85 protein-coding genes and 3 tRNA genes are annotated in these 100,398 nt (G+C 60.3%); 56 read left to right on the top strand and 32 right to left on the bottom strand.

The features are described 5' to 3' along the window. Window positions 1–15: 15 nt before the first annotated feature. Window positions 16–7,545: a DUF5801 repeats-in-toxin domain-containing protein gene (locus tag Q1B40_RS24230; protein WP_299820984.1), complete on the top strand. Its 7,530-nt coding sequence runs from the start codon at window positions 16–18 to the stop codon at window positions 7,543–7,545. A gap of 446 nt (window positions 7,546–7,991) precedes the next feature. Here the strand turns inward: Q1B40_RS24230 and Q1B40_RS24225 are convergent, their stop codons facing one another. From Q1B40_RS24225 to Q1B40_RS24205, 5 genes are all read right to left on the bottom strand, one after another. Then, the gene (locus Q1B40_RS24225; RefSeq protein ID WP_299820981.1) at window positions 7,992–8,696 is read right to left on the bottom strand and encodes a hypothetical protein; all 705 of its coding nucleotides are present in this window, start codon (window positions 8,694–8,696) and stop codon (window positions 7,992–7,994) included. 144 nt (window positions 8,697–8,840) lie between these two features. After that, window positions 8,841–9,821, bottom strand: coding sequence for a transglutaminase-like cysteine peptidase (locus Q1B40_RS24220; protein ID WP_299820978.1), 981 nt, complete (start codon window positions 9,819–9,821; stop codon window positions 8,841–8,843). 30 nt (window positions 9,822–9,851) lie between these two features. Beyond that, window positions 9,852–11,165: an HlyD family type I secretion periplasmic adaptor subunit gene (locus Q1B40_RS24215; RefSeq protein ID WP_299820975.1), complete on the bottom strand. Its 1,314-nt coding sequence runs from the start codon at window positions 11,163–11,165 to the stop codon at window positions 9,852–9,854. Next, window positions 11,162–13,378 (bottom strand): type I secretion system permease/ATPase, encoded by a 2,217-nt coding sequence (locus Q1B40_RS24210; protein ID WP_299820972.1) that lies wholly within the window; start codon window positions 13,376–13,378, stop codon window positions 11,162–11,164. Before Q1B40_RS24210 ends, Q1B40_RS24215 begins: the two co-directional genes overlap by 4 nt. Before the next feature lie 189 nt (window positions 13,379–13,567). Then, window positions 13,568–14,911 (bottom strand): TolC family outer membrane protein, encoded by a 1,344-nt coding sequence (locus Q1B40_RS24205; protein WP_299820969.1) that lies wholly within the window; start codon window positions 14,909–14,911, stop codon window positions 13,568–13,570. Between the two features lie 560 nt (window positions 14,912–15,471). Between Q1B40_RS24205 and Q1B40_RS24200 the strand changes: the two genes are divergently transcribed. Next, window positions 15,472–16,647, top strand: coding sequence for an alpha-D-ribose 1-methylphosphonate 5-triphosphate diphosphatase (locus Q1B40_RS24200; RefSeq protein WP_299820966.1), 1,176 nt, complete (start codon window positions 15,472–15,474; stop codon window positions 16,645–16,647). Window positions 16,648–16,761: 114 nt separating this feature from the next. On the opposite strand, the gene Q1B40_RS24195 is transcribed toward Q1B40_RS24200, so the two are convergent. From Q1B40_RS24195 to Q1B40_RS24185, 3 genes are read right to left on the bottom strand one after another with little or no spacing between them, the layout of a single operon-like run. After that, entirely contained in the window at window positions 16,762–17,934 is a 1,173-nt protein-coding gene (locus Q1B40_RS24195) for an osmoprotectant NAGGN system M42 family peptidase (protein ID WP_299820963.1), read from the bottom strand. Beyond that, window positions 17,931–19,712, bottom strand: a complete 1,782-nt coding sequence (gene ngg, locus Q1B40_RS24190) for an N-acetylglutaminylglutamine synthetase (RefSeq protein ID WP_299820960.1) — start codon at window positions 19,710–19,712, stop codon at window positions 17,931–17,933. Before ngg ends, Q1B40_RS24195 begins: the two co-directional genes overlap by 4 nt. 3 nt (window positions 19,713–19,715) lie before the next feature. Then, window positions 19,716–21,491: an N-acetylglutaminylglutamine amidotransferase gene (locus Q1B40_RS24185; protein WP_299820957.1), complete on the bottom strand. Its 1,776-nt coding sequence runs from the start codon at window positions 21,489–21,491 to the stop codon at window positions 19,716–19,718. Window positions 21,492–21,575: 84 nt separating this feature from the next. On the opposite strand from Q1B40_RS24185, the gene Q1B40_RS24180 reads away from it, so the two are divergent. Both Q1B40_RS24180 and Q1B40_RS24175 read left to right on the top strand, forming a co-directional pair. Continuing rightward, entirely contained in the window at window positions 21,576–22,052 is a 477-nt protein-coding gene (locus tag Q1B40_RS24180; protein WP_299820954.1) for a MarR family transcriptional regulator, read from the top strand. Between the two features lie 194 nt (window positions 22,053–22,246). After that, window positions 22,247–22,810: a YopT-type cysteine protease domain-containing protein gene (locus Q1B40_RS24175; RefSeq protein ID WP_299820951.1), complete on the top strand. Its 564-nt coding sequence runs from the start codon at window positions 22,247–22,249 to the stop codon at window positions 22,808–22,810. A gap of 140 nt (window positions 22,811–22,950) precedes the next feature. On the opposite strand, the gene Q1B40_RS24170 is transcribed toward Q1B40_RS24175, so the two are convergent. After that, window positions 22,951–25,077, bottom strand: a complete 2,127-nt coding sequence (locus Q1B40_RS24170) for an EAL domain-containing protein (RefSeq protein ID WP_299820948.1) — start codon at window positions 25,075–25,077, stop codon at window positions 22,951–22,953. A 529-nt stretch (window positions 25,078–25,606) separates the two neighbouring features. Here Q1B40_RS24170 and Q1B40_RS24165 point away from each other — a divergent pair. Continuing rightward, window positions 25,607–27,031, top strand: a complete 1,425-nt coding sequence (locus tag Q1B40_RS24165; RefSeq protein WP_299821000.1) for a TrkH family potassium uptake protein — start codon at window positions 25,607–25,609, stop codon at window positions 27,029–27,031. A gap of 42 nt (window positions 27,032–27,073) precedes the next feature. After that, window positions 27,074–27,778, top strand: coding sequence for a DNA/RNA nuclease SfsA (gene sfsA, locus Q1B40_RS24160; RefSeq protein ID WP_299820944.1), 705 nt, complete (start codon window positions 27,074–27,076; stop codon window positions 27,776–27,778). Between the two features lie 22 nt (window positions 27,779–27,800). Here the strand turns inward: sfsA and Q1B40_RS24155 are convergent, their stop codons facing one another. The 6 genes from Q1B40_RS24155 to Q1B40_RS24130 form a co-directional block, all read right to left on the bottom strand. Next, window positions 27,801–28,466, bottom strand: coding sequence for a L,D-transpeptidase (locus Q1B40_RS24155; RefSeq protein WP_299820942.1), 666 nt, complete (start codon window positions 28,464–28,466; stop codon window positions 27,801–27,803). Window positions 28,467–28,746: 280 nt separating this feature from the next. Next, window positions 28,747–29,256, bottom strand: a complete 510-nt coding sequence (gpt, locus tag Q1B40_RS24150) for a xanthine phosphoribosyltransferase (RefSeq protein ID WP_299820938.1) — start codon at window positions 29,254–29,256, stop codon at window positions 28,747–28,749. 15 nt (window positions 29,257–29,271) lie between these two features. Beyond that, window positions 29,272–30,015, bottom strand: a complete 744-nt coding sequence (locus Q1B40_RS24145; RefSeq protein WP_299820935.1) for a competence/damage-inducible protein A — start codon at window positions 30,013–30,015, stop codon at window positions 29,272–29,274. Between the two features lie 90 nt (window positions 30,016–30,105). Further along, window positions 30,106–31,308 carry an FAD-dependent monooxygenase gene (locus tag Q1B40_RS24140; RefSeq protein ID WP_299820932.1) on the bottom strand — a complete coding sequence of 401 codons (1,203 nt, stop codon included), beginning with the start codon at window positions 31,306–31,308 and terminating at the stop codon, window positions 30,106–30,108. A gap of 15 nt (window positions 31,309–31,323) precedes the next feature. Next, window positions 31,324–31,569, bottom strand: a complete 246-nt coding sequence (locus tag Q1B40_RS24135; RefSeq protein WP_103222557.1) for a zinc-finger domain-containing protein — start codon at window positions 31,567–31,569, stop codon at window positions 31,324–31,326. A 270-nt stretch (window positions 31,570–31,839) separates the two neighbouring features. Beyond that, window positions 31,840–32,736, bottom strand: coding sequence for a LysR family transcriptional regulator (locus Q1B40_RS24130; protein ID WP_299820923.1), 897 nt, complete (start codon window positions 32,734–32,736; stop codon window positions 31,840–31,842). A 113-nt stretch (window positions 32,737–32,849) separates the two neighbouring features. Here Q1B40_RS24130 and Q1B40_RS24125 point away from each other — a divergent pair, with 113 nt between their 5' ends. Together Q1B40_RS24125 and Q1B40_RS24120 are read left to right on the top strand one after the other, a co-directional pair. Beyond that, on the top strand, window positions 32,850–33,479 hold the full coding sequence (locus Q1B40_RS24125; protein WP_299820920.1) for a DsbA family protein: 630 nt from the start codon (window positions 32,850–32,852) through the stop codon (window positions 33,477–33,479). A 29-nt stretch (window positions 33,480–33,508) separates the two neighbouring features. Then, window positions 33,509–34,411 carry an MBL fold metallo-hydrolase gene (locus tag Q1B40_RS24120; protein ID WP_299820917.1) on the top strand — a complete coding sequence of 301 codons (903 nt, stop codon included), beginning with the start codon at window positions 33,509–33,511 and terminating at the stop codon, window positions 34,409–34,411. Between the two features lie 252 nt (window positions 34,412–34,663). On the opposite strand, the gene Q1B40_RS24115 is transcribed toward Q1B40_RS24120, so the two are convergent. Further along, entirely contained in the window at window positions 34,664–35,056 is a 393-nt protein-coding gene (locus tag Q1B40_RS24115) for a DoxX family protein (protein WP_299820914.1), read from the bottom strand. Between the two features lie 150 nt (window positions 35,057–35,206). Between Q1B40_RS24115 and Q1B40_RS24110 the strand changes: the two genes are divergently transcribed. From Q1B40_RS24110 to Q1B40_RS24100, 3 genes are all read left to right on the top strand, one after another. Next, a complete protein-coding gene (locus tag Q1B40_RS24110; protein ID WP_299820911.1) occupies window positions 35,207–36,079 on the top strand; it encodes a LysR family transcriptional regulator in 873 nt (290 codons plus the stop codon). 224 nt (window positions 36,080–36,303) lie between these two features. Then, on the top strand, window positions 36,304–37,059 hold the full coding sequence (locus Q1B40_RS24105; protein ID WP_299820908.1) for an alpha/beta hydrolase: 756 nt from the start codon (window positions 36,304–36,306) through the stop codon (window positions 37,057–37,059). A gap of 35 nt (window positions 37,060–37,094) precedes the next feature. Then, on the top strand, window positions 37,095–37,979 hold the full coding sequence (locus Q1B40_RS24100) for an alpha/beta hydrolase (RefSeq protein WP_299820905.1): 885 nt from the start codon (window positions 37,095–37,097) through the stop codon (window positions 37,977–37,979). A gap of 69 nt (window positions 37,980–38,048) precedes the next feature. On the opposite strand, the gene Q1B40_RS24095 is transcribed toward Q1B40_RS24100, so the two are convergent. After that, entirely contained in the window at window positions 38,049–38,864 is an 816-nt protein-coding gene (locus tag Q1B40_RS24095) for an enoyl-CoA hydratase (RefSeq protein WP_299820902.1), read from the bottom strand. A gap of 165 nt (window positions 38,865–39,029) precedes the next feature. Between Q1B40_RS24095 and cysE the strand changes: the two genes are divergently transcribed. Next, complete coding sequence (gene cysE, locus Q1B40_RS24090) at window positions 39,030–39,866, top strand: serine O-acetyltransferase (protein ID WP_299820899.1); 837 nt, start codon at window positions 39,030–39,032, stop codon at window positions 39,864–39,866. A 107-nt stretch (window positions 39,867–39,973) separates the two neighbouring features. Then, complete coding sequence (locus tag Q1B40_RS24085; RefSeq protein WP_116700590.1) at window positions 39,974–40,186, top strand: DUF3126 family protein; 213 nt, start codon at window positions 39,974–39,976, stop codon at window positions 40,184–40,186. A 115-nt stretch (window positions 40,187–40,301) separates the two neighbouring features. Here Q1B40_RS24085 and Q1B40_RS24080 read toward each other — a convergent pair whose 3' ends face one another. Continuing rightward, complete coding sequence (locus tag Q1B40_RS24080) at window positions 40,302–41,030, bottom strand: hypothetical protein (RefSeq protein WP_299820891.1); 729 nt, start codon at window positions 41,028–41,030, stop codon at window positions 40,302–40,304. 213 nt (window positions 41,031–41,243) lie between these two features. On the opposite strand from Q1B40_RS24080, the gene Q1B40_RS24075 reads away from it, so the two are divergent. Together Q1B40_RS24075 and Q1B40_RS24070 are read left to right on the top strand one after the other, a co-directional pair. Beyond that, window positions 41,244–41,570, top strand: coding sequence for a hypothetical protein (locus Q1B40_RS24075; protein WP_299820888.1), 327 nt, complete (start codon window positions 41,244–41,246; stop codon window positions 41,568–41,570). A gap of 6 nt (window positions 41,571–41,576) precedes the next feature. Then, window positions 41,577–42,104 (top strand): gamma carbonic anhydrase family protein, encoded by a 528-nt coding sequence (locus Q1B40_RS24070; protein WP_299820885.1) that lies wholly within the window; start codon window positions 41,577–41,579, stop codon window positions 42,102–42,104. Between the two features lie 161 nt (window positions 42,105–42,265). Here Q1B40_RS24070 and Q1B40_RS24065 read toward each other — a convergent pair whose 3' ends face one another. The 3 genes from Q1B40_RS24065 to Q1B40_RS24055 form a co-directional block, all read right to left on the bottom strand. Further along, window positions 42,266–42,886 carry a transglutaminase-like cysteine peptidase gene (locus Q1B40_RS24065; RefSeq protein ID WP_299820882.1) on the bottom strand — a complete coding sequence of 207 codons (621 nt, stop codon included), beginning with the start codon at window positions 42,884–42,886 and terminating at the stop codon, window positions 42,266–42,268. Between the two features lie 515 nt (window positions 42,887–43,401). Next, complete coding sequence (locus Q1B40_RS24060) at window positions 43,402–44,037, bottom strand: PilZ domain-containing protein (RefSeq protein WP_299820879.1); 636 nt, start codon at window positions 44,035–44,037, stop codon at window positions 43,402–43,404. A 319-nt stretch (window positions 44,038–44,356) separates the two neighbouring features. Continuing rightward, entirely contained in the window at window positions 44,357–45,001 is a 645-nt protein-coding gene (locus Q1B40_RS24055; protein WP_299820876.1) for a PAS domain-containing protein, read from the bottom strand. 626 nt (window positions 45,002–45,627) lie between these two features. Here Q1B40_RS24055 and Q1B40_RS24050 point away from each other — a divergent pair. Together Q1B40_RS24050 and Q1B40_RS24045 are read left to right on the top strand one after the other, a co-directional pair. Beyond that, window positions 45,628–46,413 (top strand): rhomboid family intramembrane serine protease, encoded by a 786-nt coding sequence (locus tag Q1B40_RS24050; RefSeq protein WP_299820873.1) that lies wholly within the window; start codon window positions 45,628–45,630, stop codon window positions 46,411–46,413. 100 nt (window positions 46,414–46,513) lie between these two features. Then, complete coding sequence (locus Q1B40_RS24045) at window positions 46,514–46,945, top strand: CBS domain-containing protein (RefSeq protein ID WP_299820870.1); 432 nt, start codon at window positions 46,514–46,516, stop codon at window positions 46,943–46,945. A gap of 105 nt (window positions 46,946–47,050) precedes the next feature. Here the strand turns inward: Q1B40_RS24045 and hisI are convergent, their stop codons facing one another. Then, window positions 47,051–47,506, bottom strand: coding sequence for a phosphoribosyl-AMP cyclohydrolase (gene hisI / locus Q1B40_RS24040; RefSeq protein ID WP_299820867.1), 456 nt, complete (start codon window positions 47,504–47,506; stop codon window positions 47,051–47,053). 47 nt (window positions 47,507–47,553) lie between these two features. Beyond that, window positions 47,554–48,189 (bottom strand): GTP cyclohydrolase I FolE, encoded by a 636-nt coding sequence (folE, locus tag Q1B40_RS24035; RefSeq protein ID WP_299820864.1) that lies wholly within the window; start codon window positions 48,187–48,189, stop codon window positions 47,554–47,556. A 299-nt stretch (window positions 48,190–48,488) separates the two neighbouring features. Between folE and Q1B40_RS24030 the strand changes: the two genes are divergently transcribed. From Q1B40_RS24030 to Q1B40_RS24000, 7 genes are all read left to right on the top strand, one after another. Further along, window positions 48,489–48,941, top strand: coding sequence for an iron-sulfur cluster assembly scaffold protein (locus tag Q1B40_RS24030; RefSeq protein WP_299820862.1), 453 nt, complete (start codon window positions 48,489–48,491; stop codon window positions 48,939–48,941). Window positions 48,942–48,968: 27 nt separating this feature from the next. Beyond that, window positions 48,969–49,325, top strand: coding sequence for a membrane protein insertion efficiency factor YidD (gene yidD / locus Q1B40_RS24025; RefSeq protein WP_299820860.1), 357 nt, complete (start codon window positions 48,969–48,971; stop codon window positions 49,323–49,325). Window positions 49,326–49,432: 107 nt separating this feature from the next. Beyond that, window positions 49,433–51,217, top strand: coding sequence for a radical SAM protein (locus Q1B40_RS24020; protein WP_299820997.1), 1,785 nt, complete (start codon window positions 49,433–49,435; stop codon window positions 51,215–51,217). 237 nt (window positions 51,218–51,454) lie between these two features. Then, window positions 51,455–52,585 carry a GNAT family N-acetyltransferase/peptidase C39 family protein gene (locus Q1B40_RS24015; protein ID WP_299820859.1) on the top strand — a complete coding sequence of 377 codons (1,131 nt, stop codon included), beginning with the start codon at window positions 51,455–51,457 and terminating at the stop codon, window positions 52,583–52,585. 4 nt (window positions 52,586–52,589) lie between these two features. Next, window positions 52,590–54,056 carry a RimK family protein gene (locus Q1B40_RS24010; protein WP_299820858.1) on the top strand — a complete coding sequence of 489 codons (1,467 nt, stop codon included), beginning with the start codon at window positions 52,590–52,592 and terminating at the stop codon, window positions 54,054–54,056. Window positions 54,057–54,192: 136 nt separating this feature from the next. Then, window positions 54,193–56,163: a threonine--tRNA ligase gene (thrS, locus tag Q1B40_RS24005; RefSeq protein ID WP_299820856.1), complete on the top strand. Its 1,971-nt coding sequence runs from the start codon at window positions 54,193–54,195 to the stop codon at window positions 56,161–56,163. Between the two features lie 180 nt (window positions 56,164–56,343). Then, window positions 56,344–57,192, top strand: a complete 849-nt coding sequence (locus Q1B40_RS24000; RefSeq protein WP_299820853.1) for a lysophospholipid acyltransferase family protein — start codon at window positions 56,344–56,346, stop codon at window positions 57,190–57,192. A 74-nt stretch (window positions 57,193–57,266) separates the two neighbouring features. Here the strand turns inward: Q1B40_RS24000 and Q1B40_RS23995 are convergent, their stop codons facing one another. Next, complete coding sequence (locus Q1B40_RS23995) at window positions 57,267–58,244, bottom strand: hypothetical protein (protein WP_299820850.1); 978 nt, start codon at window positions 58,242–58,244, stop codon at window positions 57,267–57,269. Between the two features lie 452 nt (window positions 58,245–58,696). Here Q1B40_RS23995 and Q1B40_RS23990 point away from each other — a divergent pair, with 452 nt between their 5' ends. The 4 genes from Q1B40_RS23990 to Q1B40_RS23975 all read left to right on the top strand — a co-directional run bounded on the left by Q1B40_RS23990 (window position 58,697) and on the right by Q1B40_RS23975 (window position 62,841). Next, window positions 58,697–59,293: a nitroreductase gene (locus Q1B40_RS23990; protein WP_299820847.1), complete on the top strand. Its 597-nt coding sequence runs from the start codon at window positions 58,697–58,699 to the stop codon at window positions 59,291–59,293. A gap of 3 nt (window positions 59,294–59,296) precedes the next feature. Next, entirely contained in the window at window positions 59,297–59,899 is a 603-nt protein-coding gene (locus tag Q1B40_RS23985; protein ID WP_299820845.1) for a flavin reductase family protein, read from the top strand. 375 nt (window positions 59,900–60,274) lie between these two features. Further along, entirely contained in the window at window positions 60,275–61,585 is a 1,311-nt protein-coding gene (locus tag Q1B40_RS23980; RefSeq protein ID WP_299820842.1) for a transglycosylase SLT domain-containing protein, read from the top strand. 101 nt (window positions 61,586–61,686) lie between these two features. Next, window positions 61,687–62,841 (top strand): DUF2336 domain-containing protein, encoded by a 1,155-nt coding sequence (locus Q1B40_RS23975; protein ID WP_299820838.1) that lies wholly within the window; start codon window positions 61,687–61,689, stop codon window positions 62,839–62,841. Between the two features lie 50 nt (window positions 62,842–62,891). On the opposite strand, the gene Q1B40_RS23970 is transcribed toward Q1B40_RS23975, so the two are convergent. The 3 genes from Q1B40_RS23970 to Q1B40_RS23960 form a co-directional block, all read right to left on the bottom strand. After that, on the bottom strand, window positions 62,892–63,410 hold the full coding sequence (locus Q1B40_RS23970) for an Hpt domain-containing protein (protein WP_299820835.1): 519 nt from the start codon (window positions 63,408–63,410) through the stop codon (window positions 62,892–62,894). Between the two features lie 143 nt (window positions 63,411–63,553). Beyond that, window positions 63,554–64,366 carry an NAD kinase gene (locus Q1B40_RS23965; RefSeq protein WP_299820832.1) on the bottom strand — a complete coding sequence of 271 codons (813 nt, stop codon included), beginning with the start codon at window positions 64,364–64,366 and terminating at the stop codon, window positions 63,554–63,556. A gap of 148 nt (window positions 64,367–64,514) precedes the next feature. Then, a complete protein-coding gene (locus Q1B40_RS23960) occupies window positions 64,515–65,318 on the bottom strand; it encodes a trypsin-like serine protease (RefSeq protein ID WP_299820829.1) in 804 nt (267 codons plus the stop codon). 246 nt (window positions 65,319–65,564) lie between these two features. On the opposite strand from Q1B40_RS23960, the gene Q1B40_RS23955 reads away from it, so the two are divergent. The 13 genes from Q1B40_RS23955 to Q1B40_RS23895 all read left to right on the top strand — a co-directional run bounded on the left by Q1B40_RS23955 (window position 65,565) and on the right by Q1B40_RS23895 (window position 82,663). Continuing rightward, window positions 65,565–66,152 (top strand): ANTAR domain-containing response regulator, encoded by a 588-nt coding sequence (locus tag Q1B40_RS23955; protein WP_299820826.1) that lies wholly within the window; start codon window positions 65,565–65,567, stop codon window positions 66,150–66,152. Between the two features lie 59 nt (window positions 66,153–66,211). Beyond that, window positions 66,212–67,321, top strand: coding sequence for a CmpA/NrtA family ABC transporter substrate-binding protein (locus Q1B40_RS23950; RefSeq protein WP_299820824.1), 1,110 nt, complete (start codon window positions 66,212–66,214; stop codon window positions 67,319–67,321). A 368-nt stretch (window positions 67,322–67,689) separates the two neighbouring features. Beyond that, complete coding sequence (locus Q1B40_RS23945) at window positions 67,690–69,090, top strand: CmpA/NrtA family ABC transporter substrate-binding protein (protein ID WP_299820821.1); 1,401 nt, start codon at window positions 67,690–67,692, stop codon at window positions 69,088–69,090. An 86-nt stretch (window positions 69,091–69,176) separates the two neighbouring features. Continuing rightward, window positions 69,177–70,259: an ABC transporter permease gene (locus Q1B40_RS23940; protein WP_299820818.1), complete on the top strand. Its 1,083-nt coding sequence runs from the start codon at window positions 69,177–69,179 to the stop codon at window positions 70,257–70,259. 10 nt (window positions 70,260–70,269) lie between these two features. Continuing rightward, entirely contained in the window at window positions 70,270–72,030 is a 1,761-nt protein-coding gene (locus Q1B40_RS23935) for a nitrate ABC transporter ATP-binding protein (RefSeq protein WP_299820815.1), read from the top strand. A 17-nt stretch (window positions 72,031–72,047) separates the two neighbouring features. Then, entirely contained in the window at window positions 72,048–74,501 is a 2,454-nt protein-coding gene (gene nirB / locus Q1B40_RS23930; RefSeq protein ID WP_299820812.1) for a nitrite reductase large subunit NirB, read from the top strand. Further along, complete coding sequence (nirD, locus tag Q1B40_RS23925) at window positions 74,498–74,839, top strand: nitrite reductase small subunit NirD (RefSeq protein WP_299820809.1); 342 nt, start codon at window positions 74,498–74,500, stop codon at window positions 74,837–74,839. Before nirB ends, nirD begins: the two co-directional genes overlap by 4 nt. Before the next feature lie 29 nt (window positions 74,840–74,868). Then, window positions 74,869–75,714 carry a formate/nitrite transporter family protein gene (locus Q1B40_RS23920; protein WP_299820806.1) on the top strand — a complete coding sequence of 282 codons (846 nt, stop codon included), beginning with the start codon at window positions 74,869–74,871 and terminating at the stop codon, window positions 75,712–75,714. 68 nt (window positions 75,715–75,782) lie between these two features. Then, on the top strand, window positions 75,783–77,519 hold the full coding sequence (locus tag Q1B40_RS23915; RefSeq protein WP_299820994.1) for a bifunctional protein-serine/threonine kinase/phosphatase: 1,737 nt from the start codon (window positions 75,783–75,785) through the stop codon (window positions 77,517–77,519). A 9-nt stretch (window positions 77,520–77,528) separates the two neighbouring features. Next, window positions 77,529–77,711 carry a hypothetical protein gene (locus Q1B40_RS23910; protein ID WP_299820803.1) on the top strand — a complete coding sequence of 61 codons (183 nt, stop codon included), beginning with the start codon at window positions 77,529–77,531 and terminating at the stop codon, window positions 77,709–77,711. A 22-nt stretch (window positions 77,712–77,733) separates the two neighbouring features. After that, complete coding sequence (locus tag Q1B40_RS23905) at window positions 77,734–80,415, top strand: nitrate reductase (protein ID WP_299820800.1); 2,682 nt, start codon at window positions 77,734–77,736, stop codon at window positions 80,413–80,415. After that, complete coding sequence (gene cysG, locus Q1B40_RS23900; protein ID WP_299820797.1) at window positions 80,387–81,892, top strand: siroheme synthase CysG; 1,506 nt, start codon at window positions 80,387–80,389, stop codon at window positions 81,890–81,892. The genes Q1B40_RS23905 and cysG overlap by 29 nt, the downstream gene beginning before the upstream one ends. Before the next feature lie 81 nt (window positions 81,893–81,973). Next, on the top strand, window positions 81,974–82,663 hold the full coding sequence (locus Q1B40_RS23895; RefSeq protein WP_299820794.1) for a GntR family transcriptional regulator: 690 nt from the start codon (window positions 81,974–81,976) through the stop codon (window positions 82,661–82,663). A 9-nt stretch (window positions 82,664–82,672) separates the two neighbouring features. Here Q1B40_RS23895 and Q1B40_RS23890 read toward each other — a convergent pair whose 3' ends face one another. After that, complete coding sequence (locus Q1B40_RS23890) at window positions 82,673–83,095, bottom strand: nuclear transport factor 2 family protein (RefSeq protein WP_299820791.1); 423 nt, start codon at window positions 83,093–83,095, stop codon at window positions 82,673–82,675. A gap of 283 nt (window positions 83,096–83,378) precedes the next feature. Here Q1B40_RS23890 and Q1B40_RS23885 point away from each other — a divergent pair, with 283 nt between their 5' ends. The 10 genes from Q1B40_RS23885 to Q1B40_RS23840 all read left to right on the top strand — a co-directional run bounded on the left by Q1B40_RS23885 (window position 83,379) and on the right by Q1B40_RS23840 (window position 95,171). Continuing rightward, window positions 83,379–84,521: an ABC transporter substrate-binding protein gene (locus tag Q1B40_RS23885; RefSeq protein ID WP_299820991.1), complete on the top strand. Its 1,143-nt coding sequence runs from the start codon at window positions 83,379–83,381 to the stop codon at window positions 84,519–84,521. 88 nt (window positions 84,522–84,609) lie between these two features. Then, on the top strand, window positions 84,610–85,485 hold the full coding sequence (locus Q1B40_RS23880) for a branched-chain amino acid ABC transporter permease (RefSeq protein ID WP_299820788.1): 876 nt from the start codon (window positions 84,610–84,612) through the stop codon (window positions 85,483–85,485). Window positions 85,486–85,494: 9 nt separating this feature from the next. Next, entirely contained in the window at window positions 85,495–88,011 is a 2,517-nt protein-coding gene (locus Q1B40_RS23875; protein ID WP_299820987.1) for a branched-chain amino acid ABC transporter ATP-binding protein/permease, read from the top strand. Continuing rightward, entirely contained in the window at window positions 88,008–89,246 is a 1,239-nt protein-coding gene (locus Q1B40_RS23870) for an amidohydrolase family protein (RefSeq protein WP_299820785.1), read from the top strand. Before Q1B40_RS23875 ends, Q1B40_RS23870 begins: the two co-directional genes overlap by 4 nt. A 347-nt stretch (window positions 89,247–89,593) precedes the next feature. Next, window positions 89,594–90,523, top strand: a complete 930-nt coding sequence (gene cyoA, locus Q1B40_RS23865) for a ubiquinol oxidase subunit II (protein WP_299820782.1) — start codon at window positions 89,594–89,596, stop codon at window positions 90,521–90,523. Beyond that, window positions 90,523–92,562, top strand: coding sequence for a cytochrome o ubiquinol oxidase subunit I (gene cyoB, locus Q1B40_RS23860; protein WP_299820778.1), 2,040 nt, complete (start codon window positions 90,523–90,525; stop codon window positions 92,560–92,562). The genes cyoA and cyoB overlap by 1 nt, the downstream gene beginning before the upstream one ends. Then, on the top strand, window positions 92,562–93,167 hold the full coding sequence (gene cyoC, locus Q1B40_RS23855; RefSeq protein WP_299820775.1) for a cytochrome o ubiquinol oxidase subunit III: 606 nt from the start codon (window positions 92,562–92,564) through the stop codon (window positions 93,165–93,167). The genes cyoB and cyoC overlap by 1 nt, the downstream gene beginning before the upstream one ends. An 11-nt stretch (window positions 93,168–93,178) precedes the next feature. Then, window positions 93,179–93,484 (top strand): cytochrome o ubiquinol oxidase subunit IV, encoded by a 306-nt coding sequence (gene cyoD / locus Q1B40_RS23850; protein WP_299820772.1) that lies wholly within the window; start codon window positions 93,179–93,181, stop codon window positions 93,482–93,484. A 51-nt stretch (window positions 93,485–93,535) separates the two neighbouring features. Beyond that, window positions 93,536–93,799, top strand: a complete 264-nt coding sequence (locus Q1B40_RS23845; RefSeq protein WP_299820769.1) for a hypothetical protein — start codon at window positions 93,536–93,538, stop codon at window positions 93,797–93,799. Between the two features lie 625 nt (window positions 93,800–94,424). Beyond that, the gene (locus tag Q1B40_RS23840) at window positions 94,425–95,171 is read left to right on the top strand and encodes a 1-acyl-sn-glycerol-3-phosphate acyltransferase (RefSeq protein WP_299820766.1); all 747 of its coding nucleotides are present in this window, start codon (window positions 94,425–94,427) and stop codon (window positions 95,169–95,171) included. 121 nt (window positions 95,172–95,292) lie between these two features. Here Q1B40_RS23840 and Q1B40_RS23835 read toward each other — a convergent pair whose 3' ends face one another. Together Q1B40_RS23835 and Q1B40_RS23830 are read right to left on the bottom strand one after the other, a co-directional pair. Beyond that, window positions 95,293–95,508: a hypothetical protein gene (locus Q1B40_RS23835; protein ID WP_299820763.1), complete on the bottom strand. Its 216-nt coding sequence runs from the start codon at window positions 95,506–95,508 to the stop codon at window positions 95,293–95,295. Between the two features lie 55 nt (window positions 95,509–95,563). Next, on the bottom strand, window positions 95,564–95,749 hold the full coding sequence (locus tag Q1B40_RS23830) for a YdcH family protein (protein WP_299820760.1): 186 nt from the start codon (window positions 95,747–95,749) through the stop codon (window positions 95,564–95,566). 123 nt (window positions 95,750–95,872) lie between these two features. On the opposite strand from Q1B40_RS23830, the gene Q1B40_RS23825 reads away from it, so the two are divergent. Then, window positions 95,873–96,808: a LysR substrate-binding domain-containing protein gene (locus Q1B40_RS23825; RefSeq protein WP_299820757.1), complete on the top strand. Its 936-nt coding sequence runs from the start codon at window positions 95,873–95,875 to the stop codon at window positions 96,806–96,808. A 282-nt stretch (window positions 96,809–97,090) separates the two neighbouring features. Here the strand turns inward: Q1B40_RS23825 and Q1B40_RS23820 are convergent. Continuing rightward, window positions 97,091–97,166: transfer RNA gene (locus Q1B40_RS23820), tRNA-Thr, on the bottom strand. Window positions 97,167–97,376: 210 nt separating this feature from the next. On the opposite strand from Q1B40_RS23820, the gene Q1B40_RS23815 reads away from it, so the two are divergent. After that, complete coding sequence (locus tag Q1B40_RS23815) at window positions 97,377–98,489, top strand: YHYH protein (protein WP_299820754.1); 1,113 nt, start codon at window positions 97,377–97,379, stop codon at window positions 98,487–98,489. Between the two features lie 46 nt (window positions 98,490–98,535). On the opposite strand, the gene Q1B40_RS23810 is transcribed toward Q1B40_RS23815, so the two are convergent. Then, on the bottom strand, window positions 98,536–99,372 hold the full coding sequence (locus Q1B40_RS23810) for an RNA methyltransferase (protein ID WP_299820751.1): 837 nt from the start codon (window positions 99,370–99,372) through the stop codon (window positions 98,536–98,538). 400 nt (window positions 99,373–99,772) lie between these two features. Between Q1B40_RS23810 and Q1B40_RS23805 the strand changes: the two genes are divergently transcribed. The 3 genes from Q1B40_RS23805 to Q1B40_RS23795 all read left to right on the top strand — a co-directional run. Next, window positions 99,773–99,857: transfer RNA gene (locus Q1B40_RS23805), tRNA-Tyr, on the top strand. A 20-nt stretch (window positions 99,858–99,877) separates the two neighbouring features. Next, a tRNA-Gly gene (locus Q1B40_RS23800) sits at window positions 99,878–99,951 on the top strand. Window positions 99,952–100,216: 265 nt separating this feature from the next. Then, window positions 100,217–100,398 (top strand): GTP-binding protein (locus Q1B40_RS23795; RefSeq protein ID WP_299820748.1); only part of this gene is annotated, 182 nt, incomplete at its 3' end.

Here is a 100,398-nt window from a genome sequence, read left to right as displayed (position 1 = left end):
ATCAACCTGACGGTGGTGGCCACCGACGGAGATGACGATACCCTCGATGTGACCCTGTCGATCCGCATCGTGGACGACACGCCGATCATCGAGCCCCATAGCCGGGCTGATTACCGCATCATCAGCGACGACGACGACGTTTCAGGCCTCAACGGCAATCCGGGCTTCGGCGACAATCCGGTGGACGGCACCCCGAGCGACAGCCAGGAGTACCACCAGTCCGGCAAGTCTCTGCCGATCTCCTTCGGCGCCGACGGCGGCGAGGTCGTCTGGAACGACGTCACCAGCGCCGGTATCCTGGGCATCAAGGGTGGTCCTGCCAGCATCTCCTTCGAGGTTGTCGACAGCGTCACCACCAGCGTACTTGTGATCAGGCAGGACCAGGGCGACCCGGCCAATCCGGTCACCGTCGCCGAGGTCACCCTTAACAAGGCCACCGGCGCCTACAGCTACGTTCAGGTCGCCAACCTTCTACACGTCGACAACGGCAACAACGTCGAGGACGACGCCACCTTCGTGCTCGGCTACACCGTCACCGACGGCGACGGCGACACCGTCGACGGCTCCATCGACCTCATCATCGATGACGATACGGCGGTTATCACCGAAGATCGCTTGATCGTCAGCGATGACGATGAGCTTTCCGGGAACCCGGGCCAAGCTGGCGCCGAGTTCTGGGACGGCCAGACCACGCCTTACGGATCGGTGACAGAAATCGGCGATGGCGAGGGCATTGGCGCCGGTACACCGGGCGGCGACGACGTTGAGACTGAAAAGACCGGCACGCTTGAATTCTCTGCGGGGGCTGATGGCGGCACGGTTGCCTGGAACACAGACGACAGCGGTACGGTGAAAGGTGCTTCGGATGTCGAGTTCAGGTTGAATGGGGATGGTGCCCTTGAGCTTTGGCAGAGCCAGAACGGGGTGGATGTTCTCATTGTCGAGGTCACACTCGATAAAAATACCGGGGACTATGCTGTTATCCACCATGCTGCTCTCGCGCATGAGGACAATGATCTCAACGACGAGAACAACGCCGACTTCAAGCTGGCCTTCACGGTCACCGATGGTGACGGCGATGAAGCAGATGGCGCGGTAACGCTCCGCCTTGATGACGACACGCCGAGCATCCGTCCGTTCAACGTCAATCCTGATCGCATCATCAGCAAAGAAGGCACATTCGAAGACGGCATCAGCAATGATACCGGCAACCAGTGGAACAAGTCCGGGAAGATTGACTTTTCTGTCGGAGCGGATGGCGCAGCCGACAGTGGGGCGGTTGCCTGGGATGCTGACGGAAGTCAGGCGTCTGACGGCAGTGCTGTCGGCTTCAGCTTTGCGACCGACAGCAACGGTACGCTGATCATCTCTCAGGAGCAGAATGGCAGCGATGTCGTTGTGGCTGAAGTCACGATGAACAGCGCTACCGGGGCATACACGGTCACCCAGAAAGCCAATGTGCTTCACACAGAGACTGACAGCAGCGCCAAACTCACCCTTCAGTTCACGGTGACTGATGGTGACGGCGATACGGTTGTCGGCGAGCGCCTGCTCTGGCTCAGAGACGATACGCCGACAGCGACGCCGAGCACCACAGTCTGGCTCGACGACGAGGACGTTCCGGGCGCCGACGGCAATCCGGGCGGTACTGGCGACAAGACCGATGCCCCGCTCAACTTGACGGGCTTCCTGAACCATTCGTTCGGGGCGGATTCCGACGGCGCGTCGATCTCCTGGCTCGATACGAGTTCCGCGACAGTGGCCGGCCTCGGCTTCACCTTCGAGGTGACCAACGGCGGCGCTACACTGCTGGTCAAGCAGAACGGCGAGTTGGTCATCACCGCGAATGTCAACCAGTCGACGGGTTTCTTCGACATCGTCCACGAAGCACCGATCTCTCATCCCACGGGCAATGACGAGAACGAAGTCACCTTCCAGTTCCGCTACGAGGTGAAGGACGGCGACGGCGACACCGCGCAGAGTTATCTCTGGGTCAATGTCGACGACGACAGCCCGACCGCCACACCGAGCACCACAGTCTGGCTCGACGACGAGGACGTTCCGGGTGCCGACGGCAATCCGGGCGGCACTGGCGACAAGACTGATGCCCCGCTCAACCTGACGGGCTTCCTGAACCATTCGTTCGGGGCGGATTCCGACGGCGCCGCGATCTCCTGGCTCGATACGAGTTCCGCGACGGTGGCCGGCCTCGGCTTCACCTTCGAGGTGACCAACGGCGGCGCCACACTGCTGGTCAAGCAGAGCGGCGAGCTGGTCATCACTGCGAATGTCAACCAGTCGACGGGTTTCTTCGACATCGTCCACGAAGCACCGATCTCTCATCCCACGGGCAATGACGAGAACGAAGTCACCTTCCAGTTCCGCTACGAGGTGAAGGACGGCGACGGCGACACCGCACAGAGTTATCTCTGGGTCAATGTCGACGACGACAGCCCGACCGCCACACCGAGCACCACAGTCTGGCTCGACGACGAGGGCGTTCCGGGCGCCGACGGCAATCCGGGCGGCACTGGCGACAAGACCGATGCCCCGCTCAACCTGACGGGCTTCCTGAACCATTCGTTCGGGGCGGATTCCGACGGCGCCGCGATCTCCTGGCTCGATACGAGTTCCGCGACGGTGGCCGGCCTCGGCTTCACCTTCGAGGTGACCAACGGCGGCGCCACACTGCTGGTCAAGCAGAGCGGCGAGCTGGTCATCACTGCGAATGTCAACCAGTCGACGGGTTTCTTCGACATCGTCCACGAAGCACCGATCTCTCATCCCACGGGCAATGACGAGAACGAAGTCACCTTCCAGTTCCGCTACGAAGTGAAGGACGGCGACGGCGACACCGCACAGAGCTATCTCTGGGTCAATGTCGACGACGACACGCCGATCATCGGCACGGCCAACACCATGGTCCAGCTGGACGACGAGAATGTCGGTACGGATGGCAATGCCGGTGTCGGCACCGATCTGGAAGGCACGTCCCCGGACGAGACCCAGGATACCGATCTGACCGGGACGCTGGCGCATGCGTACGGCGCTGACGGCGCCGGCTCGGTGCTGCTGACGGGCGTTGATACCCTGACCTCGACGCCCACCGCGGCGGAAGAGAGTTTTTACTATGGGGTCAACGCGGCCGGAACGCTGCTGACCATCTACCAGATCCAGAGTTCTGTAGCGGTTGCGGTGCTGTCGGTGACCCTCGATGGTGAGACGTCGGGCTATTACACGGTGGAGCAGCTCGCGCCGATCGATCATCCCGACGGCTCGTCGGAGAACAATGTGTCCTTCGACGTCACTTACCGCGTCACCGACCTTGACGGTGACACCGTCGACGGCACGCTGCCCATCAATGTGGACGACGACAGCCCGGTTGCGAACGATGACACGACTGCGACCGCTGAAGACACCGCGGTGCTGATCGATGTCTTCGCCAATGATTTGGCTGGTGCGGATGGCGTGGATCTGAGCACCGATGTTGCGGTCGCATCGGGCGCATCGAACGGGTCCGTCAGTTACAACAATAACGGCACCTTCACCTACACGCCGAATGGTGGCTATGCCGGTGCGGACAGCTTCACCTACACCATCACGGATGCTGATGGGGATCAGTCGATTGCGACCGTCAACATCACGGTCTCCGCGGTTGACGACGGCGAAGCGACGGTGACGATCACCGGCACGGCCGCAGAAGGCTCCACGCTCACTGCGAACTTTGGCGATGACGATCCCGACGGCGCGGCCTCGGGTGTCACCTACCAGTGGCAGCGCGACGGCGCCGACATCGTCGGGGCAACGGGGACGACCTACGATCTGGTGGCCGATGATGTCGGCGCCAAGATCACCGTCGAGGTGGCCTACACGGACGGCCAGGGCTTCTCCGAGAACATCGAGAGCCCCCAGACCGACACGGTCACGGCGTTGAACGCGGCTCCGGTTCTGGCGTTGAACGATATCGCCGCGGGTGCGACAGCATTCGATGACTTCTCTTCCGGCAACTATTCCGGTGGAAGCGGCTGGAATGGCAACTGGAACGAATACGATCCCGGCCCCCAAAATGACATCCGTATATCGAGCGGACGACTTCGGTTTGATGACAGCACCGATGGTGGAGAAAGCATCTCGCGTGCGATCGACCTGAGCGGAATGTCGACGGCCACTCTTTCCTTCGATTATCGCGGTGACGATCTGGATTCTGGCGAAAACGTTCAAATCCAGGCATGGAATGGCAGTAGTTGGGATACTCTGGGCACGCTTGGCGGAGATTCCGGCGGAAACTTCTCCATCGGGTTATCCTCGGCCCAGATAGGCGCTCACACGCAAATCAGGTTCCTGGCACAGGGAAATTGGGAGAACTCGGAAAACTTCTATATCGACAATGTAAGTGTGACAAATTTGGCGAAAGTGTCCTCGACCGATTTTGTGACCAGCTACACCGAAGGCGATGCGGCCGTTTCGGTTGCCGCTGCCGGTCCGACGATCACGGACGACAATACCATGCTGCAGTCGGCAACCATCCATCTGACCAACGCGCAGGCTGGCGATATCCTGAACACCAGCGGTGTTACGGGCGTCACGGTTGACGGATCGTCGACGGCCACGAGTGTCGTCCTCACGGGGAACGCTTCGCTTGAGGTTTACCAGGCTGCAATCCAGGCGATCACCTACGCAAACACCAATGACGATGCGGATACCACAACGCCCCGAGCTGTCGACGTGAGCGTGACGGACATTGGCGGTCTGACAAGCAACACGGCTACGGCCGAGATCACATTCCTGCCTGTCAACGACGGCAATGCTTCTATCGGCATTACCGGCACGGCCAAAGAAGGCTCTACGCTCACCGCGAACTTTGGTGATGACGATCCCGATGGTGCGGCCTCGGGCGTCACCTACCAGTGGCAGCGCGGCGGTGCGGACATCGACGGGGCGACTGGGTCGACCTACGATCTGGTGTCCGCCGATGTCGGTGCCAGGATCACCGTCGAGGTGGCCTACACCGACGGTCAGGGCTTCTCCGAGAACATCGAGAGCGCCCAGACCGACACGGTCACGCCGTTGAATGCGGCTCCGACACCTGTAGACGACATCGTTCTGAAGAACTTTGGCAACTCGGCGTTCAACATCCCGGAATGGGCGTTCCTGCTCAATGATACCGATCCGGAAGGCGACCCGCTCGACGTTTCCGGTGTCAGCAATGTCAGCAGCCTCGACAGCGTGAACCACACGGCTGGCTCCGGCCCGAACGGGTACGTCAGGATCGACGGCGACAGTGGCTTCGGGCTGGACGGTACGTTCCAGTATGCGGCCTCCGACGGAACGACATCGACAAACGCAACCGTGAGGGTCGTTCAAGACAATAACTCGATTACCGGTACGTCGGACGACGAAATCTTCGCCGGCGATAATGATGGTGACACGTTTGCCGGCGGTGGCGGCAAGGATGCATTCTTTGCCGGCGGCGGCAACGACACGATCCGGGGCGATCAGGACGACCACGTTTTCGATGGTGGCAGCGGTAACGACACGCTCGAAGTCGGCGCCAATTTCACCAGCACCAGCGATGCCCAGATCGTCCGGGTCGAGACAGTCGAGCTCAAGTCGGCGGCTACGCTGGACCTGTCGAATCAGAGCGAGGGGTTCAAGATCCTTGGATCATCCGGCAACGACACCATTGTCGGCGGCGCCGGCAACGACATCATCAACGGTCAGGAAGGCACCGACAGTTTCACCGGCAATGGCGGTGCGGATCAGTTCCGCCTGGTGTCCGATACCGGCACAAAAACGATCGTCGACTATACCGACGGAACCGACAAGATCGGCTTCTTCGACGCCGGTTATACGGCCTTTGGAAGTGTGAATTTCAGCAACACGAGTGGTAATTCAACCGGCCGGACGCTGAACGGGTCCGATTTCTCTATTCGGAGCAGCTTCGCCGATATCAGATATAGCGATGATTATAAGGTTGTGCGGATCGATCAGTCCGGCCTGACGACAGCAGACATCCAGGGCGGGTCTGCTTACAACAACGCGTTGAATACCTATGTGATCGTCTTTAACGACGAGCTCGGGGTCGGTCAGATCTGGTTCGACACGAACTGGATCGGCACCTTGAATCGTTCGTTGGTTGCGACATTGAGCAACATAACGTCGCTCGCACAGCTGCAGAATATCACCGCGTCCGACATCGTCGTCTACAACAGCGAAAATGACCCCATTGCCCTTGACCTCAACGGCGACGGTGTCGACCTCTCCGCAACCGCAGCATTCGACATCGATGCCGATGGCGATCTCAACCAGATCGGCTGGGCCGGTCCGGAGGACGGCCTGCTGGTCATGGACCTGGACGGCTCGGGCAAGATCGAGGATGGAACGGAAGTGTTCTCCGAGGTCTTCGGTGGCGAGTCGTTTGCCAATTCGCTGGAAGCTCTGGCGTCGCTCGACGACAACGGCGACGGCGTGATCGACGCGAACGACGCGGCCTTCGGCAACATCAAGGTGTGGCAGGATGCGAACTCCGACGGCGTCACCCAGGAAGGCGAGCTGCTGAGCCTGGTCGAACGGGGCATCGAGGCAATCAACCTGGAGGCCGATGCGGTCGATCGTGCAGAGAATGGCAACGTCGTCTTCGCGGAAGGCACCTACACCAGGACCGACGGCGGAACCGGCACCTATGTCGGGGTATCGCTGGGGGCTGCGAATGATGACGATGCGGACGCCGAGGATACCGTCCGCCAGTCATCGGGTCTTGCCGCAGGCGCTGCGCTGATGGTCTATGCCGCCTCGACGGCAGAGGTTGCCGCCGGCCTGACCGAGGTCCGTGTGGACGGTGCACCGCTCCATGGCGACATCACCATCGCCGATGACTTCACGGTCACCTACACCTCGATGGCCGGGTTCGAAGGTAGCGATGCGGTCGGACTGGAGCTGGTCTTCGCAGACGGCTCCATCGTCAACCGGACAGTGGAACTGGAGGTTCTCGCGGAAGAGGCCCCGGCCGGCGGGTCTGTACCCGTGAACGCAACGGAGGCTCCGGATACCGGTGACGACAGCACCGGCGAGACAACCGACAGCCCTGCCGGCGATACACCGGTGGCGACGGCGGAGGTTACCATGTCGCTGATCACCGGCGACGACGGCGACAACGTCCTGGTAGGTACCGATGGTGACGACATCCTCGCCGGCGGGCTTGGAGCCGACCTTCTGACCGGCGGTGCCGGTGCCGACACCTTCGTGCTGTCCTCGCTGGCCGAAGCCGACATCATCACGGATTACAGCTTCGACGAAGGTGACAAGCTCGACATCGGTTCCCTGCTTGACGGCGCATTCAATGGAGCCGACGAGAGTACGCTGGTGCGGGCGACAGAGCGCGCAGACGGCAGCGTGACCATCGAGGTCGATATCGACGGGGCCGATGCCGGCCATGACTGGCAGGCTGCAGCCACTCTTCTGGACCATACCTCCATGGGCGACACCGTGCGCATCGTGATGGACCAGGATGGCACGGAAGTCGACATCGCCGTCAACGTCGCCTGAGAAACGTGACGACTGTAGAAAATCAGAGGCGGGCCTTCGGGCCCGCCTCTATTTGTTGATGAACTCCCGTTCGTTATCCCGGACGCTGCGTCGCGAAGATCCGGGATCGGTGAGCTGAGCTCAGACGATAAGAAATCTCATCAACGCATCGATTTATGGCTTTCCGGTTCCGGCACGCGCTTCGCGTGGCCGGGATGACGACCACAACAGTTTTCTCCGTCATGCCATGGCTTGACCATGGCACCCATGCCGTGAATTTGAAACATGCCAATCTGGTGCTCGTGGCAACGAAACGGCATGGATTGCAGGGGCAAGCCCTGCAATGATGGAGCGGATTTGAATGCCTTGAGATGGCATCGCATCGAACGGAGTTGAAGACGACGCCAAGAACGGGTGGAATTATGCCAACCCTGCCTGAAGGGGGCCTGTCAGTTGGGGCTGGTTCTTTAGCGTGTCGCCTGCCGGTTGCGGAGAAGGGCCGCGCCGGTAAGTCCGCAAAGGGCTGTGGCGATGCCGGCGAGGGCGGCGAGAAGGCGGGTCAGGTCAGCAACGCCGCCAAATGCATTTGCCTCAGGTCCGGCCCCGGCCGTGTTGCCGGCTGTGCTTGCGGTGAGGTTGGTCCCGTTGGGCCCGTCGGGCGGCAGGATGGTGAGGCTGCCATCGGGGAGGGCGCCTGTCAGCCGTCCCGCAGGCGATTGCGGATCGTTGAAGTCGTAAACGACGGCTTCGACCTCGACGGTTTTTGCACCCGCGGGAGCGGCCGCGGTATTTTGCGCGGCAAGCAGTTCACTGCCGTCGGCAGATAGCAACGCAATGCGCTGCAGACCGGTTTCCCGTCCCGCCGCATCCAGAACCGTGCGCAAGTAGTCTTCCAACTCTCTGGCGTCGGCGCTGTCCGGCCGGGTTTCGGCAATCGACAGATATTCGGGAATGAGAGGCAGTGCGGCGAGTTCTTCCAGGCGCAGACGCGGACCGGTGAGCCAAGCGTCTTTCAGGGCGCTGACAAGCAGATCGCGATCCTGCGAAACCGCTATTTCCCGAGCCTCCAGCAGCGCCTGCTGTCGTTCTGCGAGCGCGAAACCGCCCAGTGCGAGGCCGGCGCCAACAAGGATACCGCCCAGGCCGAGGCCGAAGGCGGCGGAAATCTGCAATGGTTTTCGAATCGTGGCGCTCTGGTCTCGATCAGACATGACTTGCGTATAGCACGCAGCGCCTGCGTTTGGGGAGACGGAAATGAAGCACCGCTTCGTCTCTTGAGGCGAAAGAGCTTGAGATTACAGGTCGGCGACGTCTGTTTATCTTGTTGCCGACTTCAGACGGGAAGCGAGCCGCACCGGTGAGCCGGGCGTGGGAACATGAGACCACTGTCCGGCGGCATTCACCGAATAAAGAACCTGATAGTGCGGCAGGTCGCGCTCGAAGCGGACACGGGAGAACCGGTTGTCCAGGATCAGCCAGTTTCCTTCGTGGCGCACGGAGAGCACCGCGTGATGCTGACGGGCAGCCGTATCGCGCAGGACGACGATGCGCATGTCCTTGTCTTCGACACCCAGATCCCGCAGCAGCGCGTACTTCAGGATGGCGTAGTCCTCGCAGTCACCGGCGCGCCTGGTCAGGCTTTCCACCGGGCTGGCCCAGTATTCGCCGGTCTTCCACAGACGTGCGTCGTCCCTGTAGGCCAGAACCCGGTTCACCATGTAGTTGACCTTGGGGATCTGCAGTCCGCGGCGCTGTTCCTTCACATCGTCGAGAATGGCGGTATAGGCACGGAAGCTGTTGCGGCCGGCGGCCGAACCTTCCCCGTCGGAGCGGATTTCGTCAAGCGCCCGGGTCCAGCGCTTGGTCACCGGAGACAGCGCGACCGGCTTGCCGAGCGAACCGAAGAGCAGCGTCGGTTTCGCATCCGCAGTGTCCGCTGCGGGCAACTCGATGGATTGACGAGCGGCTTTTTCCAGGGGCGGGGACTTAATGACCGGCTTGGCGAGGGGGGCGATGCGGATGGTCCGCGGCTCCACCGCCTTTGCCGCCGGAAGCGGAACAAAATGCAGTTTCACCGGCAGAGCGTCGGCGGAAACGGTTTCCAGCAGGGAGATCTTGAGGAAGTCGCGGACGTTGGAAATGCCGGTCATTTCAGCCGACGCCAAGGGGCCGTCTTCCGCCTGTGCGGTAACGAATGCCGCCTGCAGCACGAAGGCGCAAGTCAGTGCCCATCCGAATTTGCGCGCAGCTTTCCCGTTCGCAGCCGGCACTGCCGGCGCGGTCGCTCTGTGTTCCATCTGCCGATCGCCTCATTATTTGTCGAGACGTCAGCGCTCCCTGAGTGCCTGGTCCCGAACTTTCTTGATCGGCTTCAAGATGTAGTCCAGAACCGTTTTCTCTCCGGTTAATATATCGATGGACGCGACCATTCCTGGTATTATTGGTAAAGGATCCGTATCTGAACCAAGATAGTTTTTATCTGTTCTGACCGTGACGCGGAAGAAACGATTACCTTCCTCATCTTCGGTGGTGTCCGCACTGATGCGTTCCAGTTCGCCTTCAAGTCCGCCATAAATCGAGTAATCGTAAGCGGTTATCTTCACTGTCGCCTTCTGGCCCGGGTGAAGGAAGGCGACGTCCTTGGGGCGGATCTGGGCTTCGATGAGGAGAGTGTCTTCCAGAGGGACAATCTCGACCAGATCGGCACCCGGCTGCACCACTGCACCGATGGTGGTGATGTTCAGCTTGTTGACAATACCCTTGACCGGTGAGGTCAGCTCCGTCCGGCGCACCCGGTCGGCCGCCCCTTTGAGGCTTTCGTTAATAACCGCAAGTTCGCCGCGGGACTCGGCCAGTTGCTGTCTTGCCTCGGAAACGAAGGTCGAGATGGCGCTGCGCGAGCGTTCGCGGGCTTCCTCCTTGGCTGCCTGGGAGCGCATGACGGATGCCTTGGTGATTGCCAGCTCACCTTCGCTCTCCTTCAACTGACGCGAGAGCCGGAGAAATTCGATCTCCGGCAGCACCTTGCGCTCGTAGAGGCGCTGGTTGATTTCCACTTCGCGCGCCATGATCTCGATAACGGAGTCCAGCTTGGCCTGTTTGGCGAGCAGTTCCTGATATTCCTGCTCGCGCTGGGAGGCCTGGTTCCTGAGGACGCTCAACTCGTTTTCAAGGCTTGTCTTCTTGTCCCGATAGACATTCCTCTCCTCGGCGATCAGGCCGGGCACTTCCTTTTCCAGCACTTCTGGAAAGACCAGCGGTTTCTGATCCGCTTCCGCCTGCAGCCGCTCGATCCGTGCCATCAGGCCCCACTGGCGCTGCCGGATTTCTCCCAGCTGCGAGGAAAACGTGGTGTCGTCGATTTCGATCAGCGATTGGCCTTCTTCGACGATGTCGCCTTCCTGGACGAAGATATTCTCCACGATGCCCGCATCGGGTGCCTGCACCACCTGTATCTGGCGGGAGGGGATCACGCGGCCGTCGCCTCTGGTGACTTCCTCCAGTTCGGCCAGATATGCCCAGGCCAGTCCGACGACAAACAGCACGAGGCCGATGCGGATCACGTTGGTGGTGTATCGCGGCGGCTTGGTCTGGATGACATCGCGGATATCGTTGGCGTAGTTCCAGTCGCCCGGGTTCATAACACGGTACCCTTGCCGGCCTGCTGGGAGGCATTCATCGCGCCAAGCTCCTGGAGCTTTTTCAGCACCTCCTTGCGGGGGCCGTCCAGCGCCAGCTTGCCGTAGTCGAGAGTGATCAGACGGTCGGTCAGTTCCACAAGGCTCATGCGGTGCGTGCTGATGATGACGGTGGTATCGGCGCTGTTGTGTTCCTTCAGCCGCGCGATCAGGCGGCGCTCCGAGGCAAGGTCCTGATGGCTTGACGGCTCGTCCAGAAACAGGATGCGGGGTTTGCGGAGCAGGATCCTGGCAAGGGCCACGGACTGTTTCTGGCCGCCGGACAGGAACCTGCCACCTTCGCCGACCTGAAGATCATAGCCGAGAGGGTTCTGCGCGACGAATTCCTCGACACCGGCAATCCGGGCCACCTCGATGAGAGCGTCATCATCGGCAAAGGGATCGCCCGCGCTGATGTTTTCCCGCACCGTTCCACTGAAAAGCACGTTGTCCTGGGAGAGAAAGCCGACATTTGCGCGCAGGTCGGCAGGGTCGAACTGCCTGGTGTCCGTCCCGTCAATCAGAACAGCGCCGTCGGAGGGATAATACAGGCCGGAGGTCAAGCGGCCGATCGTGCTTTTGCCGGAGCCGACACGGCCGATCAGGCCGACCGTTTCGCCCGGCGCGATCTTGAAGGAGATGTTCTTCAGACTGTCGTCTTCGGCGCCGGGATAGCGGAAATCCACGCCCTTGAATTCCACGGACCCCGATGTGACCCGCTTGTTGATGTAGGTCCTGCCGGGCTTGCGCTCGGTTTCGGTCATCATGATCTCGTTCAGGATCTTGTAGGAATGCGTTGTCTGGCGCAAGCGGGTGAGGGTGTTGGCGACATTGGCGAGCGGCGCCAGCACACGGCCGGAGAGCATCATGGCGGCAATCAGCGCGCCCATGGTGATGTCTCCGCTGGAGATGAGATAAACACCCCAGACGATAATTCCGATGGAAACGCTGGCCTGGACGAAGCCGGTTCCCGATTGCGCGATGAGGGCCCAGAACCGGCCCTTCATGATCGCCCCGCTGCTGGCGGCGACCGAGCGTTCCCATTTGGTCTGCATGCGGCTTTCCGCATTGAGCGCCCGGACCGTGTCGAGATTGGCAATGCTTTCCACCAGGATCGAATGCCGGATGGCGCTTTCCTTGTGGGACTTTTCGATTGCTCCGGACAGGGGTGCCTGAACGAACAGGCTGATGGCGAGGACGACCGGAATTGCCACCAGGGGAACAACCGCAACGGATCCGACCAGCAGAAACAGGACAGCGACGAAGATGCCGATGAACAGAAGATCGATCAGGGACACCAGCGACGAGGACGTGATGAACTCCCTGACGTTCTCGAATTCACGGATGTGATTGGCGAATTGTCCTGAACTGGCCGGTCTCTTTTCGAAATCGATGGCCAGGGCGTGTGCGAAGATCTTGCTGGCCAGCGCATTGTCGGCCTGCTTGCCCGCCACGTTGATGATCTGCCCGCGGGCGATCTTCAAAATGGCGTCGAATACGAGCGACAGGATGACGCCGATCGCCAGCGCCCACAAGGTCGGGATGGCGTTGTTCGGCACCACGCGGTCATAGACATTCATGGTGAACAGCGGCGAGGCAAGGGCAAGCAGATTGATCAGAAGCGCGGCGAGAGCAACGTGGACATAGTCGCGCCAGTAGGAGGTGATCGTGCTCCAGAACCAGTGTCCGTCAAAGCCGAGAACACGCTCGCTCTTGCCGGAACTGTCGACTGCCGGCTGAAAGAAGATGGCGTATTCGCTGTAATTGTCCTCAAACTCGGCCATGGACTGGTGAAGCTTCGCCGCCGGGGCGAGGGGATCCACCAGCTCGATGGTTCCGGCTTCCTTGTCGAAGCCGGTCAGGACAAGCATTTCGGAATTTTTCATCGCGACGATGCACGGGAGCGCCGCCAGCGGGATGGAATCGATATCCTTGCGGTCCGGCAGGGCCTTCAGGCCGCAATTGGAAGCCGCGCGGCCGAGAATACCGATGCCGAGAGTGTCACTGGTCTGGGGCAGGCCGTTCCAGATTACCGAGTCGGTAACATGATACCCATGCACACGGGCTATGTATTTCAGGGCCGAGGCAAGAGGATCCCGGCTGGCCGAAGCTTTTCCCGGCGCTTCTGATCCAGGCTTCTTGTCGTTGGTATTCTGCAGCATATCGGTGCCGCCCATGGGCTGTTTCGCCGCGAAAACTATGTCGCCGGGCGTCGGGTGAACGGACCTGTCGGCCCCCGCTGACGGCTCCTGGACGAACAGGCGCGCAACTGGTGACTTTTCCCCGGCCGGATTTTCTCGTGCGGCGCTCCGAATTGAATGACAGGCCTGCCGGATGTCCGGCAAGCCAAATCTGCCCGCAATTCGTTAGAACTTACGTAACGGCTCGATATTGAAGTTGGCGCTTTGCGGGAAAATCGACGCATTGTCGCGCTGGCCGTCCATCGCCTCCGCAGGCGGGGTGACATTCAGAAATGCGAGCAGGTCGCCGGATGTCGCACGCAGCTGGTAAGTGGAGAAGGTGTAGATGGCCCGGGCGGAGATCAGTTCGATTTCACTGTTGAACAGGGCGTTTTCCGCGTTCAGCACGTCAAGCAGCGTCCGCTGACCGATATCGTACTCCTGACGATATCCCCCGACGACCTCACGGTTGGCTTCCAGTTGCTCGCGAAGTGCCTTGATGCGGTCCGTCAGTGTGGTGACGGATGCCCAGGAGCGCTCGATGCCTTCCTTGAGTTCCCGGCGCACCCGGTCGACTGCGATCTGGGCTTCGGCCAGGCGCTCGCTGAATTCAAGCGACAAGGCCGTGTCGCGGCCGCCGTTGTACAGGTTCCAGGAAAAGACCAGCTTGCCGGAGTATTCATTGTTGCGGCCTTCGATGCCACCGAGGTCGTCGCCAACGGTGGCCCGGCCCCTCAGTGAAATCTCAGGAAGGAAATTCCCCTTCGTGGCGTCATACTGGTATTTCGCCGCATCCGCATCCGCCAGTGCCGCGCGCACCTGCGGGTGCTGCTGGGCGGCCACGTCGACGAGACGATTGACCGGCCCGGGGGGAATACTGGCCGGTTTTGCCGGTTCCAGCCTTGCCGGCTTGTTTCCGACGATGCGTTCGTATTTGGCGATCGTGTCGAGAAGCGATTTGTGGACTTCGGTGACGATGACTTCGGCCGCAGCAACCCGTTCCCTTGCCTGGGCAAGATCGGCAGCGCCTGTTTCACCACCCTGGTAGCGCTCGTCGACATCGGAGAAAATGCGGCGATGCTTGCTCACGTTCATGCGGGCCTTGGAGAGGATGGCCGTATGACGCAATACGTCGATATAGGCCTCAACCGCATCAAGCGCGGTTGCTTCCGAACGTTCCATCACCCTGAGAGCTGCTCCGTCAACGCGGGCGCTCTGACGATAGACTTCGTTCACGGAAGCAAAACCATCGAACAGCAACTGCTGGACGGTCACGGAAAGCTCCGAAGCGGTCCGCCACTCGTCGTTCTCGTTGGCGGTAAAGGAGTTCGGCCGGTCGAGCCGTTCCGGTCCGACTTCGCCTGACAGATCGACGGAGGGCAGGAATGCACCCTGTGACCTGCGGTATTCCTGATCGCGAGCACGGCGGTTCGCCGCAGACTCCAATACGTCCGGATTGGTTGAAACGGCTTCCTGAACAACCTGTCTGAGGTCGGCAGCGGAAGATACATCAACCAAGCAGGTGCTCATCAAAAGCGCCAAAAAAACTCGCATTGCTTACCCATGCCCATAAAATTTCAATGTGCGGACATTATTATACGTTGTTCGTTTTCCCAAGTGCGGACTGGAATTAAGCACTCGTTAAACTTCCGGGTGTTGCCGGATTACAACGATGAGCGACGAGATTTCCAATTTTGGGCGATATTCACAGCTAAGCCACCTATATATTTCGAGTTATTTAAATTGAAAAATTATTTAATGCACTTCTAGGTAAGGTGTTCGTGCCCTCGAACACTTTTGAATGGTGGTTTCTACCGATTCGAGTTTTCTTCAAGCGACTGCACTTTCGCAGCGGTTCACATGCCGATAAAACACTGAAAGCTGCTCCCGCATCGCCACCGCGACGATACTCCCGGAAACAGGCACCTGCGCGGCGGTTTCTTCGCGGTGTGAAAACTCCCGTACGAGGGCTTCGGTTCTGTACCCCGTCACAATCGTGTTCCTCATGGGGCATAATCTGCGCCGCGAACAACGGTTGAAGGTGTCTGTTTTGGTGTGGCGTGACCGTCGCGCGACATAAAGGAGAAGGCATGACATTTGCTGACAGGCAAGCTCCGACCGGCAGCGAGCTGACAATTCTGAAAAACGCACGGGTCGTGCTCCGTGACGAGATCGTCAGCGGTCACGTGTCGATAGCCGGAGGAGAAATCGTATCCGTCGATACCGGGGCAGGGCCTCGAGCGGGCACGGATCTTGACGGCGATTATCTTCTTCCCGGGCTTGTCGATATTCACACCGATCATTTCGAAAAGCATGTTTATCCGCGCGCCCATGTGCGCTGGGACCCGCTGCGTGCGGCATTGGCCCACGATGCGCAAATCATCGGCGGCGGCGTCACCACCGTTTTTGACAGTCTTTGCGTCGGGGCGACCTTGAAGAACCCAGAGCGACGGGAAATCCTGGCGCCGATGATCGATGCGCTTGAGCAGGCGCAGACTGCGGGCATGCTGCGGTCGGAGCATCTGGTTCATTTGCGCTGCGAGATCACCGATCCGGAGACGGCCCGGCTGACGGAAGAAAATATAGCGAAGCCCATCGTCCGCATGATTTCGGTGATGGAGCATCTTCCAGGCCGGCGGCAGAGCCGGGACATTGAAGGCTACATCTCACGCCGGATGGCCGATAGCGGTCTCTCGAGAGCGACCGTCGAAAAGGACACCGAGAAGCTCCTGGCCTTGTCCGACGAGATCGGTCACCGGGTCCGCCCTGCTGTCGTGGCGCTGGCGCATCGTCACAAGCTGCCGTTGCTCAGTCATGACGATACCGAAGAAGTCCACATCGACGAGGCGGTTTTAGAAGGAATTGCCGTTTCCGAATTTCCCTGCACACTCGAAGCCGCCCGCAAGGCGAGAGAGCACGGGATGCATGTGGTCGGCGGTGCACCGAATGTTCTCAGGGGCGGGTCACAGTCCGGCAACATCGCGGTGAGCGATCTCATGGCTGAGGATCTGGTCGACATCCTGGCATCCGACTATGTGCCGCGTTCACTGCTCGACAGCGCATTCCTGATCGCGGCCGACGCGGCATTCAGTGCCGATCTGGCGGAGGCGGTGAGGATGGTGAGCAAAACGCCGGCCGAAGTCGCCGGACTGTCAGACCGGGGCGAGATCGCCACCGGCAAACGCGCCGATCTCCTGCATGTCGGTCTGCACAACGGCCATCCTTTCGTGAAGCAAGCCTGGCGGGCCGGACAGAGAGTGCTTTAAGGCCATGAGCCTTGCCGCTGCCTGCGATCAGGGGAACGCGGGCAGCGGCAAGGCTGTAAAAGCGATCAAGCCTTTATCGTCTGATCGGTACCGATCGAGATCCTGCCGGTGTGGCTATTCCGCGGCCGTTTCCGGCAATGGCACCTCGATCTCGGGATTGAGCTCCTGATCGGCGTCTGCCGTCGGCTGCCGGGTGAAGCCCTTGAGGTCTGAGAACTCGCGGGCGTCCCGCTGGATCTGGACCGGGCTGAGCGCGTAAACGGTGGCAAGTTCAGCCAGCGATCGCAATGCATGCATGTGAATGCGCTCATACCCGTGGCTGGCGTCTACACCGAAAGTAACCAGCGCAGTTCGCACGTCCGCGCCAGCCTCGATGGCAGTGGCGGCGTCGGAGCGATAGAAGCGGAAGACATCCTTCTGGTACTTGATGTCATTGTCGCGGCACAGCTGGACCATCTTTCGTGTCAGATGAAAATCAAACGGTCCCGTCTGATCGGCCATGGCGATTGTGACGCCGAATTCGTCGGAATTCTGACCGGGGGCGGTGGTGCCGTTGTCGATGGCCACCAGCGAGGCGATGTCAGGCGTCAGGATCGATTGCGCGCCATGGCCGGTTTCCTCCGCGATGGTGAACAGCCAGAAGACATCGACTGTCGGCTCGACGTCCGCTTCCACCATTGCCTTGATTGCGGCGAGCATCACCGCAACGCCGGCCTTGTTGTCCAGGTGCCTCGATACAATGAATCCGTTTTCCAGAAACTCGGGAAGCGGATCAATGGCGACGAAATCACCCACATCCAGGCCGAGCCGGTGAAGGTCTGTTTCCGACTTGGAATAGGCATCGACCCGGAGTTCGACATATTCCCAGCCGACGGGCATCTCATCGATACCCTTGTTGAAAGTGTGGCCCGATGCCTTCAGCGGCAGAATCGTCCCGGTATAGGCGCCGTTTTCGGAAAATATCGTCGTTCGGGCGCCTTCTGCAAAGCGTGCGGACCAGTGTCCGATTGGAACGAGCTCCAGACGCCCGTTGTCTTTCAGCGATTTGACCTGCGCCCCGAGTGTATCGAGATGCGAGACGAAGGCTCTGGCCGGCTTGCGCTTCTTGCCCGGGATCCTGGCGCGGACGCCACCCCTCCGGGTTATCTCGTAGAAGACGCCGAGGGACTCCAGCTCCTTGGAAACATGCCTTACGATTTCGTCCGTATAGCCGGTCGGGCTTGGAATTTTCAGCAGATCCTGAAGTTTTTTCGTCAGATAGGAAATATCGATATTCAGCAGTGTCATGGCCCGGTCCGGTTCATTGTCGTCCTGACCGGTTGCGGCACCGACAGGGGAAACAGGAAATCGACGAAGCGTTCGGCGGTGGGCTGTGGCTCATGATTGGCAAGCCCGGGCCGCTCATTGGCTTCAATGAAACGATAGTCCGGTTTTCGAGGGTCCTCGACCATCAAGTCAATGCCTGTCACGGGAATTTCTATGGCGCGGGCAGCCTTTACGGCAGCATCGACAAGTGCGTGATGGGTCTCCCCCGTGACGTCGTGAATGGTGCCGCCGGTGTGCAGATTGGCCGTGCGTCTCACGGCAAGTCTTCGCCCTTCGGGCAGAATGTCCTCAAGCTTGAAACCATTCGCGCTCAGGCAGCGCTCAACCTCGTCGTCGACGATGATCCTGGATTCGCCGCCCGTCGCGGCAGCGCGCCTGCGGGACTGGATCTCGATCAGCTCCCCGATGGTCGCCCGGCCGTTGCCTGTGACCTCGGCCGGCTTGCGCAGCGCGGCCGCGACCACCTTGTAGTCGATGACCACCAGGCGCAGGTCCTGGCCGGTGACGAATTCCTCGATCAGCACGTCGTTGGAAAAGGTTCTGGCAACATCGATGGCTGCCGTGACGTCTTCCGCAGTGGTCAGGCCTATGGCGATGCCCTTGCCCTGTTCCCCGCGGGCAGGCTTGACGACCACGGAGCCATATTTCTCCAGAAACGCCGCGTTTTCGTCCGCAGACCCCGCCAGTATTTGTCCGGGAACATCTACGCCCGCGCGCTGGACGATGCGCCGCGTGGTGGCCTTGTCGTCGCACAGGGACATGGCTACGGCGCTGGTGAACTCGCTTAGGGACTCCCGGCATGCGACGGACCGCCCACCATAGGAGAGCCGGTAGAAGCCACCGGCCGCGTCGATGATTTCTGCCTGGATACCGCGCCGCCGGGCTTCGTTGATCACGATCGTGGCATAGGGATTGAGCTTGTCGTCCAGCGCCGGGCCGGCAAAGAGAGCCTCGTTTATGGTGTTCTTGCGCTTGACGGTGAAAAACGGCACCCGTTCGAATCCGAGTTTCTCGTAAAGACCGATGGCCAGGTCGTTGTCATGCAACACGGACAGGTCCATGTGCGGCAGGCCCTTGCCCTTGAACACCTCGGCGAGCCGTCGGACCAGAGCTTCACCGACGCCGGGGAAGCGCGCCTGGGGCGAGACCGACAGACACCACAGTGAACTGCCCAGGTCCGCACCGCTGGTTGCCTGGCGGTGGTCGACGCCCATGGCGGTGCCGACAATCGCGCCCGTGTCGTCTTCCTCGGCCACCAGCACGGTAATCGTTCTGGGATCGAGGTCGGACCAGAAGAACTCCGGCGGGACCGGGACCATGCCCCGGCTGATATAGAGCTCGTTGATGGCTTCGGCGTCCGAGCGCGACGACAGCCGCCGGACCGTAAAGCCCATGCGGCGGCTCCGGGCCGCGCGGTAGGTCGCCAGGTTCAGCCGGAACGTATGGGAGGGATCGAGGAAAAGCTCCTGCGGTGCACTGCCGACCAGCACGTGCGGATCACGCACGTAAAAGGCGATGTCGCGCCGGTCAGGCCGCTCGTTGCGGAGCATCTCCACGAGCTTGTCCGTCTGCTGGTAGGTGTTGGCAAAGACAAGTCGGCCCCAGCCGCAATTGATATAGCGGTCTTTCTGGAGTTCGCTTTCCTCAAGCCTGAATTCCGGCTTGAGACCATGTTCGCGCATGCGCTTCAGGCGGTGATCGAACGCGCCCTTGGGCCGTGATGGTTCGTTCTCGGCCATGGATCAGACCTCCTGTGCCTGCAGCCACATTTCCAGCAATGCAACCTGCCAGAGTTCGGAGCCGCGCAGCGGCGTGATGTATTCGGTCGGGTTGGCGTAGAGCTTTTCCAGATAAACGTTGTTGAAGAGGCCGCGTTCCCTTGCTGCCTGACTGGACAGCGTATCGCGCACCATATCCAGATAGTCGCCCTGAATATATTTGAGGGCAGGGACCGGAAAATAGCCCTTCGGACGGTCGATCACTTCACTCGGGATCACCTTGCGGGCGGCTTCCTTCAGAACGCCCTTGCCTTGCTGGGCCAGCTTGAATTCTGCCGGGATCCGCCCGGCGAGTTCCACCAGTTCATGATCGAGAAACGGCACGCGCGCCTCCAGGCCCCAGGCCATGGAGTGATTGTCGACGCGCTTCACCGGATCGTCGACGAGCATGACGTTGGTGTCGAGGCGCAAAGCCTTGTCGACGGGATCTTCGGCGCCAGGGCGTGCAAAATGGGCTTCGACAAAGGCGAGGCTTTCGTCTCTGGCGCAGTGATAATCGGGAGAAACGGCTTCCGCCATCTGCGCTTCCGTCCGGTCGAAGAAGCCGGCCGCATAGTCCTGAACCGGCTGGTTCGATCCGGTCAGTTTCGGATACCAGTGATAGCCGGCGAAGACCTCGTCCGCACCCTGGCCGGACTGGACCACCTTGATGTGCTTGGAGACCTCCCGCGACAGCAGGTAGAAACCGATATTGTCGTAGGAAACCATGGGTTCCGACATGGCGCGGATCGCACCCGGCAGGTTTTCCTGAAGTTCGGAGGACGGGATGAAGATCTGGTGGTGATTGGTGCCGTAGTGCTCGGCGATCAGGTCCGAATACTGGAATTCATCGCCTTTTTCGCCATGAGCTTCCTCAAAGCCGATTGAAAATGTCGCAAGGCCCTGCTGGCCTTCTTCGGCAAGCAGGCCGACGATCATGGAAGAGTCGACGCCGCCGGACAGCAGAACGCCGACAGGCACGTCCGCGACCATGCGCCGGCGGACCGCCTTGCGGAGACCTTCCAGAACCATGTCGCGCCAGTCGTCTGCGCTGCGGGAAAGGTCTTCGGCCGACTTTTCAAACATCGGCTCCCACCATGTCACGTCGGTGAAGCGGCCATCGGTCTCGATGGTCCTGACCGTCGCTGCCGGCAGCTTGCGGACCCCGTTCAGGATCGTGCGGGGCGCGGGAACCACCGCATGCCAGCTCATGTAATGGTGCAGGGCGACTCGGTCGATGGAGGTGTCGATATTGCCGCCGGCCAGCAGGGCGGGCAGGGAGGAGGCGAAAGCGAGCCTGCCGTCGGCTTCGCTGAAATAAAGCGGCTTGATGCCGAAGCGGTCGCGGGCAAGGTGAATGCGGCCGCTGTCATGTTCGTGAATGGCGACCGCGAACATGCCGTGGAAACGGGAAAAACAGTCTTTGCCCCATTCCTTCCAGGCCTTCAGGATGACCTCGGTGTCGCTGGTGGAGAAAAACGAATAGCCCTTGGCGCTCAGTTCGGCGCGCAGTTTCTGATAGTTGTAGATGCAGCCGTTGAAGACCAGCGACAGACCGAGAGCGGTGTCGGTCATCGGCTGGGCGCCACGGTCACTCAGGTCGATGATTTTCAGACGCCTGTGGCCAAAAGCGACCCGGCCGCGCTGGGTCACGCCCATGCTGTCGGGACCGCGCGCCTCCATCGCGTCAGCCATCCGGCGAACCCGGACAACATCAGCCTGATCGTTCTTGAAAACCACTTCGCCGCAAATGCCGCACATATTGACAAGTCTCTCTGTTTCCTGAAAACACGGACACTATATAGAACTCTGATTATTAGAGTTCAAATTAACAGGGGTGTTACGATGCAGGCGGTGGGTTCGTCGCAAGTGATCAAGGCCATTCGCAGGATCGTGCGGGCCATCGATCTGCGGTCTCGGGAAGTGTCCCGTCTGACCGGGCTCACCATCCCGCAAATCGTTGTCCTGCAAGGTGTTCGGGACCTGGGTGAGGTGACGACGAAGGTTCTTTCCAACAACGCCGATCTGAGCTCCGCGACTGTCGTGACCATACTGGACAAACTTGAGGAAAAGGGCCTGGTCGAACGCTACAGGTCCGTCTCCGACAGGCGAATCGTACACACGAAACTGACCGAGGATGGCAAGAAAACAGCCGCCAATCTTCCCGGTCTGCTGCATGAGGAATTCGAAAAGAAGTTCGCTGACCTGGACGCGGTAGAGCGTCTGCGCCTGGTCGGGGCGATCGAACAGATCGCGGAAATGATGAATGCGCACAAGCTGGACGCCGCTCCGATCCTGATGACAGGCAAGCTGCCCGATTGAGCCACGAAAATCGACGGTCGTGATTTTGAATGCGAGCGTTTCATGGTTTACGGCGGGGTGTGACGACACCAGTATGCGGATGGGTGCCGCATTGCAACCTTGGCGCTTGAAATAACATTCAGGCACGCTAAAAATGCAATCTGCGGCATCTGTTGTGGCTGGATGCCGGTTCCTGTTTGGTGGGAGATCTGATCATGGAACCCGAAGTCTTTGCAAGCGGTGTGGAAAACGTGGGTGCGACGTTAGTGCCGTTCGATCAATCCGATCTAGTCGAACGGCGGCCCTACATGCACGAAGGGGCCTGTTACGCATTTGTTCTTGCCTGGATCCGGCGGCAGAGAGAAATTGCTTCCAACCGTCCCGTCACCGGCAAGACACAGACTGTGGAAGACGTAAGCTGGCTGTCGGAACAGAAAAATCGTGGCAATATTTCCGAGAGTTCAGATTTGTTCCTGCGCGGCAACGGTTTGCGCTCTGACGGGGCCATAGGGTTCAGAGACGTGGACTGGCACAAGCTCTGGTTTTTCCTGTCGGCCCGTCCCGGCTATTACATTGTCGGCGTCGCTCCGGCCATTGGTAGCGGACATGCGATCGGTTTCGACACGACGAACGGATCTGCTATCATGTTCGAGCCGAACTACGGTGCCGTGACCTTCAATTCCGCTCAGGATATGAAGCGCTTTTTCGGCCAGTTCTGGGGAAAAGCCTATCCGGATCTCGCGCGGGGCGTGAAGGCTACGATCCAGCGCTACGTGTGACACGCCTGCCAGACGCTGCATCGAGGGCCATATTGTTGAGGAATTTCGTCCGGCCATCCATGGCAGCTGGAGACGATTGCCAAAAGAACTTGACGTTTTCGAGACAACAGTGAAAGCAGGCGGATACAGTCCCTGCGGTCTCAGGCCCGCTTCTTTTCCATTCGGGCAGATCGTGCCGGTCTGGATTTGTGAAATTCCTCGATGCGTTCCCGGACGTCCTTCGCGGCGACCGCGGGGGAGCAGAAGAAGCCTTGCATTCCGTCGCAATGGTGTGCGGCCGTGAGCGCGTATTCGCCGGCCGTTTCCGCACCTTCCGCGATCACACGCAGGCCGAGGCTTCGGCCAAGGCCGACGATGGCCTGGAACAGCTGTTCCTTCTGCAGATCCTTGTCGGCACCGGCGATGAAGGCGCGGTCGATCTTCAGCTCCTGGAACGGCAGCCTGTGGAGATAGATCAGCGAGGAATATCCCGAGCCGAAATCGTCCAGCGAGAGCTGCACGCCGATATTCTGAAGGTCGGACAGGATGTCGAGGACCATCTGCTCGCCGGTATCGACAAAAACATTTTCGGTCAGTTCGAGACACAGCATCCGGGCCGGCAAGCGGTAGGTGCCGAGCATCTGTCTGACTGTTGCGGCAAAGCTGGGCTGGCGGAATTGCAGCGGTGAAACGTTCACGGAGACCTGGCCGAAATCGAAACCGGCCTGCCGCCATTCGGCGGCCTGTCTGCAGGCCCGTTCCAGGACATATTGTCCAAGTTCGAGAATAAGCCCCGTTTTTTCCGCAATCGGAATGAATTCGCTCGGCGGGATATAACCGCGTTTCTCGTTCGGCCAACGGACCAGGGCTTCCAGGCCGATCAGCCGGTCGTCGGCGGGACAGATCTGCGGCTGATAGTGAAGCTCCAGCTGTCCGGTCTTGAGAGCGGCCCGCAGAAGCGTTTCCACCAGCATTTCCGTCTGGACGCGTTCGTTGAGCGGGGTGGAGAAGAAGATATGCCTTGCGCTCTTGCTTTCCTTGGCAGCTCTGAGCGCAAGGCCGGCGACGCGATGAGCGGTTTCCGCGTCCTGTGCGTCCCGGGGCAGCAAGGCTATGCCGATGCTCGGCTCCACCCGAATTTCGCCTTCTTCCATATGGAAGGGAACCGACAGCATTTCTATCGCCTGAAGCGCGTAGTCCTCGGCGATCGCACCCTGGGCGTCGAAGGGCAGCAGGATGCAGAAATCGTCGGCGGAGATACGGGCAATCTGGGCGCTGGGGCCGAAGATGTTGGCAAGGCGGGCATAGGCCTGGAGCAGGACACGATTGCCAACCTGCTGACCGAATGTGTCGTTGATCTTGGCAAAACCGTTGAAGTCGAGATGGATCAGCGAAGCGCGGAACTTCCCGTCCTTTGCCCGTTTCAGGGCGTTATTGAGATCCGAGAAGTAGCGCGCGCGATTGCCGGCCGTCGTGACCGGGTCGGTATAGGCCAGCTTTTGCAACTTGTCCTGAAGATCGGTAACCCGTGCCAGGCCATGCGCAAGGTCGCCGATTTCATCGAGACGGTCGGTGAAGGGGATCTCCTTGGGCTGCGTTCCGGCAGCCAGGTCGTCGGCTGTTCTGGCCAGCTGGCGCAAGGGGCGCAGCTCGAAGCGCAGAAAAATGCCACCCATCAGGATGACACCGGTCAGAATCACGATCGCTGCCGAGGTTATTCGGGTCTTGAGGCGATTTTCAGCGAGGTTGAGATCGTCCACCCATCCGACATCGACCGCGAGTGCACCGGCAACCTTGCCGTTCTCCGCCAGGATAGGTGTCAGGTAGGCCAGCCTCAGGCGTCCCTGCACCGGAACTTCTCCCGTGAACGGCCGGCCCTGGGTAAGGCTGGCGTAGGCGGGATGGCCCTCGCTGATCGAAAAGGCGGGCGGCGGGCCACCGTCAGGGGATGCGAAGGTCGTCGCGAACCGGTCGAACGACGATGTCTGCTCAGACCAGGAAAACAGGTTTGCCGCGCCCTGGTTGGCCTGGCCGATGGTTTTTACAAGTTCGTCCAGCTTTTCTCCCGGGACGAGCGGGTTCTGGCCGTCGGCTGTTGCGACATTGATGGAGACGGGATTGAGGTTGGCATCGAATTGCGGATGAAAGACGCTTTCGGTGCCGTAACACAGGATCGCCACGGCCGCCCTGGCTGCGCGGTCAATCCGGACAGAGGCGTTTTCTTCGGTCGTCCTGGACAGCTCAAAGTAGCTCAGGCCTGAGACCAGGCCGATACTGCAGAGCACCATGATAACCAGAATGACGCTAATCCGGTAAACAAGCGAATGTGGACCAAGCCTCTTTATCTCACCAGCTCCCTGCCGAATTCACGTATGAGGGGTTTTTCAGCGTGTAGGCACGTTAAAGTAAATTCCATTCGCTACGAAATTCTGAACAAAGTCCCCGAAAATGAATCAATATGAGTAAAAAAAGCAGCAAGGGCTTTTACGTAGATAATTCTGGCGTGCCTCAGTATCTTTAACAATGAAAGTTTGCGCAGTAATTGTGCGTTTTGTGAGACGGAAAGGCTAAATTCGCGATAAAGGGAACGCGCGAATGTTTCTTTGGGTGTACGCCGCACCCGCCCCATTGGAAAATTATCGGAAAGAGGATAGGACGGGGGACCTTTGCATCCTTCGGGAAGGATCCGCCGCGGCTGAAAATGCGCGGTGGCGGAAACGGGCCGCAGGGCAAGGGCATTCGGCGAGGCGTTTGGAGCCATGGATTCCGTCCAGGGGTTTTCGGGAAGAGCAATAGTTGATTTCTCTCAGACCAGTTTTGAACGTTCTCGGCTTTTTGTATGTCGGTCTTGCAACCGCCATGCTCATTCCGGCAATCGTCGACGTGGCGCAGAAAAATGCCGATTGGCAGGCCTTCGTCTTTTCCGCGCTGCTCACCGGCATGGTCGGCATGCTGCTGTCGCTCGCCGTTGGCGGTACGCTTCTGGAAGGGCTGGATACCCGTCAGACCTTCATTCTGACCACACTTGCCTGGTCGACGCTGCCCGCATTCGGAGCGTTGCCGTTCCTGTGGCTCGGGATTGACTATGCCGATGCCGTTTTCGAAGCGGTCTCAGGATTCACGACGACGGGATCCACGGTTCTTACCGGGTTGGACAGTCTGCCGCCCGGTCTTCTGGTGTGGCGTTCCATCATGCAATGGATGGGCGGGGTGGGGATCATCGTCATGGCGATCGTCCTGTTGCCTTTTCTCAGGATTGGCGGGATGCAGCTGTTCCAAAGCGAGAATTCCGACCGGTCCGAGAAGATTGTCAGCCGTTCCGTCGAACTGATCCGTCTGCTCGGGCTCGCCTATGTCTTCCTGACGGTCTTGTGCATCGCGGCCTATCTGGCGACGGGAATGGATCTGTTCGATGCGTTCAACCACGCCCTGACCACGATTTCCACCGGCGGGTACTCGACCCATGACAGGTCGTTCGGATATTTCACCAACCCGGCCTCCGGCTGGGTGGCCATCTTCTTCATGATCATCGGATCGCTGCCGTTCGTTCTGCTCATCCAGGCACTGCGCGGACAGCCGCTTCTGCTGTGGCGCGATCCGCAGGTGAGGGCGCTGCTGGGCTTCCTGGCCGTGGTTTCCCTTACGATGACCGTCTATCTCGGCATCAAAATGCACTTCCCGTTTGACGATGCCTTGTTGAAGGCGACGTTCAACGTGGTGTCCGTCGTCACGGGCACCGGCTATGCGATGGGGGATTTTTCCGAGTGGGGCCCTCCCGTTGTCGGGGTGACCTTCCTCCTGATGTTTGTCGGCGGCTGTACCGGCTCGACGACGGGCGGCATCAAGATGTTCCGCTTTCTGGTGTTCTTCGGAACCGTGCGCGCGCATCTGCGCCGGATGGTGCGGCCGCACCGGGTCATGTCGGAGGAATATGCCGGCACCCGGCTGACGCAGGATCTGTCCTTTTCAGTTCTGGCGTTCCTCGTCGTCTACATGGGGTCGGTGGGGGTCATCACCGTTGCCCTGTCCTTTTTCGACCTGGATCTCGTTACCGCGATTTCAGCGGCTGCGACCTCCGTCGGCAATGTCGGGCCCGGGCTCGGGCCCGTTATCGGACCGGCCGGTCATTTCGCGCCGCTGCCGGATGGCGCCAAATGGCTCCTGTCCATCGCCATGCTGGTGGGCCGTCTCGAACTCTTCACGGTGCTGGTGCTTCTTGATCCGGATTTCTGGTCGAAATAGGCTCGCGAAATCCACCCGATTCGCGCTTGCAAGAGGCTCAAGATGAAATTCCCGGAACCCCTGGTCTGCGGTCGCCTTGTCAAGCGTTACAAGCGGTTCCTGGCCGATGTGGTCCTCGATGAGGACGGTGCGGAAATCACCGCCCATTGCGCCAATCCGGGCTCCATGCTCGGCTTGAAGGAACCCGGTTCACGCGTCTGGCTCTCCCGGTCGGACAATCCGAAACGGAAGCTGAAGTATTCCTGGGAAGTGATGGAAGCGGACGGCGCGCTGGTGGGGATCAACACGGCTCACCCGAACAAGCTGGTCGAGGAAGCCCTGGAGGCAGGCAGGATCGCTCCGCTTGCCGGGTATCATTCGCTCAAACGGGAAGTGAAATACGGCAAGAATTCACGGATCGATATCCTGCTGGAAGGCGAGGGTGGATCAAGGGTCTATGTCGAGGTAAAGAACGTTCACCTGATGCGGCAAAAGGGGCTCGCAGAATTCCCCGACAGCGTGACTGCCCGCGGTGCAAAACATCTGGCCGAGCTCGCCGATATGGTCGGCCAAGGACATCGGGCAGCCATGGTGTTTCTCGTTCAACGTCCCGATTGCGATCAGATCAGTCTCGCCGGGGACATCGATCCGACCTATGCGGCGGCCTTCGATGTTGCAAAGGCTGCCGGTGTGGAAGTCTACGCAATCGGCTGCGATGTCCGGCTGGACGGCATCGACGCGGTCAGACCGGTGACCATATCGATCTGACCCGACGTCGGTGACGGCCGGATCAGGCCTGCCTGACAATGATAGGCGTGCCGTTGGGGACCCGGTTGTAGAGGTCGATGATATCCTGGTGCAGCATTCGCACACAACCAGAGGACACCGCCTTGCCGATCGACCAGTATTCCGAGCTTCCGTGCACACGGTAGAGCGTATCCCGGCCACCTTCGAAAATGTATAGCGCGCGTGCCCCGAGCGGATTGTCGAGAGCGGGCGCCATGCCGTTCCGGAATTCCTCCAGTTCGGGCTGACGGGCGATCATCTCCGCCGGCGGCGTCCAGGTCGGCCATTCCTTCTTGTACTGAATGCGCGCCTTGCCGCCCCACTCGAAACCGGCGCGGCCGATGCCGACGCCGTAGCGCATGGCCTTGCCGTTTTCCATCGTGAGATAGAGATAGCGGTTCGGCGTATCGACAATGATGGTTCCCGTCGGTTCCGATGACGGATAGTCGACCAGACGGCGGTAATAGGCCGGGTCGATCTTGGTGAGGTCGACGGCGGGAATGGGAAAACGTTCCTCGGGCATCGCCCGGTACATCTGCAGATATTCGGGAGAAATCCGCTGTCCCTTGTAGGTCGGACCGGCTGGTTGCGGAAGCGGTTGGCGTGCGGACACGCAGCCTGAGACAAATGCGGCTGCGGCGGAGGTAATAAACAGGCGTCGGTTCAGCATTCCTGGTTCCGTATGACCTTCATGATGGGTGTCTTGTGCGTATCCCGGTGGTCGGGAAACGCACGACGAGCACTAAAGTTCGTTTTGACGTGAATTGATGACCTCAAGTCCCTCCCGAAAACCTGTACGGGTCCCATGCACGCAAAACGACCGGCCAGATGCAAAATCTGACCGGTCGCAGGTAGCCTTAGCAGGATTATTCCGGCGGAAAAGTGGCAGGGTCTTCACCTTGCCGTGACACCCTTCACAGGGGCGGCAGGCGTGACAAATCTGCCACCGCTTACCCGGCGCTGTCCTTGGCAAGCGGCGGCTGGAACTGCCATCCCATGTCCCAGGGAAAATAGATCCAGGTGTCCTGGGAGACCTCGGTGATAAAGGTGTCGACCATCGGGACGCCGACCGGCTTTGCGTAGACGGTCGCGTAATGGGCCTTCGGCAGCATCTCGCGGACGACCTTCAGGGTCTTTCCGGTATCGACCAGATCGTCGATGACGAGGACGCCGTTGCCTTCTCCGCCTTCCAGATCGACGACCTTGGGATCGACAGGCTTGATCACCTTCAACGCGCCCTGATTGTCATAATCGTGATAGGAGGCGATGCAGACGGTTTCGATGGTCCGAATGCCGAGCTCGCGCGCGACGATACCGGCGGGAACCAGGCCGCCGCGGGTAATGCAGACAATCGCCTTCCATTCGCCTTCGCTCGAAAGCCGCCAGGCGAGGGCGCGCGAATCCCGATGGAACATGTCCCATGACACCGGAAAGGCTTTGTTTTGAGCGGGGTTTTCCATATTTTTTCCTTCAGATTATCCTGACAGCTCGGCAACGGCCTTTGCAACGTCCTCGGCCGCAGCCGTCAGGATTGCCTCGTCCCGTGACCGGATGACGATCTGTGTGGTGAATTTCCCATTGTCGGCCTGGGGATAGGACCCGATGAGCGTTTGCGGATGGGCGTCCTGAATCCTGGCGAGCCGTTCGGCGATCCGGCTTTCCGGCATGTCGGCGGCAACGGTTCGCGAAAGCATCTTCTTTCCGGTCGCCAGCGTCGGGGCGATTGCGTCCATCATGGCCTGCATGATGGCGGGCACCCCGGCCATGACGAAAACATTGCCGATCCTGAAACCCGGCGCCTTTGAGACCTTGTTCTCGATCAGGTCAGCACCCTCGGGTATGCGCGCCATGCGCTGACGGGCCGGCGTGAACTGGCCGGGAGGGTAATGCGCCTCGAGAATGGCCACGGCCCGGGGATCGAGGATCAGCGGCACACCGAAGGCTTCGGCAATGCATTCGGCGGTGATGTCGTCGTGGGTGGGGCCGATGCCGCCGGAGGTGAAGACATAGTCGTATCTGGCGCGCAGGGCGTTGACCGCCGCGGCAATTTCCTCCCGGTCGTCCGGCACGATCCTGGCTTCCCTGAGATCGATGCCGATCGATGTGAGGTAGTCGGCTGTAAAGCCGATGTTTTTGTCCTTGGTGCGGCCGGAGAGGATTTCATCTCCGATGACCAGGAATGCAGCGGTTACGACTTTGTCTGCCTTCTGACCGGTCATCTTGGAACTCCCTGAAAAATCGATAGGGTTGGCTTTATCCCAGCTTACTCTTCAGCTCAAGCATTAGGGTACGGGCCGAGGGGTGTGGACTCAATCTCCGGCGGACCAGCCGTAGACGTCGTCGAAGCGGGCGGCGAGGGTCTCGGGACTGGACATGTTCAGGACCGTATCGCGCGCAAACGCCTTGATGCCGGAAAAATGGAAAACCTTTGCGTTTCGGAAGGCTATGCCCTGGATGCGGGTGACCCTCGGCTTGCGTTCGCGCTCAAAGGCCCGCAGGGCGGCGGGTATATTTGCGACATCCGGCGGCAGATGTTTCGCCAGAACGGCGGCATCCTCGATCGCCATGGCGGCTCCCTGTGCCATATAGGGCAGCATGGCGTGCGCCGCGTCCCCCATCAGCGCCACGTGGCCATGGGACCAGGGACCTGACGCATCGACGCTGCACAGCGCCCATTTCAGCCAGGTGTCCGTCTTGCCCAGGAGGGTGCGGACTTCGGCCGGCCAGTCCCGGAACACATGCAGGACCGATTTCGTGTCGGCCGTCGCGGACCATGTCTCGTCTTTCCAGGCTTCGGCTGCCAGACCGACGATATTGAGATCGCGGCCGCCTCTGACGGGATAATGCACCAGATGGGAATCCCGGTGCATCCATAGTCCGGAGTCCTTTCTCCAACTGGCGGGGGCGGCTTCTATCGGCAGTGTTGCCCGGTAGGCGACCTGGCCGCTGAATTTCGCGTTTTCATGTCCCGGGATGATCCGCCGTGACCTGGACCAGACCCCGTCCGCGCCAACAAGGGCCTTGCAGGACAGGTTCGCGGTCACACCGTCGCTTTGGTAGATGCAGGACAGGTGATCGTAAGGAGAAGGCTCCAGATCCAGCACCTCGGTGGCAAGGCGGATCGTGATTCCCGCTGTCTGCTCGACACGCTCCAGCAGAACCCGCTGCAGGTCGGCCCGGTGGATCACCCAGAACGGATAACCGTGGCGCTGCCTGAGATAATCGCCGAAACGCACGCGGCCCAGTTGTCGGCCGGATTGTCCCGACCGGATCCTCAGATAGTCCGGGGCGCAGGCATGGGGCTCGAGGGCGTCCAGAACGCCGAGCCGGTCCAGGACAGAACACGCATTGGGGGAAAGCTGCAGTCCCGCGCCGACTTCCGAAAGCCCGGCGGCCTTGTCCATCAGGACGATCTCATGACCTTGCTGGCGCAGCGCAAGCGCGGCGGCGAGACCACCGATACCGGCCCCGGCGATGATGATCGGCTGCAGGGTGTCCCCGGTCTGGGTCATGGCGCCGCTTTCAGGTCAGGCTGCGGCGGGTGTCCAGGTGCAATCCACCGGGGAGGATTCGTGCGCCGTCAAGGTGGCGTCGAACTTGTAAAGCGTCGAGCAATAAGGACAGACGATTTCCTTCTCGCTGCCCATGTCCAGAAAGACATGAGGATGATCAAACGGGGGATTGGCCCCGATGCACATGAATTCATGGGCACCGATCGCTACTGAATCATGTCCGCTGGAGTTTTGAAAATGCGGGACAACGTGATCCGCCATTGTCACATTCCTTCTCTTGCAAGGGGCAATTCCCGATATCAAGTTTCGCGGACCATATCCATTTGAAAAACGGTTGGGTAGGGGCATTGTGCCGCGATCCCCCAATCAAGAGCCAAACGGGGCACCTGTTTTGGGGATCTGGTTCAGAAAGAGCGGAGCGACCTGACCGGGACGCAATGGCGGCGCGGTTCCGGGCGAGGCATCGACCCGGTGCAATACACTCGCTGAGGCGTTTTTGTTATCCTGAAACTCGGCGAGGGGAGTTTGAAGTCATGAATACTCCCGCTGGCGTACCGCAAGCATGTCGACGAAACGCGTCACCTTCTGAGGTCTGAAGCGCGCAGCGGGATAGACGACGTGGATGCCGCCCGCCGGCAGATCCCATTCCGGCAACACGCGGACAAGACTGCCCTGGGCCAGATGATCGGCGATCAGAAAATCCGGCAAAACGGCAAGCCCGCCATCTGCAAGACACGCCTGGAGGACGGCCGGCGTCGCATCGATGGATATCGCCCCGTTCAATGTGACCTGTCTGCGGTCAAAGTCGTCTTTGCTGAAGCTCCAGGTCAGAGGCTCGCGTAGCGCCAAGTTGGCGATGAGCGGCACGGCGGAAAGGTCCCCGGGCTCGCGAATATCGAGTTCGGCTGCGAAGCCGGGTGAGGCGACCAGGAGTTGCCGGAATGTGCCTATACGCTTGGTCTTCAGGCTGGAATCGGCCAGCCAGCCTACGCGGATGGAGAGATCGACCTGATTTCCGATCACATCCAGCTTGTCGTCGGAAATCAGAAGCTCGACGTCACAAGCGGGGTATTGCTTCCGGAATGCGGCTGCCAGTGGCGCGATCATGGTTGTTCCGTAATCGTTCGGAGCTGCTATGCGGAGGGTGCCGATCGGTTCCGCATTCGCTTCCCCGACCTCGTCGATCGCCTCCTCCAACTCCCGCAGGATCAGAACGCTGCGCGCATGCAGAAGGCGGCCGGCTTCCGTCGGCATGACCCGTCGCGTCGTGCGGACCAGCAGTGTGGTTTTCAACTCGTCCTCAAGCCGCGCCACCTGTTGGCTGACGACGGTCTTGGTAATACCGAGCCGCTCGGCCGCCTGGGTGAAGGAACCGGTGTCGACGACCGCGGTGAAATAGGCGAGACGGTTGAGGTTGATCGGCTTCATGGCTGCCTGTTTATTGTAAGTTTTTAACTTACAGTCTGTGTGATTGTGCGTCATTTATCTGTCTATCAACTGCCTCTATCTGTCAACGAAACAATGACTGATGGAGACAGGACATGCAGATCACCTACCTATTCGACCCACTGTGCGGCTGGTGCTATGGCGCAAGCCCTGCCATCGAACGCCTGGCAGCCCTTGAGAATGTGACGCTGGCCCTCAGCCCCACCGGGCTTTTCGCCGGAGAAGGGGCGCGACCTCTCGATGCGGGCTTTGCGCAATTCGCCTGGCAGAACGATCAGCGGATCGCGCGGCTTACCGGCCTGCCCTTCACGGAGGCCTACAAGACGCAGGTTCTGGATACCCCGGGCAACATGTTCGATTCGGCGCCTGCGACGCTGGCGCTGGTTGCTGTCGGTCTGAGCGAGCCGGGCAAGGAACTCGCCGTGCTGAAGACCCTCCAGCATGCACGCTATGAAGACGGCCGCGACACCTCCGATCTGGAAACTGTCGCTGCCATTCTGGAGGAAACGGGCTTTCCCGCCGCAGCGCGCAGCCTGCGTGCGCCGGACGAGAGCCTTTACGCCCTCTATCGCACAAAGACGTCGGCCGCGCGCAGCGACATGGCGGCGTTTGGCGCCAACGGTGTGCCGGCGCTTGTGGCTGGCGACGGCGCCAACCGCCGTCTGCTGAACAGCAACGCGCTTTACGGCGACTTCGATCAGCTCGCGGCACAGATCGCCGCCTGACCATCTCAACCAGCAAAGGAAGCATTCAAATGCTGACAAGAAGACAAGTCCTGAAGACCTCAATCGCTCTGGGAGCAACCGCCGCGTTCGCTCGCGCCGATATTGGCAATGCTGCCGGCAGCAAGCTCAGCTGGCAGCATTTCCCCGCAGGCCCGAACGGCTTTTTCCGTGCGCCGGTCCTGCTTTCCGGACCGACTGAAGCCGTTCTCATCGATGGCGGGTTTACCTATCCGGACGGCCGCGCTCTTGCCGACGCCATCAAGGCAACCGGCAAGAAGCTGACAACCATCTACATCAGCCAGTCAGATCCGGACTTCTATTTCAGCCTGAAGCCGATCACCGAAGCCTTCCCGGACGCAAGGGTTATCGCGGCGTCCGCAACGCTGGAAGCGATCAGGGGCAACGTTGAAAAGAAACTCGCCACGTGGGGGCCGCAACTGAAGGAAAACGGTCCGGCAAGCCTCGATGATATCGTCTTTCCGGAGGCCTATGATGAACCGGCGCTTTCGCTCGATGGCGAGACCATCGAGATCGTCGATGCCGAAGACGGCCTTGCCAACCGCCGCTACCTGTTCGTGCCGTCGCTCAATGCAGTATTCGGCGGTGTGATGGTCTTCTCGGGGGTTCATGTGTGGACGGCTGATACCCAGACAGCCGAAAGCCGTGCTGCCTGGGTCAAGACCCTGGACGCGATTGCGGCGCGCAACCCGGAGGTCCTGATCCCCGGGCACATGACAGTCGATGCCGCAACGGGCCTTGCTGCGGTGGAATACACCAAGTCCTATCTTCTTGCTTTTGAAGAGGAAATCGGCAAGGCCAGCGACAGCGCTGCCCTCAAGGCCGCAATGTTGGAGCGCTTCCCGGGCCTGGGCATGGAAATCGCCCTCGACATCGGCTCGAAGGTCGCCAAGGGCGAGATGAAGTGGGGCTAGGCCCGATACAGCAGAGCCTCAGCCTGGTCCTGCAAGACCGGTAAGGGGAACTCCGGGGAGCGGCCAAAGGCTTACGGCCGCTCCTCAAAATGTTGACAAACTGCCGTTGTCATCAACGCCGGGAACACGGTCAGCCTGAAAGACATCGGGCGGGTCTTGCGGAAACACCGCCTTGTCCGTCAGGGATTGTCGGTGCCTTTGGATGAAGATCGGCTTGCCAACCTGCGGGTCCACAATACGCGCCCTCGGTGGTCAGACCGGAAGCTTGCGGCCACGGCCCCACAGTACAAAGAGCGACAGCGCGATCAGGACGATGTTTACCGGAAGCGCTTCAAACTCGCCGCGGTAAACGTGGAAGGGGATCGCCAGGACCTGTACGAGGGTCAATCCGGAGGCTGCCCACAGGGTCAGGCGCGGCTTAATCCCTGTGAGCATGGGGGCAACCATGCCAATCGCTCCGAGAATTTCCGCGACTCCGATGAACCGCGCCAGAGCCGGCGCATGACCTGGCCACCCGCCGAGCATCTCATCCAGCATCGGGATCGGCTGCGTTGCTTTCATCGCGCCGGCCGCGCCATACACGACCAGCAACAGGATCTGGGCGACCCACAATCCGATATTCAGTTTTTTCGATCCTGTAACCATTTCACGTTCCTTCGTGATCTCTTCGCCGCCGCTGTTTCAGCTGGAGCGTTCCAAAGAGGAGTTACAGGCTCACGCATCATTCATCTATACGGTATAATTTGGAATTACTTTGCATAATATGGGATAATTGGATGCAGGCCGGAGGCCGACATGACCCTTGATGGAATTGATGTCTTTGTAGAAGTCGTCGATGCGCAGAGCTTTTCCCGGGCTGCCCGGCGCCTCGGCATGCCGACCACCACTGTGAGCGCAAAGCTGGCGCGGCTGGAAAAACAGTTGGGCGTCACGCTTTTGCACAGGACCACGCGCAAACTGAGCGTCACCGAGGCAGGGCGCAGATATCATGCGCACTGCGTCAGGGCGCTCAAGGAGATGGCCGTAGCCGAACAGGCCCTTGAGCAAGGCTCCGATCTACCGACCGGGCGTCTCAGGATCACCGCAACCGCGGAGCTGTCGCAAACACTGCTGGCGCCGATCATCAAACGTTACCTCGACCGTTATTCGCAGGTATCGGTCGAGCTGAATGTCTCCAACAATGTGCAGGACCTTATCGCGGAAAAGATCGATCTTGCAGTGCGCATCGGGGACCTCGCCGATTCAAGCCTGATCGCCCGGCGGTTCCTCAAAATGCGGGTCGGGCTTTGGGCGAGCGAGTCCTATCTTGCCCAACACGGCACGCCGGTTTCGTTGTCTGATCTCGGCAAGCACAATCTTATCGGGATTGCTCAAAGACCGAGGGAAGTGCCTCTGATCGATCGAGCAGGGCACACCCATCTGGTGACCATAGGAGATCATCTTCAGGTGGACGACCTGCAGACCTGCAAGGCGTTTATTGAGGCTGATCTGGGGATTGGACCGTTACCGGAATTCATATCGGCGACCCACTGGTCGAACGTGCGGCTGAGACCTGTTCTCCCGGATCTCAAGACGGATGAATTCACGACTTATCTGGTCTATCCCCGTCAGAGCTTCGTGCCGCTCAAGGTGCGCAAATTCATCGAGACGGCGCTTGAAGAAGCCTGAATCAGTAGGATTATTCAATCGGGATAAGCTTCAGGGAGCTGTTCGGAAGTCACGAAGCCGAGAATTGAGCAAATTCGACGCCTCCTGCGACCAGGGCGATAAGTGACGGGGACGCAAGCCTGGTCAACGGGGGTGGTATTTGGGGTTGAGCCTTTGCAAAGACGGTTTTACTGCTTACTCTAGCACGATTGGTGTTTTCCGTTTACGTAAAGGTCATTAGTTGCATGCCGCAGTTTGAATACGACGGGGTCAGGATCGCCTATCTGGATGAGGGGTCTGGTGACCCGATTCTGCTGATCCACGGTTTTGCATCCAACAAACAGGTCAACTGGCAATATCCCGGTTGGGTCGATCTTCTTGTCAAGGACGGCCGGCGGGTGATCGCCATCGACAATCGCGGCCATGGCGAGAGCCAGAAATTTTATGATCCTGCCGCCTATGGGGCGCCGGTCATGGCGGAAGACGCGCGGCATCTGCTCGACCATCTGGAGATCGAACAGGCCGATATCATGGGATATTCGATGGGCGCGCGGATTTCCGCGTTCCTGACGCTCAACCATCCTGGCCGTGTCCGCCGGGCGGTGTTCGGCGGTCTGGGGTACGGCATGGTTTCCGGCGTCGGCGATCCCGAGCCGATTGCATCGGCGCTCGAAGCCGAGCGTCTGCAGGACGTTTCCGACCGGACGGGCCGCGCCTTCCGGGCATTTTCCGACCAGACCGGCTCGGACAGGCGGGCGCTTGCGGCCTGTATGCGTTCCTCGCGGCAGAAGATCAGCGAAGAGGATGTCGCGCGAATCGAGCGGCCGGTCCTCGTTGCCGTCGGAACCAAGGACGATATCGCCGGATCCCCGCAGAAGCTGGCGGATCTCATCCCGCATGCGGAGGTTCTGGATATCCCGGGGCGCGACCACATGGTGGCGGTCGGGGACAAGGTCTACAAACAGGGCGTTCTGGCGTTCCTGAACAATGTGGACGCCTGAGCAGCAACATGGATAGCGCTCACACGGGAGGTGTCATGGAACCGGAACGCATCGAATTTCGCGGCGCCGAGAACAACCGGCTGGTTGCCGACCTCTATGGAGAGAACGGCCAGCCGGTGATCATGCTGCACGGCGGTGGCCAGACTCGGCACTCCTGGGACGCCGCATCCCGGCGGATCGCCGGCCTCGGTCATCCGGTCTATGCGTTCGATCAGCGCGGTCACGGCGAGAGTGACTGGGTTGAAAGCGGCAACTACGGCTTTTTCGATTTCGCGCAGGATCTTGCTGCCGTGACACGGCAGGTGCAGGCGCGTCACGGCGCGAGACCCGTCGTCGTTGGCGCATCACTCGGTGGTTTTGCAGGCATGCTGGCCGAAGGCCGGGTGAATACGGGGGGGCTGGCGGCGCTGGTTCTGGTCGATATCACGCCGCGGATCGACATGGGCGGCGTCAGCAAGATACTCGGGTTCATGGGGGAGCGGGTCGAGGAGGGCTTTGCGAGTGTCGAAGAGGCCTCCGATGCGATCGCCCGCTATCTGCCGAACAGGGCGCGTCCGAAAGACCTCTCCGGGCTCTCCAAGAACCTGCGGCTTCATGACGACGGCAGGCTGCGCTGGCATTGGGATCCGGCGTTTCTGCAATCACGGCAGCATCAGGATGCCGAGGTGTCGGCATCGGTGCAGGAAGAGGTGCTGGCGGCCACGTCCAATCTCACGCTGCCGGTCCTGCTCATTCGCGGTCAGAATTCGGAACTGGTCTCCCTCGATCATGTCCGGGAGTTTCGCGAGCGGGTTCCGCAGGCAAGGTTCACGGACATCCGCGACGCCGGACACATGGTGGCCGGTGACAAGAACGATGTCTTCGCTGCCGCCGTCGAGGAGTTTCTGCTCGATCTGAAAGCCGGTGCCGCGATAGCCTGACGGACAAAATTGACGTTACGTCAGTTATTTGCGCGGTTCTTTTGAGAAATTGATTCCGGCCCGCAGCGGTCAACCCCCCTTGAACTGCGGAGTCCGCTTTTCCAGGAAAGCCTTGCACCCCTCGCGGTAGTCTTCACTGTCGACGCAGATGCGGGCGTTGGTCTGTGCATCGCTCAGTTCGGTGGCCTGCGCCGGCTGCGCAAGGTGGTTCAGGGCGTGTTTGGCTGCCTTGAGCGACAACGGCGCGTTTGCGGCAATTCGTTCGCACAGGGCCGCGATACGCCCGTCCAGAGCGGCATCTTCCACGACTTCGTTGATCAGGCCCATCGCCAGGGCCTCGTCCGCCGGAAAGCGATCTGCCGTGAACAGGAGACGTTTGGCATTGGAAACGGAGACAGCTTCCAGCAGATCGGAGAGCGCTTCGGGCGGATAGGCAAGGCCGAGCCTGGCCGCCGGTATGCTGAACACGGATGACCGGGCCGCGATCCTGATGTCGCAGGCAAGGGCGAGACCGAGCCCGCCGCCGAGACAGGGCCCGTTGATGGCGGCAATGACCGGCACCGGCAAAGCCTTCAGGGACTGGAATGCAGCCACGTTGATGTCGTCGTAGCGCTTCGCAGCTTCCGGCGTGGAGCGAATGGCCTCGAATTCGGATATGTCCGCGCCGGCGCAGAAACTTTCGCCTCCAGCCCCCCTGACGATGCAGACGCGGACGGCAGGGTCCGCGCGGACGGCCTCCATCAGCTCGGGGATACGCTGCCAGGCGGCGAGGGGGAGCGCGTTTTTCCTGTCCGCCGCATTGAGCAGCAGCTCGGCCACCGGTCCGTTGATACTCAGGAGCGGATTGGCTGGAACTCCGGTCTGCAGGCTGACGGTCGGCATCATTCGTCCTCGACGGTTCACTCTGGAATTGCAGGAAGCTGGAAATTTTAAGATTTCAGCGTTCATAACAAGGGTTCATATCTGATATCAGCAAGTTTGATTTTGGAAAATCAGACGACGGTCCTATTTTAAGGACTTGAACGTGACGGCTTGAAAAGGAGACAGGCCATGTCGGCACCCATCAGCAAGTCCGACCCCAAGCGGGTTGTGACCCATGATCCGGTTTGGCAGAAGCTGCGGGAAGAGGCACAGGAAATGGTTGCCGCTGAGCCGGCCCTGTCGTCTTTCGTCTATGAAACGGTTCTCAATCACGAGAGCCTGGAAGAAGCCGTCGTCCATCGGCTTGGAGACCGTCTCGGCAGGGACATCGTTTCGGCATCGCTGATCCGCCAGACCTATCTTGAGGCGCTGGCGGACGAGCCGGAGCTCGCCGAGATCTTCCGCGTCGATATCGTCGCCGTTTTCGACCGCGACCCTGCCTGCTTCCGTTTCCTGGAGCCGGTTCTTTATTTCAAGGGGTTCCACGGGCTACAGACACACCGGCTGGCGCACTGGCTCTGGCGGAAGGGGCGTCAGGATTTTGCCCTCTACCTGCAAAGCCGAGCCTCCGAGGTGTTCCAGATCGACATTCATCCGGCCGTACCGGTCGGGCGCGGTATTTTCATCGACCACGGGACCGGCATTGTCGTCGGTGGAACGGCTGTTATAGAGGATGACGTCTCCATCCTGCAGGGCGTGACGCTCGGCGGGACCGGCAAGGCGGGCGGCGACCGTCATCCCAAGATCCGTCACGGGGTTCTGCTTGGCGCCGGTGCAAAGGTGCTCGGCAATCTGGAGATCGGTCATTGCTCCAGGATCGCTTCCGGATCGGTGGTGCTGGCGGACGTTCCTGCGAACACGACGGTGGCCGGCGTGCCGGCCAGAATTGTCGGCAAGGCAGGGTGCGCGGAGCCGGCCCGCAGCATGAACCAGCTTCTGGGCGACGACGTGGTCCGTCAGGACTGAAGAACAGGAAGACGGGGATAGACGGCGGAAAAGCTTTGGCATTTCCGTCCGGTCTTGTAGGGTCCGCGCCGCATATGCAGAACAACGAAGACTTTTAGGAGATCGCCTTGAAACCCGATGAAATCCGCAAGATCGAAGCTTACCTTCGCTCGAAATTCGAGTTGGCCAGCCTGCAGGTGCGTGCCCGTCCGATCAAGGACGACTCCGCGGAAGTTTATATCGGCGACGAATTTATCGGTGTGATCTTTCGGGACGACGAGGACGACGATCTCAGCTGGAACTTCCAGATGGCAATTCTGGAAATCGATCTGGAGGGCTGAGCCCGGACTGAATTCAGTCGGGACAGGAAAACAGGCGGCCTTCCCGAGAGGCCGCCTTTTTCATGCGCTTGCTGTCCTTGCGCTCAGGCTGCCCCGCGATCTGCGTTCATGCCGGTCATCGTATTCTGAAACTGTCGATTTTCTGCAGGATGGCATTGTCGAGTTGCCGCCAGTCCGGCAGAAGGTCCCGCGGGAACCGGTATCGCAGTTCAAGTCCCGAGGTCAGCAGAACCGCGCGATTGCAGACAGTGTCGCCTTCCATTGAAGACCGCTTGAGGCAACGGGCGATGAACCCGTTCTGGACAGCAGGATCGTAGACGATCAGCTCGGTTGCGGATGCGCCGCGCGACGACAGGTTGAGGATCTTCAATCCGTCGGGTCCGGCCAATTCTCCACCCCGGGCAAGGCGCCGGTAAAACGGGTCCATCCGGGCTCGCAGGCTCTGTCTGCCAGGATTGTGTTCCAGTTCGATCTGGATGGGGCCAGCAACTTTTGGCAGATCGCTGCCCCCATCGGGCTGAAGCCTTCCCCCGTTACGGCCGGCACTTTCCAGTCCGGGCCAGCCCATCGCAAGGCGCAGGATATCGAGCTGGCTGTCCGTTTCGGAGGATTGTCCGTGCGCGCCGACAACATAGTCCGGCGGAATGCGGAACCGCACCGACCCGATGGACAGGGCGACTGGCCCGCTGGCGGCAAAGGCGGCTTCATTTTCCTGCCAGGCTTTCGACCAGAAAGTCACCCTGCCGGCGATATGGGCCGCGCCGAGAACGCAGATTGCCAGTGCAAGATATGTGAAGCCGCGGGTCCGGCCCCCGATTGGAGCGGGAAGCGAGAGCGGTATCACCGGCCGCTCCACGATGCGGAAACTGCTCGGTTCTGGGACACCTTGTCCTGAATCGAGACAGACGTCCCGCTCGGGGATGGTTCCGTTGCCGGCTTGAGTGGCCGTTTTTCGCGGGTTTTTCCCATTTGCCCTTCCGGCACAGTCTTTGCTCTTGACCCTTTAGGATTTCTTAATCACTTTCCGGACGGAAGAGTTAACAGGGGGTTAACGGGCGTGTTTTTTGACCTACTTCTCGTTGGATACATCGCATGCGCCGGTTTTGTGGCTGCGGGCGTGCTCGGCAGCCTCTATCAATTGATCACGAGAGAGCCACCGCGCTTCAATTTCGCGGGCGAGACCGTCATGGCGTTTCTGACAGGCGTCGTCATGTGTATCTTCGCAGGACCATTCATCATCATGCGCAACGCCATTCGCGGTCGACGTATCGAAAACCGACCCCTTGGCTGGCTCGTCGCTTCTTCCACAATCGCCGGAATGTGGAGCATGTGTTCGGGTATCATGGTGATGAATGTCGCCATGATCCTGGTCGGCTACTCGTGAGGTCCCATGCCGATTTTCGCTCTTGAGGGCCGCAAGCCCAGCTTTCCCGACAACGACGAATACTGGATTGCCCCGACGGCCACGCTGATCGGGGATATTCGCCTGTCGGGAGAGGCGAGCGTCTGGTTCGGGGCTATCCTGCGCGGCGACAATGAACCCATCACGGTCGGGTCCCGCTCGAATGTGCAGGACGGTTGTGTCTTTCACACCGATATGGGGTTTCCGCTGACCGTAGGTGCCGGCTGTACCATCGGCCACAAAGCCATTCTTCACGGCTGCACGATCGGCGACAATTCCCTTGTCGGCATGGGCGCCACCGTTTTGAACGGGGCCGTGATCGGTAAAAACTGCATCGTCGGCGCGAATGCGTTTATCGGCGAGGGCAAGGAAATTCCCGACAATTCGCTGGTCGTCGGCATGCCGGGAAAGGTCATCCGGACGCTGAGCGAAGAAGCGGTGGACGGTCTGCGCAAATCCGCTGAAGGCTACGTCCGCAACTGGCGGCGCTTCAAGGCCGGACTGACCGAGATCTGATCACCCGACCATTGCCGGAAAAGGCGGAAGCCGGCCTGCGGGGGCGGGCCGACTTCCTGGATCCGGTCGTGGTAGGGATGGGGAGGGTGGGGACGCGACCGGATCGTCCAAGCGGTTCGGTAAGCCGAACCAATCCCTAACCTGGGTTGGCTGTTGCAGCCTTATCTGGACACGCTGCTGACCGTGGTGACGCGCGTGTCGGATATGCCCGTCCAGTCCACGGTAGAGCTGGCCGACTGGCGTTTGATGTAGCGGTAAGGGGTCGAGTACCAGGGCAAGACCGCCTCGATCTGGTTGTCGAGGATCACGTCGCCGTGGTCGGTCCTGACCGTCAGCACAGCATGTCCCGAATTCTTGACGTCCTTGGCCACAGTGATCAGAAGGGCGCTCCTGGGCCAGCCCGCCTCGACAAGCACGCGCTGTTTCTCCAGAACGTATTCCTCGCAGTCGCCATAACCCTCTACCGGATAGGTCCAGCGTTCGGCCTCGCCGAAGAGATCTTCGTCGGTCATCGGCCGGACACGCTGGTTGACCTCGGCGTTGATGTCGATGAGTTCCTGCCAGCGCGCTTCGTCCAGACGCACGACAACCGGCTCGTAGCGGTCTTTCGGGCAGGCCCAGGCGTAGTCGCGGCAGAACTGCTTGTGACCGATGGGTGCTTTCACCACCGTGTTCATTTCCATGAAACGGCCGGGTTCGGCACTGGCGGCAGTCCCCATCAGCAGGGGTGCCGGCATCATCATGGCAGTTGCTATCAAGATATTTCGAAGTAGTTTCATCATCACGCCCTCCCCAAGGCTGACGCAACGATGCATGTATGCTTTTTACTTCAAGAAAATCCCCGTCATAAAATAGTAATAGAATTCTAGTTTTGTTTTATCTAAGTTTTATGTTCATTCGATACTTGTTTTATTTAAATTAGCGTCGAATTTGTCTAAAATTGTACAGATCCTCCGCAAGTCCTTGAATCGGTTGAGCTGTCCTGTTTCTGGAGCGGAAAGTTCCGGGGCGGCGAGGGGGCAAAACCCGTGGTTCCGCACCCACAGCAGGCGTGTTTCGCGGCTTTGCAGCCACGAAAGATTTTTATTTGATGTCATGAAAAAAAAGCCGGTGTGCCCCTGCGGAAATTCGAGGAGGGGGCATGTTGAATGCTTGTTCAGGCAGTTTGACTGGAAAAACAGGGCTCGACCTGTGCGCGCGGGGCCGGACCGTCCCCCGATTTCGAGCGTTTTCCTGAATTCAGTTCAACCAGACATGATCGTATGGGAGGCGGAACGCAAAAATCGAGCGGCGAGGATCAGCTGTCGCCGGAAGACGAGATATGCTGTTCCAGAATGTCACGGTTCTGAACCGCGGCAAATTCCACCGCTATGCCGCCCTCGATGGGTCGGACGACGCGGGCGTGCATCTTGCCCAGGGTGATCGGGTCGCCCATATGCGGCATGATCTCGGTGGCGATAGCTGCTCCGGACAGAGAAACGTCAATAATCCGGACCATATGCTCGGAACCGTCCGGCAGGATCATTCTGGTCATCGGGTTCTTCGGCACGAAGCGGTCGTGACGGCGGTCCTCGGGAAGATTGAGCTCGTCCCTGTTGGCGAGCCAGGTCAGGACGTTGGCGATCTTGTCACGCTTGCGCGCCGTGTTTTGCAGTTCGACAGCGAAGCCGCCGTCGATCAGGCGGGAGATCTGCCCTTCCACACGGCTCAAATGGTCGAGATAGGCAATCACGCGTTCGCCGACGCGGCCGGTAACTGGCGCGATCATCGCCATTCCGCCGGGAGACATGTCGATGACCTGGCATGGATATTCACGGCGGTCCTCAAGCATGAACCGGCCCAGAATGTTGACCTGAACCCGTTGATGTCGCCGGCGATCAGTGACTTGAAGCGATCTGCTTCCCTCTGGTGCTGTTGCCAATCCGGCGCCCATGCCTGTTTATCCAATACCGTGCGGGTCCCGCACTGCCTCCGGCCGGGAAAGGAATCCCGGTATTTCTATTAAGCACTTTAGGCAGTTGAGGTTAACGATGTGTAAGAGTTTAGCCCACGGGAGCCTCAGGTCTAGGCCACGGACGCATAAATTTCTCTTCCGGAGAGTGAAATTTGGGGAAGGCAGAAGGAACGGTTGCAATAACGAATAAAAATTGAAATTTTTCAAGACGCAACTTTTGCGTTGAAGCCCTTTGATCCGCGCACCGCCGGTCCGGATCGACCGGTCCAGCGGTGCAGCAGTGATTCGTCGCCGGGCGTTACGGCTTGCCGCCGGAATAAACGGTCAGATGCCCGACTTTCTTTTCCGCGCCCCGGGGAAGCGGCGGCGGTGGCATGGTCATTCCTTCAGCGGTGAACCGTGGAAGTATCGGATTGATGGTTGACCGTTCTTCCATGAAATACGGCCGTTCGTCGGGCCAGACCAGACGCAGGCTGCTGATGGACTGGTTGAGGATCGGATGCAGTCCGATCCAGTACGGCTTTTCCATCGGCGTGCAGCTTCCCAGAATACGGATGCGGCCTTCGCCGGGTACGTTGAGCGGTACCAGCAGCATTTCCATCTGCAGAACCTGGCCACGTTCCGCCTGGCCGTTGACGCCGATGACCGCCGCTGCGGCGTCCTCGGTGATGGCTGCGATCAGGCTCTCAAGGGCTTCCCGGTCCTTGGTGCTCCAGCCGCGCAGGAAATTGCGGCCCTTGAGCTCCCGGCAGTGCGCCGAGCACAGGCGGGTTCCGGCGAGGCGATAACGGACGTCCTGCGGATTGTTCACCTCGAGAATGAAGGTGTCCCCCAGAAGACCGCGAATTTCACCCGGATCGACTTCGCTGCGGTTGGGAGCGGGGCGCGCGCCGCGCAGATTGTCCCAGTAGGAATAAAGAGTTTGCGTTACGCCGTGTTTCATCTTGTTTCGCCTCTTCGCCAATCTTTCGTCCGGTGTTCCGTCTCAAGACACTGTCTGTTCCAAAACGGGACGAATGTTCTTCCCTGTTCGTTTCTGAGGGATGCTAAGCAGGCGGCATGCCAAGTTGGCGGGCTGAGGTTTTTCCCGAGTTCGGGCCGATTTATTAAGGTTAAATTACGGTAAAGCTTGTCCCGGGGTGTGGTTGCTGGCAGCTTAAGGTTCTGTTCACGAAGAGTTGCGGGTGGGAGGAAGCCGCCGTTTTTCAGGCTGCGAACCGGAAGAAATGGCCGCATAAGGCACACCGGGAAAAACAGACGCCGGAAAACCCGTGAACGACTTACCTGAGCCGGACGTGTGGGGACGCGACCGTTTCATGGGGGGCAGGGCGAAGCGCTGGTCATCGGTTTGATGGCCGGCGCTTCGTTTTTTCTCTTACTGCCGATGAGGGTTGATTATGACTCGCCCGATGCCCATTCCTGTCTGCAGGCGAGACGCATCGCGCATTCGGCGGAACGAAGATAAGATGTCCACCGGCGCTTCAGGAGCGGTCAACTTTTCTGCTGTCATATGGGGCGATGTGAAAGCAGGTTGGTCTGGAAGACAAAACAGTCAAAGGCACAGGGTTCATGAACGTCTACAAATTCGATGAAGAGCGCGCCCGGCGTGAACAGGCCGCAAAGGACAGGGGGCCTCGTCCGCCGTCCGCGCCACCTGTGTTCAATCTTCCCGACGTCATCATCTGGCTCGGGGGAGCGATGATCGCAATCCATGTGCTGCGTGCTTACGCCCTGCCGCAGAGCTGGGACAACTGGATCGTCTACCTGTTTGCCTTCTGGCCTGCCAAATATGCCGCGTTCTGGAGCCTGACCCCGCTCGATATGGCGTCCAGCGTCTGGAGCAGCGTCTCCTACAGCCTGCTGCATGGCGGCGCGATGCATATCATCTTCAATCTGCTCTGGATGGCGATCTTCGGCAGCGCGGTTGCGCGCCGGTTCGGGGCTATGCGGTTTCTTGTCTTTTCGGCCTTGTGTTCGGTCGGCGGGGCTGCCGCGCATCTGGCGACCAACTGGGGCGAAACCGCGCCGATGATCGGCGCTTCGGCGGCGGTGTCCGGCCAGATGGCGGCCGCAATCCGGTTCGTTTTCGAGCTGGGGGGGCCGCTTGGAGCTTTCCGCCGGTCCGATCAGGCCGCCTATTACGTTCCCGCGCAGCCGCTGGCCGAGTGTTTCCAGAACCGGCAGGTGCTGGTGTTCGTTGCAGTATGGTTCGGACTGAACCTTTTCTTCGGCATCATGAGCGGTCCGGTCGCCGGTCAGCCGGCCAGTGTCGCCTGGCAGGCACACATTGGCGGATTCATCGCCGGCCTGGCGCTCTTTCCCCTGCTGGACCCGGTTCCGCGACGTCAAAATTAGCCGCTCGTCACCTCAACGGTTTGCGTAACCGGTTTTTTTTGCAATGATATGCGTCCCCCGTTTGATACGGGCCGGTTGATGCCATGGGAGAGGTGCAAAAATGACCGTTGCCGCAATCTTGAGTGGAAAAGGCCATGACACGATCACTGTGCGCAGTGATGTGTTGTTGAGCGAAGTTTGTGAAACCCTGGCGAAATACAAGATCGGTGCTGTCGTTGTCTACGACGGCAAAGACGCGATCGAGGGCATTGTGTCCGAACGCGACATCGTCCGTGTGGTGGGAACGCAGGGCGATACCGCGCTCAAGCTTCCCGTCTCGAAAGTCATGACGAAGGATGTCATGACCTGCACGGAAGAAAACAGTGTCAACGAGGTGATGGCACGGATGACCCAGGGCCGGTTCCGGCACATGCCCGTGGTCAAGGACGGCAAGCTCACCGGTGTAATATCCATCGGCGACGTGGTGAAGTTCAAGATCGCACAGGTCGAGCTCGAAGCCGAACAGATGCGCAGCTATATCACCATGGCCTGACAACTGGGGCCTGACAAAACAGGGGCCTGACAACAGGACAGGATAAGGCCGGTCTGCGAGACCGGCCTTCGTTCGTTAGCTTTTCAGTCCTGCGGCAGCCTTAGGTCAGCTTTTTCCGTAGACGTCATTCGGGTCATAGACCTTGTCCGCAGCGATCCTTTCCAGGCGCACGGCTCCATCATTTGTGCTGATGATTTTACGATAGAAACACGATCTGTAGCCGACGTGGCAGGTGGCGCCGTTGCCGGCAACGGAGACCTTGAGCACCAAGGCGTCCTGGTCGCAATCGGTCAGCATTTCATGGACGCTCTGGATCTGTCCGGAGGTCTCGCCCTTTTTCCAGAATTCCTGCCGGGAGCGGCTCCAGTACCAGGCCTCTCCGGTTTCGATGGTGCGCTTCAGGGCCTCGGCATTCATGTAGCCGACCATCAGCACTTCACCTGTCGCGACATCGGTGACCACGGCGGCGATCAGGCCGTCGGCATCATATTTCGGCATCAGAAGATCGCCGTCCTCGACCGCCTTCTTGCCGCCGCGTTCGGTAAATTCAATTTGAGACATTGGGGAAAAACCCTTGCCAGAAGAACAGATCGGCAGGGGCGGGAAATTTAAGCGCCCATGCCGCGCACCAGGGTCATGAATTTGGCCTGTTCGGCCGGTTCGTCCTGGAAAACGCCGGTGAATTGGGTGGTGATCGTGGAGACCCCCGGTTTCTGGATGCCGCGCATGGTCATGCACTGGTGCTCTGCTTCCAGCATCACAGCCAGTCCGCGCGGAGCCAGCGCGTCGTCAATGACCGATGCGATCTGCGCCGTCAAGTTTTCCTGCGTCTGCAGCCGCTTGGCATAGATATCGACCACGCGGGCGAGCTTCGACAGTCCGACGACGCCCTCGGCCGGATAATAGGCGATATGGGCCTCGCCGATGAACGGCAGCATGTGGTGTTCGCAATGGGAATGGAACGGGATGCCGCGCACCAGGACGATATCCTTGTAGCCACCTACGTCCTCGAAGGTCCGGGACAGATGCTCCGCCGGATCCTCGAAATACCCGCTGTAGAGCTGGCTCAGCGCCTTGACGACCCGCTTGGGTGTATCGGCAAGGCCTTCGCGGTCCGGATCGTCGCCCGTCCATGCAAGGATGGTGCGCACGGCGGCCTCCGCCTCTTCCCGGCTCGGACGATGCAACTCGTCGGGGGTCTTGCGTTCAAACGGTTTGGCAACCGGCTTGAGGACGGCGTCCATGGAAATCCTCGCAATATTACTTTTGTCACTCGTCATACGGCGCTCGTTGGTGCACAGATCATGACATCCAATCATAAAGATCGGGTTTTCAAGCCGCAGACCCTTATCATACTCCGTCCCGAAGCCAACTCACAGTCTGCGGGTGGCGCGGGCCGGTTGCAAGCGCGTCTGCGGTTCCTGCAATCACCGGCTGCGACCACTCAGCCTCTTGCGAAATTGCCGTGGCGTCTGATCTATATATATGAAAGATGTGCGCCATCAATGTGTCGCGTATCACAGGCATTCACGAAGAGGCGAGTATGCTCGACGATATCTACAACGCCAGGATACTGGAATTTGCCGGAAATATCCCGCGGATCGGCCGTCTGGAACATCCGGACGCGACCGCCAAGGCGCATTCCAAACTCTGCGGCTCGACTGTTCTCGTCGATCTTTGCCTGAAGGACGGTGTGGTGACGGATTTCGCCCATGATGTGAAGGCCTGCGCCCTCGGTCAGGCATCGTCCTCCATCATGGCGCAAAATGTCGTCGGGGCGAGGGCGGAGGAGCTGCGCGAGGTGCGTGACACCATGCGGGCAATGCTGAAGGAAGGCGGAAAACCGCCGGCCGGGCGCTTCGCAGACCTGAAATTTCTTGAGCCGGTGAGAGAATACAAGGCCCGGCACGCCTCCACCTTGCTGACGTTCGATGCCGTCGTGGATGCGCTCGATCAGATCGAAGCGAAACAGAAAGAAGGGGGTGCCGCGGCCTGAGGCCGGCGCGGCCCGCTTCTCGACAACATGTGTTCCTCCCCAAAAAACGGCGCCGCTCACGCCACTTCCAGGCAGCTCTCCCTTGCGGGGCAGGCTGCGATCTGGCTGATCTGGATTTACCGCCACTCCCTGTCGCTTTTCATGGGCAGGGGCTGCCGCTATGCGCCCACCTGTTCCGATTACACCGAGCAGGCCATCCGCAGATACGGCTTCTGGACCGGAGGCTGGATCGGACTGGCGCGGATCCTCAGGTGCAATCCGTGGGGGGCTTCGGGGTTTGATCCCCTGCCGGAGACCTTGCCCGAAAACGCGCGCTGGTGGACGCCCTGGCGCTACGGCCGCTGGACGGGTGACCATATCGCCGAGGAACACCGGCTGGACTGAGCTGACCGTCGAAATTGCATCGGTGTCTGCCGTCTTCGCTGCAATTCAGTTGACGTTAAGGAATGTGGGTGCGACGCTCTATCCATCAACCGAAAGGTGGAATGGATATGGACGCAAGCGACTTCCATTTCGTGATGATCAAGCCGACCCACTATGATGATGACGGCTATCCGATCCAGTGGCTGCGCTCGGCCATTCCCTCCAACACGCTTGCAAGCCTGAACGGCCTGGCGGAAGCTGCAAAAGAGCGCCGGGTGCTGGGTGAAGACGTCCGGATTCATCTCGAAACCTATGACGAAACCAACAAGCGGGTGCGGCCGCAAAAGATCGCGAGGGAAATCCGCAGGCGAGGCGGCAAGGCCCTGATCGCACTTGTCGGGGTTCAATCGAACCAGTTTCCAAGAGCCGAGGATCTCGCCAGGAAGTTCCTGAAGGAAGGTCTGCAGGTCGCCATCGGCGGGTTTCATGTCTCGGGCTGTATCTCCATGCTTGAGGAAATGCCCGGGGAAATGGTCCGCCTGCAGGAAGAGGGCGTCAGCCTGTTTGCCGGGGAGGCGGAAGAGCGACGACTGGACCAGGTTTTCCGCGATGCCTTTGCGGATGATCTGAAACCGCTCTACAACTTCATGGCGGATCTGCCGTCGCTTCAGGGGGAGCCGACACCGATCCTGCCGCCCAAACATATCCGCTTCACGGCCGGGTCCCATTCCAGTTTCGATCTCGGCCGCGGCTGTCCGTTTCAGTGTTCCTTCTGCACCATCATAAATGTTCAGGGCCGCAAGAGCCGGTTCCGGTCGGCCGACGACCTGGAACAGATCATCCGGGACAATTATGCCCAGGGGATCAACCGGTTCTTCATCACCGACGACAATTTCGCCCGCAACCGCGACTGGGAACCGCTGTTCGACCGGCTGATCGCCCTGCGGGAGGGAGAGGGCTTTGACATCAAGTTCATCATCCAGGTGGATACGCTCTGTCACCGGATCGAAAATTTCATCGAAAAGGCGGCACGGGCCGGGGTGAACCGGGCCTTTATCGGCCTGGAGAACATCAATCCGGACAATCTGCTTGCCGCCAAGAAGCGCCAGAACAAGATCACCGAGTACCGGGAAATGCTGCAGAAGTGGCGCGCCCAGGGCGTGACCACCTATGCCGGCTACATTATCGGCTTTCCGGGCGACACGAAGGCATCGGTTCTGCGCGATGTCGAAATCATCAAGAAGGAACTGCCGCTCGACCTGCTGGAATTCTTCTACCTGACCCCGCTTCCGGGATCGGAGGACCACAAGGTGCTGTTGTCGAAAGGGATCTGGATGGACCCGGATCTCAACAAATACGACCTCAATCACCGTGTGACCCATCATCCCCGGATGAGCGACACGGACTGGGAGGAGGCCTACCAACAGGCCTGGGAAAGCTACTACTCCGACGATCATATCGAGACCGTCCTGCGCAGGGCCGCCGCACACAGGAAAGGCCGGCCCGGCAACAAGCTGTTTCTGATGATGTGGTTCCGGCTGATGGTGCAATGTGAAGGCGTGCATCCTCTTGAAGGCGGCTATTTTCGCCTGAAGGTCCGCAAGGACCGGCGCAGCGGCCTGCCGGTCGAAAATCCGGTCGGTTTTTATGCGCGCTATCTGCTGGATATCGTTGCAAAGCACTGGGCCTATGCGTCCGCCACCTGGCGGGTCTACCGGATCTACAGGAAGGTCAAATCCTCCCCGGACCGGCGCAGCTACACCGATCTGGCGATCTCGCCGATGGACGGAACGGGAGAAGAGGATCTCGCAATGATCCGCGATACGCGCGGCGGAGTAGAAGCCGTCGCCAAAAAAGTCCGCGACGCGGCCTTGAGCAAGGCGGGGAAAGACCGGGCAAAAGCGGCCTCGTAGCAACAGGCAGGGGATGAAGGAACGCTTCTTCGTCAGCCGCGCGCGAGGTGCTGACGAAAATCTGTTGCAGGTTGAAAAAACCGAAAGACAGTCTGTGAAATTAGGTGTATTCGGCAAAGGCCGTCGACAGGTTCCGGGGAAGGCAGCACGCTGGCATCAGCGCCGTTCCGGGCCGTCGCCAATCATGGATGGAAACCGGGTGCGGCGCACCGGACGACTGGGGTCTTTCAGGGCGCCATGAACAAGGCTCTTCCCCAGGCCGGAACCGGGGATATCCAGATCCGTACGGCAAATCCAGACGATCTTGCCGAACTCCTTCGTATTGAGAACAGTGCCTTTTCGGGCGACCGGATCTCAAGGCGCAGTTTCCGCAGGTTTGTGGACAGTCCACGCGCCCGTATTCTGGTCGCCTGCGGGGAGGCGGGCCTGTGCGGCTATGCGCTTTTGCTTCTGCGCCGGGGCACGGTGCTGGCGCGGCTTTATTCGCTTGCGCTTGACGCGGACTGCCGGGGCAGGGGGCTGGGAGCGAGGCTGCTGAAAGCCGCGGAAGCGGCGGCGTTCGAGGCGGACAGGATTGTCCTGCGCCTTGAGGTGCGGGCAGACAATGATGCCGCAATGCGCCTCTATGAAACAAACGGCTACCGCACTCTCGGACGTGTCGAGAACTACTACGACGACGGCTGCGCGGCTCTTCGCATGGAAAGGCTTCTTCACGGGCCGGATCTGGGCGCCGGCAGGGCGCCCTATTATTCGCAGACCACCGATTTCACCTGCGGGCCCGCCTGCGCGCTGATGGCGATCCGGCATTTCGACAGGACATTTTCCGCCGGCCCGCTGCAGGAACTGACGCTGTGGCGCGAAGCGACGACAATCTATCTCGCCGCCGGTCATGGCGGTTGCGGCCCCTTCGGCCTTGCCAATGCGCTTGTCCGCCGCGGGCTTTTGGCGGAAGTGCGATTGTCTCCCGATGAACCGCTATTCGTGTCCTCGGTGCGGGACCCGGAAAAACGCAAGGTGCTGATCCTGGTGCAGGAAGGCTACCGTGCCGAAGCGAAAAAGCTTGGCGTCTCCCGCTCTACCAAGCCGCATGATGCGCTCAGCCTTGCAAAACATGTTTCCGCCGGGGCGATGGCGATCGTTCTGATCTCCGGTTACCGGATGTTCGGTGAGAAGGTTCCGCACTGGGTTCTGGTCCATGACGTCGACGATCGGCATCTGATCCTGCATGACCCCTGGCTTGAGCACGACCGCCATGAAAGCCCGGCGGATGCCGCCAATATTCCCGTTCCATTCGCCGAATTCGACCGTATGGCCCGCTGGGGTCGCGGCGGCGTTCGTGCGCAGGTGCTCATACGAAAGGAACCCTGATCCCATGTCCTCCTGGGTCATTCTGGTCGACAATCTGAAGGATGTTTCAAACGCCGAGACACCGCACAAGGTGATGACGGTGCATGAATATCTCATGCATCCGAAGCTGTTTGCCGGAGCCAATCCGTCAATCCTGAACCTGTCGCGGTCTTATGGCTACCAGGGCGCCGGCTATTATGCCTCGCTGCTGGCGGAAGCCCGTCAGCACCGCGTCGTTCCGGCCGTCGAAACGATGATCGAGCTTTCACGCAAGCAGCTCTATCAGCACGCCCTGCCGGAACTGGAGGACAAGCTGAACAGGGGGCTGCGCAAGATGGCAGCCGAAGACGCCGATGGCGTGAGGCGCATGCTTGTCCATCTCGGCCAGACCGGCGAGCCGGCGCTGGAACCGTTTGCCCGCCTGCTTTTCGACTGGTTCCGGGCCCCGGTTCTGGAAGTCATGCTGGAGCCGGGCGAGTGGCGCAGCATCAAGCGGATAGGCGTTCTTGCCGTGGACGGCCTGGCGCCCGGGGAGCGGTCGCTTTTTCTGAGTGCCGTTGAAACCTACACGACGCGGCCGTGGCGGGCCCCGAAGCAGCGGGCGACGATGAAATACTCCCTGGCTGTCCTGTCCGATCCGAAGGAGGAACTGCCCCCGTCCAGCATTGCCTCGCTCAGGCATATGGCCAGGGTCGCCGCACGCCAGGGTGTGGAAGTGGTTCCCATCGGCAAGGGCGATCTCGACAGGCTGGCGCAATTCGATGCGCTGTTTATCCGCGAGACCACGAATATCGACAATCACACCTACCGTTTCGCCCGCCGGGCGGTTCAGGAAGGCATGCCGGTCATCGACGATCCGGTGTCGATGATCCGCTGCACCAACAAGGTCTATCTGACGGAACTCCTGAACAGCAACGGCATCGCGACGCCGAAGACAATCGTGCTGTCTTCCCTCAAGGAGGCGGGCGATCTGGAGGAACAACTCGGATCGCCGGTGGTGCTCAAGATCCCGGACGGATCCTTCAGCCGGGGTGTTTTCCGTGTCGCCGGAGCCGAGCCGATCCGGGAGAAACTGAAGGAGCTCTTTCAGGAGAGCGCCATTTTGCTGGCGCAGGAATATTGTCCGACCGATTTCGACTGGCGCATCGGGGTGCTCGACGGCGAACCGCTGTTTGCCTGTCAGTACCAGATGGCCAAGAAACACTGGCAGATCGTGCGTCACGAGGCCGGCAAGAAATCGGTCGAAGGCGGGTTTGCGACTTTTTCTCTGGCGGAAGCCCCGCCGGCCGTTGTCGATATCGCCGTACGAGCCGCCCGTCTGATCGGTGACGGTTTTTACGGGGTGGACCTGAAAATGATAGACGACCGGGTCGTTGTCATCGAAATCAACGACAATCCCAACCTCGATCACGGCGTGGAAGATCTTGCCGAAAAGGATACGGTCTGGGAGCGGCTCATCCGCTGGTTTGTCCGCCGACTTGAAGTCAGGTGAGCGCCTTCCGATATTAAACGTAAGGAAACCTTCGGAAAAGGTTGCCGGATTATCCTGAATCCCGTATTCCCGGCCCGTTGCAATTCCTTAGAACAGCTTACCTGCCTTGTCTGCAGGAGTGAGCAGGAGAAAAACGATGATCCAACTGACTTTCCCCGACAATTCCGTGCGCGACTACGAAGCAGGCATTACCGGTCTTGCTGTCGCCGAAGGCATCTCCAAGTCGCTCGCCAAGAAGGCTGTAGCAATGACCTTGGACGGGGAGCTGAAAGATCTCACCGACCCCATCGGCACCAGCCACAAGATCGAGATCGTCACCCGCGACGATCCGCGCGCGCTTGAGCTGATCCGTCACGATGCGGCCCATGTGATGGCCGAAGCGGTGCAGGAATTGTGGCCGGGTACCCAGGTCACAATCGGTCCGGTGATCGAGAATGGCTTTTATTACGATTTCAAGCGCGTGCATCCCGACAGCGGTGACGACTGGCCCTTCACGCCCGAAGAGCTGCCGGTCATCGAAAAGAAGATGCGCGAGATCATCGCGCGCGGCGCGCAGTTCACCAAGGAAATCTGGTCCCGCGAGGAAGCCAAGCGCTACTTCGCCGCCAAGGGCGAGGCCTACAAGGTCGAACTTGTCGACGCGATCCCCGAAGACCAGGAACTCAAGATCTACAAGCAGGGCCAGTGGCTCGATCTGTGCCGGGGGCCGCATATGGTTTCCACCCGGCAGATCGGCGACGCCTTCAAGCTGATGAAGGTTGCCGGCGCCTACTGGCGCGGCGATTCCGACAACGAGATGCTGACGCGTATCTACGCGACTGCGTGGCATAACGAGAAGGAATTGAAGGCCTATCTTCACATGCTGGAGGAGGCCGAAAAGCGCGACCACCGCAAGCTCGGCCGGGAAATGGATCTCTTCCACTTCCAGGAAGAAGGGCCGGGCGTCGTCTTCTGGCATCCGAACGGCTGGGACATGTTCCAGACGCTCATCGCCTACAAGCGCCGCGTCCTGAAGGACACCTACAAGGAGGTGAATGCGCCGCAGATCCTGCATACCTCGCTTTGGGAAACCTCCGGTCACTGGGGCTGGTACAAGGAGAACATGTTCTCGGTGCAGTCCGCGGACCCGGAAGCGGAGGACACGCGTGTCTTCGCGCTGAAGCCGATGAATTGCCCGGGGCATGTTCAGATCTTCAAGCACGGGCTCAAGAGCTACCGCGACCTGCCTCTGCGCCTGGCCGAGTTCGGTGTCGTCCACCGCTACGAGCCTTCCGGGGCGTTGCACGGCTTGATGCGTGTGCGCGGCTTCACCCAGGACGATGCGCATGTGTTTTGCACCGAGGAGCAACTGGCGGACGAGTGCCTGAAGATCAACGACCTGATCCTGTCGGTCTACAAGGATTTCGGTTTTGACGAGATCGTCGTCAAACTGTCGACCCGCCCGGAAAAGCGCGTCGGCACCGATGAGATGTGGGACCATGCCGAAGAGGTTATGGGCGCGGTTCTCAAACAGATCGAGGAGCAGTCGGAAGGCCGGGTGAAAACCGATATTCTGCCGGGCGAGGGCGCATTCTACGGACCCAAGTTCGAATATACGCTTCGGGACGCGATCGGCCGGGAATGGCAGTGCGGAACGACCCAGGTCGATTTCAATCTGCCGGAGCGCTTCGGCGCCTTCTATGTGGACCGCGACGGCGAGAAGAAGACGCCGGTGATGATCCACCGGGCGATCTGCGGCTCCATGGAGCGGTTCCTCGGCATCCTGATCGAGAACTATGCCGGTCATTTCCCGCTGTGGTTCGCGCCGCTGCAGGTGGTCGTGGCGACCATTACCTCCGAGGCCGATGCCTACGGTCAGGAAGTTGCCGATCTTCTGAAGGCCAAGGGCCTGAAGGTGGAAACCGACTTCCGCAACGAGAAGATCAACTACAAGGTCCGCGAACACTCGCTCGCCAAGGTTCCGGCAATTGTCGTCTGCGGCATGCGCGAGGCGGAAGAGCGGACGGTGAATATCCGTCGTCTCGGTTCCAAGGACCAGACTTCCATGGGTCTCGACGAAGCGGTTGCGGCCTTTGTCGAGGAAGCCCTGCCGCCGGATCTGAGGTAGGCTTTTCTTTCCCGGCTCGCGGGAAAACAGTCAACTTGCGGAATGCCCTTTCACGAGGGCATTCCGTCTCCGGATGAACACAGGCCGAACTTCGATGGTCGGCCGTCATATTCATGATACACTGCATCTGGTATTGGGTTCCAAATTTGCCAGAGCAAGATCAGATTCAAGACGACCGCCGTGCACCAGACCGAATTCAGTTATGCCAATCCGGAACAGCCGCCGCTCAAGCGTTGGACCATTCGCGCGATTGAAGGCCTTTCCGGCCGTCGGAAGCTCCTCGATCTCTATGATGTCTGGAAAGACACCATGGTCGGCACGTCGGAATATATCTGGAACGATCTGCTCGGGCTGATCAACCTGAATGTGTCCGTCGCCGACGGCGAGTGGCCGCCGCAGAACCTGCCGGAGGGCCCGCTGGTGCTGATCGCCAACCATCCCTACGGCATCGGCGACGGCCTTGCGATCCTGGCGCTTGCCGAGAAACTGGACCGGCCGTTCAAGATCCTGATCAACAACGAGCTTCTCAAGGTCCCGGAGGTCCGGCCGTTTTCTCTTCCGGTGGATTTCGAGGAAACCAAGGAAGCCTTGAAGACCAACATGCAGACCCGCAAGGAGGCGCTTCGCCTGCTCCAGGAAGGCACGACGATCATCGTGTTTCCAGGTGGCGGGGTCGCAACCGCCGCCAAGCCCTTCGGCCGCGCGCAGGAGCTGCCGTGGAAGACCTTCACGGCGAAGATGATCCGTTCCTCCAGGGCGACGGTTCTGCCGCTTTATTTCGATGGCCAGAATTCCTGGCTGTTCCATCTGGTGAGCAAATATTCGCTGACCTTGCGCCTGTCGTTGCTGGTGCGCGAATTCCGCCGCATCATCGGATCGGTGATGACCGCGCGTGCGGGCCAGCCGATACCGTTCGAAACTCTTTCCGGCTTCGCGGACCAGAAGGAAATCATGGATTTCCTCCAGACCAAGGTCATGGAAATGGCGCCGGCGATAAAGACCGACCGTGTGCTTGCACGACGCCTGTAAGGCAATTTTTCCGAAAAAGATGAAATTTGGATAGAGGCCCGTACGACGGGGCCTTCGCAGCAGCGGTCAATCGGTCAGTTGCTTGACACTGTCTCTTGCTGACCTGCCAGTTCGGCCATGCTGGTGACCACTTCCACTTCGCGGTCTTCTCCGGGCAAGACTTCGAAAGTATGCAGATAGGTGCGGCCGTTATTGCGGGCAATCGCTTCGTATTCCCCTTCTGCCAGCACGAAATCCGGGAAGGCGCCGGTGGCTTCCACCACGATATCGCCTCCGGGGCTGAGCACGGACCAGGTGGTGTTGGCGATGGCTTCCCCGCCGCGTTCATTGACCAGCTTCAGGGTAATGTCCGCGGCCTTGTGGAATATGGTCGCTTCGGTGAGCTTGCCCGGGAGCACCTGAATGTCGGCACGTATGACGGCGTTCACATCGCCGTAGCGGCTGACTACATGATAGGTGTCGGCGGAAAGCCGGACGATGGAGCCGGGTTTGACATTGCTGGCAATCAGGTCGCGTTCGCCGCGCTCGTCAAATTCCCTGCCGTAGACGTCGAAGGAGACGATCCGGTCGTCGAGATCCTCGCCATCCTTGAGCGCCGCGCCGAACTTGATGCCGCCGGCATTGAGGGTCAGCATCTTCGACTGGACCTCCTTGCCGATGACAATCCGGTTGGTTGCCTGGGCAAAACCGTAGGCGGTGTGGACAAGGTAGGTGCCCGGGTCCAGGCGGAAATCCGCGTCGCCGCCCTGGGAGGTGGCCACCAGCTGAAGCCGGCCGTCGGTATTCGTTGTCTCGGAGTAGATGCGCCAGATCAGGCCGTCATTCAGAGGGGGGCTGTCCGGCGTGAGTTTCGCCATCAGATAGAGGGCGCCCTGGTCCAGACCCTCGGCGATGCCCGTCGTGGCGGAGCGTGCGGGAGCATAGGGGACCAATGTATCGGAAAAGAGCGGCTCAGGTTCCCGGTCGAGCAGATTGATGATCGGCTCCTCGGGTGAGGCGGAGGAGGGGGCATTCGGATCAGGCTTGACTGCGGGGGGAAGTGGCAGCGGCAAGGATTGCGCCCGGGCTGTCAGGCAACCGACGGACAGCAGGCATGCAAAGAGCATCAGCGGAAGCGATACACTTCTGATGATGCGACTTGAGAAAACCGTCCGGCCCGAAACAAATCCTGCGTTCAACATGCCCACTTCATTATCATTTTTCCCCGACAGGAAAACCCGTCTTTTGAGTCGAATGCCGTTTTTCTTTATTGGGACTGAAAATCGGGCAAATTCAAGACCATGGGAGGATAACGCCCAGTCTCCGCGGAATATGACCTATATTCCTGCCTTTATGAAAAGCGTACCGTCAATTCCGACGCCTCAACCGTCTGTTGCCGCAGTTGAACGAAGCAACGTGTGCAAGGACCCCAAACCTCCCGTCGTGTCGCCGGTAGAAGTTGACAAATATGGTCAATCGAATAGGGGGATGGTTTCAAACGCGACTATCTGGACAGGATACCTTCATGGCGAGTTTTCATTCCGGTTCTCCGGAGACCCTTGAATTCCTGAGAAAACGGCGCTCCCATCCCTCGGTCACCATGACAGGCCCGGGACCGGACGAGACGCAGATCAAGGACATCCTGACCATTGCTGCGCGCGTGCCCGATCACGGCAAGCTGACGCCCTGGCGCTTCGTGCTGTACCGGCCGGAGCAGGGAAAGCGCATCGGTGTCTGGCTCGCGGAGCTTTGCAAGCGCAGGAACGGTCCGCTCGATGAGGACCAGTGCGAGAAGGAACTGACCCGTTTTACCAGAGCGCCGCTTGTGGTCGGCGTCCTGAGCACGGCTGCGGAACACCCGAAGATACCCGTTTGGGAACAGCAACTTTCGGCGGGTGCCGTGTGCATGAACCTGGTGACGGCTGCGGCCGCGTCCGGCTTTGTGTCGCAATGGCTGAGCGAATGGTACTGCCTCGACGAGGAAGCCGCCCGCTATCTCGGCGCCCGCGACGGCGAACGTTTTGCCGGGTTCGTTCAGATCGGCACGGCAACCCAGCCGCCTTTCGAGCGGCCGCGCCCGGAACTTTCTGATTTGATCACCAACTGGACGGAGCCTGAGTAGCCCATGTTTTACGAAACGGAAAAGAACGATCACGGCCTTCCCCACAATCCGTTCAAGGCGATTGTCGCTCCGCGGCCGATCGGCTGGATTTCGACGCTGGACAAGGAAGGACGGTCCAATCTGGCACCGTACAGCTTTTTCAATTGTGTCTGCGACCGGCCGCCGATCGTTGTGTTTTCCTCCACCGGCTACAAGGACAGCGTCGCGAATGTCGACGCGACCGGTGAATTCGTTTGCAACATGGCGAGCTGGGACCTGAAGGACGAGATGAACGTGTCGTCCGCCGCCGTGCCGCATGAAACTTCGGAATTCGGCCTGTCCGGTCTGGAAATGGCGCCCTCCAGGATGATCAAGGCTCCCCGGGTGGCGAAAGCTGTGACGGCGCTCGAATGCAAGCATCTGCAGACATTGCATCTGAAGGGCCTCGACGGTGCGGAAACCGACAGCTACATGGTCATGGGACAGGTCGTTGGCGTTCACATCGATGACAACGTGATCGTCGATGGCCGTGTCGACGTCACCCGCTACAAGCCGCTGTCGCGCCTCGGGTACATGGACTACGCGGTCATTACCGAAGTCTTTCAGATGGGCCGGCCCCAGACATGAGAAAAACCCGCTGACGCGGGTTTCCACCTTTGGTGACCCGCAGCTCCGCGCATTTTGACCTGAAAAAGACGCTGCAAATGTCGGCGTCTTTTTTCATCAGGGGTTGCCGACTCACCGGAATCAACGGTAATTCGTGTTCCCAGTAGATTTTTTTGGTGTTGTTTTTTCCAAAGAAAAAGTCCGGATGGTCTTTAGATGTCCACAAATCCGGCGGTTCACATGCGTAGAACTTCGCAGGCGGAAGTAAAAACGAAACGCCTGTAGTTGCCACTCCCATCACCTGTGTGTTGTTAAGGTATTGTTAACCTTTTGGGCGTGAAGTGAGCACTAAGGTTAACGAAGTCATAATTTAAGTTCCGTCGAGGAGACAGGGTCATGCTTATCGCTGACACCACCTCGATCGCGTCTCGGATCGAGCTAGCGTTTCAGTCTGCGAGTAGTTCAACAGGTACGTCATTCGACTACCTGGTGAAAACCGCTGCACGGGAATCCTCGTTCAATCCTGCGGCTAAGGCGAAAACCTCGAGCGCGACCGGGCTGTTCCAGTTCATTGAATCGACCTGGCTGGAAACAATGAAGGAAGCGGGGCCGAAGTACGGCCTGGATAAATACTCCGATCAGATCAAACAGGGCAAAAACGGCAAGTTTTACGTAAGCGATCCCCAGATGCGGCGAGAGATTCTCGATCTGCGCAAGGATCCTGAAATCTCGTCGATGATGGCGGGCGCACTGACACAGAAGAACGCCAGTTATCTTGAGCGCAGAATCGGCCGCGATCCGACGGATGGCGAGCTCTACATGGCGCATTTCCTCGGGGCGCACGGCGCCAGCAAGCTGATTGAAACCACGGCAGCCAAGCCGGACATGCGGGCTGACAGCGTGTTTTCCGCTCAGGCGAGAGCGAATAAACCGATCTTCTACAATCGCAACGGCACCGCCCGGTCGATGCAGGAGGTCTATGAAGTCATTGTCTCAAAGCATGATGCGGTGACAATGATCGCGGAAGTCAGCGGCAAGAAGAACCTGCGGACTTCCGGGGCGCTCACCAGCGTGGCTGCCCTGCCGAACGCCAAACCGGACGGCGGTGTACCGGGTCTCGACCCGAGTTCTTTCGATCATCTGGCCGGCGATCCGGCAGCTGCTTTCGCCATGCGCTCCAAGCCGTCCACCGCCGTGGAGATGGCCGCGGCGAACGGCGCCGCACTTGCGTTTTCGGCCGGAAACTCGCCGGAATTCGCACGGGCGCGTCTTGACCTTCCCGACACCCGCTCAGGCCGGTCCGCGGGCCCGGCTGCAAGCGCTGTTTTCCTTCAGGAGGAACGGGTTGCGGCAACTCCCGGCGGCGGCTCGCCTCAGGGCCCTGCTGATGCGTCTATAAACGGAGGCGACGTGGATGGAGCCACAACGCGTGTGCTGTCGGCATTCCAGGCGACCGAGACCGTCAATCCGTTCGAGGCGCTCTTTCGCAATGACGACGCCTCAACCCAGGCCGGCGTCAATCCCCGGTTTGCTTCGGCTTTCGCGGCTGTAGAGGAAGTGGCGCTCTTCAGCGGGATGACCGGTGCTTCCAACCAGGTTGCAGCCCAGGAGCTGGCTTTGGCCGATCAGGGTGGCCCGCTGGATCTCACGCGGTTCTTGCGCCTGAAGGCGGAAGAGGAACAGAAGGATCTGCTGCCGCCGGCCTGATCGCCGGGATCCGGCCACCCTTGTGAAAATTATGGTGAACCGATCGTTAAGCCTTTGATGTCAGGATAACATCCGACACTTGGGAAGATTGTTTTACCGCCATGACCGTACACGACATTCTACAGCTGAATAACACCGACGAGTGCCCCCTGGATATCCAGGCCGCGCAGGAATTCGCGGAGCGCTGTCTGGCAGCAGAACCCGGTAGCCGGGACTGGAGCAGCATGGTTGCGGCTTTGACAATTCTTCTGGATGACCCGAGCCGGGGCGTGCGCAAGGCAATTGCGCAGGTTCTCGCCAGCAGTTCGTATGCACCGGCGCATGTCGTGCGTTGCCTTGCGGGCGATGTCGATGAAGTCGCGGTGCCGATTCTCAAATCCTCCCCGATCCTGAGCGACGCGGAACTGGTCGACCTGTTTGCAGAAGGCAGCGATGCCGTGCAGTGCGCCATTGCGGAGCGGGCCGGACTGCCTGCGCCCATTTGTGCTGCGATTTGCGAGGTCGGCAATGAAGTTGCCTGCCGGGTGCTGCTGCGCAACACCAGCGCGCAGGTTCTGCAATCCTCGCTGCTGCGTCTGGCACAACGGTTCGAACACCGCCCGGACATTTGCGACGAACTCCTGAAGACACGGGAACTGCCGCTGCCGACCCGCTATGAATTGCTCATGCGGCTTGCCGAAAACCTGGACGACCATCCGATCGTCCTGGAACGGGTGCCCGAACATCAAAGAGAAACATTCCTGAGTGACGCCGAAGACAAGGTTGTGCTGCGTCTGGCGTTGGAAGCCAGCGTGGAGGACATGTCCGAGTTCGTCGAACATCTGCGGCTGAGAGGCAAGCTGACAACCCGCCTGCTGCTGCGTGCGGTCTGCTGCGGCCGCTTGCGGTTCTTCGCCGCCGCTCTTGCCAATCTGGGCCAGGTGCCGCTGCCGCGCCTGTGCAGTCTGCTGATAACGGTCCGGCGCTCGGCCCTGCAGGCAATGCTGCGCAAGGCCGGCCTGCCGCTCAGGGCGCATCAGGCGTTCCTGCTGGCCATCGACATCGCCCGGCAGGCTGATGCCGACTTCACCTACGATCTTGCGCTCGACGAAGCCAGAATGCTGACGGAGACCCTGCTTGCGGAAATGCAGGACGGGGCACTTGGAGCCGATGAGGATGTCACCGCATTCCTCCGCCGTTTCGCCATAGACGTCGCCCGGCTGGAGGCGCGCCTGCTGCTCAAGAACGGCGGACTGCTGGCGACAGCGGCTGCCTGACAGGCTCCGCTAAGAAATTCAGTTTTTAAGGATTGCAGACAGGAAACAGTTTACTCGGGGTCTTCGGGAAACTGTTCCAGAAACTCGCCGGTAACGGTCTTCAGGGTTTCCAGCAACTGGACGCCTGTCGTGTTGTCGTCGTCCTTTGCGCCTTCCTTGACCATCGCGCGAATGGCTTCCACATAGCGTTCGGCCAGATCCAGCGGCAAGGCGGCGGGGGAGGGCACGGTCTCGATCAGATGGCAGAAGCTGGCAGCCGCTTCGCCGACCAGCGGAAAGCCGAGGGTCAGAGCCTGACCCTTGATATTGTGCGCTGCCTGAAACAGCGTCCCCAGCGTTTCTTCGGACATGCCTTCGACTTGCACGGCTTCCCAGGCGCCTGTCAGGGCGAGGGTTTCGTTGTCCATCCAGGTTCCGAAATGCTGGGAGAGACGGTACATCGCGTCCTCGGCGGCCTTCACCGGATCGAATTTCCTGGCTTCCCGCGGTGTCAGTTCACGCACCTTGCTGCGCAAATCGCTCGGGGGGGACAGGATTTCGTAATTCTGATCCTTGGCAGTGTCGGCCATGTCAGCTTTTGTCCTCGTCTGCAGCTGCAAGGGATTGAGCGGGACGTGCTCCCGGTAACGCAAGTATGGTCAATCATACTTAACAGGGTCTTGCCTGTGAGCGTTTTATCGATGCCGTCGACCCCCACAGGTGCGGGGCACCCTCAATAGCGGAACATTTCCGTCTGGATGCGTTCGTCCCAGCCGTGATCGGCATCGAACATGATCAGCCCTTCAAGCTCGGTGGATTCCTTGATCGCGACATGAACGACGTCCCGGAATTCCCTGTGGTCGGCGGACGCGCTGACGGGCCGTTTCGCCGGATCGAGGATTTCGATATCGACCCTGGCCAGATTCGGCAGCAAAGCGCCGCGCCAGCGCCGCGGACGGAAGGCGCTGATCGGCGTCAGGGCCAGGAGATTGGCCGTGACCGGCAGAATAGGACCGTGAGCGGACAGGTTATAGGCTGTGCTTCCGGCCGGCGTGGCCACGATGCAGCCGTCACAGACCAGTTCCTCCAGTCTGACCCGGCCGTCGACCGAAATTCTCAGCCGCGCTGCCTGCGATGTTTCCCGCAACAGGGAGACTTCGTTGATGGCCACAGCTCTATGTGTGTCGCCGTCTTCTCGCGTTGCCGTCATTTCAAGCGGGCGGATCGTGGTGATGTCCGCTTTGGCCAGTCTCTCCTTGAGGTCGTTTTCTTGGTATTCGTTCATCAGGAAGCCGACCGAACCCCGGTTCATGCCGTAGATCGGTTTGCCTTTGCTCATGTGGGCATGAAGCGTCTGCAGCATCAGCCCGTCGCCGCCCAGGGCGATAATCGCATCTGCTTCTTCGACGGCATAGTTTCCGTAGCGCTTCACCAGGTTTTCAAGAGCGGCACATGCTTCCGGCGTATCGCTGGCGACGAAGGCCAGCTTGTTCAGCGGGATCGTCCGGATCGGGTCTGGTTGAAGCGGCGGCGCGGATTGGTTCATCGTCCAATGTATCTTTGCATCTGTCGATCTGGTGTCTGGCGAAGTCATCGCCGTCCGGGAACTCGTGTTGCCCGCCGGTAGCACCATAGCGGGGGCATGTGCCAAGGGGCAGTTAAAAATCGCCCTTTTGCCGAAAGGCCGGTGCGGATCAGTTGCCGGCGGCGGAAGGCCGGGTCGGCGCGGTGCCCGGTGGTAATCGAGTTTGGTCGCAGGAGGGGCTTTCCAGCAAGGTCTGCCAGTTGAAAAACGGTACGATGGCCGACCGGTCGTCGTCGATCCTTGCCGACATGACGCCCGCCACGCGCGGACCCTCAGGTGTTTCGACCAGCAGCGGACCGCCGGACGCGCCGCTTTCGGCGGAACAATCGGTGACCCAGCTCTCTTCCGCTTCTCCCAGAACCCTGCAAGCCGGAACGACGGTCGGCAGATAGCGGCGGCTTTTCCTGTATCCGACAGATCGAAACCGGGTGTCTTTCGTGAGCCGGGCAGCCTGGCGCGGCAAAAGGGGTGGTATGGGGGCCAGCGAACTGGCCTCCTTCAGGATGATGATGCCGACATCGTTGCGGATATCAGCCAGTTTGACGTCTTTCGACGGCACGAACCCTTCAGCAGTTCTGAAACAGGCAGCTTCCAGCCTGGCTGCATATTCGCCCCGTCTGACACCGGCAATGAAGAGCAGGTCGTCAACCGGGAAGGGTTTCAGGGTTTGCTTGTTATAAAAACAATGGGCGGCGGTGAGCACGATGTCGGGAGCTATCAGCGTACCGGTGCACATGGACGTGGTGCGATAGCCGGCAACATTCACCCGGCCAATGGATGGCCACGGGGCTTCGGTGCTGTCGATCACCTGAAGCTTGGCAGCATCCGCGGCCCCCGGCATGAGAATCGAGAGACAGGCTGCCAGCAGCGTAGCGGCCCGGCGCCGGAGGATAGGCTGTCTTGCAGGCTTCATGGGGTGCTTTTAGCCCATTGACGTGAGTGTTTCACCTGTGTCGCCCGCCTGTCCGTCCCGTGAGGTATCGAAACGGTGAGAAACCTGCAGAAAGAGCATCGGAGACCAATGCTCCAGGGATTACTACAGGAGGGTGCGCGCGGGAAATATGAATAAATTCAATTCTATAAGGCGCTTTGATAAAAAATTGTTGCTGCGCTGCAGCATGTTTGTTGCATAAAAAGTAGCCCTGCGCATAATGGCGGCATGATCCGCGGGCTTTCCATTCTGGTCATCGATGACAACAAGATCCGGGCGTCCATCATCGAGCAGGGATTGCGCGATGCCGGGCACGACCGGGTCATTCTCGTACACCAGATGGACGGGCTGGTACGGCAGATCGCGGATATCAACCCGGACGTGATCGTCATCGACCTGGAAAACCCCAATCGGGACCAGCTCGAGCACATGTTCCAGGTGTCCCGGGCAGTTCGGCGGCCGATCGCGATGTTCGTCGACAAGTCGGACAGCCACTCGATCGAGGCGGCCGTCGACGCTGGCGTTTCCGCCTATGTCGTCGACGGGCTGAAGCGGGAGCGGGTGAAGCCCATCCTCGACATGGCCATCAGCCGGTTCCGGGTTTTTTCCAAGCTGAACGAAGAGCTGGAGGAAGCCCGCAGCGAACTCGCCGACCGGAAAACCATCGACCGGGCAAAGGGCATCCTGATGAAGTCAAAAGGTCTGTCGGAACAGGAGGCCTATGACCTTCTGCGCCGGTCGGCCATGAACCAGAGCCGCAAGATCATAGAAGTGGCCCGGAGCCTGGTGATCGCCAGCGGATTGCTGGAGGACTAAGCCATGCTCATTGAAAGAAACCGTCGGGACGGAACGGCCGATCGGGAGACCGGAGGATTATGGACAAGAGCTTAACACCCGTCATTGCCGGTTTTATTCCTCTGCTGGACAGCGCGGTTCTGGTGGCAGCCGCGGAAATGGGGTTCGCGGAAGAGGAAGGCATCGCGCTGAAGCTCGTCCGGGAAACTTCCTGGGCGAATATCCGCGACCGGATTGCCGTCGGTCATTTCGATGTCGCCCATATGCTGGCGCCGATGCCGATCGCCGCAAGCCTGAACCTGACCAGTCTGGCCGTGCCGATGCTGGCCCCCATGCTGCTCGGTCTGGGGGGGAATGCCATAACGGTGTCGACCGGCCTTTGGGCGGACATGGCGGCTGCGGGCGCCGATACCGGAGGCGATCCTGCCTCGACGGGCAAGGCGCTGGCGGACGTCATTTCAAACCGGCGTGCAAAAGCGGCGCCGCTGCTGAATTTCGGCGTGGTCCATCCGTTCTCCGGGCATGCCTATGAATTGCGCTACTGGATCGCGGCCGCCGGTCTGGATCCCGACAGCGACGTGGAAATTACCGTCCTTGCGCCGCAGATCATGGCGGATGCGCTCGCGACAGGCCAGCTTGACGGCTATTGCGTCGGAGAGCCGTGGAACACGGCGGCGGTGGCTGCCGGGACGGGCAGGATCGCAACCTACAAGCAGGCCATCTGGCCCGACAGTCCGGAAAAGGTGCTTGGAGTTACCCGGAAATGGGCGGAGGCCAATCCCCAAACGCTGGCAGCCCTGCTGCGCGCTCTGTCCGGGGCTGCCTACTGGTGCGCTTCGGCGGAAAACGTTGAAAAGCTCGCCGGGCTGCTCTCGCGCGCAGATACGCTGGCCTGCCCGATAGAGATTTGCCTCCCGGCGCTTGAGGGCAGCATGCGCCTTGGCCGGAACACTATGAAGCAGGTCCCGGACTTTCTGACGTTCTCGGGCGGGGCGCAGATGGCGCCGATGCCGGCGCACGGCAAGTGGTTCCACGAGCAGATGGTGCGTTGGGGGCAGGCGGAGCGGTCGGAAGATGCCACCGCGGAAGTGGCCAGGATTTTTTCTCCCGACATCTATCTGTCGGCCCTGGGGCTGGAAAACGTTCCCCGGGATGCGTCAATCCGCATGTTCGACGGCCGGAATTTCTAGCCGCGATTATGACCCGAGGTCTGCCGGTCAGATGCGCTGCGGTGCACAAAAAAAGTTCAACTGCCTGCGGTTGCAGCCATTAATTCATGCAGGCAGTGCAAACCGGCCTCCAGAAGCCTGAGGCATAACTCCCTGTAAATTCTCGGGAAAACCGAAAATCATCTAATTGGCACGCTTCGTGCTTCGAATGAGATGTGGCCGACGCTGGCCCATCTTATATCGCGCCCGGTGCTGGGTGCTCAGGCAAAGCCGCCGTTCTGATCTGCATGGTTCCTTCCATTCATGCTGGTCAGACGGCGGTTTTTTTATTTTGCGCCTGGGCCCTTTGCCGGGCCGGCGCAGGGCAAATGAGGGAAGAGGACGAAACGATGTCAACCACAACTAAGATCACCCGCCGGGTTGCTCTTGGCGCCCTGATGGCTGCCACGGCGCTGGCGCCCGCTTCCAGCGCCTTTGCCGAGATGCTGGATGTCGAAAAGGATGAGCTGACCTTCGGTTTCATCAAGCTGACCGACATGGCGCCGCTCGCGGTTGCCTATGAACTCGGGTATTTCGAGGACGAGGGGCTTTTCGTCACCCTCGAGCCGCAGGCCAACTGGAAGGTTCTCCTGGACCGGGTGATCACCGGCGAACTGGACGGAGCGCACATGCTGGCCGGCCAGCCGCTGGCGGCGACAATCGGCTTCGGAACCAAGGCGCATATCGTCACGCCGTTTTCCATGGATCTCAACGGCAACGGCATCACCGTTTCCAACGAGATCTGGGAGATGATGAAGCCGCACCTGGAAATGCAGGATGACGGCAAGCCGGTCCACCCGATCAAGGCGACGGCGCTGAAGCCGGTGGTCGACAAGTTCAAGGCGGACGGCAAGCCGTTCAACATGGGCATGGTGTTCCCGGTCTCCACCCATAACTACGAGCTGCGCTACTGGCTTGCTTCCGGCGACATTCATCCGGGCTTTTATTCCGACACCGACATTTCCGGCCAGATCCGGGCCGATGCGCTCTTGTCGGTCACCCCGCCGCCACAGATGCCATCGACGCTTGAGGCCGGCACCATCTACGGCTACTGCGTCGGCGAACCGTGGAACCAGCAGGCGGTCTTCAAGGGGATCGGCGTTCCGGTGATCACCGACTACGAGATCTGGAAGAACAATCCGGAGAAGGTCTTCGGGATGACGCAGGAGTTCACCGAGGAATACCCGAACACCACGCTTGCCGTCACCAAGGCGCTGATCCGTGCGGCCAAGTGGCTGGATGAAAACGACAACGCCAACCGCATGGAAGCCGTCGAGATCCTCGCGCGCTCCGAATATGTCGGCGCGGACGCGGAAGTCATCGCCAACTCCATGACCGGCACCTTCGAATACGAGAAGGGCGACAAGCGCGACGTTCCCGACTTCAACGTCTTCTACCGCTACTTCGCGACCTATCCCTACTACTCGGATGCGGTCTGGTATCTGACCCAGATGCGCCGCTGGGGCCAGATCGGCGAATACAAGCCCGACGGCTGGTACGACGAGGTGGCCAAGTCGGTCTACCGCCCGGACATCTATCTCCAGGCCGCTGAATTGCTGGTCGAGGACGGCCATGTCGCTAGGGAAGACTTCCCCTGGGACACCGACGGCTACCGGGTGCCCACCCCGGCCGGGGATGTCATTGACGGCATCGCCTACGACGGCAAACAGCCGAACGCCTACATCGACAGCCTGCCGATCGGCCTCAAGGGCAATCAGGTCGTGACCGGCAGCGACGTCGTCGGCGGTTAAGGGAGGGAAGAGGAGTGGCGGTGGTACCTGCCGCCGCTCCTTCCTTTCCCACTGAGCATCAGAAATTCGAGACGAGGACCTTCATCATGGCCAATGCCGACATTGCAGGCAGTCAGGATCTTGCCCGTGCCGCACGCCGGGAAAAGCTCTTCACGCGGATCAACAAGGCTGCCGGCTGGCTGGACGCACTTGGTCTGTCGTGGACCGTGCCGCTCCTGAAGATCGCCGCCGGCGACAGCCGCAAGGAACAGTTGGGAGAACTCAAGCGGGTGCTTGTGATCCCGCTTCTGGGTATCGCCGCCTTTCTGGTCCTGTGGGGCGTCCTGGCGCCGCAGGTGCAGACGTCTCTCGGCGCCGTTCCCGGTCCGGCCCAGGTCTGGGATCAGGCCGTCAACCTCTGGGATGACCATGTGCGCGAGCGCGACAAGGCGGACGCCTTCTTCGAACGTCAGGACAAGCGTAACGCCAAGCTGGTCGCGGAAGGCAAGTCCGACAAGGTCAAGTGGCGCGACTATACCGGAAAGCCGACCTACATCGACCAGATCGGCACATCCCTGAAAACGGTGGGGCTCGGATTTCTGATCGCGACGATCATCGCCGTTCCGCTCGGAATCGCCTCCGGTCTGTCGCGGTCGTTCAACGGGGCGATCAATCCGCTTATCCAGATTTTCAAGCCGGTCTCGCCACTGGCATGGCTGCCGATCGTCACGATGATCATTTCCGCGACCTATGCGGATCCCGTCGAGTGGCTGTCGAAATCCCTGCTGATTTCCGCCGTTACCGTGACGCTGTGCTCCATGTGGCCGACGCTGATCAACACGGCGCTGGGTGTGGCCTCCGTCGACAAGGACCTGATGAATGTCGGCCGTGTCCTGCAATTGCCGACCTGGAAGACCATCACCAAGCTTGTCTTGCCGTCGTCCCTGCCGCTGATCTTCACCGGTCTGCGCCTGTCGCTGGGTGTGGGCTGGATGGTGCTGATCGCCGCGGAAATGCTGGCGCAGAACCCGGGACTTGGAAAATTCGTCTGGGACGAATTCCAGAACGGCTCTTCACAGTCGCTCGCAAAGATCATGGTCGCGGTGCTGACCATCGGCGTCATCGGGTTTGCGCTCGACAGGCTGATGTTCGCCCTGCAGCGCGCCTTCACCTTCTCGGCGAACCGGTAAGGAGACCGATATGGCGTTTCTGGAAATCTCCGGCATCTCCAAATCCTATGGCGAGGGCGCCAACCGGACGGACGTTCTGGAAGACATCAACCTGAAAGTGGAAGAGGGTGAGTTCATTGCCATTGTCGGGTTTTCCGGCACCGGCAAGACGACGCTTATTTCACTGCTTGCGGGCCTGATCGAGCCGGACACCGGCGGCATTGTCTTCAAGGGCAAGGAAATCGACGGTCCGAGTCCAGACCGGGGCGTGGTTTTCCAGTCCTATTCGCTGATGCCCTGGCTGTCGGTCGCGGGCAATGTGGCGCTGGCCGTCGACAGTGTCTTCAGGAAGAAGAGTTCCACTGAGCGCAAAGCCATCTGCGACAAGTATATCGCGATGGTCGGGCTGGCGCACGCCAGAGACCGCAAACCGGTGGAGCTTTCCGGCGGCATGCGCCAGAGAGTGGCTGTTGCCCGCGCGCTGGCGATGCAGCCGGAGCTTCTGCTGCTTGACGAACCGCTGTCGGCACTCGACGCGCTGACGCGTGCCAAGCTGCAGGACGAGTTTGCGGCGATCTGCGAGGAAGAAAAAAAGACCATCGTCCTCATCACCAACGATGTCGACGAGGCAATTCTGCTGGCCGACCGGATCGTTCCCCTGAAGCCGGGTACGAGCGCGACGCTCGGCCCGGAATTCAAGGTGCCGTTCAAGCGTCCGCGGGACCGAGGAGAACTCAATCACGACGAAGACTTCATCCGCCTTCGCGCCGATGTGACCGCGTATCTGATGGAGGCCGGCGCCCAGCGCGGTGCGGCCGTGGAGCGTGACATCGTCCTGCCGAATATCGTTCCGATCACCCAGCGGCCGAAGGGTGGCGACAAACTGCCTGACGCCTATGAACGTGCGGCCGAAACGGTCGTTACCGATCGGTATCTGGAATTTTCCCGCCTCAAGAAGGTCTACCCGACGCCCAAGGGGCCGCTGACGGTTGTCGAAGGGTTAGATCTGAAAATGGAGAAGGGGGAGTTCATCACCCTGATCGGTCACTCCGGCTGCGGCAAGTCGACGGTTCTGTCCATGGTTGCCGGTCTCAATCCGATCAGCGACGGGGCGATTGTCCTCGACGGCACCCATGTCACGGAGGCGGGTCCCGACCGGGCGGTGGTGTTCCAGGCGCCCAGCCTGATGCCGTGGCTGACGGCCTATGAGAACGTCGAACTCGGCGTCGACAAGGTCTACCCGGACGCGAGCAAGGCCGAAAAGCGCGACGTCATCGAATACTACCTTTCCAAGGTCGGGCTTGCCGATGCCATGCAAAAGGCAGCCGTCGACCTGTCCAACGGTATGAAACAGCGCGTCGGCATTGCCCGGGCCTTTGCCCTGTCGCCGAAGCTGCTGCTGCTCGACGAGCCGTTCGGCATGCTGGACAGCCTGACGCGGTGGGAATTGCAGGACGTCCTGATGGACGTGTGGAAGCGCACCCGGGTGACGGCGGTCTGCGTCACCCATGATGTCGATGAAGCCATCCTGCTCGCCGACCGCGTGGTGATGATGTCCAACGGCCCGAACGCCCGGATCGGCAACATCATGGAGGTGGACCTGCCGCGTCCGCGCTCGCGCAGGGAACTGCTCGCCCACCCGGATTACTACGCCTACCGCGAAGAGCTTCTGGACTTCCTGGAAGCCTATGAGGGCGGCGCCGATCCGAGCGAGGACCAGCTCAAATCCATTCAGGAAAAACGCGCTGCGCGCATGGCCCGGCAAAAGGCCGCGGTCGAAGCAGCCGAATGAATTCGAGGAGCGAGACAATGAGCAAACAGAAACTCGTCATCGTCGGCAACGGCATGGCTCCCGGGCGGATGCTCGAATACCTGTTCGACAAGAACCCGGACGCCTTCGAGGTCACCATTTTCAATGCCGAGCCGCGGGTGAACTACAACCGCCTGATGCTGTCTCCGGTTCTCTCGGGTGAAAAGACCTATGAGGACATCATCACCCACGGCGATGACTGGTACGGCGAACATGGTGTGACGCTGCACAAATCGGCGCGGGTGAGCGACATCGACCGGACCGCGAAAACCGTGACGTCCGAAAATGGCGTGACCGCTTCTTACGACAAGCTGGTGATCGCCACCGGGTCCGATCCTTTCATCATCCCGCTGCCGGGCAAGGATCTCGACGGGGTCCTGACCTACCGGGATCTCGACGACGTCGAAAGGATGCTGGAGGCAGCCAGGCGCGGCGGACGCGCAGTGGTCATCGGCGGCGGCCTGCTTGGACTGGAAGCGGCCGCAGGCCTGAAGATGCAGGGCATGGACGTGACCGTCCTGCACCTGATGCCGACGCTGATGGAACGCCAGCTCGATCCGGCTGCGGGCTTCCTGCTGGAGGAAGAGTTCAAGCGGCGCGGCATCGACGTGCGCACCAAGGCGAACAGCCATGAGATCGTCGGCGATGAAGCGGGCAGGGTAAAGGCCATCCGCCTGGACGACGGTTCTCAGATCGAGGCGAGCATCGTCGTGATGGCGGTCGGTATCCGGCCGTCCGCTGAGCTTGCCAGGGCGGTCGGCCTGGACGTCAATCGCGGCGTTCTTGTCGGCGACGACATGCGCACCAGCGACGAGGACATCTTCGCGCTGGGCGAATGCGTCGAGCATCGGAGCATGTGTTACGGGCTGGTCGCGCCGCTTTACGAAATGGCCGGCGTCATCGCGGAGAACCTGCTTGAGGGGAGCGCGGAATACACCGGGTCCGCCACCGCGACCAAGCTCAAGGTAACCGGCGTCGATCTCTATTCGGCCGGGGACTTCGCCGAGGGCGAGGATCGTGAAGAGATCGTCCTCAGGGACGCGTCTGCCGGTGTCTACAAGCGGCTGGTTCTCAAGGACAATGTGATCGTCGGCGCCGTGCTTTACGGCGAAACGTCCGACGGACCCTGGTTCTTCGATCTGATCAAGAAGAAGACGGATGTCTCCGAAATGCGGGAGACGCTTATTTTCGGCCAGGCGTATCAGGGGGGCGCCCCCCTGGACCCTACGGCGGCCGTTGCAGCCTTGCCGGATGATGCGGAAATCTGCGGCTGCAACGGCATTTGCAAGGGAAAGATCGTTTCCGCCATCTCGGAAAAAGGCCTGACCAACCTCGACGGTGTCAGGGCCCACACCAAGGCGTCCGCGTCCTGCGGCACCTGCACGGGACTTGTCGAGCAGCTTCTGCAGGTCACGCTCGGCGACAGCTATAACCCCGCGGCTGTCACCCCGATGTGCGGATGTACGCATCTGGGCCACGATGACGTCCGGCGTCTGATCAAGTCCAAGGAACTGAAGACCATTCCCGCGGTCATGCAGGAGCTGGAATGGACCTCATCGGGTGGCTGCGCCAAGTGCCGGCCGGCGCTCAACTATTATCTCGTTTCCGACTGGCCGGACGAATATGCGGATGACTACCAGTCCCGCTTCATCAACGAACGTGTGCACGCCAACATCCAGAAGGACGGTACCTATTCCGTGGTTCCGCGCATGTGGGGCGGCATGACGTCCTCCAAGGAACTTCGGGCCATTGCCGACGTCGTCGACAAGTTCAACATCCCGGCGGTCAAATGCACTGGCGGTCAGCGGATCGACATGCTGGGGATCAAGAAAGAGGATCTTCCGGCGGTCTGGGCCGATCTCGGTAAGGCCGGTTTCGTCTCCGGTCAGGCGTATGCGAAGGGCCTCAGAACGGTGAAAACCTGTGTCGGGACGGACTGGTGCCGTTTCGGTACCCAGGATTCCACCGGTCTCGGTATCAAGATCGAAAAGTTCATGTGGGGCTCCTGGACACCGGCCAAACTCAAACTGGCGGTCTCCGGCTGTCCGCGCAACTGCGCGGAAGCGACCTGCAAGGACATCGGCATCATCTGTGTCGACAGCGGGTTCGAGATCCACTTCGCCGGTGCCGCCGGCCTCGACATCAAGGGCACGGAAGTTCTGGGCCAGGTAAAGACCGAGGAAGAGGCGCTGGAGCACGTCGTGGCTCTTGCCCAGATGTACCGTGAACAGGGTCATTACCTTGAGCGGATCTACAAGTGGGCCAAACGCATCGGCTACGACGAAATCCGCCGCCAGATCATGGACGATGCGGACATGCGCACGGCCTATTTCAACCGGTTCGTCCACTCCCAGAAATTTGCCCAGATTGATCCGTGGTCGGAGCGCGTTTCCGGCAAGGACAAGCACGAGTTCAATCCGATGGCCGTACTTTCCCAGGAGGCTGCAGAATGAACGCCGAAATTCGCAACTGGATCCAGATCGGGTCTCTTGAGGACATCCCTCGCCAGGGCGCGCGCTGCGTGAAGACCGGGGGAATGACCGTCGCGGTGTTCCGCACCGCCAAGGACGACGTCTTCGCCCTGGAAGACAAGTGCCCGCACAAAAAAGGCCCCCTCAGTCAGGGGATCGTGCATGACGGCTGCGTGACGTGCCCGCTGCACAACTGGGTGATTTCCCTGGAAACGGGTACCGCGCAGGGCGCCGACGAAGGCCGGACGCTGGCCTTCCCGGTCCGGCTTGAGGACAGCCGGATCTATATCGACCTTTCCCACTCACACGAAGCTGTCTGACCGGACGACCAACCGCGAAAGGAACGTCAATGTCCTACGTAACGCCCCAGGAATTCGCCCACAAGATGATCGACGCGGGGGAATCCAAGATCTTCATGTCCACCAAGGACACCCTCATCCGCGCCTATATGGCCGGTGCAATTCTCGCCCTCGCGGCTGCTTTCGCTGTGACCATTGCCGTCAACACCGGCAATTTCCTCGTCGCCTCGATCCTCTTCCCGGTTGGGTTCTGCATGCTCTATCTGCTTGGGTTCGACCTTTTGACCGGGGTTTTCACCCTCGCGCCCCTGGCTGTTATCGCCAAGCGTTCCGGCTGCACCTGGGGCGGTGTCCTGCGCAACTGGGGGCTGGTGTTCTGCGGCAATTTCGCCGGAGCGCTGACCACCGCCGTCTTCATGGCGATCATCTTCACCATGGGCTTCAGCGAGGAGCCGAATGCCGTCGGTCAGAAGATCGGCCAGATCGGTGAGGCCAGAACGCTCGGTTACGCAGAAGCGGGATGGGCAGGCCTTCTGACCGTCTTCATCCGCGCCGTGATGTGCAACTGGATGGTTTCCACCGGGGTCGTCGCGGCGATGATGTCGAATTCCGTCTCCGGCAAGATCATGGCCATGTGGATGCCGATCCTGGTGTTCTTCTACCTCGGTTTCGAGCACTCCATCGTCAACATGTTCCTGTTCCCCTCCGGCATCATGCTCGGCGGCCAGTTCACCTGGTTCGACTACTTTGCCTACAACGAAATTCCCGTGGTTATCGGCAACCTTGTCGGCGGTCTGACCTTCGTGGGCGGAATGATCTACGCCACGCACTACAAGACCTCGCCGAAGCGCAACGCCGGGTATGAGAAGGCGCCGCTCGCCGCACCGGCCGAATAAGAACCGCAACCATCCCGCCGCAACCGCGGCGGGGTGTTTCTCTTTTTCAGGAAACGCTTCCCGTGCTGATGCAGGCTTCCAGGACACATCTGAGCGTCGATTCCGGTCAGCATTCGCTGGCCGGAAGGAAATCCGAAAACCAGGATTTCCACGGCGCCGTGATACCCGAAGGGCAGGCCCTGGTTCACAAGGGGATCGCATTCGCGATCGCCGATGGAATTTCCTCCAGTCTGGTTGCCCGCGTTGCCGCCGAGACAGCGGTCAAATCCTTCCTCAGCGACTACTACTGCACGTCCGATGCCTGGCTGGTGAAAACGGCGGCAAGCCGGGTGATCGCTGCAACGAATTCCTGGCTCTTCGATCAAACGAAACGCGCCGGCGGCATCGGTGACAGCGGCTATGTCTGCACCTTTTCCGCACTGGTCCTGAAAGGGCGCAAGGCGCATCTCTTTCACGCGGGCGACAGCCGGATCTGGCGGCTTGCCGGACAAAGCCTCGAGCGGTTGACGGACGATCACCGGGTGCAGGTCTCGCCGGGGGAAAACTATCTCGGCCGGGCGCTCGGGCTCTCACAGTCCGTTGAGATCGATTATCTGGCTGTCGACCTTCGGCCGGGCGATGTTTTCGTTCTGACCACAGACGGCGTGCACGACTTCCTGACGCCGCAGCAGATCGCGGCCGGGATCACTGAATCCGACTGTCTGGAAAGCGCGGCGGGGAAGATCGTCGAGCAGGCGCTTGAGGCCGGCAGTACCGACAATCTGACCATCCAGATCGTGCGGATCGCAGGATTGCCGGATCCGGCGGCTCCGGAGCTGCTGGCAGACGAACAGGCACTGCCGCCGGCACCCTTGCCGCGCGTTCCCGGATATTTCGAGGGCTACCGGCTGCTCCGAGGCCTGCATTCCAGCAGCCGCAGCCACATCTATCTGGCCGAGGACGAGATCACCGGCGAGCGGGTTGCCCTGAAATTCCCCTCCATCGACCTGCGCGGCGACGAGGATTATCTGCGCCGCTTCGCCATGGAAGAGTGGATCGCCCGCCGGATGGCGTCCGCGCATGTCCTCAAGGCGGCCTCCTATCCGCAAGGACGGCAGTCTCTCTTTCTGGCGAATGAGTTTGTCGAAGGGCAGACCCTGCGGCAATGGATGCTGGACAATCCTCATCCCGACCTGGAAACCGTTCGCGGTCTGCTGGAACAGATCGCCAAAGGCCTGCGCGCCTTTCACCGCAAGGAAATGGTTCATCAGGATCTCAGACCCGAAAACATCATGATCGACAGGTCCGGAACGGTGAAAATCATCGATTTCGGTTCCGTGCGTATCGCCGGGGTCATGGAAGCCGCACCTGGGCTCGACAGGGCGGAAATTCTCGGAACGCATCAGTATACCGCCCCGGAAGTGTTTCTCGGCTATCTCGGCACGGAACTCAGCGACCTCTTCTCACTCGGGGTGATCGCCTACGAGATGCTCACCGGCCGCTTGCCCTATGGCGCGGGTGTTGCCAGGGCCACCAGCGCGAAGGCCCAGGCGGCGCTCCGTTATCGCAGTGCCGCCGATATCACCACCCGCGTGCCGGACTGGGTCGATGGCGCACTGTGCCGCGCGGTCCATCCGGTTCCGGGCAAACGCCATGAAGCGCTGAGCGCGTTTCTGGAAGATCTCCGCCGGCCCAATCCGGCCTTCACATCCGGCACGTTCGTTCCCCTGGCAGACCGTGATCCCGTCCGCTTCTGGCAGCTTGTCTCTGCTGTTCTCGCGCTGCTGTGCGCGGCGCTCCTCGTCCAATTGTCTGGCAATCCCTAGGAGATTTCGATGTCAGTTCTTACCCGTGAAGACGTTACCGGAATGATCCTGTCGGCAATGCGGCAGGCGGGCCTTGCCTGGGAGGGCATCACCGAAAAGATCGGCATGTCGGTGACCTGGGCCGGGAACCCGAAGGGCGGCCGGGTGAAGATCGGAATGTCCGGCAAATATTTTGCCTGTAACGCCTGGTAAGACCGGACCGGGGAGGGATGGCATGACAGATAACAACAAGACCACCCGGACCACGTGTCCCTATTGCGGTGTCGGCTGCGGCGTGCTCGCCACCCGGCGCGAGGACGGGACAGTTACCGTTGCAGGTGACCCCCATCACCCGGCCAATTTCGGCCGGCTTTGTTCCAAAGGTTCGGCGCTGGGAGAAACCCTCTCGCTCGACGACCGGCTGCTCTATCCGGAGGTTGCCGGCAGGCGCAGCGACTGGGACACGGCGCTGGATCTTGTCGCGGGAAAATTCACCGAGGCGATCCGCGATCATGGTCCCGACAGCGTCGCGTTCTACGTGTCAGGGCAGATCCTGACCGAAGACTATTACATTGCCAACAAGCTGATGAAGGGGTTCATCGGTTCGGCCAATATCGATACGAACTCCCGGCTTTGCATGGCCTCGTCCGTGGCCGGGCACAGGCGCGCCTTCGGCACCGATACGGTGCCGGGAACCTACGAGGATCTGGAACTGGCCGATCTGGTAGTTCTGGTAGGGTCCAACCTGGCCTGGTGCCATCCGGTTCTCTTCCAGCGGCTCGAAGCCGCCAAGGCGTCAAACCCGGCATTGCGGGTCGTGGTGATCGATCCGCGCCGAACGGCGACCTGCGCCATCGCCGATCTGCATCTTGCGCTCAAGCCGGACACGGATGTCGCTCTTTTTAACGGTCTGCTGAGTTTTCTCGCTGAATCGAATGCGCTTAACAAGCTTTATATCAATAGCTTCACGGAAGGATTTGATAAAGCGCTTGAGCTTGCCGGGTCTTGCGAAATCGGCGCCATCGCCGAAGCAACAGGTCTGGAGCGGCGGGATATCGCCATGTTCTACAAGATGGTTGCGCGGACGGAAAAGACGGTGACCGTCTACAGCCAGGGCGTCAACCAGTCGGTCACCGGAACGGACAAGGTCAACGCCATCATCAACACCCATCTGGCGACGGGACGGATCGGCAAACCGGGGATGGGGCCGTTTTCCGTAACCGGCCAGCCGAATGCGATGGGAGGCCGCGAAGTCGGCGGTCTTGCAAACATGCTGGCCGGCCACATGGAGCTGGAAAACTCCCATCACCGCCGGATAGTGAAGGACTTCTGGCAAAGCCGGGTGGTTGCGGACAAGCCCGGGCTCAAGGCCGTGGACCTCTTCAAGGCGGTGGGTGAAGGCAAGATCAAGGCGCTGTGGATCATGGCGACCAGTCCGGTGGACAGCTTGCCGGATGCCGACAGCGTTGCCGATGCACTGAGAACCTGCCCGTTCGTGGTGGTTTCGGAAGTAACCCGGAATGCCGATACGGTGCCTTTCGCCGATGTCCTGCTGCCGGCTGCGGCCTGGGGGGAGAAGGACGGCACGGTGACCAATTCCGAGCGCCGGATCTCGCGGCAGAAGGCGTTCCTGGAGCTGCCGGGCGACGCCCGCCCGGACTGGTGGCAGATGAGCGAAGTAGCGCGGAAGATGGGGTTCGCCGAGGCTTTTTCGCATGAGAATGCGGCCGGTATTTTCCGTGAACATGCGGCGCTGTCCGATTACCGGAACGGCGGCAGCAGGGATTTCGACATCGGGGCCTACAAGGATGTCTCCGATACCCATTACGACAGCCTGCCACCGTTCCAGTGGCCGCAGGCAGCGGAGAGCTCTGCTACAGACACACGGTTCTTTGCCAATGGCGGGTTCTATACCGAAGGACGGAAAGGGCGTTTCGTTCCGGTCGTCTTTCAGGCTCCCCGCAAGCGGGAACGGGCGTATCCTTTCATCCTGAACACGGGCCGCGTTCGCGACCAGTGGCACACGATGACCCGCACCGCCAAGACCAGCCGGCTGATGTCGCACATCGCCGAGCCGTTCGCCGAAATACATCCCGATGACGCCGACAGGCTCGGGATCGCCGCTGCGGAGCTCGTCGAGGTGAAAAGCCCGCACGGTTCTGTCCTCGTGCGGGCGCTGGTCACACCCAGGGTGCGCAAGGGTGAAGTCTATGTACCGATGCACTGGACCGACCAGTTCGCTTCACGAGCCCGGATCGACGCGGTGGTCGCGCCTGAAACCGATCCGCACTCCGGTCAGCCGGGATCGAAATTCACACCGGTTGCCTTATCCGGAATGTCGATGGCCTGGTTCGGTTTCGCGGTTCTGAGAGAACGCCCGGCGGAGATCAGGTCGGACTACTGGGCGATTGCACCGATAGAGGGCGGATACCGGCTGGAGTTCGCGGGCCGCAACAAGGCGGATTTTCAGGCTGTCTTGGCCTCGCTTGGAGCCTTCGGTGAGGACCGGATCTGCATCGAAGATGCGGCAGCAGGCATGAGCCGGCAGGCGTACTGGCATGACGGTCTCCTGCAGGGGGCATTCTTCTTTTCGGCGGGGCCGGTCGAGGTCTCGCGGCAATGGGCCTGCGGGCTGTTTGCCGCCGCGCCGGACCGCAAGGACCTGCGTTCGCAAATCCTTGCCGGACGCGCCCCGGCGGATCGGCCCGATTGCGGAGCCATCGTCTGCTCCTGCTTCCAGGTCGGCTGCAACCAGATCATCGAAGCTGCCCGATGCGGCGCCGACAGCGTCATGGCTATCGGTGAAACGCTTCAGGCCGGAACCAATTGCGGCTCCTGCCGCTCGGAAATCCAGACGCTTCTGGACGAAATCGCAAAGGAAAACGTCAATGACACCGACATCGCGCAAGCCGGTTGAGGTCGAAAGTCGCCGCCGTCCGGCGCATGTCGGCGCGCTGGCCAGTCTGCCCCTGTTCTTCCCGCTTGAAGACCGCAAAGTCGTGCTTGCCGGGGGAACGGAAGCAGCCGCCTGGAAAGCCGAGCTTCTGGCCGCTGCGGGCGCCGAGGTTCATGTCTATGCCGAGGACCTGGACCCGGCTTTCGCTTCTCTGCTGGCCTCGGGCAGCGCGGCGGGCCAACTGGTGCATCACGCGGAACCCTGGACGCCGGCCAGCCTTGGCGGCGCTGCGCTGGCGATCGCGGATGCACAAAGTGACGAGGAAGCCGAGGCCTTCGTTCACGCCGCGCGGCAGTCGGGCGTGCCGGTCAACGTGATCGACAATCCTCCTTTTTGCGACTTCCAGTTCGGCTCCATCGTCAACCGGTCGCCGGTAGTGATCGGCATCTCGACCAACGGGGTCGCGCCGATCCTGGGGCAGGCGATCAGAAGACGCATCGAGACGTTGTTGCCCCAATCCTTGCAGAGCTGGGCGGAACTTGCAGGCCGTGTGCGGGGCAGGGTGCTTGCCTTGCTGAGCGCGGGCCACGAACGGCGGCGCTTCTGGGAAGGTTTCTCCGATCTTGCCTTTTCGGGAAAGGACGCACCCGGGGAAAGTGGAGAGCTGGAGGCCTCGCTAATTGGTGACGCAAGGGCGAGCGCGGCGGGCAGGGTGACGCTGGTCGGGGCCGGGCCCGGCGATGCGGAATACCTGACGCTGAAGGCGGTCCGGGCGCTGCAGGCGGCCGATGTCATCCTGTTCGACGACCTGGTGGACGATGCGGTTCTTGAGCTGGCTCGCCGTGAAGCCAAGCGGCTTCTGGTCGGCAAGCGCGGCGGGCGGGAAAGCTGCCGCCAGGAAGATATCAATGCCATGATGGTGCGTCTTGCGCGCCAGGGCAAACATGTGGTGCGGCTGAAATCCGGCGACCCGATGGTCTTCGGGCGGGGCGGCGAGGAACTCGACCGGCTGGCCGCCGAAGGCATTGCCGCCAGCGTCGTCCCGGGCATCACGGCGGCCTCCGCCATGGCGGCGCGGCTCGGAATTTCCCTGACGCACAGGGATCACGCCCAGTCCGTCCGCTTCGTCACCGGTCACGGCCGCCACGGTGACCTGCCGGACACTGTCGACTGGCACGGTCTGAGCGATCCTGCAACGACAACCGTATTCTACATGGGCGCGCGCATGGCCGGAAAGATCAGCGCGAAACTGATTTCGGAAGGCATGTCACCGGGCGCGCCCGTGGTTGCCGTGGCCGCTGTCTCGCGGCAGCGCGAACGCAAGTGGTTCGGCACTCTGGGCGAGCTTGCAGCCGGGGTGGGCCGGTTGGGGCTGGAAGATCCGGTTTTGATCGGAATCGGAAGTGTCTTTCAGGAGAACGCGTCCCGAGAGGACGCCGGATCGCCTGAAATCGTGAGTGCACAGACCCGAAAGATGCAGGTCGCCACCGGCTTCTGATCGCTCACCGCAGCAAGGGCTTGGCAAATCAGCAGGAATTTGGTTTGTTGGGCTGACGCCTCATCGATTGGCCCTGCTTGAATGAACCGCTCCGAACAAATCTGTTCCGCGTTGAGATCCGCAATTCTCGAGCGCGCCCTGATGCCCGGCATGAAACTGCCGGAAGATTCGCTCGGCGAGCGTTTCGGCGCCAGCCGGACAATCGTACGCCAGGCGCTCGAACGGCTGGCGGCGGAAGGGCTCGTGGAACTCAGGCGGAACCGGGGGGCGGTGGTCGCGACACCCAGCCTGGAGGAAGCCCGCGATCTCTTCGACCTGCGTTCCCAGATCGAGGATCTCGTGGTCAGCCGGTTGATCGCGAACCTCTCCGCAAGGAAACTGGAAGCGCTGAATGCGCATCTGGACAAGGAAATCGCGGCCGAGAAGGGCCCGGAGCCGGTTTCCATCCGTCTTGCCACGGAATTTCACATCCTGATGGCGCAACTGACGGAGAGCCCCGTGCTGATCCGCTACGTGGAGGACGTCGGCTATCGCTGCGGTCTGACGCTGGCGCTCTATTCGCGGCCCCATTCCACCGATTGTGGTATTCAGGAGCATCGCGAGATCATCGAGGCTCTTTCCAGGGGGGATGCGGCGCGGGCGCGGGAGCTGATGCGGCATCATCTGGGCGCGGTTGCCGACCGCGCCCTGATCAAGGCGGAAGGAGAAGGCCAGACCTTCTATCTCGATGCGCTTGAGCCCTATGTGAGAGCTGTTCGCGGAAACGACTGAAGAATTGCTTCAGGCGTCGATGCCCATGCGCGTCAGGATCCGTTCCGCGCTGTCGTTCCAGACATCCATTTTGGTGATCTTGCCGTTTCGTACCTCGAACCGGTCCACATACCGGTTGCCCTCGAACGCTGTCCCGTCGGGCCATTCGCCGTAGAGCGTGCCCACGGAGTAAACAACCGCTCCGTCCGTGCCGGCGGCGACATCGAACCGGTCCATCTTCTTCTTCACCCACTTGTAGCGTCCGGCGTTGAAGCCCGTCGGCCCCGAAGGATGGTCGAATTTGCGGCCGCCGGTAAAGGTGATGTCCACGTTCTCGGCCATGAAGGTCGCGGCAAGATCCGGATCGGGCTTCATGGAAGCATCGAGAAAATCCCGGACGATCCGGGCTTCGGCCGGAAGGGTTTCAGTGTCTGTGTCGTCTTGTTCGTGCATCAACTTTGTCCTTGGCGGATGGGGGATAGGGCGAGCATAAGGCACGCCGGAAAATTTGCATGCGACTTTTGTATGCAAATATTGCATGCAATTTGTGCGGTGCCTTGGAATCCGAGTGACTGGATTATGGTCGTTTTCTGTTAAGTCATTGAAAAACATAGATTTCGAATTTCTGGCACAGCACTTGCGACAGAAGTGGCGTTCGGACGTGTCGTCCGGAAGACCAGAGGAGTCTCATATGAAATCCACACGCATTTTTCCGAAGGTGACACGCCGCGCTCTCATGTCGGGTGTTGTCGGCCTTGCGGTTCTCACGGGGCTTCCAGCCTTTGCGGAAGACACCATCAAGATCGGTCTTGTCGCCGCGTTGAGCGGCCAGTCGGCCAAGTCCGGTCAGGCGATCACCCGGGGGCTTACGATTGCCATCGACGAAATCAACGAAAAGGGTGGCGTTCTGGGCAAGCCGCTCGAGCTTGTCAGCCGCGACGACGAAAGCAATCCCGGCAAGGGACTGGTCGCAGCCCGTGAACTCGTGCAGCGCGAAGGCGTGGCCGCACTGATCGGCGGTCTCGATACGCCGGTGTCCTTTGCGATCGTTCCATTCGCCAACCAGTCGAAGGTGCCGTTCGTCGGCCCCTGGGCCGCCGGAACCGGCATCACCAAGAACGGTGCCGAGGAAAACTATATTTTCCGCGTTTCCGCCGTCGATGAATATGTCGACGAAGCCATCACGGAATATCTCATCTCGAACTACGGCTCCAAGAAGCCGGGCATGATCCTCATCAACAATCCCTGGGGTGAATCCAACGAGAAAGGCCTTCTCAAGGCGCTGGAAAAGCGCGGCATGGATCATGCCGGCATCGAAAAGTTCGAATCCAACGACGTTGACGTCGTGCCTCAGCTGACGAGGCTCAAGGAAAACGGCGCCGACGGCCTCTTCGTGGTGGCCAATGTCGCGCCGACCGCGCAGGTGGTCAAATCCCTCGACCGGATGGGCTGGGAAGTTCCCATGGCCTCGCATTGGGGACCGTCCGGCGGCCGCTTCACCGAACTGGCAGGCAAGAGCGGCGAGAAACTGCACTTCATTCAGACCTACCTGTTCAGCGAAGGGGATCCGAAGGGGGAAGCGATGTTCGCCAAGCTCCAGGAAGCCTTCCCGGAAATCGAGACCATGGCCGACGTGACCCCCGCCACGGGGATCGCCAATGCCTATGACGCCATGCTGCTTCTCGCGGCCGCAATCGACAAGGCCGGCTCCACGGACGGACCGGCGATCCGCCAGGCGATGTACGAAATCGAAAACATCGAGGGATTGATCAAGACCTATACCGATCCTTTCTCGCCTGAGGATCAGGACGCGATTTTGCCGGAAGATTATGTCTTCGCGCATTTCGTCGAGGGTGAAATCATTCCGATCAAGAAGTGATGCCGGCGCCTCCCGCAGCAGCCTGCGGGAGGCAGCCTTTACTCCAGGGGGGGCACGGATCCCCCGTACCAATTTCCAGGAAACGCCCATGACCCTCTTGATCGCCGCGCTCGTCACCGGCATCGGCCTTGGAAGCATGTATGGCCTGATCGCCCTCGGCTTCCAGATCACCTATTCCGTGTCGTCCACGGTCAATTTCGCCCAGGGCAGCGTGGTCATGCTCGGAGCCGTTCTCGGGTATGTCTTCACCGAGCGTCTGGAGATCAACTGGATGCTTGCCTATCCGCTGGCGATCCTGTGCTGCGGTCTCTTCGGTATTCTGGTGGAGATGCTTCTGGTGCGGCCTTTCGTGGAGCGCAAGTCGGAAGCGTGGCTGATGGCCACCGTCGCCGGGGGCATTTTTCTGGACAATGCCGTTCTCTTTTCCTTTGGCAACGAACCCCGTTCGCTGACGTCGCCGCTGGTGCAGTCGGCATGGCAATTCGCCGGAACGGGCATCTACCCGCAGCAATTGCTGATCCCGCTGGCGGCGGTTGGCGTTGCGCTGGCGTTGCATTTCCTCTTCCGCAAGACCCTGCAGGGAAGGGCGCTGCTCGCCGTGGTCCAGAACACCCAGGCGGCCCGTCTCATGGGCATCAACACGACGCTGATGGTGTCCGGCTCCTTTGCGATTTCCGCCATGCTCGCAGGGTGCGCGGGACTGTTGATCGCACCTCTGTTCTCCGTCCATTCGGACATGGGAACGCTGTTCGGTCTGAAGGCTTTCGCGGTTGCGATCCTCGGGGGCATGACCTCCGCGTCGGGCGTGATGCTGGCCGGGTTCATCTTCGGCGTCACGGAAGCGCTGGTGACCGCCTATCTCGGGTCTTCCTCCACCTACATCGTTGTTTTCGGCCTCGTCATCCTGGCGTTGACCTTGAAGCCGGACGGGCTTTTCGGGCGTCCCGCGGTCCAGAAAGTCTGAGGTTCCATGATGCGATTTACCAACCAGCGGGCTTACCTGGACGTATTTCTGCTCGTCCTGACGGTTGCGGGATGCGGAGCGGCGCTCGTGAGCGGTGGGTACACCCAATTCGTGATCGGCCTTGTCGCGCTGACCACGATCCTGGGTGTCGGCCTGAATGTTCTTTACGGGCTTACAGGCCTCGTTTCACTAGGACAGGTGGGCTTTTTCGCGATCGGGGCTTACGGGGTCGGCATCCTGACCCTGTGGGGCCTGAGCTTCTGGCTGGCCCTGCCTGTCGCAGCCCTGATTGCCGGTGCTGCCGGCGTCCTTCTGGCAATTCCGGCCGTCCGGATGGCCGGACCGTTCCTGGCGATGGTCACGATTGCCTTCGCCTTTATTGTCGAACACGGGGCCGTCGAGTGGCGCTCACTGACCGGCGGACAGAACGGCCTGATGGGATTTCCCATGCCTGAACTGGCCGGGTTCGTGTTTTCCGAGCGAGAACTCGTGCTCCTTGCCATCGTGCTTGCCGGTCTGTCGCTCTACCTGTTCAGGCGTCTTGCCGACAGCGGCTGGGGCATGGCCATGACGGGGATCAGGGACGCGGAGCTTGCCGCATCCTCCCTCGGTTACCGGCCCTTCGTCGTCAAGGCGGCTGCGTTCGCCATTGCCGCCGCGATGGCCGGCCTTGCCGGCGGTCTTTTCACGCCGCTGATGATGTTCATCGCACCGAGCAATTTTCCCTTCTCCCAGTCGATCCTGTTCCTGTTCGCCATCCTGATCGGCGGTGCCGGAACGGTACTGGGGCCGCTTGCGGGCGCACTGGTCACGGTTCTTCTGCCTGAATTTCTGTCTGGCCTTGCCGAATACCGTCTGCTCGTCTTCGGCGGTCTGCTGGTCGGCGTGCTGCTGATCGCCCCGCGGGGCCTCGTCGGGACGCTTGCCGCGTTTCTTCCCGGAGCGGCCCGGAAGACTTCCGCGCTTTCGGAAGATGAAATCGGAACGTTCCTGAAGGTGGATGGTTCGCCCGGGCCGCTGGAGATCAGAAACCTCGGCATTTCCTTCGGCGGTGTGCGGGCGGTCGACGGGGTTCACCTGGATATCCGGCCGGGGGAAGTCACGTCCCTGATTGGCCCGAACGGGGCGGGCAAGACGACCGTTCTCAACATGGTCAGTGGATTTTACCGCCCGAGCGAGGGGGATATCCTGCTGGGCGAGCGCAACCTTGCGGGTGCGCCGGCCCATGCGGTCGCCAGAAACGGTATCGCGCGCACCTACCAGACGACGAAACTCTTCGAGAATCTGTCGGTGGAGGAAAACGTGGTGTCGGGCCTGCCGCGCGGCGCACCGGGCAACCCGTGGTCGGATATCCGCTCGAAGGAGAACCTTGCTCTTGCGGCCGGGTTGCTGCGCTTCTGCGGCTATCGGGGGGCGCTGGAAAAGCGCGCAGGGGACCTGCCTCACGTGGACAGGCGTCTGGTGGAAATTGCCAGGGCACTTGCGACGAAGCCCGTGTTCCTGCTTCTGGACGAACCGGCCGCCGGGTTGATGCGTGCCGACAAGGAGGCGCTCGCCGGGCTGTTGCGCAGGATCGCGGATCTCGGGATCGCGGTCGTGCTTGTGGAACATGACATGAGCCTTGTCATGGGGATTTCCGACCGCATTCAGGCCGTCGATGCGGGCAAACCGATCGCTTATGGCAACCCGGAGGAAATCCGGACAAATGCGGCGGTGATCGCCGCTTATCTCGGCGAGGGCGGCACCGCGTCGTTCAAGCGCGAGCAGCCGCTGACAACGGAAGAGACACCCGTCGTCTCCACGCTGGGCCTGACCGCAGGTTATGGGGCGGCGCCTGTCCTGAAGGATGTCTCGCTGAAAGTGCGGCAAGGCGAGATGGTGGCGCTGCTGGGGGCAAACGGTGCCGGCAAGTCCACCTTCCTCAGCGCCCTGTCCGGCCTGCATAGGCCGGTATCGGGCACCATCATCCTGAACGACGAACAGGTGCAGACGCTGCAACCGCATGAACTTGTCGGCAGGGGGCTTGTCCTTGTTCCCGAAGGCCGCCAGGTCTTTCCCGAACTCACGGTTCTGGAGAATATCGAACTCGGGGCCTACAATCGGCGCTCCGAAATGTCGCGCAGCGAAATCGCCGCGCATCTGGACCGCTTTCCCCGCCTGAAGGATCGGCTGACCAGCCGTGCAGGACTGCTGTCCGGCGGTGAACAGCAGATGATGGCCATCGCGCGCGGGCTCATGGCAAGGCCCAAGGTGCTGTTGCTGGACGAGCCTTCGCTTGGACTTGCCCCTGCAATGATCGACGAACTCTACGCCATACTCGGCGAATTGCGGGACGCCGACATCACCATTCTCCTTGTCGACCAGGTGGCGACCATGGCGCTGGCGGTTGCCGACTATGCCTATGTGCTGGAACAGGGACGGATTGTCTTTGAGGGCAAGGCTGCAGACCTTGCTTCCGATCCCCGTTTGACCACGGCCTATCTGGGGGGCGGGGAAGCCGCAGCTACTTCGGAGGCGCGGGCGTGAGTGAATTCGTCATCCGCAACATCCGCATCGGCAACAGGGCTGAGAGCGTCGACATTGCCGTCTCCGGCGAGCGCATCAGCGATATCGGCTCGGACCTTGGGAGTGGGGCGAAAACACTCGAAGGCAACGGGGCGATGCTCATCCCCGGCTTCGTGGAAAGCCATCTTCATCTCGACAAGGCGTGCATACTGGACAAATGCCACAATGAAACCGGCACCCTGGAAGGGGCAATCGCCTCAGTCGGAGCGGCGAAGAAATCCTTCACGCAGTCGGATATTCATGCCCGGGGCAGGAAGGTCCTCGAAAAGGCCATCGTGCAGGGAACCAACGCAATCCGGACCCATGTGGAAATAGACCCGGGCATCGGGCTCATGGGCCTTGAGGCGGTGTCGCAGCTCAAGCGGGATTTCGCCTGGGCCCTGGACCTTCAGATCTGCGTTTTTCCGCAGGAAGGGCTCACCAACAACCCGGGAACGAAGGAATTGCTTGAGGAAGCTCTGGTGAACGGGGCGGACCTGTTGGGCGGCTGCCCCTATACCGATAGCGACCCGAATGCCCAGATCGCCATCCTGTTCGAGATGGCCAGGCGGTTCGACGTCGATCTCGATTTCCATCTGGACTTCGATCTGGACCCTAAATGGCGGCATCTCGACGAGATCGCCCGGCAGACCGTGGCGCACGGCTGGCAGGGGCGCGTGGCCATAGGGCATGTGACCAAACTGTCGGCTATGCCCGGACCTCAGCTCATGGACGCCGTGGCTCTTCTGAAAGATGCGGGCATTGCCCTGACAGTTCTGCCCTCGACCGACCTGTTCCTGATGGGCAGGGACAGCGGGCACCTGGTGCCGCGCGGTGTCGCGCCGGCGCATGTCTTTCATCAGCACGGTGTCTGCTGCACGGTGGCGACGAACAATGTTCTCAATCCCTTCACTCCGTATGGAGACTGTTCGCTCTCCCGCATGGCAAATCTTTACGCCAACATTCACCAGCTCGGCACGGAACCGGAACTGGAAGCCTGCTTCGACATGGTCACCTCGGCGCCGAGACGCCTGATCAACCACGAACGTGGTATCGAGGTGGGGGAGGAGGCGACTTTCGTTGCGCTGCCGGCCGACTGCGGGATGCAGGTCGTGTCGGAAATCGTCCGTCCACTCTGGGGGATGAAAAGCGGGCGCATGACCTTCGAGCACGCACCGGCCCGGATTTTCGCACCCGGATCCCTGGACGGGGCCTAGCGCGGAGCCAAAGCCTTCCGCAGCGAAGCAAAAGAACGCCAGGCGCGCTATCGCTTTAGGATCGATCAACTTTTCTGCTTTCATGCGGTTTCAAATGAGCGGAGGTTGATCTAGGGTTTTGCCAGTCAGTGAAACGATTCCCTCGGCAGTTCATGCCGATTGCATTTTGATTTTGTACAGCGCCGCCGTATCTCTCCGCGTTTTCGAGTAAGCGAGATCACTCCGGCCTGTCCTGGAGCTTCCAGTGTTCGCAAGAACGCCGATCAAGGCTCCAGACGTTTTGAACCGGTCGCATTTTCTGCTTTCATGCAAACCTGCATCGAAGCAGCCTGATCCAGGGGTGGGAAATGATCGAAGCAAATTCCGGGCGATCGGTCCGCCGTTCCTTTAAGCCGTTTGCAGCCGTCCTGCTTTTGGCCGCGGGCGGCCTGCTTCAGGGCTGCGGCCTGTCCGATGCGCCTGTGCTCTTTCCGAAGGGGCCGATCGCGTTGGCGGAACGGGACCTTCTGTTCACCGCCTTCGCCATAATGATGATTGTCGCCATTCCGGCGATCGTCCTGACGCTTTTCTTTGCCTGGCGGTACAGGAAGAGAAAGAACGGGGCGGTCTATACGCCGGAGTGGGACGGGTCCTGGGTCGTCGAGGCGGTTGTCTGGCTGGTGCCGGGGGCCATCGTCGTGGTGCTCGGGACGCTGGTCTGGACGCGGACTCACGAATTTGATCCCTACAAGCCTATTGTCTCCGACAAGCCGGCCTTCAGGGTGCAGGCGGTGGCGCTCGACTGGAAGTGGCTGTTCGTCTACCCGGAACTGGGTATCGCCAGCGTCAATGAGCTTGCCTTTCCCGCCGACCGGCCGCTTTCCATCGAAATCACCTCCGATACGGTGATGAACTCGCTGATGATCCCGGCGCTCGGCGGGCAGATCTATGCCATGGCGGGCATGCGTTCGGAGCTCAATCTCCTGGCCGACGGGCCGGGTGTCTTCACGGGACGCAACACGATGTATTCCGGCGACGGGTTCTCCGACCAGCACTTCAAGGCGCATGCCCTGGACGAAAACGATTTCACCGCCTGGAAGGAAAAGGTCGCCGCATCGCCCGATGTGCTCGACGCGAAGACCTATCTGGAGCTTCACAAGCAAAGCGTCGCCAATCCTGTGACCTATTATTCGTCGACCGAAGCCAAGCTGTTCGAAATTATCCTGCGCAAATACGCGCCGATTATGGGCCCGTACGAAAGTGAAGCGGCCGAACTTATCTGCCGGGGGGCTGCCTGATGCTTGGACGTCTGACTATGGATGCGCTGCCGTTCTATTCCTGGGTCGCCATGGGCGGGGCAGGCGTCACCGTATTGGGTGGCATCGCGGTGTTCCTGCTCATCACCTATCTGCGCGCCTGGAAGGTGCTGTGGACGGACTGGCTGACCAGTGTCGATCACAAGAAGATCGGCATCATGTATGTGGTGCTGTCGCTTGTCATGCTGGTGCGCGGCTTTGTCGATGCGCTCATGATGCGTGCCCAGCAGGCCGTGTCGCTCAACAGCGAAGGTTATCTGCCGCCGGAGCATTTCGAGCAGATCTTCTCCTCGCACGGCACGATCATGATCTTCTTCGTGGCCATGCCGTTTCTGACCGGGCTGATCAACATCGTCGTGCCGCAGCAGATCGGCGCGCGGGACGTCGCCTTTCCGTTCCTCAACTCCGTCAGTCTGTGGCTGACGGCATCGGGCGCCGGACTGGTTCTTGTGTCACTGGTCGTCGGCAAGTTCTCGCAGGCCGGCTGGACGGGATATCCGCCCTATTCGGGGATCGAGTACAGCCCCGGCGTCGGTGTGGACTACTGGCTCTGGGCGCTGATCACCAGCGGGGTCGGCAGCACGCTGGCCGGTATCAATTTCATTGTCACCATCTTCAAGAACCGCTGCCCCGGCATGAGCTTCATGCGCATGCCGATGTTCACCTGGACGGCGCTGTGCGCCTCGATCCTGATTGCCTTCGCCTTTCCCGGCCTGACGGTCGTTGCCGGCCAGCTCGTTCTGGACCGCACGCTCGGCTTCCACTTCTTCACCAATGGCGACGGCGGCAACATGATGATGTTCGCCAACCTCCTGTGGATCTGGGGCCATCCTGAGGTCTATATCCTGATCCTGCCGGCCTTCGGCATCTACTCCGAAGTGGTGGCGACCTTTTCCCGCAAACGGTTGTTCGGCTACACGTCGCTGGTCTATGCGACCGCCTGTATCGCGCTGCTGTCGTTCACCGTCTGGCTGCATCACTTCTTCACCATGGGTTCCTCGTCAAACGTGAACGCGATCTTCGGCATCGCCACGATGATCATCGCGGTGCCGACAGGGGTGAAGATCTTCGACTGGCTGTTCACCTTGTATCGGGGCCGCATCGAGTTTCATCCCGCCATGGTGTTCACCATCGGCTTCATGGTGACCTTCGTGATCGGCGGTGTGACCGGGGTTCTGCTGGCCCTGCCGCCCGCAGACTACCTGATGCACAACTCGACATTCCTGGTGGCGCATTTCCACAACATGCTCATACCCGGCGCTCTGTTCGGCTATTTCGCCGGGTTGAACTACTGGTTCCCCAAGGCGTTCGGTTTCAAGCTGGATGTCAAATGGGGCATGCGCTCCTTCTGGTTCTGGTTCATCGGCTTCTATCTCGCCTTCATGCCGCTCTATGTGCTCGGGTTCATGGGCATGAGCCGGCGCATGGAGCACTATGCCGACCCGACCTGGCAGCCTTACCTGATCGTCGCAGCGCTCGGCGCACTGTGTGTCCTGTGCGGCATCGTCTGCATCGCCGTGCAGCTCTACGTCTCGGCGAAGAAATGGGGATCGGCGCGCGACATCACCGGCGATCCTTGGAACGGCCGCACGCTGGAGTGGGCGACCTCGTCGCCTCCGGCTGCCTACAACTTCGCGGTCCTGCCGCAGGTCGAGGACATCGATGCCTTTCATGACATGAAGATCCAGGGCGTCGCCTATAAGGTGCCGGACCACTACGAGGACATCGTCATGCCGAAGAGTTCGTGGTTGGGTCCGATCCTGGGCGGTCTGGCCTTCGTGCTCGGGTTCGCCATGGTCTGGTACATCTGGTGGCTTGCCGCCCTGTGCCTGGTGCTGAGCCTTGTGTGTGTCGGCATCCGCTCCTTCGACGATGAATGCGATTACATCCTGCCGGCTGACGAGGTCGAACGGATTGAAAAGGCCCGGCTGGAACAGATCACGCCGGCGGACCTGCATGACATGCGTGATTTTCTGCCGGTCGGCCCGGCGTCGGGCGAAATTCTGCCGGGGAGGGCGTAATGACTGACACGGCCATGGCAAGCGACCTCCTCGAGGAGGAAGAGAAAAAGTCCCTGCTATCGCGGGAATTCGGCTTCTGGGTCTATCTGATGACCGACGCCATCATCTTCGCGCTGCTGTTCGCGACCTATGTGGTGCTGTCGAAAAACTCCGCCGCCGGCCCGACATCGAAGGATGTCTTCGACCTGCGTCACACGGCGGGGGAAACCGCGCTTCTGCTCATTTCCAGCCTGACCTTCGGCATGGCGACCATCGCGATGGCAAGGGGGCTCAGTGGCCGGGTCATCATGTGGCTGGTGGTGACCGCTCTTCTCGGGGTCGGCTTCCTGGCAATGGAGATGATGGAATTTCACGGCATGATCGCCAAGGGCGCGGGTCCTGACGTCAGCGGCTTCCTGAGCGCTTTCTTCACGCTGGTCGGAACCCATGGCCTGCATGTCACCTTCGGGACGCTCGGCATCCTGGTTATGATCGTCCAGATACCGCTGAAAGGCCTGACGCCGCCGGTGCGCTCGCGGCTTTTACGGCTCGGCCTCTTCTGGCACTTTCTCGACATCGTCTGGATCGGGATCTTCTCGGTCGTTTACCTGCCCGGCGTCATGTAGGAGCCAAGACAATGAACCACTCCGCAGAACGCAGCGTCTCGACCTATCTCACCGGTTTCGTCCTGGCGATCATCCTGACGGCCATCCCCTTCGGCATTGTCTGGGGTGGTCTGCTGACAGGCACGGCCGTCTACGGGGTCATCGCGGTCGCAGCCATCCTGCAGGTGCTGGTGCACCTCGTCTTCTTCCTGCACCTGGACCTGAAATCGACGCCGGCGGAAAACCTGTTCTTCCTCGGTTTCGCAGCCGTCCTGATCGTCATCATGGTCGGCGGAAGCCTGTGGATCATGTTCGACCTGCATCACCGGATGATGTAGAGGGCCGTCCGCAGGCCTGTGTCAGTTTTTGCGCATGGAAAGGGAAGCAGGATGCAGATGATACGTATGCCGATTGTATTCTTCGCAACGGTCCTTGCATTCGGAGTGCCGACAGTGGCTCTTGCCGACTGCGCCGCCGATATCGACAAGGTCGAGAATGCCATAGACAACACCGAGCGGTCGGGGATCGACGTGACCGTCGCGGAGAAGATGCGCGTTCTGCTGGACGAGGCGACGAAAGAGCACCGTGCCGGGAACGAAGCCAAATGCCAGGACCTGATCAATCAGGCAAAATATATGGGCGACGTGGAATAGATTTCCGCTGACCAGTCAGCTGGGTTGACCTGCGCGGTTCACGGCTAACGGCCGGAGAAGCTCAACGAATGTGTGTTGGAAACAGGCTTTTGAAGATCCCGGGACGGTCGTGGCCGGGACCGGGGAATGCCACGACGCCCTGATACCTTCCGAAGCAAGGGCACGTCGTCCGGCCCGGCGCAATCGCGGCATCCACCGCATCGGTTTTCGCGCCGGTGTCGAGCTTTTACGTCTGAAAATTCGTTTTTTGCTGGCGCGACGGGCTCCTGCCGAGGCTTGCCCCGGCTGGACAGATCCACTCTAAATTGCTTGGATTCGCGGTGTTGATGGCGTGGATGCGCACTCTTTCGGGAATGACTCGACACAGAAGCATTGCGACATCTTGAACGACATCGGACGAAGGCAGCTATGCCTTCAGCGCGGTTTCCTGTAGTAAGGGTACCAACGACTTGGCAAGTCAATCAATGCCCGTCACCGGAATTCGACCAAAACTCAATCTGCGAATTCAAAAAGTGGCTTGTTTATTCAACAAAAACACCAATCGAGGCAAGCTTTGCAATTCTTAATGTCGGCGCGATCCGCCTCAATCTCACTGGCGCACTATCTGTATAACGGAAAGCTGCGCATGAGACGGTCGGTTGCGACGCAATATGTCCGCTCAAAGATCTTCAACGTTCTGCTGGCGGCCTGGACGGTGCTTTTCGCATTGCCCATCCTGTGGGACGCGATCGTGACACTTCGACCTGACACCATCCGATGGATAAGCAGGCGCTGGGCGCATGGGTTTCTGTTCCTGTGTCGGTACGTCCTCAGGGTAACCTACAAGGTCGAAGGCCAGGAAAACCTGCCGGAAGAACCCTTTATCATAGTCTCAAATCACCAGTCGGCCTGGGAGACTGTAGCTTTCCTGGTTCTGTTTCCCGATGCGAACATCATTGCTAAGGACAGCCTCTACCAAATTCCGGTGTTCGGCTGGTATTTGCGCCGCTCACCGATGATGAAGGTCATGCGGGACCAGCCGGGCAAGAACATCCGGAGCATCATCAAGGGGGCCAAACAGTCCGCTGAAGAAGGCCGGAGCGTTGCGATTTTTCCGGAAGGCACCCGGACGCCTGTTTACGGCCGCCAGAAATACGAAAGAGGCCTGTCCGTCATACAAAAGGCAACCGGTTATCCGCTTGTGCCTGTGGTTCTGAATTCCGGTGTTTTCTGGGACCCGAAATATCACATGATTTACGATGGTGAGATCACCGTCCGCTATCTCCCTGCAATTTCTCCATCGTCCAATCTCTACAATGACCTGGACCTCGTCGAGAACGACATAAACCTGCAAAAGGACCAATTGGCCAAAGAACTGGATTTGGACAGTTAGTTGGCTCAGGCGAACGCATGAAAGTCCTGCAAGCGGGTATGTCCCTGCGCCTTGACGTCTGCGACGAGATCCGGACTGCGCGGCGCAGGGGGCTGTCTTACCAACCTTACCACACACGACTCTACTGGATGGGGTGTTCAGCTACGCCTGCCAGTTCGCGCTGAACCTTCGACCGTGCAGCCTTGATGTTGTCGAGTACCTGAGGGCTGGTGTCGCTCGCCTGCTGTTTCTCCGCCAGGAACGTTGTCATGCGCGCATCCAGGTCGCGCAGGCGGGTTGTCGTGCGATTTCGCGGCTGAACCGCCGAAGGCGGAATGAAAAAGAACGGCCAGAACATGAAAGGTCCTTAGCTCCTCGAAGTTTCAGGAAAGGGGACGCTGTGTCTGCCTGCGTCAGGAAGCCAGCCTCTGGGGGCGCAAATGCGTCTCGACCCGCTCGATCTCGTCGCGCAGACGCAGCTTGAATTTTTTCAGTGAACGGATGTGCAGCATGTCAGGGTAGGGACGCATTTCCTCCCTCCGGATCAGACCGTCCAGAGTGCTGTGCTGACTGCGCAAGGATTTCAAACGGTTGTGCATGGTTGTCTCCTCATCAACTTCGGCGTCTTGCCGACACTCCGGATATGGGGACCATGTGTTGATAGGTGAAATACATTGTTTATATTGTGCAGATAGAGAAAAACTATCAGTTGAGATCTCGACATGCGTTTCCGGCCATCTCCGCGCCAGCTGGAGTATTTCGTTGCCCTCGCCGGGTCGCTGCATTTCGGACAGGCCGCTGCCTCCTGCAATGTCTCGCAACCGACCTTGTCGTCCCAGTTCAGGCTGTTGGAAGATCAGCTCGGATCGGCTTTGCTCGAGCGGGGGAGCGGCGCGATACGTCTGACTGCGGCGGGCCAACGGCTGCTGCCGCTGGCAAGGCGGGCCCTGGAAGATCTGGACGAAATCGTGACGGCGGCGCAAGCCGGCCAGGCGAATCTCGGCGGACTGATCCGTCTGGGGGTGTCCCCCACATTCGGGCCGTATTTCATGCCGCAACTGCTGCCCGCTCTGAAAAGCGCTTATCCGGGACTGGAGCTTTACATTCGGGAAGACAGGCCGAATTCCCTGGAAGACGGTCTCGCGGCCGGCACCTTCGACTGCATTCTCACACCCGACATCACGCCGTCGGACCAATGGGACGCGAGGGTGCTGTGCCGGGAGACCGTGCTGCTGGCCGTGCCGCGGACCCATCCGCTCGCCGGATTGGAGGTCGTGCCGGTCTCCTTGTTGAAGGGAGAGAAGCTGCTCGCGCTCGGGCAGGGGTTTCGCCTCTATGACGACGTTCAGGCTCTTGCCCGTGCGGCCGGTGCAGACTTTCGCAGGGATTACGAGGGAACGAGCCTCGATGCGCTTCGCCAGATGGCCTCCATAGGCATGGGGCTTGCCTTGTTTCCAGCCGCCTATATCGCCTCGGAGTTCGGCAAGGAGCCGGATCTTCTCCTGAAACGGATCGAAGGCATGACCATGCAGCGCCTCATCTACCTGGTGTGGCGGCGGGGAAGTTCCCGAACGGATCATTTCGAAAAGCTGCTGGACCTGGCGCTGCAGACGGCACGGGGCATGAACGTGGAAGGCGTGAGCGTCGAGCCGGGTTGAACCGGGGCCTGCTCGTTCTGTGGACCTGTCACGTTTTCTTTCCGGCCCCATTCAGACAGTCGATCATTTCCGGGCGGACGTCAGCTTTCCTCATTTCAGCGAAGTTGGTCGTTTGCCGTACAATGTCGATCTGTCTTCATAACCACACACGGTGGCATGCTGAAAATCAGGTGCTGGGATTCATCGCAGCATTGCAACAATTCGGGTTATCGGAAACCGAATTTGCTGAATAACTGCGTGCCACTCGAAGTGGTGCGCTATACTATGAAATTTGAGGGAAAATGGTGCCGGCAGCAGGATTCGAACCCGCGACCCCGAGATTACAAATCACGTGCTCTACCAGCTGAGCTATACCGGCGCCGGGGAGGCTTCTAACAGATTGGCCGCGCTTGTCCATGCCCCAAAACGAAAATATCTGATCTGGCCACAAAAATTCAATGTCTTACCGGAATTGCGGGGTCTCTACAGTCCCTGCTGAAAATACGGGTGGCTTGCCGGTATTCACTCCTGTGAGCCATGGTTATAGTGTGAAATTCGAGAAACGCAGCCAGGGAGCGGGGATTTCTGTATGGCTTGCTCTGACACCGTATTGCGGGGACTGGCCGCCGCCGTCCTGTTGTCTTCCGTCGTTTCAGGTGCCGCCGCGCACGATATCAAATCCTGCAAATGCGAGACCGGCTGTTATACGCAGGAGGTCGACAAGCTGTCCTGTTCCGGCGGCAAGGCACGGTTTTCGTCAAACGGTCTGCCTGGGCCGAAAGATCCGCTCATGCGCGGGATTGTCGGCACCAACCAGCAATTTCCAGCCGTTCACAATTACGAATTCGAGATCCTGCTCGACCCGGAGCTTGCCGCGCGCCCGACGCCGACCGATGCGGGGCCGGTCGGGGTGGCGGTCAATGGCGTGCCGATCTTCGATCCGAGCACGCAGGGGCCGGCCGACCGTTCGACGGGAAAGCGCCCGAGCGCTTTAGAAGCCGGGGAGCTGGATGTCTGCGGCGGTCATGCGGGTCGGGGAGACGACTATCATTATCATATCGCGCCAAAATGCCTGATCGAGGATCTCGGACCGACCTGGGTGGAGGACGACAAGAAGCCGGTCGGCTACGCCATGGATGGTTTTCCGATTCTTGCCCTCGGCTGGTTCGATCAAAGCAATTCCGTTGAAGCGCAACTTGACCGCTGCCGGGGCATGAAGGATGCGTCGGGGGCGTATTTCTATAATGTGAAAACGACCTCGAGCTGGGATGTTCTCAACTGTCTGTCGGGGACACCGCAGAATTTCGCGCGCGACAGCTGGGAGCACCGGGTGGACCGCACGGGCAAGGAAATCACCGGCCTGCCGATTCGTTTCGCCATCCGCGACAGTTCGCGAACCTCCCACGGAAGTGACGTTTGCCATGTGATGACCGGCTTGCTTCAGGGCGAGCAGATCCTTCAGGACGATGGCAGCGCGCGGCCGATTGAGGCACAGGAAGGTGCGTTGTTTTATTGCAACAAGGCTTGCTACGGGCTGTTCTTCGAAGCGGACAGGAGCCAGAGATTCGGGGGACGCGCGATCTATTACGATCATATCGCCTCCGGCTGTCCGTCCGGGTTCGACGTCTCCGGTCTGAAGACGTTCACGCCCTATGACGGACCGGCACAAAGCCGCAAGGGACCACCGCCGACGGGGCGTTGAGCGCCAGCTTTGAAGCGGAGATACGGCGTGCCACCGGCAGCCAGGATCACAGCCCCATTTTCATCCGTGCCACATACAATGACAGCACGGCGGCGTTGGAGACGTTGAGGGAGCGGATCTCGCCGGGCATGTCGAGGCGGGCGGTGAGGCCGCAGGCCTCGCGCACACCGTGACGCACGCCTTTTCCCTCCGAGCCGAGCACCAGCACGGTCCTGTCGGTGAAGGGCGTGTCCTCCAGGCTGGCGGTGCCGTCACTGTCGAGGGCGATGCAGCCGAACCCCTCGTCGTTCATTTCCGCGATGAAGCGCGCCATGTTCTTCACGCGCACATGTTTGATCATGTCGAGGGCGCCGGAGGCGGATTTGGCCAAGACGGAGCCTTCTTCAGGGGCATGGCGTTCGGTGGTGACCACCGCGTCGGCACTCAGCGCGACGGCGGAGCGCAGGATGGCGCCGACATTGTGCGGATCGGTGACCTGGTCGAGGGCGAGCACAAGTCGGGCGCCCGTCAGATGCTCCGGGCCATAGGCGGGCAGGGGATCGGCTTCCAGAATCATGCCCTGGTGCACTGCATCCTTTGTCACCATCCGGTCGAGTGCTTTCGGCATCATGGGTTCGACAGGCACGTCTATGGTGACGCCGCGCTCCTCAAGACGCCGCTGGGCGTTTTCGGTGGCATAGAGTTTCAGCCGCTTGCGGTCGGGATTCGCGAAGGCGGCTTCCACCGTGTGCAGGCCATAAAGCAGGACCGGGCCTTCCGGCGGCAGGCCGGGACGGCGCGGAGCCGGTTTGCCGCCGCCCTTCTTGTAATGACCCGCTTTGGAACCGCCCGCTCCGTGACCTGGTCGGGAGCGCGGCCGCGCTGATTTGCTGTTTTCCGTCATGGCGCAGATCTAGCGGGTAAAAGCGGCAAGGGGAAGAGGCTGAAACGTCCCGAGGCGCGTGGCCGCAGGTTTTCAGGACGAGCTTCAACCTGTAAAAAAGAAGCTGGCCGGTTGTCCACAGCCGGAGGTGAAAACGCGGCCGGGCCGCAATAAAATAACCTTGGTGGGTGACAGGCTGCCGGGATCGGGGCACTCTTTGAATGTCGGTTGCCGGAGCAATCCCCAGCGCGCGAAGCAGCTGTTTCGGGCGTCTCCCTGATTTTGTTCATTTCTTTGCAAAATCGGCGTTGACAGGGCAGGTCGTCATCTGCATAACACGCGCCACAGGATTGCTCGCCCCATCCGGGCGGGTTCTCAGGTCAAGCCATCCTGATTGCTTCGGCGTGAAGCAGGACGAGATGGAGGAGTGCCCGAGTGGCTAAAGGGGACGGACTGTAAATCCGTTGGCTATGCCTACGTTGGTTCGAATCCAACCTCCTCCACCATCGTACTGATTCCTTGTTGTGCGGGTGTAGCTCAATGGTAGAGCAGCAGCCTTCCAAGCTGACGACGAGGGTTCGATTCCCTTCACCCGCTCCATCATGGGTGTTGATCGGAGTGTCCGGAACGGAAAGTTCTTCCGCCCGGAAATCCTGACCGGATCAGCCTGTTTTCATGTGGGCTCACGTGAAGGCGTCAGGCTGATCGACCCTAAAGTTGCGGAGTGTCCAATCGCCTGCGATCGGACGCTCCGGAAGTTCTACGGGAAGCAATTCGTCGCTCGCGGATCTGTCCAAGGCGCCGGAGCGCGTCCCGCTCGAGCCTTTTATCGACCGACCCGAGTAGTGGACAGAGAGCGACGCCGATGGCGAAAGAAAAATTTGAGCGCACGAAGCCGCACGTTAACATTGGCACGATTGGCCACGTTGACCACGGCAAGACGACGCTGACAGCTGCAATCACCATGACGCTGGCTGAAACCGGCGGTGCGACAGCAAAAGCTTATGACGAGATCGACGGCGCGCCTGAAGAAAAGGCCCGCGGCAT

The organism is uncultured Roseibium sp., from assembly GCF_947496995.1.
GTDB lineage: Bacteria > Pseudomonadota > Alphaproteobacteria > Rhizobiales > Stappiaceae > Roseibium.
The sequence above is the reverse complement of the archived record's forward strand: the minus strand, read 5'-3'. Positions and strand labels throughout refer to the sequence as shown.

Bases quoted from the DNA above. Each gene is read 5' to 3' on its own strand.
- Q1B40_RS24220 (WP_299820978.1), bottom strand. From the start codon at position 9,821: ATGGAACACAGAGCGACCGCGCCGGCAGTGCCGGCTGCGAACGGGAAA.
- Q1B40_RS24215 (WP_299820975.1), bottom strand. From the start codon at position 11,165: ATGAACCCGGGCGACTGGAACTACGCCAACGATATCCGCGATGTCATC.
- Q1B40_RS24210 (WP_299820972.1), bottom strand. From the start codon at position 13,378: ATGGGCGGCACCGATATGCTGCAGAATACCAACGACAAGAAGCCTGGA.
- Q1B40_RS24205 (WP_299820969.1), bottom strand. From the start codon at position 14,911: ATGAGCACCTGCTTGGTTGATGTATCTTCCGCTGCCGACCTCAGACAG.
- Q1B40_RS24200 (WP_299820966.1), top strand. From the start codon at position 15,472: ATGACATTTGCTGACAGGCAAGCTCCGACCGGCAGCGAGCTGACAATT.
- Q1B40_RS24195 (WP_299820963.1), bottom strand. From the start codon at position 17,934: ATGACACTGCTGAATATCGATATTTCCTATCTGACGAAAAAACTTCAG.
- ngg (WP_299820960.1), bottom strand. From the start codon at position 19,712: ATGGCCGAGAACGAACCATCACGGCCCAAGGGCGCGTTCGATCACCGC.
- Q1B40_RS24185 (WP_299820957.1), bottom strand. From the start codon at position 21,491: ATGTGCGGCATTTGCGGCGAAGTGGTTTTCAAGAACGATCAGGCTGAT.
- Q1B40_RS24180 (WP_299820954.1), top strand. From the start codon at position 21,576: ATGCAGGCGGTGGGTTCGTCGCAAGTGATCAAGGCCATTCGCAGGATC.
- Q1B40_RS24175 (WP_299820951.1), top strand. From the start codon at position 22,247: ATGGAACCCGAAGTCTTTGCAAGCGGTGTGGAAAACGTGGGTGCGACG.
- Q1B40_RS24170 (WP_299820948.1), bottom strand. From the start codon at position 25,077: ATGGTGCTCTGCAGTATCGGCCTGGTCTCAGGCCTGAGCTACTTTGAG.
- sfsA (WP_299820944.1), top strand. From the start codon at position 27,074: ATGAAATTCCCGGAACCCCTGGTCTGCGGTCGCCTTGTCAAGCGTTAC.
- Q1B40_RS24155 (WP_299820942.1), bottom strand. From the start codon at position 28,466: ATGCTGAACCGACGCCTGTTTATTACCTCCGCCGCAGCCGCATTTGTC.
- gpt (WP_299820938.1), bottom strand. From the start codon at position 29,256: ATGGAAAACCCCGCTCAAAACAAAGCCTTTCCGGTGTCATGGGACATG.
- Q1B40_RS24145 (WP_299820935.1), bottom strand. From the start codon at position 30,015: ATGACCGGTCAGAAGGCAGACAAAGTCGTAACCGCTGCATTCCTGGTC.
- Q1B40_RS24140 (WP_299820932.1), bottom strand. From the start codon at position 31,308: ATGACCCAGACCGGGGACACCCTGCAGCCGATCATCATCGCCGGGGCC.
- Q1B40_RS24135 (WP_103222557.1), bottom strand. From the start codon at position 31,569: ATGGCGGATCACGTTGTCCCGCATTTTCAAAACTCCAGCGGACATGAT.
- Q1B40_RS24130 (WP_299820923.1), bottom strand. From the start codon at position 32,736: ATGAAGCCGATCAACCTCAACCGTCTCGCCTATTTCACCGCGGTCGTC.
- Q1B40_RS24125 (WP_299820920.1), top strand. From the start codon at position 32,850: ATGCAGATCACCTACCTATTCGACCCACTGTGCGGCTGGTGCTATGGC.
- Q1B40_RS24120 (WP_299820917.1), top strand. From the start codon at position 33,509: ATGCTGACAAGAAGACAAGTCCTGAAGACCTCAATCGCTCTGGGAGCA.
- Q1B40_RS24115 (WP_299820914.1), bottom strand. From the start codon at position 35,056: ATGGTTACAGGATCGAAAAAACTGAATATCGGATTGTGGGTCGCCCAG.
- Q1B40_RS24110 (WP_299820911.1), top strand. From the start codon at position 35,207: ATGACCCTTGATGGAATTGATGTCTTTGTAGAAGTCGTCGATGCGCAG.
- Q1B40_RS24105 (WP_299820908.1), top strand. From the start codon at position 36,304: ATGCCGCAGTTTGAATACGACGGGGTCAGGATCGCCTATCTGGATGAG.
- Q1B40_RS24100 (WP_299820905.1), top strand. From the start codon at position 37,095: ATGGAACCGGAACGCATCGAATTTCGCGGCGCCGAGAACAACCGGCTG.
- Q1B40_RS24095 (WP_299820902.1), bottom strand. From the start codon at position 38,864: ATGATGCCGACCGTCAGCCTGCAGACCGGAGTTCCAGCCAATCCGCTC.
- cysE (WP_299820899.1), top strand. From the start codon at position 39,030: ATGTCGGCACCCATCAGCAAGTCCGACCCCAAGCGGGTTGTGACCCAT.
- Q1B40_RS24070 (WP_299820885.1), top strand. From the start codon at position 41,577: ATGCCGATTTTCGCTCTTGAGGGCCGCAAGCCCAGCTTTCCCGACAAC.
- Q1B40_RS24065 (WP_299820882.1), bottom strand. From the start codon at position 42,886: ATGATGAAACTACTTCGAAATATCTTGATAGCAACTGCCATGATGATG.
- Q1B40_RS24060 (WP_299820879.1), bottom strand. From the start codon at position 44,037: ATGGGCGCCGGATTGGCAACAGCACCAGAGGGAAGCAGATCGCTTCAA.
- Q1B40_RS24055 (WP_299820876.1), bottom strand. From the start codon at position 45,001: ATGAAACACGGCGTAACGCAAACTCTTTATTCCTACTGGGACAATCTG.
- Q1B40_RS24050 (WP_299820873.1), top strand. From the start codon at position 45,628: ATGAACGTCTACAAATTCGATGAAGAGCGCGCCCGGCGTGAACAGGCC.
- Q1B40_RS24045 (WP_299820870.1), top strand. From the start codon at position 46,514: ATGACCGTTGCCGCAATCTTGAGTGGAAAAGGCCATGACACGATCACT.
- hisI (WP_299820867.1), bottom strand. From the start codon at position 47,506: ATGTCTCAAATTGAATTTACCGAACGCGGCGGCAAGAAGGCGGTCGAG.
- folE (WP_299820864.1), bottom strand. From the start codon at position 48,189: ATGGACGCCGTCCTCAAGCCGGTTGCCAAACCGTTTGAACGCAAGACC.
- Q1B40_RS24030 (WP_299820862.1), top strand. From the start codon at position 48,489: ATGCTCGACGATATCTACAACGCCAGGATACTGGAATTTGCCGGAAAT.
- yidD (WP_299820860.1), top strand. From the start codon at position 48,969: ATGTGTTCCTCCCCAAAAAACGGCGCCGCTCACGCCACTTCCAGGCAG.
- Q1B40_RS24020 (WP_299820997.1), top strand. From the start codon at position 49,433: ATGGACGCAAGCGACTTCCATTTCGTGATGATCAAGCCGACCCACTAT.
- Q1B40_RS24015 (WP_299820859.1), top strand. From the start codon at position 51,455: ATGAACAAGGCTCTTCCCCAGGCCGGAACCGGGGATATCCAGATCCGT.
- Q1B40_RS24010 (WP_299820858.1), top strand. From the start codon at position 52,590: ATGTCCTCCTGGGTCATTCTGGTCGACAATCTGAAGGATGTTTCAAAC.
- thrS (WP_299820856.1), top strand. From the start codon at position 54,193: ATGATCCAACTGACTTTCCCCGACAATTCCGTGCGCGACTACGAAGCA.
- Q1B40_RS23990 (WP_299820847.1), top strand. From the start codon at position 58,697: ATGGCGAGTTTTCATTCCGGTTCTCCGGAGACCCTTGAATTCCTGAGA.
- Q1B40_RS23985 (WP_299820845.1), top strand. From the start codon at position 59,297: ATGTTTTACGAAACGGAAAAGAACGATCACGGCCTTCCCCACAATCCG.
- Q1B40_RS23980 (WP_299820842.1), top strand. From the start codon at position 60,275: ATGCTTATCGCTGACACCACCTCGATCGCGTCTCGGATCGAGCTAGCG.
- Q1B40_RS23975 (WP_299820838.1), top strand. From the start codon at position 61,687: ATGACCGTACACGACATTCTACAGCTGAATAACACCGACGAGTGCCCC.
- Q1B40_RS23970 (WP_299820835.1), bottom strand. From the start codon at position 63,410: ATGGCCGACACTGCCAAGGATCAGAATTACGAAATCCTGTCCCCCCCG.
- Q1B40_RS23965 (WP_299820832.1), bottom strand. From the start codon at position 64,366: ATGAACCAATCCGCGCCGCCGCTTCAACCAGACCCGATCCGGACGATC.
- Q1B40_RS23960 (WP_299820829.1), bottom strand. From the start codon at position 65,318: ATGAAGCCTGCAAGACAGCCTATCCTCCGGCGCCGGGCCGCTACGCTG.
- Q1B40_RS23955 (WP_299820826.1), top strand. From the start codon at position 65,565: ATGATCCGCGGGCTTTCCATTCTGGTCATCGATGACAACAAGATCCGG.
- Q1B40_RS23950 (WP_299820824.1), top strand. From the start codon at position 66,212: ATGGACAAGAGCTTAACACCCGTCATTGCCGGTTTTATTCCTCTGCTG.
- Q1B40_RS23945 (WP_299820821.1), top strand. From the start codon at position 67,690: ATGTCAACCACAACTAAGATCACCCGCCGGGTTGCTCTTGGCGCCCTG.
- Q1B40_RS23940 (WP_299820818.1), top strand. From the start codon at position 69,177: ATGGCCAATGCCGACATTGCAGGCAGTCAGGATCTTGCCCGTGCCGCA.
- Q1B40_RS23935 (WP_299820815.1), top strand. From the start codon at position 70,270: ATGGCGTTTCTGGAAATCTCCGGCATCTCCAAATCCTATGGCGAGGGC.
- nirB (WP_299820812.1), top strand. From the start codon at position 72,048: ATGAGCAAACAGAAACTCGTCATCGTCGGCAACGGCATGGCTCCCGGG.
- nirD (WP_299820809.1), top strand. From the start codon at position 74,498: ATGAACGCCGAAATTCGCAACTGGATCCAGATCGGGTCTCTTGAGGAC.
- Q1B40_RS23920 (WP_299820806.1), top strand. From the start codon at position 74,869: ATGTCCTACGTAACGCCCCAGGAATTCGCCCACAAGATGATCGACGCG.
- Q1B40_RS23915 (WP_299820994.1), top strand. From the start codon at position 75,783: ATGCAGGCTTCCAGGACACATCTGAGCGTCGATTCCGGTCAGCATTCG.
- Q1B40_RS23910 (WP_299820803.1), top strand. From the start codon at position 77,529: ATGTCAGTTCTTACCCGTGAAGACGTTACCGGAATGATCCTGTCGGCA.
- Q1B40_RS23905 (WP_299820800.1), top strand. From the start codon at position 77,734: ATGACAGATAACAACAAGACCACCCGGACCACGTGTCCCTATTGCGGT.
- cysG (WP_299820797.1), top strand. From the start codon at position 80,387: ATGACACCGACATCGCGCAAGCCGGTTGAGGTCGAAAGTCGCCGCCGT.
- Q1B40_RS23895 (WP_299820794.1), top strand. From the start codon at position 81,974: ATGAACCGCTCCGAACAAATCTGTTCCGCGTTGAGATCCGCAATTCTC.
- Q1B40_RS23890 (WP_299820791.1), bottom strand. From the start codon at position 83,095: ATGCACGAACAAGACGACACAGACACTGAAACCCTTCCGGCCGAAGCC.
- Q1B40_RS23885 (WP_299820991.1), top strand. From the start codon at position 83,379: ATGTCGGGTGTTGTCGGCCTTGCGGTTCTCACGGGGCTTCCAGCCTTT.
- Q1B40_RS23880 (WP_299820788.1), top strand. From the start codon at position 84,610: ATGACCCTCTTGATCGCCGCGCTCGTCACCGGCATCGGCCTTGGAAGC.
- Q1B40_RS23875 (WP_299820987.1), top strand. From the start codon at position 85,495: ATGCGATTTACCAACCAGCGGGCTTACCTGGACGTATTTCTGCTCGTC.
- cyoA (WP_299820782.1), top strand. From the start codon at position 89,594: ATGATCGAAGCAAATTCCGGGCGATCGGTCCGCCGTTCCTTTAAGCCG.
- cyoB (WP_299820778.1), top strand. From the start codon at position 90,523: ATGCTTGGACGTCTGACTATGGATGCGCTGCCGTTCTATTCCTGGGTC.
- cyoC (WP_299820775.1), top strand. From the start codon at position 92,562: ATGACTGACACGGCCATGGCAAGCGACCTCCTCGAGGAGGAAGAGAAA.
- cyoD (WP_299820772.1), top strand. From the start codon at position 93,179: ATGAACCACTCCGCAGAACGCAGCGTCTCGACCTATCTCACCGGTTTC.
- Q1B40_RS23845 (WP_299820769.1), top strand. From the start codon at position 93,536: ATGCAGATGATACGTATGCCGATTGTATTCTTCGCAACGGTCCTTGCA.
- Q1B40_RS23840 (WP_299820766.1), top strand. From the start codon at position 94,425: ATGAGACGGTCGGTTGCGACGCAATATGTCCGCTCAAAGATCTTCAAC.
- Q1B40_RS23835 (WP_299820763.1), bottom strand. From the start codon at position 95,508: ATGTTCTGGCCGTTCTTTTTCATTCCGCCTTCGGCGGTTCAGCCGCGA.
- Q1B40_RS23830 (WP_299820760.1), bottom strand. From the start codon at position 95,749: ATGCACAACCGTTTGAAATCCTTGCGCAGTCAGCACAGCACTCTGGAC.
- Q1B40_RS23825 (WP_299820757.1), top strand. From the start codon at position 95,873: ATGCGTTTCCGGCCATCTCCGCGCCAGCTGGAGTATTTCGTTGCCCTC.
- Q1B40_RS23815 (WP_299820754.1), top strand. From the start codon at position 97,377: ATGGCTTGCTCTGACACCGTATTGCGGGGACTGGCCGCCGCCGTCCTG.
- Q1B40_RS23810 (WP_299820751.1), bottom strand. From the start codon at position 99,372: ATGACGGAAAACAGCAAATCAGCGCGGCCGCGCTCCCGACCAGGTCAC.